Genomic DNA, 114,617 nt, shown 5'->3' with positions numbered 1-114,617 from the left:
AAAATGACAAAATACCACGTTGAGTTCCTGGGTCCACTAGGCAAGGATCTGACTCAGGCATGGGCTGTGGCGATGGCGCTGGGCGTGGAAGATAAGATCACCGTCCCAATGTTTGAAGCGGTACAGAAAAACCAGACCGTCCAGACCGTGGCCGATATTCGTAAGGTCTTCGTTGATGCCGGCGTCAAAGGTGAAGATTACGATGCGGCCTGGAACAGCTTTGTGGTGAAATCTCTGGTGGCTCAGCAAGAGAAAGCCGCTGCTGATTTCCAGCTGCAGGGCGTGCCTGCTATGTACGTTAATGGTAAATACCAGCTTAATCCGCAGGGTATGGATACCAGCAACATGGACGCATTTGTTGCCCAGTATGCTGATACCGTTAAGCAGCTGGTTGATAAGAAATAAAAAATAAACGCCGGTCACTGACCGGCGTTTTTCTTTTCTGCGTCCCAAGTCACTTCTTTGCCTGCTGCATGATTTCCGTTAGCTGCCGATCTTTCTCTTCCCAGAGCGTATTTAGCCAACGCTGAAAGCGTCGCTTAAAGTTTTTATCATTTACATAGTCGCCATGCAGCTCTTCCGCTACGGGCTCAAGATGGATTCGCACCACAATGCGTGTTAATCGACCGCTCAGCATATCGTAAAACGGTCTTTGGTTATTTTCCGGGTAACACACCGTGACGTTCAACAGCTTATCAAACTGCGAGCCCAGCACGCTTAATGCCATTGCGATACCTGCCGCTTTTGGCGCTAACAGATTGTGGTATGGCGAACGGGTTAGCTGTCGCTTTTCTTCAGTAAAACGTGAACCTTCAACAAAGTTGACGATAGTGGTGGGATGCGCGCGGAATTTCTCGCAGGAGCGGCGAGTAGTTTCAACATCTCTGCCACGGCGCTCGGGATGGCGGAGTAAATAGCCTCGGGAATAACGGCGCATAAAAGGCATATCCAGCGCCCAGCAGGCCAGCCCAATAAACGGAACCCAGGCGAGCTGTTGCTTGAGGAAATATTTATTCATCGGAATATGTTTGCGGAACAGGACGCAAAGTACCACGATATCGGCCCAGCTGTGATGGTTGCTGATAAGCAGATACCAGTTCTTTTTACTCAGACCATCAAGGCCCTGTACATCCCATTTAAGACAGGGATTAAGGCGCAGCAGCCACGCCAGTCCTTCACACCAGCAGTACATCATGAAATTGCAAAAAACGGATATCGAGCGCCAGACCGCAGGAACGGGCACAAGAAGTTTAATCAGCCCGGCGATGATGATTGGCACGGAGCAGATGACGGTGACTATGATAGTCAGGGCGATACTCAGCGGGAGCGTTATCGCGGCGAGTAATCTCGGCATAGTTAAATTATTCAGAAAGTTAGGCTGATAAAGAACGCCTATAAACAGCGCAAGGGGCTGATTTTATCAGAAAATAGAGTAAATAACGGGTCTTACCAGAACAGAAAAATTTCTGGATCTTATATCCACATGGAACATCGAGTCGCCATGATGATAATAAAGCAGGTTGTGAACCTATAATTGCATGATAAATATGGAATATTTTTCCGTTATATTATTTTATTAATCATTGGTCGATCAACGTTATAAAACTATTCACAAAGTTATCCACAGGTTAGGCCGCAACGCGATCCTGGGGATCGCTGAATCTTTTCGACGAAATGTGGGAAAAATTCAGGATTTAATGTCCGTCTGTGGCATCCTTTACCGATAATCTGATAAACAGGCACGGAAAATATGGTTCAGATCCCAGAAAACCCTCTCATCCTCGTTGACGGCTCTTCTTACCTTTATCGGGCATACCACGCGTTCCCCCCGCTGACGAACAGCGCAGGCGAACCGACAGGCGCCATGTATGGCGTGCTGAATATGCTGCGAAGCCTGATCCTGCAGTATCAACCGACCCATGCTGTCGTTGTGTTTGATGCCAAGGGAAAGACTTTCCGGGATGAACTGTTTGAGCACTATAAATCTCATCGTCCACCGATGCCGGACGATCTCCGTGCGCAGATCGAGCCGCTGCATGCCATGGTGAAAGCGATGGGCCTTCCGCTAATGGCCGTTCCTGGCGTGGAAGCAGACGATGTCATCGGTACCCTGGCCCGTGAAGCTGAAAAAGTAGGGCGTCCGGTGCTGATCAGCACCGGTGATAAAGATATGGCTCAGCTGGTTACGCCGGGTATTACGCTCATTAATACCATGACTAACACCATCCTTGGCCCCGACGAAGTCGTGACAAAATACGGCGTTCCACCGGAACTGATCATCGATTTTCTGGCCCTGATGGGTGACTCCTCGGATAACATTCCGGGCGTGCCTGGGGTGGGGGAGAAAACCGCGCAGGCGCTTCTGCAGGGACTGGGTGGTCTTGATACGTTATATGCTGAGCCTGAAAAAATCGCCGGATTGACTTTCCGCGGCGCGAAAACGATGGCGGCAAAGCTGGAACAGAATAAAGAGGTGGCTTACCTCTCTTATCAGCTGGCGACGATCAAAACGGACGTTGAACTGGATTTGGGCTGTGAAGATCTGCTGGTTGAACAACCTGTTGCGGATGAACTGCTGACGCTGTTTAAAAAATATGAATTTAAACGCTGGATCACTGATGTAGAGTCCGGTAAGTGGATGCAGGCAAAAGGCGCTAAGTCTGCGGCCAGGCCGCTGGCAGCGGCTGCCGAAGTGGCCGAGGCAGAAGAAGAAACCGCGACAGTGCTCTCCGCTGAAAACTACGTCACCATTCTGGATGAACAAACATTGCTCACCTGGATTGAAAACCTGAAGAAAGCGCCGCTTTTTGCCTTTGATACCGAAACCGACAGCCTGGATAACGTATCCGCCAATATGGTGGGCCTCTCCTTCGCCATTGAACCTGGCGTGGCGGCCTATGTACCGGTCGCCCATGATTATCTGGACGCGCCGGATCAAATCCCTCGCGACCGCGTCCTGGAATTGCTGAAACCGTTACTGGAAGATGGCAAGGTTCTGAAGGTTGGACAAAACCTCAAATATGACCGCGGGATCCTGGCTAACTACGGCATTGAACTGCGCGGTATTGCCTTCGATACCATGCTGGAGTCCTACATTCTCGACAGCGTGGCGGGCCGTCATGATATGGATAGTCTCTCCGATCGCTGGCTGAAGCACAAAACCATTACCTTCGAAGAAATCGCGGGGAAAGGTAAAAACCAGCTCACATTTAACCAAATTGCGCTGGAAGAAGCAGGCCGCTACGCGGCGGAAGATGCGGATGTCACCCTGCAGCTGCACCTCAAAATGTGGCCTGAACTTCAGCAAAATGAAGGTCCGCTGAACGTCTTTAAAAATATTGAAATGCCGCTGGTGCCGGTGCTATCCCGCGTGGAGCGTAACGGCGTGAAGATTGATCCGGCCGTGCTGCATGCGCATTCTCAGGAGATAGCCAAGCGCCTGATTGAACTGGAGAAGAAGGCGTACGATATTGCGGGTGAAGAGTTTAACCTCTCGTCGCCGAAGCAGCTGCAAACGATCTTGTTTGAAAAACAAGGCATTAAGCCGCTGAAGAAAACCCCTGGCGGTGCGCCTTCTACCTCGGAAGAGGTGCTGGAAGAGCTGGCGCTGGACTATCCGCTGCCGAAAGTTATCCTCGAATATCGTGGACTGGCAAAACTTAAATCCACCTATACCGATAAGCTGCCGCTGATGATCAGCCCGAAAACGGGGCGGGTTCATACTTCCTATCACCAGGCGGTGACCGCTACGGGGCGTTTGTCGTCTACCGACCCGAACCTGCAGAATATTCCGGTACGCAACGAAGAAGGGCGACGTATCCGCCAGGCGTTTATTGCACCGGAAGATTATCTCATTGTCTCGGCCGACTACTCGCAAATTGAACTGCGCATCATGGCGCATCTCTCCCGCGATAAGGGCCTGCTGACCGCATTTGCGGAAGGCAAAGATATCCACCGCGCAACGGCGGCTGAGGTCTTTGGTTTGCCGCTGGAGAGCGTTAGCAGCGAGCAGCGCCGTAGCGCGAAGGCGATCAACTTTGGTCTGATTTACGGCATGAGCGCATTCGGTCTTGCGCGACAGCTCAATATCCCACGCAAAGAAGCGCAAAAGTATATGGATCTCTACTTTGAGCGCTATCCGGGCGTTCTGGAGTATATGGAGCGTACTCGCACCCAGGCCAAAGAGCAGGGGTATGTTGAAACGCTGGACGGTCGTCGTCTCTATCTGCCGGACATTAAATCCAGCAATGGCGCGCGCCGCGCTGGCGCCGAACGTGCGGCGATCAATGCGCCAATGCAGGGTACCGCGGCCGATATCATTAAACGCGCGATGATCGCGGTAGACGGCTGGCTGCTAAGCGAAAAACCCCGCGTGCGGATGATCATGCAGGTGCACGATGAACTGGTCTTTGAAGTGCATAAGGATGATCTTGAGGCGGTCGCGAAAAAGATCCACGAACTGATGGAGAGCAGTACGACGCTGGCGGTTCCGCTGCTGGTGGAAGTCGGTAGTGGAGAAAACTGGGATCAAGCGCACTAAGTATTCGTCGGGTAAGGTCATTTTTTGTAAGTGAGTAACATAACTTATCGTGTTTTGTGATGATCATTTGAATTTGCTATGTAAAGAGTGAAAAAAAACTACAAAAAATGCTTTATCCGTAACCGAAAGAAGAGTAGAGTTAAAGACGTAGGGTACAGAGGTAAGATGTTCTATCTTTCAGACCTTTTACTTCACGTAATCGGATTTGGCTGAATATTTTAGCCGCCCCGGTCATTTATGACCGGGGCGTTTTTTATTGCGCGAAAGAAAATTTTACGCATCGATGCATGCAAAGGCGGGGAGCCCGGATAAGGCTTCACGCGCCGCTATCCGGGTTTTTTGCGAACTTATTCGCCGTCTTCGGGTTCTTCCTGCGGCGGGATATCGTTATACCAGCTATCCAGCTTCTGACGCAGTTTATCCACACCTTGCTTCTTCAGGGAAGAAAACGCTTCTACCTGCACATCTCCGTTAAAGGCGATGACCGCTTCGCGAACCATATTGATCTGCGCTTTCCGCGCACCGCTGGCGAGCTTATCGGCTTTAGTCAGCAGTACCAGCACCGGGATATCGCTTTCGACGGCCCACTGGATCATCTGCTGATCGAGATCTTTAAGCGGATGACGAATATCCATCAGCACCACCAGCCCTTTCAGACAGAGGCGTTTCTCAAGATATTCACCCAGCGCGCGCTGCCACTTGATCTTCATCTCTTCCGGAACCTGGGCGTAACCATAGCCCGGCAGGTCGACAAGGCGTTTGCCCTCAGCGACTTCAAACAGGTTAATCAGCTGCGTACGCCCGGGCGTCTTCGACGTGCGCGCCAGGCTTTTTTGGTTAGTCAGCGTATTCAGAGCGCTGGATTTCCCGGCGTTAGAGCGGCCAGCAAATGCCACTTCAATACCGGTATCGGCAGGAAGATGGCGGATATCTGGCGCGCTAGTGACAAAATGCGTCAGTTGATAATTCCAGTTGGTCAAGACGGTCGTCTCCGTTAAATCAGGCTATGGCGGGGATTATACCTGAACAACAGAAAAAGACTGTTTTTACCGCATCTCATTGATGTAAGTTAAAACCACACTCTTTGTGAGATATTGGCTATTGGTTATATGAGATATGAGTGAGAAAAATCCGAGCATAAATAACACAAAAGCTTATAAATCATGATATTAAGCTGAAAGAAAATTCTGAAATTAGATTTTTTTCTGTACAGTCAGTTGTAGGTTTTCCTCAAACCAGTAAAGTAGTGACCAAGGGCGAGGATGCTAACAGGATGATGACTCAGGATGAGGGGTCAGGAAGCGCCAGGAGGCGAGGACTACGGATTGTCAGGATGACAAACGTCTGGAAGACGTTTTAAAGGGAAATGGAAGTAACAGGGACCGTTGGTAGCTGAAGGAAAGACAGGGTGTGTCGTTAGCTAACAGGGAAAGTAGAAGCCCTTTAAGGGTTGTCAGTACGGAAAAAGGCGACAGAGTAATCTGTCGCCTTTTTTCTTTGCTTGCTTTCTGCTAGATTCCGCCTCAATTCTATACTGAAGAAAATGGCCTGAAGATTACCCAACATGAAAAAACCGACATCCGTACCTCGTGGCAAAAAAAATCGCAAAACGCGTGAAGAATTGAACCAGGAAGCTCGCGAGCGTAAGCATCAGAAGAAGCATCGCGGCCATGCGGCAGGCAGTCGTGCGACCGGTGGCGACACCGCTTCAGCAGCAAAAAAACAAGGTCAGCAGCAAGATCCCCGAATTGGCAGTAAAAAACCCATCCCGCTGGGCGTAACTGAAAGCGCTCCGGCGATTAAGCAGCATAAACCAAAGAGCGAGAAACCTATGCTTTCACCGCAGGCTGAGCTGGATTTGCTGGAGAACGATGAGCGCCTGGATGCGCTGCTGGAACGCCTTGAAGAGGGCGGCACCCTGAATGCTGAAGAGCAAACCTGGGTTGATGCCAAACTGGATCGCATTGATGAGCTGATGCAGCAGCTGGGCCTCTCCTATGATGATGACGAAGATGAAGAAGAGGAAGAGCGCAAAGAAGATATGATGCGCCTGCTGAAGGGTGGAAACTAACGTTTGCATCCCATCGGATTCCCGGTCCTGCTTATAACCCTTCTGGTTATATGTTATCTGCTGTGGTTATTCGTTAAACTACGACGGTTGTCGCGGCGTCAGAAATGGCTGCGCAACCGGCTCATTACCCGAGGTGCGGTTGGGCCGGGGCGGCGTACCCGCCGACGGCACCATCGGAAGGAGTGAGCATGTCTGTGCAGTTAATCGACTGGGATCTGGCCCTGATCCAGAAATATAATTATTCCGGGCCGCGTTATACTTCGTATCCCACCGCGCTGGAGTTTTCTCCAGAATTTGGCGCTGCTGAATTTGATGCGGCGGTTGCCCGCTATCCGCAGCGTCCTCTATCGCTATACGTGCATATCCCGTTTTGCCATAAACTCTGCTATTTCTGCGGCTGCAACAAAATCGTCACCCGCCAGCAGCATAAGGCTGACCAGTATCTGGATGTGCTTGAGCAGGAGATTATTCATCGCGCTCCGCTTTTTGCTGGCCGCAAGGTTAATCAGCTGCACTGGGGCGGCGGTACGCCGACGTATCTGAACAAAGCGCAAATTAGCCGCCTGATGGGGTTGCTGCGTACGCATTTCGATTTTAACGCGGATGCAGAGATTTCCATTGAAGTCGATCCGCGTGAAATTGAGCTTGATGTCCTGGATCATTTACGCGCCGAAGGCTTTAACCGCCTGAGCATGGGCGTGCAGGACTTCAACAAAGAAGTGCAGCGTCTGGTGAACCGCGAGCAGGATGAAGCATTTATCTTCGCGCTCCTTAATCACGCGCGTGATATCGGCTTTACCTCAACCAATATCGACCTGATTTACGGTCTGCCGAAGCAAACGCCGCAGAGCTTCGCTTATACGCTACAGAAAGTGGCGGAGCTTAATCCCGATCGTCTGAGCGTATTTAACTATGCGCATCTGCCAACGCTGTTTGCTGCACAGCGCAAAATCAAAGATGCCGATTTGCCCTCAGCTGAACAAAAGCTGGATATTCTTCAGGAGACGATTGCTTCGTTAACCTCTGCGGGATATCAGTTTATCGGCATGGACCACTTTGCCCGCCCTGATGATGAGCTGGCGATAGCCCAACGGGAAGGTATTCTGCATCGCAACTTCCAGGGATATACCACCCAGGGAGACACCGACCTGCTGGGGATGGGCGTGTCGGCGATCAGTATGATTGGCGATTGCTATGCGCAGAACCAGAAAGAGTTGAAACAGTATTATCAACAGGTCGATGAAACCGGGACGGCGCTGTGGCGCGGTATTGCGTTGACGCGCGATGACTGCATTCGTCGTGATGTCATTAAGGCGCTGATTTGTAACTTCCGTCTCGACTTTGCGGCGGTAGAGAAACAGTGGGCGCTCATCTACGATGACTACTTTGCCGAAGATATGAAATTGTTGGCGCCGCTGGCTAAAGACGGGCTGGTGGATGTGGATGAGAAGGGCATTCAGGTTACGCCGAAAGGCCGGCTGCTGATTCGCAATATCTGTATGTGTTTTGATGCTTACCTGCGGCAGAAAGCGCGGATGCAGCAGTTTTCTCGCGTGATATAAGCTATATCCCCTCTCCTTACCGGAGAGGGGATATTATCAGTTAAACAGCCCAACCATCGCCGCGCACAGGACGGCAGCTACCGCCGTCTGCGGCGTATGACCTGCTGCAACTCCGCTCGATATAATATTAATGAGTGATTCAAGCATGATTACCCCCCGTCTTTCCGGGCAAGATCATACTCAACGCATAGCAACAGTAAAGTACAAAATAGCAGCAGTTTGCGCTGGATGACTATTTTTTACGCGCCGCTGCGCTGCTACTCCATTCCCAACTCTTTTAACTTACGCGTCAGAGTATTACGGCCCCACCCTAGCAGCCGCGCCGCCTCTTGTTTATGCCCCTGAGTATGGCGTAACGCGGTGGTCAGCAGCGTACGCTCCATCTCCGGCTGCGCTTCTGAGAGCAGGTTTTGATGACCGGAGCGCAGCGCGCGATCGGCCCATTGCCCCAGCAGCGTCGCCCAGCTATCCGGCAGCATTTGCGTCGGATTATCCGGTATCGCGGTTTCAAACAGCTCACTGGGGAGATCCTGCGTCAGAACTTCCTGACCCGCGGCCATCACCGTCAGCCAGCGGCAAGTGTTTTCCAGCTGACGAACGTTGCCCGGCCACGCCAGCCGGGTTAACGCCATCTCCGTCTCCGGATGCAGCTGTTTGGCCTCCACGCCCAGTTCACGAGCGGCAATTTGCAGGAAATGCCTCGCCAGGCGAGGAATATCTTCCCGACGCTCGCGCAGCGGCGGCAGATGGACGCGAATCACGTTCAGGCGATGGAACAAATCCTCACGGAATTTCCCCTCCTGGACGCGCAGCTCAAGGTTCTGGTGGGTGGCGGCAATAATACGCACATCCACTTTCACCGGCGCATAGCCGCCCACGCGGTAAAACTGACCATCGGCCAGGACGCGCAGCAGACGGGTCTGGACGTCCAGCGGCATATCGCCAATCTCGTCAAGGAACAGCGTACCGCCGTCTGCCTGCTCAAAACGTCCCTGACGCACGGTATTGGCGCCGGTAAAAGCGCCTTTCTCGTGGCCAAAGAGCTCTGACTCAATCAAGTCTTTAGGGATTGCCGCCATATTCAGCGCAATAAATGGCGCCTTGGCGCGCGGGCTGTGGCGATGCAGAGCATGGGCAACCAACTCTTTGCCGGTACCGGATTCGCCGTTGATCAGCACGCTGATAGAAGAGCGAGACAGGCGGCCGATAATGCGAAAGACGTCCTGCATTGCCGGCGCTTCGCCGATGATATCGGCCGTTGGGCTATTAATCGGCGCATTACGCGGCTGTTGTTGCTCCTGGTAATGGCTAATTGCCCGGTCAACCAGCGCTACCGCTTCATCGATATCAAACGGTTTCGGCAGATAATCAAAGGCGCCTTGCTGATAGGCGCTGACCGCCGCATCAAGATCCGAATGCGCCGTCATTATGATGACCGGTAGCATTGGATGGCGCTGTTTAATTTGCTTTAACAGCGCCAGCCCATCCATTCCCGGCATGCGGATATCAGACAGCAGCACATCCGGGGTTTTGGTCGTGAGGGCATCAAGCACCTCGTTACCGCTCTCAAACGTTGTACAACTCAAGCCTGCCCCGGTGAGCGCGCGTTCAAGCACCCAACGGATGGAGCTATCGTCGTCAACGATCCATGCTATCCCTCGTTGCATAAACACCTCTACTTCCGAATAGGCAGGTACACCGAGAATTCGGTATGCCCTGGCCAACTGGTAAATTCAATTTTCCCGGAGTGCTGATCGATAAGGCTGCGGGCAATAGACAGACCGAGTCCGGTACCGCCTTCGCGCCCGCTCACCATCGGATAAAACAGCGTGTCCTGTAAATGAGACGGTATTCCCGGGCCGTTATCTTCAACGTCAATGCGCGCAGCGAGGCGATAGCGTACGCCGTGTAAGGTTAACTGGAAGGCCGTGCGGGTGCGCAGAGTGATCTCGCCGCCCTCGGGTCCCAGCGCCTGCAGCGCATTACGGACGATATTCAGCAACACCTGTTCGATTTGGTCAGGGTCGTGCGGGAGTTCCGGCAGGCTGGGGTCGTAATCGCGAACCAGTTTGACGTTATCCGGCAGCTCCATCGACACCAGCTTCACTACCCGCTCAGCGACCTTATGGATGCTTTCCGTCACGTGCATCCCGGGATGCTGCGGCCCCAGCAGACGGTCGACCAGATTTCTTAACCGATCGGCCTGTTCAATAATGACTTTGGTATATTCCATTAGCGCAGGATCGGGCAGCGCTTTGCTCAACAGCTGTGCCGCTCCGCGTAAACCGCCCAGCGGGTTTTTAATCTCATGGGCCAGACCACGCACTAAGTCGCGTGCGGCAATCTGCTGTGCGTGCTGCAGCTGCTCCTGGCTCAGACGACGCTGATTATCCATCGGCGCCATTTCCAGCAGAATATAGCCTTCCGGCAGGCGCTGCGCCGTCAGGGAAAGGATATGCGAGCGGCTATCAATGACCAGCGTCACTTCGTTATCGGTAAAACCTTGCCCCGCAGCGAGGCTCTCCTGCATGAGGCCGATATTCAGCGAGAAATAGCTCAACAGTTCCGGCAGCGGCGTGCCGAATAGCTTACGAGAACTTTGCGCCAGCAGCTGCTGCGCTGCCGGGTTCGCGTAATGAACCGCCAGGTCATCATCGACCAGTAAGATACTGTTGATTAAAGAGTTAAGGATCTGCCCAGCATCGGGCAGTGTGCCTGTTGCCATTCGACAGTCTCCAGAAAAAGAGTGCACCATTTTAGTGCAGTATAGCTTTTTATGAATAAAAAGCTCACGAGATCAGCGTGTTGGTGGAGAAAAAAGCCCATCCTGAGATGGGCTGAAAGTTTCCACGGCAACAAAACATCCCTGGTACCTCGCGCCACAACACGAAGCACCATGGATTTACAGCAAAATCAGACGCTGTAGTACAGCTCGAATTCAACCGGGTGCGGAGTCATACGGATGCGGTCGTTTTCTTCCATACGCAGGGCGATGTAAGCATCGATAGCGTCGTTGGTGAATACGCCGCCGGCGGTCAGGAATTCACGGTCTGCGTCCAGCGCGTTCAGTGCTTCTTCCAGAGAGCCTGCAACCTGTGGGATCTCTTTCGCTTCTTCCGGCGGCAGATCGTACAGGTTTTTATCCATGGCTTCGCCCGGATGGATTTTGTTCTTGATACCGTCAAGGCCAGCCATCAGCAGCGCGGCGAAGCACAGGTACGGGTTAGCCGCCGGGTCCGGGAAGCGCACTTCGATACGGCGCGCTTTCGGAGAGGTGACAACCGGAATACGGATAGACGCGGAACGGTTACGGGCAGAGTAAGCCAGCATTACCGGCGCTTCGTAGCCCGGGACCAGACGCTTGTAGGAGTTGGTGGTCGGGTTAGCCAGGGCGTTAATCGCTTTAGCGTGTTTGATAACGCCGCCGATGTAGTACAGCGCTTGTTCAGACAGGCCCGCGTATTTGTCGCCGGAGAACAGGTTTACGCCGTTCTTGGACAGGGACATGTGGCAGTGCATACCGGAACCGTTATCGCCAAACATCGGTTTTGGCATGAAGGTCGCGGTTTTGCCGAAACGGTGTGCGACGTTGTGCACAACGTATTTGTAAATCTGAATTTCATCCGCTTTTTTGGTCATGGTGTTAAAGCGGGTGGCGATTTCGTTCTGACCGGCAGTCGCCACTTCGTGGTGGTGAGCTTCAACAACCAGGCCCATCTCTTCCATGATCATACACATGGTGGAGCGGATATCCTGAGAGGAGTCTACCGGCGGAACCGGGAAGTAACCGCCTTTCACGCCCGGACGGTGGCCTTTGTTGCCGCCTTCGTATTTGGTGGAGGAGTTCCATGCGCCTTCGATATCATCGATAGCGACGTGGGAACCGGAAATGGACGCACCAAAACGGATGTCATCGAACAGGAAGAATTCTGGTTCTGGCCCGAACAGTACGGTGTCAGCCAGGCCGGTAGAGCGCAGATACTCTTCAGCGCGCTTAGCAATGGAACGCGGGTCGCGGTCATAGCCCTGCAGAGTGCCGGGTTCCAGGATGTCGCAGCGGATGATCAGAGTCGGTTCTTCATAGAACGGGTCGATCAGCGCGGTGGTTGCGTCCGGCATCAGAACCATGTCGGATTCGTTAATACCTTTCCAACCGCCAATCGAGGAGCCATCAAACATTTTGCCTTCTTCGAAGAATTCGGCATTTACCTGATGAGAAGGAATAGTTACGTGCTGTTCTTTACCTTTGGTATCGGTGAAGCGCAGATCGACAAACTTCACTTCATGCTCGTTCAGCATCGTCAAAACGTGTTCAGCGGACATACTTAAACTCTCCCGGATTGGTCTGTGTCGTCGTGGAAACGAAAACTTTTTTGCTACTAAAAGTGGCGTTGTTGCCTTAAAAAATACAAAGCGAAATCTGTGCCAACTTTTAAATTGCCCCCAAAAGGCGTTATCATGCACGTCATCGTGCAAAAGGGCTGCACCAAAATGAATACATTGCACCAATATAGTGCATTTGTGTGAACATTGGGCACTTATTTGGTGCAATTGGACTCGAATAACCCTTTTAATGCTCCGTGAAAGCGATCACAAAGAATCTCTGCAATACTTGTTTGCGGAGGATGTTTGTGATCCTGTTTTGTACTGCGATTAATCCGTGTACAATAACGCGCTATTTCTAATGCCTGAGGCAAAGTTGTGATCGAAAATCTGCGTAATATCGCCATCATCGCGCACGTTGACCATGGTAAAACTACCCTGGTTGATAAGCTGCTACAGCAATCTGGTACGTTCGACGCGCGTACTGAAGCACAAGAACGAGTGATGGACTCCAACGATTTGGAGAAAGAGCGTGGGATTACCATCCTCGCTAAAAACACTGCTATCAAATGGAATGATTACCGTATCAACATCGTTGATACCCCTGGGCACGCCGACTTCGGTGGTGAAGTTGAACGTGTCATGTCCATGGTAGATTCTGTGCTGCTGGTGGTTGATGCCTTTGATGGTCCGATGCCGCAGACGCGCTTCGTCACCAAGAAAGCTTTTGCCCACGGTCTGAAGCCGATTGTTGTTATCAACAAAGTTGACCGTCCTGGCGCGCGCCCTGACTGGGTTGTTGATCAGGTATTCGACCTGTTCGTTAACCTTGATGCTACCGACGAACAGCTGGACTTCCCTATCGTTTACGCTTCCGCGCTGAACGGTATCGCGGGTCTGGATCACGAAGATATGGCTGAGGATATGACTCCGCTGTATCAGACTATCGTCGATCGCGTACCGGCACCGAACGTTGACCTTGATGGCCCGCTGCAGATGCAAATCTCCCAGCTGGACTACAACAACTACGTTGGCGTCATCGGCATCGGCCGCATCAAGCGCGGTAAAGTGAAGCCGAACCAGCAGGTCACTATCGTTGATAGCGAAGGCAAAACCCGTAATGGTAAAGTCGGTAAAGTTCTGACCCACCTGGGTCTGGAGCGTATCGAGAGCGACATCGCTGAAGCGGGCGATATCATCGCGATCACCGGTCTGGGCGAGCTGAACATCTCTGACACCATCTGCGATACGCAGAATGTTGAAGCGCTGCCGGCGCTGTCCGTCGATGAGCCGACCGTTTCCATGTTCTTCTGCGTTAACACCTCTCCGTTCTGCGGTAAAGAAGGTAAGTACGTTACCTCTCGTCAGATCCTTGACCGCCTGAACAAAGAGCTGGTGCACAACGTGGCGCTGCGCGTTGAAGAAACTCCGGATGCAGACGCATTCCGCGTTTCTGGCCGTGGTGAACTGCACCTGTCCGTTCTTATCGAAAACATGCGTCGTGAAGGTTTCGAAATGGCGGTTTCCCGTCCGAAAGTTATCTTCCGCGAAATCGACGGCCGTAAGCAAGAGCCGTTCGAGAACGTGACGCTGGACGTCGAAGAGCAGCACCAGGGGTCTGTTATGCAGGCGCTGGGTGAGCGTAAAGGCGACCTGAAAAACATGAATCCAGATGGCAAAGGCCGCGTACGTCTCGACTACGTGATCCCAAGCCGTGGTCTGATCGGCTTCCGTTCAGAATTCATGACCATGACCTCCGGTACCGGTCTGCTGTACTCCACCTTCAGCCACTACGATGACGTTCGTGCGGGTGATGTGGGTCAGCGTCAGAACGGCGTTCTGATCTCCAACGGTCAGGGTAAAGCGGTGGCGTTTGCGCTGTTCAGCCTGCAGGATCGCGGTAAGCTGTTCCTGGGCCACGGCGCAGAAGTTTACGAAGGCCAGATCATCGGTATTCACAGCCGTTCTAACGACCTGACGGTAAACTGCCTGACTGGTAAGAAACTGACCAACATGCGTGCGTCCGGTACTGACGAAGCAACGGTTCTGGTTCCGCCGGTTAAGATGACCCTGGAGCAGGCTCTGGAGTTCATCGATGACGACGAACTGGTTGAAGTTACCCCTACTTCCGTTCGTATCCGTAAACGTCATCTGACCGAGAACGACCGTAAACGCGCAATGCGTGGCGCGAAAGAAGAGTAATTAACGCTTCTTTTCGCTATCTGAACCCTGCCTCAATGGCAGGGTTTCTTTTTTGTACAAAGCCCTGCCACCCATAGTCAAACTCCCCCTTTCCCGCTACAGTTAATTTTCCACGGTGCAAAAGGAGAGGGCCATGCTCTATATCTTTGATTTAGGTAATGTGATTGTCGATATTGACTTCAACCGGGTGCTCGGGACGTGGAGCGATTTAACGCGGATCCCTCTTGCGACGCTGAAGCAGCATTTCACTATGGGTGAAGCGTTCCATCAGCACGAGCGCGGCGAAATTAGCGATGAGGATTTTGCGGCGGCGATGTGCCACGAAATGAACATGCCGCTTAGCTACGAGCAGTTCTCCCACGGCTGGCAGGCGGTTTTCGTCGCCCTGCGACCGGAGGTGACGGCAATTATGCAAAAATTACGCGAGCAGGGGCATCGAGTCGTGGTCCTGTCCAATACTAACCGTTTGCATACCACCTTCTGGCCGGATGAATATCCAGAAATACGCGCCGTGGCTGACCATATCTATCTCTCCCAGGAGATGGGGATGCGTAAACCCGAAGCGCGGATCTACCAGAGCGTGCTCGAATCGGAAGGTTTCTCCGCTGAGGATACGGTTTTCTTCGATGATAACGCGGATAATATTGCCGGCGCTGATCAGTTAGGTATCACGTCAATTCTGGTGACCGGAAAGGAGACGATACCGAACTACTTTGCGAAGCAGCTATGCTAAAAACCGTTCATCAAAAAACAGCGCGCCATCTGCGGCCGCTGGTGGCCTGGCTGAAGCTGCTATGGCGGCGTATTGATGAAGATCATATGACGACCCTGGCGGGAAACCTGGCCTATGTGTCGTTACTCTCCCTGGTGCCGCTTATCGCCGTTATATTTGCGCTGTTTGCGGCCTTTCCGATGTTTTCTGATGTCAGTATCCAGATTCGACACTTTATTTTTGCCAATTTTATTCCGACCACCGGCGATGTGATTCAGGGCTATATCGAGCAGTTTGTCGCCAACTCCAGTCGGATGACCGCCGTGGGCGCTTTCGGCCTGATTGTGACATCGCTGCTGCTGATGTATTCCATTGATAGCGCATTGAATACTATCTGGCGCAGCACCCGAACCCGGCCAAAAACCTACTCCTTTGCCGTATATTGGATGATCCTCACGCTGGGGCCGCTGCTGGCGGGGGCCAGCCTTGCGATCAGCTCCTATCTCCTGTCGTTACGCTGGGCCAGCGATCTGAATAGCGTGATTGACGATGTGCTGCGTATTTTTCCGCTCATTTTATCGTGGGTGGCATTCTGGCTGCTGTACAGCATTGTGCCGACGGCCGAGGTCCGTAACCGCGATGCGATAATCGGTTCCCTGGTTGCGGCGCTGCTCTTTGAGGCGGGGAAGAAAGCTTTTGCTTTATATATCACTGCGTTCCCGTCCTATCAGCTGATTTATGGCGTGCTTGCCGTGGTACCCATTTTGTTCGTCTGGGTGTACTGGACGTGGTGTATCGTCTTGCTTGGCGCTGAAATTACTGTCACTCTCGGTGAATACCGCAAACTGAAAAAAGAAGAAACAGAACAATCATGATTGCATTAATTCAACGCGTATCCCGAGCTAGCGTTACCGTGGAGGATGAAGTGACGGGCGAAATCGGTCCCGGGCTTCTGGTGCTGTTAGGCGTCGAGAGAGACGATGATGAGCAAAAGGCGAATCGCCTGTGCGAACGCGTGCTGGGATACCGTATTTTTAGCGATGCTGAAGGCAAAATGAATCTTAACGTGCAGCAGGCTGGCGGCAGCGTGCTGGTGGTTTCACAGTTTACGCTGGCAGCGGATACCGAGCGCGGGATGCGTCCTGGATTTTCTAAAGGCGCGGCACCGGATAAAGCGGAAGCGCTGTACGAGTATTTCGTTGAGCGCTGCCGCCAGCAGAAAATGAATACGCAGACCGGGAGATTTGCTGCCGATATGCAGGTTTCTCTGGTGAATGATGGTCCTGTGACCTTTTGGTTGCAGGTATGAGCCAGCTTCCGGGCAGGCTGCGGGTAACAAAAGAGAGTACAGCTATGTATCACCTTCGCGTACCGCAAACAGAAGAAGAGTTAGAGAGCTACTACCAGTTCCGCTGGGAGATGCTGCGTAAGCCGCTGCATCAGCCGAAAGGGTCCGAGCGCGATGCGTGGGATGCGATGGCGCACCATCAAATGGTGGTCGATGAAGAGGGTAATCTGGTTGCCGTTGGGCGACTGTATGTGAACGCGGAAAACGAAGCCTCGATCCGTTTTATGGCCGTACATCCGTCAGTACAGGATAAGGGGCTGGGAACCCTGATGGCGATGACGCTGGAGTCCGTCGCCCGTCAGGAAGGCGTTAAGCGCGTGACCTGTAGCGCCCGTGAAGACGCGGTAGAATTCTTTGCCAAGCTCGGGTTTGTGAACCAGGGTGAAATCACGACGCCGACCACCACGCCGATTCGTCATTTTTTGATGATTAAGCCAATAGCCTCGCTGGACGATATTTTACATCGCGGCGACTGGTGCGCTCAGCTGCAGCAGGCCTGGTATCAGCACATCCCTCTTAGTGAAAAAATGGGCGTGCGCATTCAGCAGTATACCGGGCAAAAGTTTATCACCACTATGCCGGAAGCTGGTAACCAGAATCCCCACCATACGCTGTTTGCCGGCAGCCTGTTTTCGCAGGCAACGTTAACCGGCTGGGGGCTTATCTGGCTGATGCTGCGCGAGCGGCATCTTGGTGGCACAATTATTCTCGCAGATGCTCATATTCGTTACAGTCAGCCCATTAGCGGACGCCCCAGCGCTGTTGCCGATCTCGGCTCATTAAGCGGCGATCTCGATCGCCTGGCGCGTGGGCGCAAAGCGCGCGTTCAGCTGCAGGTTGAGCTATTCGGTGACGATCGGCTCGGCGCGGTTTTTGAGGGTATCTATATCGTGCTTCCTGCGAAGCCGTTCGGCTCTTATGAAGAGGGTGGCAACGAAGAGGAGTAGCCTCCCTTTACGCTTATCTACTGGCCCGGTGATTTTACCCGCCAGGCGATATCTCTCATCGCGCTGGCTGCCGCTGGGCTGATACCGCCCAGCTGGAAGAAGCCGTGAATCACTCCGAGATAGCGCTGACAGGTGCACTCTACGCCCTGTTCAAGCAGGCGCTGGTAAAGCGCTTCGCCTTCATCACGCAAAGGATCGTATTCTGCCGTCAGAATATGCACCGGCGGTAAGCCGTTAAAGTCTTTACGCCATAGCGGGCTGGCTTCCGGGTGGTGGAGTGTCGTCGACGAAAGGTACATTTCATAGCCGCTGAGCAGAGTGTCTTCGGTGATAATGTAATCTTTACCGTTATCGATATAGCTCTTCATACTGGCGGTGGCATCCAGCATCGGGTAAATCAAAACAAGCTGCGCGGGTTGCCATGCCCGGGTGGTTTTCAGCCGCAGAGCGGTGACCAAGGCCAGATGACCCCCGGCGCTATCGCCCGCAAGCGTAATACGCGAAACGTCGATGCCTAACTGCGGCGCGTGGCGGTGAATAATCAGTGCGCCTTTTTCAGCATCGTCATGGGCGGCGGGAAAAGCGTGCTCCGGCGCCAGCCGGTATTGCACGGCGATAACCCGGCAGCCGCTGTGGTAAGCCAGCTGACGGAGCTGATGGTCATGCGTGGCGAAACTACCGCTGATAAAGCAGCCGCCGTGAAAATAGATGACCGCAGGGAGAGCGCCTGAGGCGTTGAGGGGGGAGACAATGCGAAATGTCATGCCTTCGAGCTCGATATCTTCTACCTGAACGCGCTTTTCTTGCTCCCCAGCCAGTACCGTGCTGGCGATATAGCCGCGTCTCCGGTCATCAATACTCTGAGCGCGCGATGAGGGGCGACCCGCATCGATAAACTCCCGCACCTGTATTGCAATACCCTTTTCAAGCGCCATTTTTATTCCCTTAACCTGTTTGGATATACAGGTTTATAGCCTGATTGTGAGCAAAAGAAAACCGGGGATTTTCGTTGGGAAGTGATTCTGGAAAGCGGCTCGCAAAAGTGAAACCCATTGCTGGACGAAGCAGCAATCGCAGGGAGGAGTATGGGATAAAGCTGCCGGATGCCATCGTACTGGCAACAGCGCAAATAGATCGTTATGAACTGGTCACGCGCAAAGCAAAAGTTTTGCCGGCATACCGGGAGTGATTACGCCTTATCATTTGTAAGTCGGGCAGCAGAAGAGGCTGCCCGACATGCTGCCCGCCGTTACTCCCCCTCTCCCGGGAACAGGAACGGGTTGATGGAGCTGCGGGCAAAGCCCTCTTGTTCCATCCGTGCGTCCAGCACCAGTGAGGCGAGGTCGTCGGCCACGGCTTCTACTTTGGGATCCTTTTCCTGATAAAGAATCTTCAGGTAGGTACCGCAGTCGCCGCAGCTTTCGGCTTTAATGGCCGCCTGCTCGTTATCTAAAGACCAGTAGTGCAGATCGCGCGTCTGTTCGCAGTTGCTGCATTTCACGCGCACCACGTGCCACTCGGTTTCACACAGGTTGCAGTGCAAATAGCGCAGGCCCTGAGTGGTGCCAATTTGCACTATGCTGGAGACCGGCATCGAGCCGCAAACCGGGCAGAATTGACGCTGTTCACCGTATTCGGCGCGAGCTTTACCGGGTATCAGGCTGGCCATCTGCGCCCAATAGAGCGATAGCGCGGCCCAGATAAACGGTGCTTTATCGCTGCTAACGGAGGCAAAATCGGAGACAAATAGCGCGTTTGCCATCAGTTCCAGCTCTTGCTCTGACGCTTTTTCCAGATTCTCGATAACCGCCAGCGCCGGGCCGCTCATCTCTGGCTTCAGTTCGGCAATCAGCGAATGCAGTAGCTTGTGCCAGTGCTTGTCGCGCGGTAAAACGTGAATATCGAGCGGCGGTTTGCCCTGATCGTTCGCTTCTTTAATGCGTGCGGTGAGATCCATCTGCAGGGGATGATCGTACAGCACCACTTCCTGCGCGTGGGCGATAAGCGCAGCAAAGCGCAGATAATCCCCCAGCGGATTATTTTCAGCCAGTTCGCGCAGGCGCTCGGCACGACGGTTATATAAATTTTTGAGTCGAGGAAACAACAACGGTGGAATCATATCCGTCGCGCGTTTCTCGCTCTTTTCCAGCTCATCTTGCGGGATGATACGAATGCTCATTCAGTCACTTCCTGGTTTCAGCAGATTCGGCGATGGTCGCGTCCGCTCTGTGATTTGGCGGGCATCATGCGCCCGCTCTGGTGATGTCATTAATGATAACCGTAATCGGCATACGGGATATACCCATGACATCGCAATGTGTGCGCTACGATACCTGATATCGATACCCCAGACTATGCGCCGTTAGGATTAGCCATCCTGCCCCATGAGTTTACAGTGCCAATCCCGCCTGCGGTGCATGAGGGCTGGAGGCGGCAAAAGCGAACGGTATCCGCAAAAAAATGGCGTCGATATACGACGCCATTTATAAGACCAGCAAAGCGCACGCTTACGACTGGCGCTTATCCTGCTTTTCGCGGACTTCACGATACCAGCGTGGATGATGCTTCTTCGCCCAGGTCTTCGTGACCCAGCCTTCCACCATCGCGGTTATCGTGCCCTTCACCCACAGCGCGGCGTAAATATGCACCATGATCACCACAATCAGCGCCACCGCAGAGAAGGAGTGCAGCATCAGCGCGAAGCGGATAACCGGGATGGAGAACGCCGGCGCAAAGTACGGACGCCAGATAATCACCCCGCTGACCAGCAGCAGCACCAGGAAGATAATCGCCGCCCAGAACACGCATTTCTGGCCGAAGTTATAGCGTCCGGTATCGCCCACTTCCTCGTTGACGACAATCTTGCGAATATTCTTCGCCCAGAAAATATCGTCCCGGTTGATCAGGTTGTGGTGCCAGTAGCGGAAGAACATGATGATGAACGAGGCAAACATGATCACGCCCACAAACGGGTGCAGAATGCGCGCCAGCTGCGGTGTGCCCATGATTTGCATCAGCCAGTTGAAGGACGGGAAGAAAAAGCCCAGCCCGCTCACCGCCGCCAGCACGAAGCAGAAGGCGGTGACCCAATGGTTGATTCGCTCCGGCGCGGTGTAGCGCACGATGGTGTCACGTCTTTTCATTTGCGCACCTCGTCTTTCTCTTCATCCAGATTGTCCTCTTCCTCTTCCGCGCGGTTCGGACCGACGCCGACGTAGTGGAAGATGCTGGCGGCGAAGGTGGCCGCAAATCCGACCGCGGCCAGCGGTTTCCAGATCCCTTTCCAGAACTTCACGGTAGCGCTGATTTCCGGATTTTCCGGCAGGCCGTGATAGAGATTCGGCTTGTCGGCGTGGTGCAGCACGTACATCACGTGCGTGCCGCCAACGCCTGCCGGATCGTACAGACCTGCGTTGTCATAACCGCGGGTTTTCAGCTCGGCGACGCGCTCGCCTGCCAGCGTTTTCATATCCTCTTTGGAGCCAAAGTGGATAGCACCGGTCGGGCAGGTTTTCACGCAGGCCGGTTCCTGGCCAACGTTAACGCGGTCCACGCACAGCGTACATTTATAGACGCGGTTGTCTTCCGGGTTCAGACGCGGCACGTTGAACGGGCAGCCAGCAATACAGTAGCCGCAGCCGATGCACTGCTCAGACTGGAAGTCGACGATGCCGTTGGCATACTGAATGATTGCCCCTTCCGCCGGGCAGGCCTTCAGGCAGCCCGGATCGGCGCAGTGCATACAGCCATCCTTACGGATGAGCCACTCCAGTTTGTCGTTCTGCTCCACTTCCGAGAAGCGCATCACGGTCCAGGATTTGGCGGTCAGATCGGCGGGGTTATCGTACACCCCGACGTTATGACCCACTTCATCACGAATGTCGTTCCACTCGGAGCAGGCCACCTGACAGGCTTTACAGCCGATACAGGTCGTGACGTCGATAAGCTTCGCCACCTCTTCCTGATGGTCCCGCGCGTGCGGCGCGGGGGTGAAGCCGTTAGTCGCGGAACGACGGATAATGTCTTGCGATTGATAAGCCATAATTCGTCTCCGTTACGCCTTTTCCACGTTCACGAGGAAAGCCTTGAACTCCGGCGTCTGCGTGTTCGCATCCCCGACAAACGGCGTCAGGGTATTGGCGATAAACCCTTTCTTCGCCACGCCTTCGTAGCCCCAGTGAATCGGAATACCGATAGTATCGATATCCTTGCCGTCCGCTTTCAGCGTGCGAATACGCTTGGTCACCACCGCCTTGGCTTTAATATAGCCGCGGTTAGAGGAGACCTTCACGGTATCGCCATGGGCGATGCCGAGCTTGTTCGCCAGCTTCTCGCCGATCTCCACAAACTGCTCCGGCTGCGCGATGGCGTTGAGAAGCGCGTGCTTGGTCCAGTAGTGGAAGTGCTCGGTCAGACGGTAAGTGGTACCGACGTAAGGGAATTTTTCCGCTTTGCCCATCTGCTCAAGGTCGCCTTTAAAGACGCGAGCGGCCGGGTTAGAGACGACATTCGGGTGCAGCGGGTTAGTGCCCAGCGGCGTTTCAAACGGCTCGTAGTGTTCCGGGAACGGCCCCTCCGCCATCTTATCGATAGCGAACAGACGTCCCATCCCTTCCGGCTGCATGATAAACGGCCCGACATCGCTGTCCGGCGCCGCGGCGCTGTAGTCTGGAATATCCACGCCGCCCCACTTCGCGCCGTCCCATTTCAGGAGCTGACGCTTCGGATCCCACGGTTTACCCTGCGGGTCAGCGGAGGCGCGGTTATACAGGATACGGCGATTAAGCGGCCACGCCCATGCCCAGCCGAGGGTATTGCCAAGGCCAGATGGATCGGCGTTATCGCGACGGGCCATCTGGTTGCCGTCAGGCGTCCAGCTGCCGGCGAAGATCCAGCAGCCGCTGGAGGTCGTGCCGTCGTCACGCAGCTGCGCAAACGAACTGAGCTGCTGGCCTTTCTTGACGATCACAGCACCGGTTGCCGGGTCGGTGATGTCAGCCAGCGCCTTGCCGTTGCTCTCCATCGCCACTTCTTCCGATGCCGGTTCATGCGGCGTGGCGTAGTTCCACGTCATGTTCAGCACCGGTTCCGGCGCCGGTCCGCCCTGTTCGGCGTACATCTTGCGCAGGCGTAAGAAGATACCGGCGAGGATTTCACCGTCGGTGGCCGCAATCCCCGGGGCGTCAGCGCCTTTCCAGTGCCACTGCAGCCAGCGGCCGGAGTTAACGATGGAACCGTTCTCTTCGGCGAAGCAGGTGGACGGCAGGCGGAACACTTCGGTCTGGATTTTCGCCGGATCGACGTCGTTCGACTCCCCGTGGTTTTGCCAGAAAGTGGAGGTTTCGGTGTTGAGCGGATCGATGGTCACCAGGAACTTCAGTTTCGACAGCGACGCAACAACCTTGTTTTTGTTCGGGAACGAGGCTACCGGGTTAAAGCCCTGGCAGATATAGCCATTCACTTTACCCTGATTCATCATCTCGAAGTATTGCAGGACGTCGTATCCTTTGTCCCACTTCGGCAGCCAGTCAAAGCCCCAGCTGTTTTCCGCCGTTGCTTTGTCGCCAAAGAAGGCCTTCATCATCGAGACGAAGAATTTCGGGTAGTTACCCCAGTAGTTCACCTGATCCTTCAACAGCGGTTTCGGCGTATTGGCGGCGAGGTAGGTTTGCAGGTCAGTCTGTTTCTCGCTCGGCAGCGTCATATAGCCAGGCAGGCTCTGCGACAGCAATCCTAAGTCGGTGAGACCCTGAATATTGGAGTGGCCGCGCAGGGCGTTTACGCCGCCGCCCGCCATGCCCATATTACCGAGCAGCAGCTGGATCATCGCCATGGTGCGAATGTTCTGCGCGCCGATGGAGTGCTGCGTCCAGCCCAGTGCGTACAGGAAAGACGCGGTTTTATCCGGAGCGCTGGTTTCCGCAATGTACTCGCAGACTTTCAGGAAGTCCGCTTTTGGCGTCCCGCAGATATTTTCGACAACTTCTGGCGTATAGCGGGAAACGTGCTGCTTCAGCAAATTCCAGACGCAGCGCGGATGCTGCAGCGTGGCATCGCGTTTAGCAAAGCCGTTTTCATCCAGCTCATAGTTCCAGGACGTTTTGTCGTACTTGCGGGCTTCGGCGTCATAGCCGCTGAATAAACCGTCTTCAAAGCTGTAATCTTCACGCACGATCAGGCTGGCGTTGGTATAGGCTTCGGTATATTCACGGTTAATCTTTTCATTGTTCAACAGGTACAGGATGACGCCTGACAGGAAGGTAATGTCAGTACCGGAACGAATTGGGGTATAGAAATCAGCCACCGACGCGGTACGCGTAAAGCGCGGATCGATCACAATCAGCTTCGCGCCATTGTGGATCTTGGCTTCCATCGCCCAGCGGAACCCAACCGGGTGAGCTTCAGCGGCGTTGCCGCCCATCACCACGATAAGATTGGCGTTCTTAATGTCGACCCAGTGGTTGGTCATCGCACCGCGACCAAATGTTGGAGCAAGACTTGCTACCGTTGGTCCGTGTCAGACGCGCGCTTGGTTGTCGACCGCGAGCATACCGAGCGCGCGGGTAAATTTCTGGGTTAAATAACCGGTTTCGTTACTGGAGGCGGAGGCGCACAGCATACCGGTGGTCAGCCAGCGGTTGACGGTGGTGCCTTCGCTATTCTGCGCGACAAAGTTGGCGTCGCGGTCTTCTTTCATCAGCTTAGCGATACGGTCGAATGCTTCATCCCAGCTGATTTGCTGCCATTTATCAGAGCCTGGCGCGCGATATTCTGGAAATTTCAGGCGACTTTCGGAGTGGATAAAGTCTACCAGACCGGCCCCTTTAGGGCAGAGCGCACCACGGTTGACCGGATGGTCCGGATCACCTTCGATATGGAAGATAGACGCTTTGGCATTTTTTGCGCCGTCGCCGAGGCTGTACATTAACAGCCCACAGCCAACGGAACAGTAAGTGCAGGTGTTACGGGTTTCGCGGGTGCGCAGCAGCTTGTACTGCCGTGTTTCCGCTAGCGCTAAACCGGGCGCAAAGCCCAGCGCCGCTGCCGTGGTTCCTGCCATACCGCCAGCGCAGATCTTAAAGAACTGCCTTCTGCTGACCTGCATGGTTCGCTCCTTGTTTCGACATTGTCACGTATAGTTATTTGCTTTGCGGTAAGGGCCGCAAAGGTTCAGAATTGGGGGTAATTTCCCTCGTTCCCGGAGGGATATAAACAGAATACCACATTGTGTGTATGCCTGTTCCAATACGGTTAAGACAAAGTGAACAAGAAGCCTCTTGAACAAATCGAAAATGTGACCGATATCACAGGTTATCGCCAGGTATCGCTCTGGAAGCGCCCAAATTTGCAACATCCTCAGCCAGACGAGTTAGCTGAAGAGGTACCCGTTGCGCTGGTTTATAACGGCATCTCGCACGTGGTGATGATGGCGACGCCGAAAGACCTGGCGCAGTTCGCCGTCGGCTTTTCCTTATCCGAAGGGATTATAGAGAACCGGCGCGAGATTTATGGCATCGACGTCGTTCAGGCCTGTAACGGCCTGGAAGTGCAAATTGAGCTCTCCAGCCGCCGCTTTATGGGATTAAAAGAGCGCCGTCGTGCGCTAGCCGGCCGCACTGGCTGTGGCGTATGCGGCGTGGAACAGCTCAACGATATTGGTAAGCCCGTGCAGCCTCTGCCTTTTACCCAGACGTTCGATCTGGCGAACCTCGATCGCGCGCTGGCGCATCTGCGGGATTTTCAGCCAATAGGCTGCCTTACCGGCTGCACGCACGCGGCGGCTTGGGTAACGCTTTCCGGCGAGCTCGCGGGCGGCCACGAAGACGTTGGCCGCCACGTGGCGCTGGACAAACTCCTCGGACACCGCGCGGAAGCTGATGGCGCCTGGCAGAACGGTGCGGCGCTCGTCTCCAGCCGCGCCAGCTATGAAATGGTGCAGAAGGCGGCGATGTGCGGGGTGGAAATTCTTTTTGCGGTCTCTGCCGCGACCACGCTGGCGGTTGAAGTTGCTGAGCGCTGTAACCTGACGCTGGTGGGCTTCTGCAAGCCGGGTAGGGCAACCGTGTACACGCATCCGCAGCGGTTAATTGCAGGTTAAAAGTAAGTCAATTTTTTTGAATGATAACAGCAAATCCTTCCGCTTTTTGTTTGACGATGTGAGGGCTACTATTTATCACATCAAGGCACGGCGCCTTATTAAAACAACTAACGTAAAGGGTTTATCTCATGAAAAGCATCAAAACTTTTGTCGCTGTTATCGCACTTTCCGCTTCTTTTGGTTCCTTTGCTGCAGAAACCGTCACCGCTACCGCAGCAACGATGGACGGTGCGGAAGCGAAGATCGCCGCTCAGGCCCAGGCCGCAGGCGCGTCGTCTTACAAAATTACCGAAGCGTTTACCGGTAACCGCGTGCACATGACCGCTGAACTGAATAAATAAGCTTAAAGCTACTGTCGAAAGAGCGCCCAGGGGGCGCTTTTTTTGTTTTTTTGTGGCCTGCGGATGTGCATCAGCTATGGAGATTGTGCTTATCATTGGCCGGGCGGTGCGTCAGGCGGCGCCCGGCAGAAATGCGGGCACAATAGCTGTTGCCCTTGCATCCTTTAATCGAAGTAATAGCGAATGCCGAGGCGGAATCGTACCTGATCGTCGTGATTCTGATCCTGATCGAGCCAGGCCACTTCTGCATAGGGAAGCCAGTGTTTATCGACGCGGTAGCGCGCCACAATGCTTGGCTCCCAGTGGGTTTTCTGCCCGTTAGAGGCATTGAAGTCGTTAGCGTTGACGAAGAACTCAGGGTTGAGCTGGAGCCACAGTTTTTCGGTCGCCTGGTAATTAAGGAACAGGTCGAGCTGATGGCTGTCGTTATAATCCATATAGCCATTATAATCGCGATCTTTATGGGTCATATGGTTATAGCGATAGCGGCTGCTGAAACTCAATGTTTTACTGATTTTATAGTCGAGACTGATATAAGGAGCCAGTTTTGTTCCTTTATTATCAATATCGGTTAATCCGCCAGGCGTCAGCGTCCATTTTTCATTAAGCGGTAGCGGATACCAGCCTTCAAACTCCTGAAATGAGCTTTTCATTTGATTAAAGTCTTGCCCGAGGTCGTACATTGCGGAAGCCAGAACGCCTGCGCCATTATCAAATATATGACCCAGGCCAATTTTATACTGGTTTTTCTCAGAGGCCGTCGTGTGAGCGTAGCGATTATCAACCCAGGTTGCTGCGGCAATTGCATTTAGCGTAAAGCAGGACAGCGGTATGGCGATACAAAGCGTGCGTGATTTTTTCATTTTTATTCCTGTAGGATTTAATAAGTGCCATAATTTCTGGAGAGAAATAAAAGACACTTATTAAATAGCAATTGCTGTGCCAGAATATAAAGTTCTTAAAATACATGGGGTTGTTTTTATGTGTTGAGCCTTAATTCGACACTGACTGATTTTTTATTTGCGTCGATACTCATCACGAGTAAGAGGACGGCTCCCTTTTATTAAAGGGAGCCAGGGGATGCGTTAAATTATGCCAATACCCGCAGCGGCAAAACCGAAGACAATCAACATAATTAATACTTTATTGGGGCTAACTTTTTTATTCAGAAGCTTCAGGCAGCCCAGAACTAAAAGCAGAGGAATCAATCCGACGCAAATTTTGTCGAGGATCTCTTGCAGTACAAAGGGTTGGCCGGCGATGGTGGTTTTAAAGGTGGTGGTAAACTTCACCATGCTGGCGCTCATCGCTCCCACCATCATCAAACCCATAATTGATGAGGCTTTCGTTATACAGCTCAGCAACCCTGATTGCGTCGCTTCGGCGATATACTTAGAGCCTAAACGGTAGCCCATGACGCCGCCGTAATAGCGCAGCAGATAGCTGGGAATATTGTAAATCAGCAGGAACAGCAGCGGTCCCAGCGGATTCCCTTGCGATGCCAGACCGATTGCAATCCCGGTGGCGATAATACGCAGTACGCCATAAAAGAAGGAATCCCCGACGCCAGCGAAGGGTCCCATCAGCGCCACTTTGATGCCGTTAATACTGGAAGTATCAAAGTTCGGATTGGCTGCGTTCTCTTTCTCCATCGACAGCGTCAGGCCCATAATAAAAGGAGCCAGATGCTGGTTGGTATTAAAAAACTGGCTGTTACGTTTTAACGACTCAATATAGCCGTGTGGATTGCCGGTATAGATTTTTTTCAGCAGCGGCGCAAGGATCCAGCCGTAGCTCAGCCCCTCCATGCGGGTAAAGTTCATGGAGCCCAGCAGCTGGAACTGGCGGAAGAACAGCTGACGGAACATCTTTTTTTCGCCTTTGCTGTCATTTTGTGCGCTGAGCGCACTGTGTTGGATATCAGTCATTGAAAAACCCATCCTTATCATCAACTGACACTGGGGCAGCGGTTGCCGCCTGTTTATTGGCTTTAAGCTGATTAAATTCGTTAAAGCACAGATAGACCGCTACCGAGGCCGCGATAATGGCAATGCCCATAATCGGTAGCTGCAGATAGGCCGCCATCGCAAAACCGATAAAGAAGAAGGCGGCGATATTCTTGTTCCATAATGCTTTGAGCAAAATTGCGAAGCCCAGCGCCGGGAGAATGCCGCCAACGGCAGTCATTCCACGCATCACCGTATCCGGGATACTTTCGACCAGACTGCGAATGACGTCGGTGCCAAACAGAATGCCGAAGAACGCCAGTACCGCAAACGGCACGCCGTAAAACAGGGTCATGCCGAAAGTGATACCCAGCGCCGCACGGTCGCGGCCTTCTTCCAGTAAGGCGTCATATTTTTCAACCAGTCCGGTATAAACCAGCTTTAGTACCTGATAGACGAAAACCGCCAGCAGGCTGATGGGCAGCGCCAGCGCGACGGCCACCGCTGGTTCCGCGTGAGTAAGAATGGTAAAGGCCGTCGCCAGGACTGAACCCACAGCCAGATCTGCGGGAACGGAGCCGCCGATAGTGATAGTGCCCAGAAAAATGAGTTCCAGCGTGGCGCCGATAATAATGCCCTGTTGAAAATCCCCCAGCACCAGTCCTACCATCGCGCCGCAGATCAGCGGCCTTTCGATGAGCGGTTGTCCCAGGGTGTGATCCGCGAACTTGGCGATATACATCACCAGCGCGACAAGGAGTGCAGACGTTAACATAGCGACCTCGCTTAGCTGGCGGCGTTGCCCAGCATCTCAATCAGGTTTTTTACCGGATGAGAAGGCAGGACCTGATATTCAACGGCAATGCCGCGGTTGACGATGGCGTGGAAATCCGCCACATCTTCCGGCGTCACGTAGACGGTATCGCTGATGCGCTTTTTCGCCGCCAGATTGTCGGTGATGCGCCCAAAGTTAGCGACATTTAACGTTTTTATTCCCGGAACCTGTTCGACGAGTCGACGGGCGTCGGCGGCGTTGTTGACGATCACCATAATTTTCATTGCGTCCGAACGCGGGTCGTTAAGCACATCCCCTGCATCCTTTACCGCCATGATGGCGCATTTTGCGGTATCAGAAGCCGCCATGCGCAGCGACATTTTTTGCACTTCGTTATTCACGATCTGGTCATTGGCGACCAGAATGCGGTTCACGCCCAGATGCTTGGTCCAGACCACGGCAACCTGTCCGTGGATTAGACGATCGTCAATACGTACTAAAGAAATCATGGTGTAGCTCCAGTTAGCAAAAGTAGGGTGTCCAGACGCGGGAAAGGCGAACCAGGGCTTCGAAATAGAAGTAATCGCCCCAGAGGTTTGGTTCGTTAATGCCCATATTGCGGCCAAAGTTATAAACGCCTTCGCGCAGCAGGCCGTCCTGCGTGTGGGCAAGGTAGCGCTCGTGTAAACTGCGCATCATCAGTTCGATAGCATTGCTGTAGGCCGGGCGCAGCGGGTCGGTGAGCGGTAACAGCTTCAGTAGTTCCGCCAGACCGCAGGCGGCTATCGCCGCTGCGGAAGTGTCCCGATACTGGTTATCCCTGGCGGTGAAAATCAGATCCCAGTAGCAGACAAAATCTTCCGGCAGGCGGTTAAGAAAATAGTGCGCCAGGCGGCGAGAGAGCTCGGGCTGCCAGGCATCGCCGGTGTGGGTGTATCCCAGCGCAAAACCGTAAATTCCCCACGCCTGGCCGCGCGACCAGCAAGAGCTATCGCTGAATCCCTGGTGCGTATCCCCGCGTAGCGGCTTACCGTTATGAATATCCATATAGAACGTATGAAAAGTAGAAGCATCATCACGTACCAGATAGCGTGCGGCCTGTGCCAGATGACGGCAGGCGGCTTCGCGCCATTGTTGATTTCCGGTTTCGTTGGCGGCCCAAAACAGCAGCGGAACATTAAGATTGCAGTCGATGATCATTCGCCCCTGGCGTGCCGGGTCGTTTAAATCTCCCCAGGCCTGAATGACGCCCGCCGTGGCGTTAAAGCGGCGATAGAGCAGCTCGGCCGCGCGCAGGGCGAGTTCGCGAGCGCGCAGGTTGCCGGTGAGCTTCCAGGCGTTAACGCAGGAGAGGAGATAGAGAAAGCCCAGATCGTGGGTATCCACTTTAATCTGCTTATCGAGACGTTCTTCAAAGCTATCGAGCAGGCTTTCCGCCACCGCCCGATATTTATCATCGCCGGTGACCTCCCAGGCGAGCCACAGCATGCCGGTCCAGAATCCCTCGGTCCAGTCGACTTTCTCCACGCTTTCATAACGGCCCCGTGTCGCACTGGCGGAGGGAAAGGTCGCCGTAAAGCGCGGCAGCATAGCGTCGAGGCGGATCAGAACGTCGCCGATGGCGCCGTCAAGCCAGGCGCGGTCCAGCCCTGGCTGCGGTGAGAAGTAGCGAGTATCAAGCGCTTCGAGTGCGATAGTCATAGCTTTCCCTCCCCGGCAAAAAAATCGTCAATATCATCCTGGGAGTGAGGCTGTTTCGTCTGGCGCGCAGTGATGATTTCCGGCAGCTGGTTCATGTACTGCATTGCTCCGCTGGCGGCGGCAAATGCGTCCTGGAGGCGCTGGGCGGTATCAGCGTGCTCCGACATACAAAACTCCATCAGCATAATCAGGTTAGCGCCGCTGATTACGTGAGCGTGGGGATATTTAACCATCATCTGTACAGCGGTATTGTTGACACTGCCGCCCGGCATATCGGTAAACAGCACCAGCTCATTGCCGCGACCGGCAGCCTGTTGGGCTATAACATCAAAACGGGCTGCTAACTCTGCGGTTGAGCCAATTTCGCCGCAGTAGGCGCAAACGGGCGTGACGCCATGGTCGTCGCCAATCAGCAGATTTAATGCCGACACTATCCCTTCTGCGTAGCGGCCGTGAGTTGCGATGTACATCTCTCGCATTGCGTATTCCTTAATCTTTACAGGTGTCTGAGAAAGAATTAGCAATCAGCGTGCCATGTTTTTATTTATATGATTTTAAAGGATAAAAATATTTTTTTGGACGCTCTTTGCAGTGTTGAATAGGCAGCTTATGCAGTGTCGACAGATTTGCCAGCCGAAGCTGGCGGCGGGGGATTAATGGCCGGGATCAAAGGCAATCCACGGTTCCATAATTTCATAAATCATCAGCACTTCGGTAAGCGGCAGGGTGATATTGTATTTGCGGTTCAGAGCCTGAAAAAAGGTGTCATGGACGGCGACAAACGCCTGCTGTTCCAGCGTTAACTCCGCCTCTTCGCGATGGCGGACCCCATTGTTGACCATGACCCGTTCGATCATCAGCGCGATGTGCATGAACAGGTTGATGCGCAGATAGCTTTCAAAATGGATTTTGTAGAAGGATTCATACTGCTTAATGACCGCTTCGACTTCATCAATAATCACTACCGGATTGAGGAAGTTAAGGCGGCTGGCGACGCCTTCGACGGTAAACAGTTTAACCACTTCATCAATCATGGGCTCTAGACCGCCTTCCATCAACAGCCCGTTGAAGTAGTCGCGTTTTAACACCAGCGTCTTTTCTTTAATCAGCTGTTCCACGCTAAGCAGAGGAATATAGCCTGCTTCCAGATCGGTCGTGGTGATGATTAGCCGCGTACCGTTTAGCGCCGGGTCAGCATGGGCGATTTTCCATTTCAGATCGTCATACTCCATCGTAATAATGTCGATCTCCTCCTGGGCCAGGAAGCGCTGGACAATATCTTTTAGCTTGCGGGAGATCCCTTCGCCGGAGATACAGGAGATAATAATTTTATTGCCCGGTAACACGCCCGCGTAGTAGCGCGTTTCCACCTCGTACGCACCTTTAGCGCTTTCAATAATCGCCTCCATCGACAGCTTATCCTGAATTTTACCCGCAATATCCAGCGCCATGGCCGTGCTGACGTTATTGATAACCAGGAGTTCGCCATGCAGATGGAGCTTTATCTCTTCATAGATCTCTTTCAGCGACCCCATGTCCACCAGGATAATCAGCCCGGCTCCTTGCCTGAGGCGCGAAACGTGAGCAATCAGCAGGTCGATGATCTCTCGGGTAGAGGTCGCGTTCGCCATGTCGAAGGCTTTAAAGTAATAGCCGCCGGTCAGCTGGTTGGCGATCCCGGCAATGCTCGACGCGGTGGCGCGGCCGTGGGAAACGATAATGCCCTGAATCGGATCGTCTTCACCGGCGAGGGTGTGAAATGCGCAGCTTAGTAGCGGGAGCAGCAGGGGCAGCGGCTGCCGGGTGACATGTTTGCTAAGTAAAGCCAGGCACTCCTCGGCCAGCAGGCGCGCCTTTCCGGAAACATAATCGGAAATCGTTTGCAGTTCGCCTGGGTCGACCGCCTCTTCCGGAGCATGGAGCGCATAGCTTAGACAGAGCCAGACCGCCTTGCGGATCTCCAGGCTACAGGAGACGCCGGTCAAGTTCTCCAGCTCCTCCAGAGCATGAACGGTGTTCTGCCAGATATAGCCGCTGTACAGCGACTCGGCGGCAACTGCGCCGCCGAACGTCGTCAGCCGCTGTTCCATTTTGCGATTCAGCAACAGCACGTTACCGCTATGGCAAAAGTCGCGAAAAATAACGTCGTCGCGCATTGCTTTTGGCAGTAGATGGCTAATATTCAGCGCATCATCATGTGGGTTAGCGTTAATGCTAATTATCTCACCGCCGGATATGGGGCCGCGTAGCGTGATGGCGTCGGCCTCGCGACTATCGCTCCAGGCGCTGGCGCACATTACTTTGATCTGGTTTTTTAACTCGCCGATATTGCCGCGTACCGGGGAGGTTACCAGCTGATGCATCAGTTGGTTATCGAGATGGATACTGCGCCGCAGGCTGAGCGCTTCCTGATGCAAAAAATGGCTAACCTGAGCGACGCGTTCGGTAAGCGGGCGTGAAATATAGTTGGGTAGCGTGACGCGCACCGGGATACGCCGGCGAAAGGTATTGAGCAGTACGGTGTCGATATTTTCCGTGGTGGCGAAGATGAACCGCAGCGATGCAGGGTGGCGCGTGCGATTATCACCAAGACGGTAGAAATACCCCTTGTCCATAAACAGAAACAGCTTTTCCTGATTCTCTGCCGAGAGGCGATGCACTTCATCAAGAAACAGAAATCCGCCATCGGCATCATCAAAGGCGCCGCGTTTCTCGCGGTCAGCTCCGGTGAAGGCGCCGCGGGTATAGCCGAAAAGTGTCGCCGAAAGCAGCTCCGGGTTGTTAGCGTAATCCGCGCAGTTAAGCTCGACGAAGGGTTTGTCCGCCGCGATAGCCCCGCGCTCAATAGCATATTGATAGATCAGCGTCGCCAGATGGCTTTTACCGACGCCGCTTTCTCCGGACAAGAGGATAGGTAAGCCGTCCGGATAGTCCACCGCAGAGCGGCACAGCGCGACGGCTTCCGCCAGGCTCCCGTGGGCACCAATCAGCGGCAGAAAGGCGTCATGTTTTTTCGACACTATGCGAGACGCCTGAGTAGTTTCCCCGCCTTTTTGCTGTACATAGAAGCGTACCGGACGGGTGTTTTCTTTGCGCAGATGACCGTCATCGCTCAGTCTATTGAGATAATGACTAATGACGCTGCGATTAACCTGCATAAAATCCGCACAGTCCTGAGCCGTGAATCCTGCGGCTTTCTGCGCGTAATGGGTGACTATTTTCTGGAATAATTTTTCTTTTGCCGACAGCGCCATCTCTCAATGCCCCGCGTAGAGTAGAAAATAGCGTCGATTTTATTTAGACACTAGACACTACTGTTTTTATTAGACACTGAGTACTTTCTACGGCATTAGATAAAAATGAAACTGTGTTTTGATTGAAGTGTGATGAAGATCGCCACAGATTTTACAGGGGATAACATCTGGTCTCTCCATCGCGAGCGTGACAGCCTGAACCGCGAGATTAAGAGCTGTGAACCCTCCCGACGCAAAAAAATGCGCTATTTATCACATTTCCGCCTTTTCATTACCGCCGGGTTTATTGGTCGAAACCGTCAAGCTGGCCGCAGAACGGCTCATTCAGGCAACTTAATGATCTTAAAGAAAATAAAAAAATAATTGTAAAGACGATCGCCTTTTATAAAGGAGAGATTGATCACAAAAAACGTGATGATAAACCCGGTGTCAATATTAGGTGTGTCTAAATTTATCGACATATTGTGATCTCTATTGCAAATAACAGCCTTGAAGTCGGGGAAAAATGTTGGCAGGAAAAACGGCGGAGGCAGTCAATGAAAATTGGCATTGTTATTAGCGGTGGCGATGTTTCTGGAATTAATAACTTTATATTTCAGATTGCCAGACTGGCGAGCGCCGATATCACCGTTTTTAACGGGGGCATACCCGGGTTATTGGATAAAAATCATCACGAAGTTGCGTGGCGCGATCTGGTTGATTTCTCCATAACGTCTATTCCGATCATCACATCCGGTCGGACCAGCCGCAAGCTGTTGCGCAGTGAATATGAAACCATAGCTAAAAAAATTAAATCATTGCGTATCGATGTGCTGATTATGGCCGGCGGCGACGGCAGCCTGCAGTTTCTCAATACGCTGAGTGAATTTGATATTAACTGCTTTGGCGTCGGGATGACTATCGATAATGATGTATACGGCAGCGATTATACGATTGGTTTTTCTACGGCCTGCGAGCAGATTATTAAAGAAGTTTCCCGCTTAAGAAATACCGGAAGAGCATTACCGGGTCGGGTATTTATGGTTGAAATATTAGGAGGCTATTGTGGAGAGTTAACGTTGCAATCCGCTATTAAATCTAATGCTGATATTGCCCTGATTCCGGAATCACAGATGCCGTTAGAAGCGCTGGCCGAGCGGGTGAAGCACAAGCTAAAACAGCAAAATAGCGTGGTGATCCTCTGCTCTGAAGGCTACACCAGAGAGTATTCTCCCGGTTTTCAGGGGGCCATTGATACCATGATTAAGCAGCTCGAACCGCAAATTGGCGTACGCATCCGCAAAACCATCGTGGGCTACGGTTTACGCAGCGGCGACCCGACCTGCGAAGAAATCTATCAGGGGACGATTATGGCCTGCGAAGTGGTTCGCTGCATTCAGTCCGGCATGAAAAATAAAGCCATTATAATTAATTCCAGTAACAAACCTATTCCGATTGATTTAGTCAGTATGAAAAAACGTCTGGTCGATACCGAAGGACACCATTATAAACTTGCCAAACAACTCAATATTATTTGAGGAGACCCTACATGCTGAAAATTCTTTGCGTATGTGGCTGCGGCCTCGGTTCTAGCTTTGCCATCGAAATGACGGCGAAGGCGGTTTTAAAGAAACTGGAAATTCCGGCGCAAATTGAACATACCACAATTTCCGAAGCCGGGGCGTTTAAATCAGACATGATTCTGACGCAAAAAACCTTTGCCGATATATTAACCGCAGATGCTAGTGAGGAGGAAATTAAACGTGTGGTGGTACTGCATAAACTGACGGACAAAGATGAGGTTGAAGCCAAAATCGTCGCATTCTTAAAAGAGCGTAACCTGAAGGTGGCAGATTATGAATAGCTTTGTAGAGTTTATCGTCAAAGATTTGCTCGGCCAGGCTTCGATATTAATTGCATTTATTGCGATGCTGGGCCTGATTTTGCAAAAAAAATCAGCGGGCAAAACGGCGGAGGGAACCTTTAAAACGCTGCTCGGTTTCTTAATAATGATGGCCGGAATCAACATTATTGTCGCCACGCTAACGTTCCTTAACGATATCTTCACCCAGGGATTCGGCATGAAAGGCTACATTACTGATGTTGCCGCCATCGCCGGGTTAGCCAATCGTGAATTAGGTTCCGAAGTGGCGCTGACCCTGATGGTCATTTTTGCCGTTAACATTATTATCGCCCGCCTGACGCCGCTCAAATATATCTTCCTGACCGGCCAGGCTCTGCTGTGGATGGCGACCATCGGCGCGGTAATAGGCTATAAAGCCGGGCTGACCGGACTGTCGCTGATTTTAACCGGCGGTATTTTCGGCGGCGTAATGGCGGTATTGATGCCCGCTCTTGCGCAGCCGGTGGTCAGACGTATTACCGGTTCCGATGATGTGGCGCTGGGGCACTTCTGCACCATCGGCTATCTGGTGCAGGCGGCGGTGGCTAAAGTGGTCGGGAAAGGTTCCCGCTCAACCGAAGATCTTGAGCTACCTGATAACTTTAAGTTCCTCCAGGATACCTACCTTGCGATGGCGGTGGTAATGGTGCCGATGTACCTCATTCCCGCGCTTGCCGCAGGCCCGGAATATATCGCGCAGTTTTCCGGCGGTATTAACTACCTGATGTACGCCTTTATGCAGTCTATACAGTTTGTGGCGGGGGTATTCGTTCTCTATAGCGGCGTGCGCTTATTGCTTAACGAGCTGGTTCCGGCATTCCGCGGCATCGCCATGCGCATTGTCCCGGATGCAAAACCCGCGCTGGATTGCCCGGTACTGTTCCCCTATGCGCCCAATGCGGTGATTGTCGGCTTCCTGGCAACGACCGTCGGCTCCATTATCGGCATGCTGGTATTCCCGATGTTTGGTCTGGCGATGATCCTGCCCGGCCTGTTAACCAACTTCTTTGCCGGCGGTACGGCAGGCGTGTTTGGCAACGCGCTGGGCGGCCGGCGCGGAGCGATGATTGGCGGCGTCATTCACGGCCTGTTTATTACCTTTCTGCCCGCCATTTTAGTGCCGATGCTGGAAAGCTACGGCTTTACCGGCGTCACTTTCAGCGATTCTGACGTCATTAGTTCCGGTCTGGTATTGGGCCACGCCTTCCAGAATAACTGGCTATTTGTTGCTCTGTTCATTGTTTTTGTTGCCGCACTGGCATGGTTCGTAAACGGTAAATCAGCTAAGCCAAAAGGGGAAAACATTCATGAGTCTGTATAACTTCAACGCGATTCTGAAAATTGCGCAGGAAAGAGATTTTAAAGCCATTGGCTCGTTTAATTTGCACTGTATTGAAATGCTGCCCGCCTTTTTTAAAGCGGCGCAGATAAGCGATAGCCCATTAATGATTCAAATCTCTACCGGGACGGCGGAATATCTCGGCTATCGTTTACTGGTGGATGCCGTGCGCTCGCTCGCGGAAAGTGAAAACGTGCCGACCTGTCTGCATCTGGATCACTGCTCTGATATCAGCGCCATTGAAACGGCCATGGATGCCGGATTTTCATCAGTGATGTATGACGGCTCCCATCTGGGGCTGGAGGAGAATATCGGCAATACGCGTATCGTGGTGGAGATGGCGCGCCCGCGGAATATCACGGTAGAAGGCGAGCTGGGGGCAATAGGCGGCTCGGAAGATGGCAAAGCCGTTGCCGCAGAAGATATTTGTTTCACCACGGTGGAAGACGCCAAACGCTTTGTGAAGGAGACGCAGGTGGATATGCTGGCGGTCTCCGTAGGCACGGTACATGGCCTCTATACCGGCAAAGCGCAGATCCAGCATCAGCGGCTGAAAGAGATTAGCGCCGCCACAGGCGTACCGTTAGTGCTCCACGGCGGTACCGGCGTCAGCGATGATGATATGCGCCTGGCCGTAACGGAAGGCATCAACAAAGTGAACGTCGGTACTGAAATGAACGTTCAGTGGGTCGATCAATGTAAAACCACTTTTGAAAAAGGCAAAGTTAACGACAGCGTGCGCAAATTCTTAATTCCGGCGAATAATGCGGTCACCCAGGTATTAATGGAAAAAATCGCGCTATTTAAATAATACTTTATTTTTAATCGTATTCCGTTGCCCTGCTGTCCGTCAGGGAGGAGCTCGCTATGTTTGAATCTTTGAAAACGCTGTGGAAAAAAGAGAGTAGCCCGCCGCAGGATTATGACGCACAGTCCCGCCAGCTGGCGGGGGAAATCGCCAGGCTGGAAGGCGAATTACGGGGCGACCCGGGAAATGGCGAAGTACAGAAAGCATTAATGCTGGTTTATAACCGGGCGCTGTCGGTATATGCCAAAAGCCATACGCATCGCCAGGAAATAGATGCGCTTTTTGTGCGCATTGATGAGTTACGTAATGTTATTCGCCGTAATATATAGGAAGTGATAATGACGATAAAAGAACTGCTTATTGAGGCCGATGCGATTCAGGTCGGCGTCACGGAGTCCGACTGGCAGAAGGTGATCCAACTGGCGGCCAGCCCGCTGGTGGCAAAGGGATATATCTCGGCAGATTACGGTCAGGCGGTGATCGATAATACCCTGCATCATGGCGCCTATTACGTTTTTGATGAGGGCATCGCCATCCCGCATGCCAGACCGGAGTGCGGCGTAAAGCGCAACTGCTTTAGCCTTGTTGTGCTGGATAAGCCAATTCAGTTTGCTGATAGCGAGAAGGCGGATATCGTCATTATGTTCGGCGCGCAGGACAGCAATGCCCATATAGAAGAGGGGATTCGTGCGATTGTCGCTCTGCTCGATAATAACGAGACCATGGAGAAGCTGCGGGCCGCCAGCAGCAAGGAGGAGGTCGTTGCGTTGCTATGAACAGATATCTCACACCCGGCTGCAAAACGGTAATTTTAATTAACGGCATTCCCGCCTCGGGTAAAAGCACCGTCACCCGGCAGCTATCGGCAGCGTTTAATCTGCCGCAGCTGACCATCGACGGTATTAAAGAGCCGTTTATGGCGTGCTTTACCGGGATCGATCGGTCCTTCAACCGGCAACTGGGCTGCGCCGCGTATGAAGTGATATGGTCGATTGTCGGTCAGTCACCGGCAGGCTGCATCTGGCTCATTGACGCCTGGTTTGGCTTTCAACCGCGCGACACGCTGCAGCAGCTGCTACAACAAGCGGGCGTTGAAAAGGTTCTGGAGGTCTGGAATCACATCCCGCCTGAGCTTGCGGTGGCGCGCTATGCCAGCCGGTTACACGATCGTAAGCCGGGGCATCCGGGCGAAGAGTATCTGCCGGAACTGGCTCGGCTGGCGCAGCAGGCGGAACCAATGCGACTGGGGCCGGTATTGACCGTGGATCAGCAAAAACCGCTGGATATCGAGCGCGTTATTCTTTGGATTGCAGCACAGATTTAGTCAGGCTAAATAACATCATTAGTTTAAAAGCGCCTGCGGGCGCTTTTTTTGTATCGGCATAAAACGATTATGCGATATGATTTATCCTCCTGTCTTTAGATTGGTTTAATTGTTTTTAATAAAGGATAGTTATGAAAAGGAATTTATTGGCGGCAGCAATAAGCTGCGTCTTATTAATGGGGCTTGTTGGATGCGACGATAATAAATTACCCGAAAGCGCTCCTGCTCCTGCAGCAGCTCCGGCTAGTCCATCCGCATCTTCAGGTGCAGATAACAAGGAAGTTAAAAACGCCAGCCCAGACCGCATTATTAGCGAAAAGATGAGCGTATATATTGAGTGCTATAATGATATCGATGAAGATATTTATCGTAGCATTAAATACTATGCTCGCTGGTTAGACGATCTGAAGGTCGGTCCCACCGGAAAAGAAAAGAGTGTTGGTGGTATCACGGATGTTTCCGCAGAGTTTGATAAGTGCCTGGCCAATATGACGCACGTTTCGAGTTTAAAGCCGTCGCTGGATCCTATCGATAATCTCGCTTTACCTTATATTAATTCATCCATTAAGCTGGCAGAAGTCATCAATAAGATGAATAAATATTACGAACAGCAAGATTATAAAGATGATGCTTTCGCTAAAGGCAAAGCGCTGCATACTCAGTTTATTCAGGCATTAGCCGCGTTCAAACCCGCATCAGATGCTTACTCAGAAGCGATTCATGAAATTAATAACCGCCGTCAGGAACAGCAGTTGAAAAAGATTGAGGCCAAAGAAGGCAAGTCTTTTGATTACTATTCGCTATCCATTATGTTGACCAGCAAAAAGGTTAACCAGGCGCTTGAGGCGGATAAATTTGATACCGATGCTGCGATGAAACTCGTCCAGGATCTGGGTGAACAAATTGAGCAATTGAAGTCAAAACAGGGCGAAACCAAAAAAGGTCCCCGGATGCGTGAGATCAGAGCCCCGACGTTTATCGAAGCGGCGGAAAAGTACCTTCTGGATGCCAAAACGCGCGTCCGCCGCGTTCGCGATAACACGCCGCTGACGTCTGGGGAAGCCATGTTGATGGATGGCGCCCCGCAAATGGTGGATGGCTCCTTTGAACATCTCATGGCGAGCTATAACCAGCTCGTAAGATGGTTTAATACATTGAGTGATTAAACTGGCTGAAGAATGATAAAAGCGCCTGTGGGCGCTTTTATCGTAAACCCGCCATCCGCAGCAGCGCCGTCACCACGGCAGCGGCGATAATCACCACGATCAGCGGCATCTTACGCCAGGCAAGAAATACCGCAAAGCCCACGCCCAGGACCCGCGCCATCCCGGCAAAATGTTCACCTTCGTAGAAGGTGGTTGCCAGCGCGACGGAAAAGAGCAGCACCGTTGCCGCATCGGAGAGTAGCGCCTGTGAGCGCTCAGAAAAGGCCAGCCGGCTGCCGAGCTTCGCTCCGCCTAAGCGCATCAAGTAAGTGCCCAGCGACAGAATCGCGATACCGGCGATAAACAGCGTCATATTGCCCATTATTTTCTCCTCGTCAGCAGGCCAAACAGCGACAGCAAAACCGGCAGACCAACCGGCGCAAAAGGTACGGCGGCCAGCGACAGAGCTGCTCCGCTGCAGGCGCGGATCAAGGTGGTGCGATTTTTAAATGCCGGAACCACCAGCGCCAGCAGAATGGCCGGAAAGACCGCATCGAGGCCAATGGTTTCCGGAGCCGGGAGCAGTTTGCCGACCCCCGCGCCCAATAGCGCGCCCAATGGCCAGATCAGCGCCACGCCCAGACCGCACAGCCAGTAGGCCGCCCGCCGCTGCTCGGGGGTTTTCTGCGACAGACCAAACACCACGCTTTCATCGTTCATAATATGGCAGCCGAGGAAGCTGGCGGCGCGCTGGCCGACCAGGTCGCGAACCGTCACGCCGAAGGGAATATGACGAGCGTTGACCAGTAAACCGGCCGCCGCCGCCGCCAGGGGATTTCCGCCGCTGGCGACAATGCCGATAAACATAAACTCCGAGGCGCCCGCCAGGACGCTGACCGAAAGCACAAAGGGCACCCAAATCGGGAAACCGTAGGCGATAGCCAGCGAGCCATAGGACATACCAACGATGCCCACTGCGAGGCAGACTAAAACAATTGCTCTGAGGGTGTCGCCTTTAAGACTGGCGAAGTGATGTTTCATACTCTTTAGCCATATCGAACGAATTTCCATTATAATGAACGCAACAGAATCGTATTTCAAGACGAACGAAACGTTCGTTATAAAAAACACGGAGGGCTGGATGACTCAGCCAATTAGCCTGATTGCCAAAAGCCTGGTTCGTGAACGCGCGCGCACCGGTCTTTCCCTTGCTGAAGTTGCGCGACGGGCGGGAATTGCCAAATCAACGTTATCGCAGCTGGAGTCCGGTAACGGTAACCCGAGTCTGGAAACGCTGTGGGCGCTGTGCGTGGCCCTCGATATTCCTTTTGCCCGGCTGCTGGAGCCGCAGGTCAACACCACCCAGGTGATCCGCCGCGGCGAGGGGACGAAAGTGATTGCCGAGCAGGCAAACTATCAGGCGATTTTACTCGCCGCCTGCCCGCCGGGCGCGCGGCGCGATATCTATCTCCTGCTAACCCAGCCGGGGGCTGACCGTATCTCTCACCCTCATCCACCGGGTTCCGTGGAACATATTATTATCACCCAGGGGCGGGCGCGGGTCGGCCTGACGGAGGCGCCGGAAGAGTTGGGAGAGGGGGATTACATCTGCTATCCCGCCGATCGGGAGCACGTTTTCCAGGCGCTGGAACCGGATACCCAGGCGCTATTGGTCGCCGAGCAGAACTAGTCACGGCGGTAGGGTGGACGCCATGGCCGTATTGCGGGACACTAGCCGCATTCTCCCGCGAAGACAGGGAAACTTATGTCGCTGATAGCCATTGCTAAAGAACTTGGGATCTCGGTTACAACCGTCAGCCGCGCGTTGAACGGCTATGACGACGTGTCGCAGGAGACGCGCGCCCGCGTCGAGGCCGAAGCGCAGCGTCGCGGCTATCGGCCAAACACCTTTGCGCGCCGCCTGAAAATGGGCAAAATCGACGCCGTCGGCCTCGTTTTTCCCGTGCGTCCCGCGCCGTTGAATAACAACGTCTTCCTTGAGATGGTCGGCGAGATTAGCCACGAGCTGGCGCGCTATGAGATCGATTTACTGCTGATAGCCGATGACGAACAGGCCGATAAACACGGTTATATGCGTATGGTGCAGAGTCGTCGTGTTGATGCGCTGATTGTTGCCCATACTCTGGACGATGATCCGCGCCTGATTCAGCTGCTCTCTTCCGGCTTTCCTTTTCTCGCCCTGGGGCGCAGCCGTCTGCCACAGCCCTATGCCTGGTTTGATTTCGATAACCAGGCGGGAACGTACCGCGCAACCCGCCATCTGATTAGCCAGGGGCACCAGCGTATAGCGCTGCTGAGCGAAAATAACAATCAGGCGTTTATTACGCAGCGCCGCAATGGTTACCTGCAAGCCCTGCGTGAAGCGGGGCTGGCGGAAACCTGGCTGCGCAGCGTGTCGCCCACCCGCCGCGGAGGGTTTCAGGCGACGATGGAGCTGCTGCGTCTGCCCGAACCGCCTACGGCGATAGTCACCGATTGCAACACCCACGGCGACGGCGCGGCGATGGCACTTGCCCAGCTCGGGCGTCTTACCGGCTCCGATCGCGTCTCACTGGTGGTTTATGATGGTTTGCCGCAGGACAGCATCATCGAAACTCCGGTGGGCGCGGTGATCCAGTCCACCCGGCAGGGCGTGGGCCGCCAGATAGCCAGCATGGTTCGCCGCTTAATCGCCGGCGACGATCTCGCCTCTCTCCAGGTGCTCTGGCAGCCTGAATTTATCCCCGGCGAAACTGCCTGATTCCCCTCCCGTCAGATTAATTTCCTGAACTCGATCACGGATCCGAAACGTTTTGGTTGGCGTCCGAAACGTTTCGGATCAACAGTAAGCTATTCCTTGTTGTGGAGAAGTCTGATGTCTGATTCGATTTTACGCCTGCAAAGCGCAGCGGCTGATGTGGTGATCAAAACCCGCCCGTTCGCCGAAATTATCTACTGGGGGCCGCATTTAAGCCATTTTTCGCCGCAGGATGCCCTGAGCATTGCCCGCCCGGTGGCCAATGGTCGTCTTGATGTGGATTCACCGGTGACCTTAATGGCTGAGCTGGGTCACGGCCTGTTCGGCGCGCCGGGCATCGAAGGCCACCGTCAGGGGCTGGACGCTTCGCCGATGTTCACCACGACCGAGGTGGCGCAGGATGGGCAGAATTTAACCATCATCAGTGAAGATGCTCAGGCAGGCCTGCGGTTATGCAGTGAAATTCAGCTTGATAACAGCGGCGTGCTGAGCGTTCGCCATGGCTTGACCAACCTGCGTCCGCAGCCGTGGCAGGTAGATCGCCTGGCCGTCACGCTACCGGTCGCCGAGCGCGCCCGCGAAGTCATGGCCTTTCATGGCCGCTGGATCCGCGAATTCCAGCCCCATCGTCTGCTCCTTGAACATGACAGCTTCGTGCTGGAAAACCGTCGCGGACGCACTTCCCATGAACATTTTCCGGCGCTGATTACCGGCAGCCAGGCCTTTAGCGAGATGCAGGGGGAAGTATGGGGCGTGCATCTGGGCTGGAGCGGTAACCATCGCCTGCGGGCGGAAGTGAAAACCGATGGCCGTCGCTACCTGCAGGCGGAAGCGCTCTATCTGGCGGGCGAAATGGCGTTGGCGGAGGGGGAAACCCTGTGGACTCCGCACCTCTACGGTAGCTATTCAGCGCAGGGGCTGAACGGCATGAGCCAGCAGTTCCATCGTTATCTGCGCGAACGGATTATTCGCTTTCCGGGCAACAAACCGCGCCCGGTGCATCTCAATACCTGGGAAGGGATCTATTTCGACCACGACCCGCAGTACATCATGCGCATGGCGGATGAGGCGGCGGAACTGGGCGTTGAGCGCTTTATCATTGATGACGGCTGGTTTAAAGGGCGCAACGACGACTGGGCGGCGCTCGGCGACTGGTATCTTGATGAGCAAAAATATCCGCACGGTCTGACCCCGGTTATCGACCACGTAAAATCGCTGGGCATGGAGTTCGGCATCTGGGTTGAGCCAGAAATGATTAACCCTGACTCCGATTTATACCGCGCGCATCCTGACTGGGTGCTGGCGCTGCCGGGCTATACGCCGCTTCCCGGGCGCCATCAATTTGTGCTGAATCTGAATATCCCGGAAGCCTTTGATTATCTGCTGGAGCGGATGAGCTGGCTGCTGGGCGAGCACGCGGTGGATTATGTGAAGTGGGATATGAACCGCGAACTGGTACAGCCCGGGCATAACGGTAAAGCTGCCGCCGATGCGCAAACCCGCCAGTTCTATCGCCTGCTCGATACGCTGGTGGCTCGCTTCCCGCATATTGAATTTGAGTCCTGCTCCTCCGGCGGCGGGCGAATCGACTACGAAGTGCTGAAGCGCAGCCATCGCTTCTGGGCTTCAGATAATAACGATGCCCTGGAGCGCAACACTATCCAGCGCGGCATGAGCTACTTCTTCCCGCCGGAAGTCATGGGCGCGCATATCGGCAACCGCCACTGTCACGCCACCTTCCGCCAGCACAGCATTGCGTTTCGCGGCCTGACGGCGCTGTTCGGCCATATGGGGCTTGAGCTGGACCCGGTAAGCGCTGACGAACAAGAGCGTGCCGGCTACCGCAAATACGCGGCGTTGCATAAGCAGTGGCGCGATGTGATTCATCACGGCGTGCAGTGGCGTATCGATATGCCGGACGCCACGACGCTGGCGCACGGCGTGGTAAGCGAAGACCGGAGCCAGGCGATTTTCCTCGTCAGCCAGCTGGCGATGCCGGACTACACCCTGATGGCGCCGCTGCGCGTGCCGGGACTGGAAGCGGGAGCGCGCTACCAGGTCACGCTGCTCGACCATCCGAATATTCAGATTACGGGAGAGGGCGGCCACACCATGCGTAAGCTGCCGGAATGGATGACGACGCCGCAGACCGTAAGCGGCGAGTGGTTGCAACTGGCGGGGCTGGCGCTGCCAATCCTTGACCCGGAAAGCGCCATTTTGATTGGCCTGCAACGCGTGTGATGACGACGGGCCGCGCGGCGGCCCTTTTTGAGGAATACACCATGAACCCGACCGTCTGTACCCATAAAAACAACCCCAATTTCTGGATTTTCGGGCTGTTCTTCTTTCTCTACTTTTTCATTATGGCCACCTGCTTTCCGTTTTTGCCGATCTGGTTATCGGATGTCATCGGCCTGAATAAAACCGAGACCGGGATTGTTTTCTCCAGCCTGTCGCTGTTTGCTATCTGTTTTCAGCCGATACTGGGCGTGATCTCCGATAAGCTGGGGCTGAAAAAGCATCTGATGTGGATTGTCACCGTGCTGCTGGTGCTGATCGCGCCCTTTTTCCTCTACGTTTTTGCGCCGTTGCTGAAAACCAATATCTGGCTCGGCGCGCTGAGCGGTGGAGCCTATATTGGCTTTGTGTTCTCCGCCGGCGCCGGGGCGATGGAGGCCTATATCGAACGCGTGAGCCGCAATAGCGGGTTTGAATACGGCAAGGCGCGGACTTTTGGCTGCCTCGGCTGGGCCCTGTGCGCCACCACGGCGGGGATGCTGTTCAGCGTTAACCCGGAGTGGGTGTTCTGGATGGGCTCCGCCGCCGCGCTGGTACTGGTTGTGCTGGTGGCTATCGCTAAACCGCAGGCCAGTCAGAGCGCACAGGTGATGGATTCTTTAGGGGCCAATCGTCCGGCGGTGGATTTAAAAACTGCCGTGAGCATGTTCCGCCAGCGCAAAATGTGGATGTTTATTCTGTACGTCATCGGCGTCGCCTGCGTTTATGATGTCTTCGATCAGCAGTTTGCCACCTTCTTTAAATCCTTTTTTGCCACCCCGGAGTCGGGCACCCGCGCTTTTGGTTTTGCGACCACCGCCGGGGAAATATGCAACGCGATTATTATGTTCAGCTCGCCGTGGATTATTAACCGCATCGGGGCGAAAAATACGTTACTGATTGCCGGAATGGTGATGGCGGCAAGGATGATCGGTTCATCGTTTGCCACGACGGCTGCGGAAGTGGTGGCGCTGAAAATGCTCCACGCGCTGGAAGTGCCGTTCCTGCTGGTAGGGGCCTTTAAATATATCACCGGCGTATTTGACGTCCGCCTGTCGGCGACGATTTATCTGGTTGGCTTCCAGTTTTCCAAACAGGTGGCGGCGATCTTCCTTTCCGCTTTTGCTGGCAACATGTATGACCGCATCGGCTTCCAGGACACCTATATGATCCTCGGCGGAATTGCCCTGGCCGTTACGCTAATATCCGCCTTTACCTTATCGGGTAAGGCAAAGCCGGAAAAGATTAGCGATAGCGCTATGACGGTTTAGCCAACGGAGCAATTATTCACCGTGACAGGAGCGGTTTGTATGATGGATATGAAAGAAAGAATGAACAGCGGCGAGCTCTATATTGATTCAGGATATGGCTTACCGCAGCAGCGGTTGATGGGGAAGGCGCGAGCCTATGAGTACAACCACTCCCATCCGTTTAACCAGGAATTAAGAAACGACATTATTCAGCGGATGTTTGCCCGCGTGGGTAAAGAATGCTGGATAGAACCACCGATTAATTTTGCCTACGGAACTCACATCTCCATTGGCGATAATTTTTACGCTAACTTTAATCTGACGCTGGTTGATGATGCTGAGATCACCATTGGTAATAACGTGATGTTTGCGCCAAATGTGACGATTTCAACCGCCGGCCACCCGATCCATCCGGATCTGCGCCACACCCAGCAGCAGTTCTCTTTGCCGGTGGTTATTGAAGACGGCGTCTGGCTGGGCACCGGGGTGATTATCAATCCTGGCGTCACTATCGGAAAAAACTCGGTCATTGGCGCCGGGAGCGTGGTGAACCGTTCCATACCGGCAAATGTTGTCGCCGCAGGCGTCCCTTGTCGGGTATTAAGAGACATTACCGATGAGGATAAAAATAAATATCAGCTGTTCGCAGGCTGAACTTCAATAATAAAATAGAAAATCTTCCTGATATAAAAAATAAAAATATATACGGGTGAGTTTATGACTCACCTGGCCCTCTTTTACCTCCGGAAAATAAAAATGAATAAAACAGCATTATCGATAGCCATAGGTTTGTCTTTGATAACCGGTTCAGCGGTAGCGAAAAATAATCATCTGACGCTGGAACAAAGGATGGAGCTGCTTGAAGCGCGGCTTGCCGCCGCTGAAAGCCGGGCGGCGGTGGCCGAAGGCCAGGTGCGGGATTTACAGGCGAAGCAGAATTCCGCTATACAGGCGGCGCAAACCAGCGTAGCGGTTAAAAGCATGGCCCCGACCGCTGAGAGTAAAAAAAATATTTCAGTTCCTGAGCTGAAATTATCCGGCTATGGCGATCTGAAAATCTACGGCGATGTCGAATTCAATATGGATGCGGAAAGCAAACATGGCTTGCTGGCCATGACCAATGCCGACGTTGGCAGCGATACAACCTATGATAAGTGGGATTTAAACGGCCGCATTCTGCTCGGTTTTGACGGTATCCGTAAAATGGAAAACGGCTATTTTGCCGGGTTCTCTATCCAGCCGCTAGCGGACATGACCGGTTCGATGAACCTTGATGATGCGGTTTTCTTCTTTGGTCAGGAGAACGACTGGAAGGTGAAAGTGGGGCGTTTTGAGGCGTACGATATGTTCCCGCTAAATCAGGATACCTTCGTTGAGCACTCAGGAAATACCGCTAACGACCTGTACAGTGACGGTCATGGCTATATCTATATGATGAAAGAGGGACGCGGTCGTTCTGACGCAGGCGGTAACTTCTTACTGAGTAAACAGTTAGATAACTGGTATTTTGAGCTTAATACACTGTTGGAAGACGGTACTTCGTTGTATAACGACGGCGGTTATCACGGTCGCGACATGGAGCAGAAAAAGAACGTGGCGTACCTGCGTCCGGTGGTGTCCTGGGCAAAGGATGAATTTTCCGTTGCGGCGGCCGTGGAAGCGAACGTGGTACAGAATGCCTACGGCTATAAAGATACGCAGGGTCACTTCGTCGATCAGTCTGACCGCACCGGCTATGGCCTGACCATGACCTGGAACGGCCTGAAGAGCGACCCGGCGGATGGTGTGGTAGTAAACCTGAATACCGCTTATATGGATGCCAATAACGAGAAGGATTTCACCTCCGGGGTGAACGCGCTATGGCGGCGCTTTGAGCTGGGATATATCTACGCGCATAATAAAATCAGCGATTATGCCGGCGTGATTTGCGAGAACGACTGCTGGATTAAGGACCAGGGCACTTACAATATTCATACTTTGCACGCCTCGTATCAAATTCCGAACGTCATGAACATGCAGAACTTTAATATTTATCTCGGCGCTTATTACTCCTTTCTCGACAGCGACGACAAGCTGAGTCAGGGGGATGATGACGATCGCTACGGCGCGCGGATGCGCTTTAAGTATTTCTTCTGATAATTATCGTTATAGCCAGAGTACATTCTATTAAATTGCACATTACTTTAATGAACAGTAGCCGCTATATATAATTAAGCCAGCACTTCTCATGCCTCATCCTGAGTGAAGATGTCATCTGACACTCTGTCGTTTACTCGGCAAAAAGGATGAGGCGCCTTTATGCGTTCTATACCTTTCAGCTAAATCCCACACGACCACCAGCAATATTTTTTTGACATAATATATTATTCTTTTACGCTGATTTATGCTTTTGTATAGTCCGGTCTTTAAGCTATGTAAGGAATAATAAAATTGCGAAGGCTAAACGTCATTCCATGTAACGCGACAACATGTGAACTGGCTTACATTTTCGATTTAGCTCACAATTTATAGTGAGCTCCAGGAGTCAGAAGGCGTATTCAATTACCATGGCATCGATTAAAGACGTAGCAAAAAGAGCTGGGGTCTCGACGGCAACCGTATCACGAGTCCTGAATAATCATCCCAGCGTGGTCGCGGAAACGCGTAAGGCGGTGCGGGAGGCGATGGATTATCTTTGCTATGTTCCCAGCAAAAGTTCGTTTCAGCTTAGCGGTAAATGTTCCGGACTGATTGGTGTGGTTGTGCCTAATCTGGTCAATCCTCACTTCTGTGAACTGTTGGCGACAGTGGAAGAAGAGGCCCGGTACATCGGTAAATCGGTGATCGTCAAAACGCACCAGAATCAACCGCAACAAGATAAGCATATTATTCATACCCTGGTGGGGATGGGCATTGACAGTTTGCTATGGGTGCCGACAGAAGCAGAAGCCGGTCTTTCAGAATGGTTAACTATTACCCGAATCCCGGTTGTCGTCGTTACGCAGGTGTCCCGGTTCTTTAATTCTGTATCGATTAATCAGGATCGCGGGGCTGAAAGTATTGCGGAGCATTTCATACACACCGGACATGTTGCATTTGGTTTTGTTGCCCAGGAAGGCGTTGATAACCGCAAGGTATCGTCGTACAGCAAAAAAATAGCGAGTCACGGTTTAAAGCTTGCCAAAGATAATTCGTTCTGGATAACAAAAGGTGAGGGTGAGAAGGTCTCAGGTCATATAAGCATTCTTGATGATATTATTGAGAAACTCAGCGAGCCGAAGCGAACCTGTACATGTCTGTTAGTTTATAACGATATTGCGGCAAACTATCTTATCGATGGGCTAGAAGCAAAAGGCATCGCCGTTCCAGAAGATATTGCGATTGCCAGTTTTGATAATACCTTGCTGGCGCAAACAAAAAGAATTACCAGCGTTGCGCAGCCGGTAAGTGAAATCGCTCATCTCGCTTTCCAGATGGTGAAATATCAACAGCAGCCGGACAGTATTGAAATGCACGAAATTGTCTCTCGGTTAATTATTCGTGAGAGCAGCGTAAAAATTAATATTACTACCCTGTAAAAGATTTATGTTTAGCAATGGCGCGACGACTGGCGCCATGGGTCCCTTTTAATAAAAAAATAGGTATATTTATGTCTGCTACCGCAATGGAAAGGCCGAGCGCTTATGAAAAGCTGGGGCTGAGGGAGAAGATCGGCTACGGCATGGGTGACGCCGGATCAGGAATGATATGGAGCGTGCTCGCACTATATCTGACATGGTTTTATACCGACGTGTATGGCTTAAGTGCCGGAGTTGTGGGGACCTTATTCCTGGTTATCCGTATCTTTGACGCTTTTAGCGATCCGCTGATGGGGGCCATCTGCGACCGCACCGTGACCCGTTGGGGTAAGTTCCGCCCATGGTTATTATGGATGGCGTTTCCGTTTGGGCTGGGTGCGGTGCTGATGTTCACTACGCCAGAGCTAAGCATGAACGGCAAGATTATCTATGCCTGGGTCACCTATTTAATGATGTCGCTGATTTATACCGCGATCAATATTCCCTATTGCTCGGTTGGCGGCGTGATTACTCTCAATCAGAAAGAGCGTATGGGCTGCCTGTCATGGCGTTTTTTCCTTAACGGACTGGCAACGTTAATTATCTCCTCATCTATTTTGCCGTTAACGGACTGGCTGGGTAATGGCGACCGCGCCTCCGGTTTCCAGCTGACGATGATGATTATGGGCGGCGCGGCAACCCTGATGTTTCTCTTCTGCTTTTCCAGCATAAAAGAGCGCGTGGTGTCGGTTAAGGAAAACGAGTCATTAAAGAAAGACCTGCGGGATATTATCAAGAACGATCAGTGGCTATTGATGATCTCTATAACCTTTCTAAATGTTTTCCCGGCCTTCATCCGCGGCGGCGTCACCATTTATTATGCTACCTATGTGATGAAGGCCTCTGTCGGATTTATCACATTGTTTATGGCGCTGGGCGTGGCCTGTAATATGCTGGGCAGCGTGCTTGCCAAACCGCTGACCGATCGCTTTGATAAACTCGCGCTGTTCCGCATTATTAATATTATTCTCGGTGTTCTGTCATTTGCGCTGTGGTTTATCGATCCGCAATCCCTGACCCCGCTGATGGCGTTATTCATCATTATTAACGTTCTGCATTTAATTCAGTCAGGCCCGATTCTGTGGGCGATGATGTCCGACGTTGATGACTACGGTGACTGGAAGTTCGGCAAGCGCCTGACCGGTATCTCCTTCGCGGGTAACCTTTTTATGCTGAAAATGGGTTTGGCGGTGGCCGGCGCTATCGTCGCGTGGATTCTGGCGTTTACCGGCTATGTCGCTAATGAGCCGCAGCAAAATGCGCAGACCATTCAGGGCATCATCATGATGTTCTCACTACTGCCGATGGTGAGCTATTTCATCAGCGCGTATCTGGTGCGCTACTTCAAGCTGAATAACGCGTTCCTTGAAAAAATCAAAGCCGATCTTGCAAAACGTGAACTGGAAAAAGGACGCGATTAATCGCCAGCGGATCAGGCTATCCGTATTATTTATCATTAAATATCAGTGTTAATCAAAACAGTTTTTTTAATTGATTTTCTGTTCATAGCAGAGGAGGTTCTTCATGACGCATAATAATTATTATGACGTGACGCAGTGGCATATCGGTAATCCGTATAAGGATATCGGCGAAGTTATCAACAGTATTATTCTCGATATTAAAAATCGGCAAACCGCAACCGACATGAATAATGGTGGAAAACCCGGCGCCGCTATCTATATCCCGCCCGGCGATTATCATCTGACGACTCAGGTTTTGATTGATATCAGTTATTTAAAAATAATGGGCGCCGGACACGGGTTTGTCTCTTCAAGTATTCGCTTTAATACGCCGGCTGACGAGTGGGCGAATTTGCATGATATATGGCCGGGTGGTAGCCGTATCCTGGTCGATCTTTGCCCGCAGCCCGGTGATGAAGAACACGCTGGCGCTGCATTTTACGTGAAACGCAGCGGAGCACCGCGAATAAGTTCAGTGGCGTTTGAAAACTTCTGTATTGATGGCTTGCATTTTATTGATGATGGGCTGGGAAACAACGATCCGGAAAATAGCTATATTAACGGCAAAACCGGGATTTATATCGCCAGCGCTCAGGATGCTTTCCGGATTACCGGCATGGGATTTATCTATCTTGAGCATGGTCTCACGACGTACAATAGTGATGCTATGGCGATCCATAATAACTTTATCGCCGAATGCGGCAACTGCATCGAGCTTCGTGGCGCTGGACAGGCTTCTAAAATAACCGATAACCTGATTGGCGCAGGCTATAAAGGCTATTCGATTTATGCCCAAAACTTTGGTGGGTTATTAATTTCTGGCAATAATATCTTTCCGCGTGGCGCCAGCAGCGTTCATTTATCTGGCGTTGTTCGTTCTACCGTGACCGGTAATCGGTTGCACTCATTTTATCCAGGGATGTTGGTACTGGAGAATAACAGTGCGGAGAATCTCATCGCGGCCAATCATTTTTTCCGCGATCGCGAACCCTGGCCGCCGATGCAGACCTATGACAACGGCCTGGATGATGCCTATGGTCTGCTGCATATCAATGGTAGTCATAATTCGTTGATTGCCAATCATATTTCCGAAACGATTGATATCCAGTATCTCAAGCCGCTGGGAATAAAACCGGTCATCATCCGGCTGGTTTCCGGGAAAGGGAATTATATTGCGAATAACCATATCGTGGCGACCACGGAGACGTCAGCGGCGCAGGCGCAGCCCTCCGAAGAGGATGCCTGCTTTGCGGCGCAGGTCAGCGCTTTGCTGACGACGGCCAGGTTAAAGGAGCTTGATGCGGTTGCCGTGCAGGTAGAAAAAGAATCCGCGCAAAACACGATACTGGATAGCGGAAGCGACGATCGGGTGCTGATGGACAGGGCGGTAAACGCCTTCAGGGCCACGCCCGTTCCCGGAACGATGTAACGCTCTTCGATCTGAAGCGGTGGCCCCGCTAAATGCAGCGGGGCCGTCATGGATTTAATCGAGATAAAACACCTCTTTGAGCTCCGCGCTTACCGGACTGTTGTCCGGATTGGCCGGCATAACATCGCGCATATGCTGCCACCAGCGCTGACACACCTCTGTCCCAGCGACGGCGTTCCAGCGCGCTTCGGATTCAATCTCCACCGTGGCGAACAGCAGATGGCGCTCTTTATCGAGATAAATCGCGTAATGGTGCGCGCCGTGGGCTTTCAGCACCGCTTCCAGCTCCGGCCAGATGGGATTATGGCGGCGCTGATACTCTTCATGCGCGTCCGGGTTTACCTGCATCACGAAAGCTTTGCGGATCATAATGCCTCCAGATACAGTTCGCGGACTTCGTCGCGGCTGGCGGTGCGCGGGTTGCACGGCGCGCACGGGTCGGCCAGCGCTTTGTCCAGCCAGCCTTCGATATCGGCTTTGCTAACGCCAAGCTGACTAAAGCCTTGCGGGATGCTGACGCGTTTACTCAGCGCGCGGATGGCGTTGATGGCCTCCATGCTGGCTGCCTCATCGCTCATGCCGCGGGTATCGACGCCCATCGCCTGCGCGACGCGAGCGAAACGGGCAACCGCGTTCGGGCGATTAAAGTTTTCGATGATCGGCAGCAGGATGGCGTTGCACACGCCGTGCGGCAGGTTGTGGGTAGCGCCCGGCTGATGAGCCAGCGCATGCACCAGGCCAAGACCGGCGCTGTTAAACGCCATGCCCGCCAGATACTGGCCAAACGCCATTTGCTCGCGGGCTTCAAGATTGTGCCCGTCGTCCACGGCTTGCGGCAGCCATTGGTTGATCAGGCGAATCGCTTCCAGGGCATTGGCATCGGTCAGCGGGTGCGCGCCAACGGAAACAAAAGCTTCAATGGCGTGGGTCAGCGCGTCCATGCCGGTGGCGGCGGTAATGGACGGCGGGATATCAAGCATCACGCTGGCGTCATCGACGGCAATATCGGGAATGATATTGGGGTCGATGATCACCTCTTTCACCTGACGTTCGGCGTCGATAATGACCGCATTGCTGGTCATCTCCGCGGCTGTTCCTGCTGTGGTGTTGATTGCTACCAGCGGCACCCCGGCGTTTTTCACTTTGCCGACGCCGGAGTAGGCGGTCGATGGCCCCGGGTTGGCGGTGAGGATTTTCACCGCTTTAGCGGTATCGATCGGGCTGCCGCCGCCGAAGGCGATAAGGTAATCACACCCGGCCTCGCGATACGCCGCGTAGCCTTTTTGCACCAGCGCTTCCGTTGGGTTAGGGAACACCTCATCAAACAGATGATAAGACATTTGCTGTTCATCCAGGGCGGTAAACAGGCTGTCGAGCAGACCCATCTTGACCAGATGACCGTCGGTGACGATCAGCGCTTTACCCCACCCTTTACCTGCCACCAGCTTAACCATATCACCGATTGCGCCCGCGCCGTGGAGGCTGATTTTGGGTAGTGCCAACATAAAACTCATGATAATTCTCCTTAATGTTGATTTGGGTAATCCGTTTCCCTTCACCTGCTCCCGGGTCGCGGCTGGCGCCTTACCCGGGCTACAGGTTCACTGGCGTCTGCAGGCCGGTAGCCAGGACAGGTGCGTAGCACCGCCTCCGGGATTTAGGGTAAAGGGGAAATTAAATTCGTCTTCGTTGCAAAATCCGCCGGGTAATAATCGGCAGCGAAATAACCACAATCAGCATCGCGCCGATGATGATCGACATCACGATGCCCGGCACGTTGAGCAGGCTCAGGCCAAACGTCACCAGCCCCATCAGGAAAGCGGCGATAATCACCCCCACCATGCTGCCGGAACCGCCGAGAATATTGACGCCGCCGAGTACCGCCATCGTGACGACCGCCAGCTCCCAGCCCATCGCCAGCGTCGGGCGGGTACTACCGAGCCTTGAGGTCAGCAGAACCGCCGCCAGGCCGGCCATCAGTCCGACCAGCGCAAACAGCATCAGGTTGTGGCGCTTGACGTTAATCCCGGAGTACCAGGCTCCGGTCGGGTTATTGCCGATGGCGTAGGTCCGGCGGCCAAAGTTGGTTTTATGCAGCAGGAAGGTAAAGGCGGCAGCAAGAAGGATAAACAGCGCAAACTCAAAAGAGAGCGCGCCCCACACGTAGCCCTGGCCAAACCAGGAGAAGCTGTCCGGGTAGTGATTGAGCGCCTTGTCGCCCAGCAGAATGTAGGTTATCCCGCGATACAGGCTCATGGTGCCGATGGTGATCACAATCGACGACAGGTTAAAGCGCGTCACCAGGATACCGTTGAACAGGCCGCACAGCAGCCCCACGCCCAGCCCGACGGCCACCAGCAGCGGCGTATCCATACCCGCTGCCGCGCAGAAGCCCATCGCCGTTGAGCTCAGCGCCATCGTCGAGGCTACCGAAAGGTCGATCTCTCTGGCGATAATCAGCATCGCCATCGGCAGCACGATGATCGCTTTTTCGGTGAAGTTAAACGTGGCGTCCAACAGATTCCAGATATTAAGGAACCAGGGGGATGCCAGGGCGTTAACCATAAATACCGCCAGGGTTACCGCCAGCAGAAAACCTTCCCAGCACAGCAAGCGGCGCAGCGGCGACGGCGCGGCCGGGACGCTTTTCATCTCTTCAGACATCATCATTTTGCTCATGATTTCACCGCCTGTTTCTGTCGGGCTAATGCCGCGTCGCGCAGGATTAACCGTCCGTGGCCTTTATTGCCTCGTTCGTTAAGCAGCACCGCAATGACGATCACCGCGCCGGAAATGGCCATTTGCCAGAACGGCGAAATACCGATCACCGGTAGCGCATTATTAATCACTCCAAGGAACAGCGCCCCGCACAGGCAGCCGAGCACGCGACCGGTTCCGCCCATGGTGCTGATGCCGCCGATGACGCAGGCGGCGACCACCTGCAGTTCAAAACCGTTGGCGACATCGACATAGGCGACAGCGAAACGTGAGATCCACAAATAGCCGCAGAACCCGGCCAGCGCGCCGGAGAGGCAGAAGCTGACAAACTGCATTTTCCCGGCGTTAATCCCGGTGTAGTACGCCGCCGTCGCGTTGCCGCCCGCGGTGTACAAAGCCCGACCGGTGCGGCTGTAGCGCAGGAAATAGCCCACCAGCAGCAGCGCGGCGATGGCGCACCAGCTCAGCAGCGGCAGCCCCAGCAGCGAGGCGCGCGGCAGGCCGAGAAAATCGGCGCTCATCTGGTGCGAGTTCACCCAGCCGCCGTCGGAAAGCAGGAAGATAATCCCGCGATAAATACTCATGGTGCCCAGCGTGACCACGATGGCCGGAATGCCGAGCCGCCAGACCAGCAGGCCGTTAATCATCCCCATCAGCAGGCCCAGCAGGGTCGCCAGCGCCAGCAGCGCCGCCACCGGGATACCCGGATAGTGGGCGTTGAGCAGGGCGACGATCATCCCGGTCAGCGCCAGGTTGGCGGCCATCGACAGATCGATGCCTTTGGTGAGCAGCACCATCATCTGGCCGAGGGCGAGGATGATGAGAATGGCGGTGTCGTTAAACATCTCCACCAGATTGCCCGGCGAGACGAACGACGGCGCCCGGCTGCCGATAGCGCCGATCAGCAAAACGATCACCGCCGCCAGCAGCGCTTCGCGGTGTTTAAGCAGCTGTTTGCCCATTACGCTGCCTCCCGACCGGCGCCGCTGGCGGCGCTGACGATGGTTTCCGCCGTCGCTTCACCGGCGCGATACTCGGCGACCATCAGCCCTTCGTGCATCACGATAATCCGGTCGGCCATGCCCATCACTTCCGGTAGCTCCGAAGAGACCATAATGACCGCCAGCCCCTGGCTGACCAGTTCGGACATAAACTGGTGCACCGCCGCTTTGGAACCGATATCGATGCCTTTGGTCGGTTCGTCGAGGATAATCACCTCGGGATGGGTCGCCAGCCATTTGCCGATCACCACTTTTTGCTGATTGCCGCCGGAAAGGGTTTCCACCGCCTGCCGCCAGCTAAAAGCTTTGACCTGTAAGCGCGAAGCGTACTCATCCGCCAGCCGCCATTCGCGGGCGTCGTTCAGTACGCCGTTGGGGTTGAGTTTGCTGAGCTGCGGCAGGCTGATGTTCTGGGCGATCGGCAGGGCGATAATCGCTCCTTGCTTCTGCCGCTCTTCCGGCACGCAGACGATACCGGCGTTGATGGCGTCGGCCGGCTGGCGAAAGCGCATCGCTTTGCCCTTCAGTACGATGTTGCCGGAGGAGGGGGTCGAGACCCCGGAGAGCGCCTGCATCAGCTCGGTGCGCCCGGCGCCCACCAGGCCGTAAAAGCCAAGAATCTCCCCTTTGCGCAGGCTGAAATTGATATGGGCAAACTCGGTGGGGTGACAGAGGTCTTGCACCTCCAGCACCGTTTCCCCTGGGGTACAGTCAACTTTCGGGTAGGTTTGGGTAATCGCGCGGCCCACCATCATCGCCACCATCCGCTCTTCGGTGATGTCGTTTATCGCTCCGGAGCTGACGTAAACGCCGTCGCGCAGAATGGTGTAGTAGTCTGCCAGCTCGAAAATCTCATCGAACTTATGCGAGATAAAAAGAATCGCTTTGCCGTCCTGCTTCAGGCGCTCAACGATTTGATAAAACTCCAGAATTTCATGCTGTGAGAGCGCGGCGGTCGGCTCATCGAGGATCACCACCTGGGCTTCAAAGGAGAGCGCCCGGGCGATGGCCACCATATGGCGCTGGGCGATGCTGAGGGTTTTCAACGTCGCGCGCGGGTCAATCTGCACCTCCAGGCGGGTGAGAATCTCGCTGGCTTTGCGGTACATGGCGGGCCAGTCGAGCCTCTTCAGCAGACCGCGATGCAGATACTGGCCGACGAAAATATTTTCAGTGACCGACAGCTCGTCGAACAGCACGGTTTCCTGATGAATGGCGGTGATCCCGACCTTGTGCGCTGACTCCGGGGTCGGCAGCTGGATAGGGATCGCTTTATAGAGAATCTCGCCCTCTTCGGGCTGATAAATACCGGTCATCACTTTGACCAGCGTGGATTTGCCCGCGCCGTTTTCGCCGATTAAGGCGGTGACTTTGCCGGGCCAGAGATCGAGCTGTACGTTCTCAAGTGCGCGCACGCCGGGGAAAACCTTGGTGATGCCCTTAAGCGACAGCAGTGGGGTGGATGCTGACATGATAGTTCTCCGTAAAATCACCCTAACCCTCTCCCCAAAGGGGCGAGGGAACCGCTCAGAGCTCTCTGCCAACATTGCGCAGAGGGCCTGGCTTTCTCCCTCTCCCTTCGGGAGCGGGCCGGGGTGAGGAAGCAGGGTTAGAAAATCTTCGAGAACTTATCGATATTGCTCGCATCGTAGACGAACGGTTCGGCCATCGCGCCGCTACCGTCGGCGTCGAGCTTCACTTTGCCCAGCTTGCCCATATTGGCTTCGGTTTTGGTCGCCGTGCCTTTGACTAAATCGTCGGCCAGATACGTGGCGGCATAGCCAAGGTCGATCGGATTCCAGATAGCAAAGCTTTTGCTGGCGCCGGACTTAATCGCCCCCGCCATTTCCGATGGCAACCCCAGGCCAGTCACGTAGACCTTGCCGATTTTGCCCTGATCTTTCACCGCCTGCGCGGCGGCAACGATCCCCACCGACGAAGGCGAAACAATTACTTTCAGGTCAGGATATGACTTCAGCAGGCCCACCGCTTCGCGGTAGCTTTTATCCGACAGATCGTCACCGTAGGCGACGGTCACCAGATTGACGGACGGATACTGCGGCAGCACCTTTTTCATCTCCTCAATCCAGATGTTCTGGTTGGTGGAGGTTGGGGTAGCGCTTAAAATCGCCACCTCGCCTTTTTCCACGTTCAGCGCCTTCAGCGCATCGGCGGCGAGCTTAACGTTGGTTTCGCCAATCAAGGCGTTATTGGACGGATTAAGATGGATCTGGCGTCCCGCCGGCGCGACGCCGGAGTCCCAGGAGACCACCTTAATGCCGCGCTGCATCGCTTTCTTCAGCACCGGCACCACGGCATCGGGATCGTTAGCGGAAATGGCGATCGCATCCACCCCTTGGGCGATCAAACCATTCAGCACTTCGATCTGTGCTTCGGCGGTGGTGGTGGTCGGGCCGGTATAGATCACGTTGACATCGCCTAACTCTTTGGCCGCTTCCTGCGCGCCGACGTTCGCTGCTTCGAAGAATCCATTTCCCAATGATTTCGCCACGAGGGCGATTTTGACTTCGGCTAAAGCGGAACCGGACAACGCCAGGATGGCAACGGTGAGGATCAAGCTTGTCTTTGTTTTCATTGCTTTTACTCCACAAGAGTCAGTTTGGTAGGGTTTGCAGGTGATGTTTCGCCCCGTCTCGATGAGCGGGGCGCGATGTTGTTATTGATAAAGGTCTAACGCGGACTGCATCGGTTGAACGTTGAAGCGTTTGCCAAGAGCGACCAGCTCTTCGCGGGTGATGGTTTGTTTCATCCCGCCCATTGAATAGACTTTCACCAGCACCTCAGCGGATTTCTCGGCGGTATCGATCAGGCCGAAGGTTTCATCCAGATTGGGGCCGCTACCAAAGACGCCGTGGAACGGCCACAGCACCAGCGAGTGTTTCTGCATCGCCTCAGCGGTGGCCTGGCCGATTTCGTCGGTGCCCGGCACCATCCACGGCAGAATGCCGACGCCGTCCGGGAAGACCACCAGGCATTCGGTGCTGCCTTCCCAGAGCTTACGGGTGAACAGATCGCTGTTGTTCTCCAGCACGTAGGTCAGGGCAATCAGGTTAGTGGCGTGGCAGTGCATGATCACCCGGTCTTTGCCGTTGGTCAGGCGGATGCGCTCGCTGTGCGACAGGAAGTGCGCCGGTAGCTCGGATGTCGGTACCGCATCGTTGGTCAGACCCCAAAGAATATGGTATCCCGCGCCGTCGCTGTCGACTTTCACCACGCCGAGGTTCGCCGCCGGGTCGAGCTGGACGTTACGGAAGAATTTACCGGAACCGGTGACGATAAACGGCTGGTTGGCCAGCGTTGGCATCGGCTGGCTCAGGGCGATATAGCGCGGTTTAGCGTGGAAATCCGCCGCGTAGGGTTCAATATCCGCTTCGTCGAGGCGCAGCGTCAGGTTGCCGCCGTTGCGCTCGTCCCAGCCTTTCAGCCAGGCGTCGGAAGTGGCTTTAATCATGCCCTGGACGAACCAGGCGTCGATAATGGTCTGCATAGTCTTGTCTTTCCTGTTGATTCGGCGCGGGGTTGGCCCCTCGCCCTGAATATGTGCGAGCCCCCGGATTGCGCCGTAAATGGCTTATCCGGGCTACCGGTTCGTAGCCCGGCTGCGTCCGGGGAAGTCCAGGCATTACCCGCGCTGGCTCAGAACCGCATTTTCATAAGCGCGTACGTTATCCAGCCACTGGCTGCCTGCCGGCGTATCGTGACGCTGACAGTACATTTCCCAGATGGCCTGCCACGGCAGGCACTTCTGCTCTTCCAGCAGCGCCAGACGGGCGGTGTAATCGCCGTCGAGCTCCAGCTGACGCAGCTGCTCGGTTGGTTCCAGCAGAGCGCGCAGCAGCGCTTTCTTCATATTGCGGGTACCAATCACCCACGCCGCGATGCGGTTGATCGAGGCGTCGAAGAAATCGAGACCGATATGCACGCGGTCGAACAGATCGTGGCGGATGATTTCGCTGGCGATGGCCTGGGTTTCATCATCCAGCAGCACCACGTGGTCGCTGTCCCAGCGTACCGGACGGCTTACGTGCAGCAGCAGACGCGGGATATAGAGCATGGCGGCGGAAATCTTATCGGAGATGACCTCCGTCGGATGGAAGTGGCCGGCATCCAGGCACAGGGCAGTCTGGCGGCTGGTGGCGTAGCCCATATAGAACTCATTGGAACCGACGGTGTAGCTTTCCGCGCCGATACCGAACAGTTTGCTCTCTACGGCGTCAATATGGTGCGCCGGGTCCAGCTTCTCGCTGATCACTTCATCAAGCGCGTTCAGCAGGCGCTGGCGCGGCGCGAAGCGGTCAACGGTAATATCCTTCATGCCGTCCGGGATCCAGATATTCATCACCGACGGCGTGCCCAGCTGTTCGCCGAAGTAAGCGGAAATGCGGCGGCTGGCCTTGCAGTGATCGATCCAGAACTGGCGGATTTCATCGTTGGCGTGCGACAGCGTAAAGCCGTCAGCGCTCAGCGGATGCGAGAAGCAGGAGGGGTTAAAATCCAGCCCCAGCTTGTTGGCTTTCGCCCACTCAACCCAGTTTTTAAAGTGCTCTGGCTTAATTTCATTACGCGCTATCGGCGCGTCGGATTCCAGATAGAGGGCGTGCAGGTTCAGGCGTTTTGGCCCGGGGATCAGGCTCAACGCCTGCTCAAGGTCGGCGCGCAGCTCGCTGGCGTTACGCGCTTTCCCCGGGTAGTTGCCGGTGGCCTGAATACCGCCGGTCAGGCTTCCTTCCGGGTTTTCGAAACCGACGACGTCATCGCCTTGCCAGCAGTGCATGGAAACGGGCAGGCGGTCCAGCTGGCGCAAGGCCTCCTCGACATCCACGCCGACGCTGGCGTAGCGCTGTTTGGCAATTTCCCAGGCTTGTTCAAGTTGAGTGGTCATGCGCAAAGCTCCTTGGTCTGTTGTGGCTGAAACTGCGCGCTAAAGCGGGCAATTTCACTTTCATGATTGGGGGTAAAGGTGGTGAGGGCGTAGTTTTGCCGTACGACCTGACGGAATTCATCGACGTTGTGCAGCTCGTCCAGGGTCATCAGCTGAATGCCGATATTGCCCAGGGTGGAGGCCTCAACCGGGCCAGCGACCACGGTGATGCCGCAGGCGTCGGCGCAAAGCTGATTGAGCAGTTCGTTCTGGCAGCCGCCGCCGACAATATGCAGCTGGCTGAACGGCTGACCGCGCAGCGCCGCCAGTTCGTTAAGCACCCGAGCGTAGAGCAGCGCCAGGCTGTCGAAAATGCAGCGGGCCAGCTCGGCGTCGCCGGCAGGAACCGGCTGCCCGGATTCGCGGCAGGCGGCCTGGATTTCCGCGCTCATGTTGTCCGGGTTGATAAAGCGGTCATCGTTACAGTCGATAACGCAGCGGCAGGCCGGAAGCGCAGCGGTGCGTGCGATCAGCGCCGGCAGGTCGCTGACGTTTTGCTCCTTGAGCACCCGCTGCAGCAGCCAAAGACCCATAATATTTTTCAGTACCCGATAGCGGCCTTCGGCCCCGCCTTCGTTGGTGATATTGGCCTTTAGCGCCGCATCGCTGGTGCAGGGGGTTTTGCTTTCAAAGCCCATCAGCGACCAGGTGCCGGAAGAGAGATACGCGGCGTTTTTGCTGGCCAGCGGCGAGGCGATAACCGCGCTGGCGGTATCGTGACTGGCGACGGCGACCACCGGGATGTTATTGCCCTGCGGACATATCCAGTGGCCGATAACGTTGCCGGGGTGCGTCGGCATACCGAACCATTCGCGCGGCGCGCCGCTCCAGTTCAGCAGCTCTTCATCCCAGTTATCGCTGTTAATGTTGACCAGCTGCGTGGTGGTGGCGTTGGTGTACTCCCAGTTCATGTTGCCGGTCAGGCGGAAGCTAAAGTAGTCCGGGATCAGCAGCGCATGCGCGGCCTGGCTGACCAGTTCCGGCTGTTGTTCAACCAGCGCGCGGAGCTGGTAAAGGGTGTTAAACGGCAGAAACTGAATGCCGCTGCGGCGGTAGATCTCCGCCCGGCCCAGCTGCTCTTCGGCATGGCGCATCAGCCCCTGGGTACGAGAATCGCGATAGGAAACCGGCAGGCCGACGCGCTGGCCCGCTTTATCCAGCAGGACATAATCCACGCCCCAGGTATCGACGCCGATGCTGTCGATCAGGATGCCCTGTTCGCAGACCTTCTCCAGACCGCGGCGAATTTCCCCTTCCAGGCTATCGAGATCCCAGCAGTCGAAACCATCCACCTTCTGCAGGCTATTGGTAAAACGGTGAATTTCACGCAGCGCCAGCGTTTGCTGCCCGGGTTGATAACCGGCGAGCATCACCCGCCCGCTGGAGGCGCCTAAATCAACGGCGACACAATGACGAAAACTCATGGGAAGATCCTTGTGAAAATCATTGCATGCAGTCTAAAAAAGTCGCCTCAGGCTCACCTTCTTGTTACTGACAGGGAAAATTGGCCGCTGGCAAGAAAGCAAAGGTGACCGTGAGAGAGGTCACAGTTTCGTTTTATCTGCGCTGGATGGAGGGATGTGATGTTGTCCGCAGTTCCCGATCTTTCCCGCCATTTCTTGAAAAAGCGGCAGGCTTTACGAATTTTGCGGTCAAAAATTGAAGGCCGGATCGCCGCCCCTTAATTACTATTTGCTCCACTGATTGATAACTTTTCTCATTTCGAGGAGCGGCTATGACTATGTTGCACAGTGTGGATTTCTTTAAGTCCGGCGTTTCAGCTGTCGCCATTGAGCCGCGGCTCCCGCAATCCGCTTTTCCTGAGCATCATCATGATTTTCATGAGATTGTTATTGTGGAGCACGGCACCGGGATTCACGTTTTCAACGGCCAGCCCTATACCATCAGCGGCGGATCGGTGTGCTTTATCCGCGATCACGATCGTCATCTCTACGAGCACACGGATAATTTATGCCTGACTAATGTGCTCTATCGCGCGCCGGACGCATTTCGCTTTTTGTCCGGCCTGAACGAACTGTTGCCGCAAGAGCAGGAGGGGAACTATCTCTCACACTGGCGGGTGAATCAGAATGCATTGCAGCAGGTGCGGCAGATTGTGGAGCAGATGGAGAACGTTGGCGCGGATGCGGATATGCACGCCATCGCCAGCCGCGAGATTTTATTTATGCAGCTGCTGGTGCACCTGCGTAAAAGCAGCCTCGCCGAAGGCGCAGCCAACAATGACGCGCGGCTCAACCATTTAATGGCCTGGCTGGAAGATCATTTTGCCGAAGATATCTGCTGGGAAGAGGTGGCGGCGCGGTTTTCGCTCTCTTTGCGAACTCTGCATCGTCAGTTAAAACAGCAAACCGGACTGACGCCGCAGCGCTACCTGAATCGGGTGCGGTTGATGAAAGCGCGCCATCTGCTGCGCCACAGCGATGACAGCGTGACCGATATCGCCTATCGCTGCGGATTCGGCGACAGTAACCACTTTTCGACGCTTTTTCGCCGTGAATTTGACTGGTCTCCGCGCGATATTCGCCAGGGGCGCGACGCCATTCTTCAGTAACGGGAGAGCAGTCAACGTTTTAGCAGACATAAACGCGAATAATGAAACGTTATTTATGTTCGGAGTTGATGTCGTGGCAGGTCAGCTGATTCTTCGCAAAGATGAATTTTTTGCCTCCCCCGCTCAGGCGGTGGCGGTAGCGGATCGCTATCCGCAAAACGTCTTCGCCGAGCACACCCATGAGTTCTGCGAACTGGTGCTGGTGTGGCGGGGAAACGGCCTGCACGTTCTTAACGATCGCCCGTGGCGCATTACCCGCGGCGATCTGTTCTATATCCGCGCGGAAGATAAGCACTCCTACGCCTCGGTAAACGATCTCGTCCTGCAAAACGTCATTTATTGCCCGGATCGGCTGCGGCTTAACTTTGACTGGGCGGCGCACATTCCGGGCCTGTTCGGCACCCCGTGGGTTCCGCACTGGCGGATTGGCAGCAGCGGCATGGCCCAGGTCAGACAGGTGATTACCCAGCTGGAGCATGAGAGCTGTCGTAGCGATGCCCAGGCCAATAATATGGCCGAACTGCTGTTTGCGCAGCTGGTGCTTATTCTTCAGCGCTATCGCTACGCCACCGATAATCTGGCGGCAACTCAAAGCGAAGCGCTGCTCGATAAGCTGCTCACCGAGCTGGCGGGCAGCCTCAATCGTCCCTTCTTTCTTGACCGTTTTTGCGAGCGGGAAGGGTGCAGCGAGCGCGCGCTGCGCCAGCAGTTTCGTCAGCAGACGGGGATGACTATCAACCACTACCTGCGCCAGCTGCGTATTTGCCACGCGCAGTATCTGCTGCAGCATACCGAACGGCTGATTGGCGAAGTGGCGATGCAGTGCGGGTTTGAAGACAGTAACTACTTTTCGGTGGTGTTTAACCGCGAGATAGGCATGACGCCGGGGCAGTGGCGGCAGCGCAGTCGCGCCGCCGCCTGACGACGCTAGTTCGCCATTCCCAGACCGACGATATTGGCGGCGATGATAATCACCACGCAGCCGAGGCTGAGGACGCCCACAGGACGACGACCGGCGTTGTTCCACTCTTTGAGGATCAGGCCTACAAGCCCGCCGCACAGCACATAGAAGCTCATATGCAGCATCCAGCTCATGTAGTCGTACTGCGCCGGGATGCTGGCGTGGCCCCAGGCGTAGAAGAAGAACTGGAGATACCACATCAGGCCGCCTAACGCGGAAAGCAGGATATTGCTGATGATGAGCGGTTTTGCCAGCGAGAAGTCGGCTTTTATCGACAGATTTTTCACTTTTGCCAGACGGATAAAGCAGAAGCCGAGGTTAACCAGCGCGCCGCCGCCCATGATCACCACATAGCTTGGCAGCGCGGTGTAAAGCGGGTCGACGCCGAGCGCGGCGGCGGCTTCGTGCATCGGCTTGGCGGCGTTCATGGCGAACGACATACCTGCGGAGAAGATGCCGCACATCACCGCCAGCAGCAGGCCCTTTTTCAGATTGAAGTCTTCGGCCTTGATGCCCATTTTGCGTTCTTTCAACTGGCCTGCCCGGGTGACGATGCCCACGCCAATCACCGCAACCAGCACGCCGAGCAGCGTCATCTGGCCGCCTTTAGTGTTAATGAGAACATCAAACTGACCATTGAGAATCGGGGTCATGAGCGTACCGACAATCAACGTAATACCAATGGCGATGCCGATCCCCATCGACATGCCGAGATAGCGCATCGTCAGGCCGTAGTTAATATTACCGATGCCCCACATGGCACCGAACAGGAAAACGGGCAGAAGCGTGGAGGCGTTAAAAGAACCGTAATAGGCCCAGAAGTCGGGCAGCAGCATGGCGCTGATGGCCCAGGGGAGGATCAGCCAGGAGACGATCCCGCCGATTGACCACATTGTTTCCCAGGACCAATGTTTAACTTTCTTGAACGGGGCATAGAAACAGGCTGCACTGGCTGCACCTATCAAATGCCAAAAAATACCCATCGTAATCGCGTGATTCATTGATTTTATCCTCATCTATTTTTTATCGGATAAATCTTCTTCCGACCCGATGAGTGTAAAAATCGGTCAGTTTTTCCGCCTTTAAGCTGTTGCCACCAGAAGGCGGAACCTGGCAACCAAAAACTTAATTAGTTGTTCTGTATCACAAAACTACATCTATTCCCCCTTGTTATAACCTTATTAAAAATACGGCATTGATAAGCGTTTTCAATATCATTTAATTAACTATAATGAACCAACTGCTTACGCGGCATTAACACTTTCCGCCGCTCGACAATAATGGAGATGATTATGAGTTATACACTGCCTGCCCTGCCGTACGCTTATGACGCCCTGGAACCGCATTTTGACAAGCAGACGATGGAAATCCATCACACTAAACACCACCAGACCTACGTTAATAATGCCAACGCAGCGCTGGAAAGCCTGCCTGAATTCGCGAACCTGTCCGCAGAAGAGCTGATTACCAAACTGGATCAGCTGCCGGCAGACAAAAAAACCGTGCTGCGTAACAACGCCGGCGGCCACGCTAACCACAGCCTGTTCTGGAAAGGCCTGAAAACCGGTACTACCCTGCAGGGCGACCTGAAAGCGGCTATCGAGCGTGATTTCGGTTCCGTTGACAACTTTAAAGCGGAATTTGAAAAAGCGGCTGCTACCCGTTTCGGCTCCGGCTGGGCGTGGCTGGTGCTGAAAGGCGACAAGCTGGCGGTGGTTTCTACCGCTAACCAGGACTCCCCGCTGATGGGCGAAGCAATCTCCGGCGCTTCCGGCTTCCCGATTCTGGGCCTGGACGTATGGGAACACGCTTACTACCTGAAATTCCAGAACCGTCGTCCGGACTACATTAAAGCGTTCTGGGACGTGGTGAACTGGGACGAAGCCGCAGCGCGTTTTGCCGCCAAAAAATAAGGTTGCATTGTGCTGAGCGAGAAGCGAGTCTGATGACTCGCTTTTTTTATATCCGCAGCAAAGGAGCAGCGATGCACTATCCGGTGAATGTCTTTGTGGGCAAGGTAAGGGATTACGACGGCAGCCGTCCAAGCGCCATCGGTAAAATTCAGATCGACGGTGAACTGACCCTCGGCGATTTGGGGCTGGAGGGCGATGAGCAGGCGGAGAAGAAAATTCACGGCGGGCCGGACCGCGCGCTGTGCCACTATCCCCGTGAACACTATGCCCACTGGGCCCGTGAACTTCCGCAGCAGGCGGATCTTTTCTGCGCCCCGGCGTTTGGCGAAAATCTCTCGACCGAAGGGCTGACGGAAAAAAATGTCTATATTGGCGATATCTTCCGCTGGGGAGAGGCGCTGATTCAGGTGACGCAGCCGCGATCGCCGTGCTTCAAGCTTAACTACCATTTTGCCGTCAGCGACATGGCGCAGCTTATGCAGAATAGCGGCAAAACCGGCTGGCTGTATCGGGTAGTGGCGGGCGGACGAGTGTCCGGCGATGCGCCGCTGGCGCTGGTTTCCCGCCTCAGCGACGTTAGCGTTCACGAGGCGGGAGCTATTGCCTGGCAAATGCCGTTCGATGACGAACAGTATCACCGCCTGCTATCAGCGGCGGGGCTGTCGGTAAGCTGGAGCCGTACCATGCAGAAACGGCGCCTGAGCGGGAAGATCGAAAATAATTCGCGGAGATTGTGGGGGAAATAGCGCTTCCGTGCGCGTTCCCGGATGGCGGCGCGTTGCGCCTTATCCGGGCTACCCGTTTCGAACCCGGCCTGGCGAAGCGCAGGCCGGGGGAGTCAGGTACGCTTGTACAGCGGCAGCCACAGGGTTAAGCGCAAGCCGCCCAGCGGGCTGTCGTCGGCTTTCACCCAACCGCGATGCTGCTGGATTGCCGCTTCGACAATCGCCAGCCCCAGCCCGGTACCGCCAGACTCGCGATCGCGCGCCTCATCGGTACGGTAGAACGGACGGAAAATCTGCTCGCGATCCTCCGGACTTACGCCCGGGCCGTCATCATCGACGTTAACCGTGATGCCATCTTTATCCACCGAGAAGCTTACCGAAATTTTGGTATGCGAGTAGCGCAGCGCGTTACGCACGATATTCTCCAGCGCGCTTTCCAGCGCATTGGGGTTACCGTACAGCGGCCAGGGCCCCGGCGGATACTCGACGGTGAACGATTTCCCCATCTGTTCGGCTTCAAAGGCGGCGTTATCCAGCACCTCGCCCCACAGCTGGTTGGCTTTCACCGTCTCGCTGACCAGCGCGGTTTTCGCCTGATTGCGCGACATCACCAGCAGGTCGTTGATCATGCTATCCAGCCGGTGCGCTTCCATCTCAATCCGCTCCAGCTCTTTGCTTTCCCCGCTGCGGCGGCGCAGCAATGCGGTGCCTAACTGCAGGCGGGTCAGCGGCGTGCGCAGTTCGTGCGAGATATCGGACAGCAGACGATGCTGGCTGGACATCATGCGCTCCAGCGCGGTCACCATCTGGTTAAAACTGGTCCCGGCGGCTAAAAACTCCTGCGGACCGGCTTCCAGCTCCGGATGCTGACGCAGGTTGCCCTGGGCGACTTCATCGGCGGCATTTTTGAGCTTACGCGCGGGTTTCGCCAGGCTCCACGCCAGCCATAGCAGCAGCGGGGCGCTGACTAACATCGTGACGATGAGCAGCAACAAAGGCCGGTCGAACAGCAGATTGATGAAGTCTGATTGTGAGGTATTAGCAGGGCGAATCAGATAGAGCTGGTAGTTATCTTCTCCATCCCTGACGGAAAAAGGCCCGACCATTTCCAGACGACCATAGCGTTTTTTCTGCGGATGGTCGGCGTTATCCGCCTGGCCGATAAAGTTGCGGATAATCTGCATTTCGTTGCGTTCCGCGCCGATGACGCGACCCTCGCTGGTGACCAGCAGCAAACGCTGGCCCGGCGGAGCCCACTTATCGATAGCGCGAAACAGACGACGCCACCACATCAGGTCGTTCGGCGGATCGTTCGCCAGTTCGGCCTCGACGTGCTGTTCAATCATGATGCCCTGACGTTGCTCGCTCTCCAGCAGCTCGGTCATCTGGCGCGAGTCCAGCTTGGGCAGCATCAGAACCAGCATCAACACCAGCGCCAGCGTGAGCCAGAAAATAGCGAAGATGCGTGCGGTTAAACTTCCAATCATGAAGCCGATACCATCAGATAGCCGCGTCCGCGCAGCGTTTTAAACCACGGATGGCCGTCCTTGCGCTCCGGCAGCTTACGCCGCAGGTTGGAGATGTGCATATCGATTGCGCGGTCGAATGGCGTCAGGCGTTTACCTAATACTTCCTGGCTAAGATGTTCACGCGATACCACCTGGCCAAGATGCTGCGCCAGAAGATAGAGCAGGGTGAACTCGGTGCCGGTCAGTTCCAGGGTCACGCCATCGAAGCTGGCTTCCTGGCGACCGGGGTTAAGGCTTAGCGCATCCACTTCCAGCGTCGGTGAACCGGCTTCGGTTGTCTGCTGCTGCTCGCTCCAGTGCGATCGGCGCAGAATAGCGCGTATACGCGCTACCAGCTCACGATCGTTGAACGGCTTAGGCAGATAATCGTCCGCGCCCAGCTCGAGGCCGAGAACGCGATCCAGCTCGCTCCCGCGGGCCGTTAGCATGATAACCGGGGTCTGGTGCGTCTGACGCAACTCTTTGAGTGTATCGATACCGTTTTTCTTCGGCATCATCACATCAAGCAAAAGTAAATCGATGCTGTCGTCCAGAAGGGCCAGCGCCTGTTCCCCGTCATGGGCTACGAGCACATTAAAACCTTCCATATCGAGCAGCTCTTTTAACAGGGAGGTGAGCTCCCGGTCATCATCTACTAACAGGATTTTATTCATTGTTTAAATACCTCCGAGGCAGAAATTACGTCATCAAGGCTCGCTAATCCATGACTTTACGTTGTTTTACACCCCCTGACGCATGTTTGCAGCCTGCATCGTAAACTCTCTATCGTTGAATCGCGACACAAACGTTTTGGGAGTATGTGATGCGCAATGTTATCGCTGCCGTCATGGCCTCAACGCTGGCGCTAAGTGCATATAGCCAAGCCGCTGAAGTCGTCACCAGCGTTAACTGGCTCCCCGGAGACGAAGGGGTCCAGCGCAGCAGCCAGAGCCATATGTTTGACGGCATAAGTTTAACTGAACACCAACGGCAACAGTTACGAGATCTTATGCAGCGGGCACGCCACGAAAGGCCACCCGTTAATGTTAGCGAAATGGAGACAATGCATCGCCTTGTCACCGCAGAAAATTTTGATGAAAACGCTGTACGCGCTCAGGCAGATAAGATGGCGCAGGAACAGGTTGCCCGCCAGGTTGAAATGGCAAAAGTTCGCAACCAGATGTACCACCTGTTAACGCCAGAGCAGCAAGCGGTTTTAAACGCTAAGCACCAGCAACGAATGAACCAGTTGCGTGAGGTTGCAAGGATGCAAAAAGGCTCAGCGATGATGCTTTCGAGTAGTAGCAATACCCTGCAACCCCAGTAACAACCCTGTTTTCCTTGCCATAGACACCATCCCTGTCTTCCCCCACATGATGTGGGGGTTTTTTTTGCCTGTTATTCAGCCTCTTCCCGGCTCCCCGTCTCGGTAAATTATCGGGTTATACTAAGCGCATCGCGAAGTAAGGAGCGTTTATGAATCAATCCTATGGGCAGCTGGTGAGTCGCGCGGCGATTGCGGCGACGGTGATGGCCTCTGCGTTACTTTTAATTAAGATTTTTGCGTGGTGGTATACCGGCTCAGTGAGTATTCTGGCGGCGCTGGTTGATTCGCTGGTGGATATCGCCGCCTCGTTAACCAACCTGCTGGTGGTGCGTTATTCGCTACAACCCGCCGATGAAGAACATACCTTTGGTCACGGCAAGGCGGAATCGCTGGCCGCGCTGGCGCAAAGCATGTTTATTTCCGGATCGGCACTGTTTCTGTTCTTGACGGGTATCCAGCATCTCGTGCGGCCTGAGCCGATGAACGCGGCGGGTGTCGGGATGGTAGTGACGCTGGTTGCGCTGATAAGCACGCTGGTGCTGGTGACCTTTCAGCGCTGGGTAGTGAGAAAAACGCAAAGTCAGGCGGTGCGGGCGGATATGCTTCATTATCAGTCTGATGTTATGATGAACGGCGCAATCCTGGTGGCGCTGGCCCTCTCATGGTACGGCTGGCATCGTGCTGATGCGCTGTTTGCATTAGGTATAGGCGTCTATATTTTATATAGCGCGCTGCGCATGGGTTATGACGCCGTTCAGTCGTTATTAGACCGCGCGTTACCTGATGAGGAACGCCAGGAAATTATCAATATCGTGACCGCATGGCCAGGCGTCAGCGGGGCGCACGATCTACGTACGCGGCAGTCAGGGCCGACTCGCTTTATTCAGATTCATTTGGAAATGGAAGATAATCTCCCGCTGGTTCAGGCACATGTGATTGCCGATCAGGTGGAGCAGGCGCTGTTGCTCCGATTCCCGGGTTCCGATGTGATTATCCACCAGGACCCCTGTTCGGTGGTGCCGTTAGCGCAGCAGGGTGTTTTATGATCTTTAAGTTGTTATCTGTAAACTCGATGTAAAAATGTGGGGCGGATCGGCATTATTTGTATAAATTACCGCCATTTGGTCTGACCTGAATCAATTCAGCCAGAAGCGTTTGATATACTATTGCAATTATCGTTGTGCACTCCTGGTGAGGGGCGCTTCAGGCAACAGGATTATTTTTTGCTTCCTAAGTTCAGAGGTAGTCATGATTAAGAAAATCGGTGTGTTGACAAGTGGCGGTGATGCCCCGGGCATGAACGCAGCAATTCGCGGCGTTGTGCGCGCGGCATTAACGGAAGGTCTGGAAGTTTTTGGAATCTATGACGGTTACCTCGGCCTGTATGAAGATCGCATGGTTCAGCTCGACCGCTACAGCGTTTCCGATATGATCAACCGCGGCGGCACCTTCCTGGGTTCGGCGCGTTTTCCAGAATTCCGCGAAGAACATATTCGCGCCGTCGCGATTGAAAATATGAGAAAGCGCGGCCTCGATGCGCTGGTAGTCATCGGCGGTGACGGTTCTTATATGGGCGCCGTACGCCTGACTGAGATGGGCTTCCCTTGCATCGGTCTGCCGGGCACCATCGACAACGATATTAAAGGCACCGACTACACCATCGGTTTCTTTACCGCTCTGAGCACCGTGGTTGAGGCTATTGACCGCCTGCGTGATACTTCTTCCTCTCACCAGCGTATTTCCGTTGTTGAAGTGATGGGCCGTTACTGCGGCGACCTGACCCTGGCGGCAGCCATCTCCGGCGGCTGCGAATTCATCATGGTTCCTGAGGTTGAGTACACTCGCGACGATCTGGTTGCTGAAATCAAGGCGGGTATCGCGAAAGGCAAAAAACACGCGATTGTGGCGATCACCGAGCATATGTGCGACGTCGACGAGCTGGCTCACTATATTGAGAAAGAGACCGGCCGTGAAACTCGCGCAACCGTACTGGGCCACATTCAGCGCGGCGGCTCCCCGGTTCCTTATGACCGTATTCTGGCATCCCGCATGGGCGCGTACGCGATTGACCTGCTGCTGCAGGGATTCGGCGGCCGTTGCGTCGGTATTCAGAACGAGAAGCTGGTTCACCACGACATCATCGACGCTATCGAAAACATGAAGCGTCCGTTTAAAAGCGACTGGCTGGATTGCGCTAAGAAGCTGTACTAAGCTCAGACGCCAACAAAAAGGCCTTCTCAGAGAGAAGGCCTTTTTTATGGGCGGGACACGCTACTCAATATCCAGAGCATCCTCCGAAAGGATGATCCCGGTGTTATCGGCGTAGAGATGGTCGCCGGAAAAGAAGGTGACGCCGCCGAAGTTGACGCGAACGTCGCTTTCGCCGATGCCTTCCCCTGCGGCGCCAACGGGAATGGCGGCCAGCGCCTGGATACCGATATCCAGATCTTCCAGATCGTCAACCTGACGCACTGCGCCATAGACGACCAGCCCCTCCCACTCGTTTTGTACGGCCAGACGCGCCAGGTCAGCGTCAATCAATGCGCGCCGAACGGAACCACCACCGTCAACTAACAGGACATGGCCACGACCGTTCTGTTCGAGCATATCGTAGAGCAACCCGTTATCCTCGAAACATTTTACCGTGATGATTTGTCCACCAAACGACGAGCGCCCCCCAAAGTTGGAGAACAGAGGTTCCACGACGTTGACATCTTCCTGGTAGATGTCACAAAGCTCGGAAGTATCGTATTTCATAGGCTTAACGTTCAGTTGCTGCGAGAATTTTCAGTATATCTCGTGAATCGTGCTGTTGGCAAAATCATCAATTGTTAATTGATATTTGTCAGTTAAGCCGCGAGTCGGCTGCAAATAATCCCGATAACAAACAGCAGGTTGGTTAACAGGGCGCCTTTTACGGTTCTTTCCAGCATTGGGCGCATGGCGACCGGATCGCGCTCGCGCATGACATAACGCGCCTGCTTAACCAGCAGCGGGGTGGCCAGCAGGAACAGCCAGCCCCACGGATTATGCAGTGAGATCAGATTAAACAGCGCCAGGCATAGCAGCGCGCCAAGCAGCAGGCAGGCATGATAGCGACGAGCGTTAACCGGCCCGAGGCGTACCGCAAGGGTGTTTTTACCGTTTTCACGATCGCTGTCGATATCACGCAGATTGTTAATATTCAGCACCGCCGTCGCCAGCAAACCGCAGGCCGTGGCGGGTAAGAAAATGACCGCTTCCACGCTGTGCGCCTGAAGATACCAGCTTCCCACGACGCTCAGCCAGCCGAAGAAAATCAGCACTGAAATATCGCCAAGGCCGATGTAGCCGTAAGGACGGGTGCCGACGGTATAGGTAATTGCAGCAACGATTGAGAGTCCGCCAAGCACCATAAAACCGATAAAATCGGCCATGGTTTGCCAGGCCAGGAATAGCAGCGCCAGGCCAGAAAGGCAAATCAGCGCTACGGTGAGTATCAACGCGCGTTTCATCTGCGCCTGGGTAATTGCCCCTTTCTGCATGCCGCGAAGGGGGCCGATACGGTCGGGCTTATCGCTGCCTTTTACCGCGTCGCCATAATCATTGGCCAGATTGGAGAGGATTTGCAGTAAACCGGCGGTAATGATTGCCAGCAGGGCAACCCAGGGATCGAAACTTCCCTGATGCCAGGCCAGAGCGGAGCCGACAATAATGGCGGCAAAGGCCAGAGGCAACGTTTTGGGGCGCAGGCTTTCCAGCCAGGCCTGAGTGCGAGTGATAGCGTGTTCGGTCATAAGTCCCGGCCAATAAAAAATGGGGCTCTACCCTTCATACGTCAAGCTGCAGGTGCGTTGGCTACGCTCATTCAACCCAGCCATGTACTCAGGTACACTGCCGGGAAAAATGAGGGCACTCAGCCAAAGGCCGCCTTGCGACAACTCGAATTATTTAGGGTATCTATAGCCCCATCTATAGTGATGAAAATATATTGAACCGGATTATAAGATAAAACGACTCAGATCTTCATCTGCCACCAGAACATCCAGATGCTTACCGACATATTCCGCATCAATGGTGACGGTTTGGCCATTCATTTCGCTGGCATCGTAGGAGATATCTTCGATCAGACGCTCCAGGACGGTATGCAGGCGACGCGCGCCGATGTTCTCGGTGGTTTCGTTGACCTGCCAGGCAGCCTGCGCGATACGCTTGATGCCGTCATCCGTGAATTCAATATTGACGCCTTCGGTGGCCATCAGCGCTTTATACTGTACGGTGATGGACGCGTTCGGCTCGGTCAGAATACGTTCGAAGTCGTGGGTGGTCAGCGCTTTCAGCTCAACGCGAATCGGCAGACGACCCTGTAGTTCAGGAATCAGGTCGGATGGGCTGGCTACCTGGAACGCGCCGGAGGCGATAAACAGGATGTGATCGGTTTTCACCATGCCGTGCTTGGTGGAAACGGTGCAGCCTTCAACCAGCGGCAGCAGATCGCGCTGTACGCCTTCACGAGAGACATCAGGACCGGACGAGTTGCCGCCGCGCTTACAGATTTTGTCGATCTCATCGATAAACACGATACCGTGCTGTTCAACGGCGTCGATGGCATCCTGCTTCAGCTCTTCCGGATTGACCAGCTTAGCCGCTTCTTCTTCAATCAGCAGCTTCATCGCGTCTTTGATTTTCAGCTTACGCGGCTTTTGCTTCTGTCCGCCCAGGTTCTGGAACATCGACTGCAGCTGGCTGGTCATCTCTTCCATGCCCGGAGGGGACATGATTTCTACGCCCATCGGCGCGGCGGCGAGGTCGATCTCAATCTCTTTGTCGTCGAGCTGCCCTTCGCGCAGTTTTTTACGGAAAGACTGGCGCGCGGCGGAGGGTTCCTGAGGCTGTTCAGCCTGGCCCCAGTTGTTTTTCGCTGGTGGAATCAGCACGTCGAGGATGCGCTCTTCCGCCAGCTCTTCGGCACGGTAGCGGTTTTTATCGATGGACTGCATGCGTACCATTTTGATCGCCGCATCGGTCAGATCGCGGATAATCGAGTCCACTTCCTTACCAACATAGCCCACTTCGGTGAATTTAGTGGCTTCCACCTTGATGAACGGCGCGTTGGCGAGCTTTGCCAGACGACGGGCGATTTCTGTTTTACCGACGCCGGTCGGACCGATCATCAGAATGTTTTTTGGCGTGACTTCGTGACGCAGCTCTTCGTTGAGCTGCATACGACGCCAGCGGTTACGCAGAGCGATGGCGACGGAGCGCTTGGCTGCGTCCTGGCCGATAATGTGTTTGTCCAGTTCGCTGACAATTTCGCGTGGGGTCATTTCAGACATGGGAGATCCTTACGCTTTAGACGGTAATTCTTCGATGGTATGGAAGTGGTTGGTATAAATGCAGATATCACCTGCAATATTCAACGCTTTCTCTGCGATATCGCGTGCGCCCATATCGGTATTTTCCAGCAGGGCGCGAGCCGCGGCCTGGGCGTAAGGACCGCCGGAGCCGATAGCAATCAAATCATTTTCTGGCTGCACCACGTCACCGTTACCGGTGATGATGAGGGATGCGTTTTCGTCAGCCACGGCCAGCAAGGCTTCCAGCTTGCGCAGCATGCGGTCGGTACGCCAGTCTTTCGCCAGCTCAACGGCGGCTTTCACCAGATGGCCCTGATGCATTTCCAGCTTACGTTCAAACAGTTCGAACAGCGTGAAGGCGTCAGCGGTGCCGCCCGCAAAGCCGGCGATCACTTTGTCGTTGTACAGGCGGCGCACTTTTTTCACGTTGCCTTTCATTACGGTGTTGCCCAGCGTAGCCTGGCCATCACCGGCAATAACGACATGGCCATTACGGCGAACACTTACAATTGTAGTCACGAGCAGACCCCTTGGTTGCAAAAGCGGAATAGGGGCCCCGCGGTTTACGCGGGGCAGAATGCAATTATAGATGGGGGGGTTTTTAAGGGTTTCAACCCCTGGCGGCGAGACGAATGCAGTTTGCGTGTCCGGCCATCTTCAGCCGTTCAATCATATTGCTGGCGTTTTCTTTGCCCTTCAGCGGCCCAATCACTACGCGGTTCCAGCCGTTATTGGTGGTGATATGCGAGGCGAAGCCTTCAAACGCCAGCTGCGCGCGAACGGTCTCCGCCTGCTCTGCGCCTTTAAAGGACCCGCACTGGATCATCCAGCTGCGATCGTCTTTTTTCTCCGCGGTAGCGGTTTTAGGCGCTTCTTCAACGCGGGTTACCGGCGCGGCGGCCTGCGTTTTTGGCTGGGCGGTGCTGGTATGCGCCGGCGTTTGCAGCAGATCCTGATACGGCTGCTGATTCGATGCCGTTTGCTTCGGCTGCTGTACCGGTTTGGCCTGCTCGACGGCCCGAGGCTGCGTACGCGGTTGCTGTACCTGCGTCTGGGCCTGCGCTAACTGCTGTTGCTGCACCTGCTGTTGCGCTAAACGCTGACGCTGTAGGGTTTGCTGGCGCTGCGCCGGGGTTTGTTCATTCCACGGCACCTCGGTCAGCTGCGTAGGCTGCTGACGCATATCGGCCTGCATTTGCGCTAACAGCTGGCGCTGCTCGTCCGTCAGCTGCTCCGGTTTCATGACTTCACCGCCTGCCGTGGGTTCCGTAGGCGCGCGGACGCCGGGCTGGCGACTCTCCAGCTCTTTAATATAGCGCCAGCGTTCTTCGGGTTTCGGCGGCAAGCCATTGCCCGCCGCCTGGCGATTCTGCAGCGCTTCAGCTTCTTCTTTCTTGTGGTGCGTGATGAAGTACAGTCCACCGATAAAGGCCACCAGCACCGCCGCGGCGATCGCCACCATAGCAGGTGAAACCGCCGAAAGGCCGCCTTGCTTGTTCCTTGAGCTTCGGGAGTTGCTCTTTTTGCGCCGCGAAGAAGCCGGTTGGCTGCGGCGTACATAATCTCGTTGTGCCACTATCGTTTCGCTGTCTTATTCGTTTTTCAGCCCGCCATGTTACTTAAGCGGCGGGCCTTTGACCAGAAGAGCAGGCCCGAAAGCCTGAAGATTATGTTCGGATTTTGCGCGTACTGCCGCGAACGATAAGCTCGCAGTCGAGCAATCGTGACCCGCTGCTGACGCTGTGGCCGTGCAGTTGATCCAGTAAAAGTAGCATCGCTTCGCGGCCAATATCAAAACGTGGTTGCGAGACCGTCGTCAATGGCGGATCGCAAAATTCAGACAAAGAGATGTTATCAAAACCAATAATAGACAGATCTTCAGGAACTTTCAGGCCGCGACGCTTCGCCAGCGATAATGCGCCCAGCGCCATGATATCGCTATGGCAGAAAATCGCCGTCGGTGGTTCCGGGAGCGTCAGCAACTGCTCCAGGGCGTTGGCGCCGGCTTCATAGGTAAAATTACCGCGGGCGATATAGTGCGGATCGACGGTTATTCCGCTCCGGCGTAGCGCCTGGACATAGCCCTGCAGGCGGTAATGGCATAACGGCATCTCTTCCGGACCGGCGATACAGCCAATGCGGCGATGCCCCAGTTCGTGCAGATAGTTAACGGCGTTGAACGCGGCGGTGAGGTTGTCGATATGCACCGTCGGCAGTTCCAGCTCGGGAGCGAATTCATTGGCCATGACCATCGGCGGCAGGTTGCGCTGTTCTTCTACGCCCGCATCGAAGGGCAGACGAGAGCCCAGCAGCAGCATGCCGTCGATCTGCTTGGTAATAATCAGGTCAATAAAGGTCTTTTCCTGACGATTCTGATGGGCGCAATCGCCAATCAGTACCAGATACTCTTGCTCCGCCGCGGTGACTTCAATGCCGCGAATAATCTCGCTAAAGAAGGGATCGCAGATATCCGGCACTATCACCAGAATGGTGCGCGACTCGTTGCGTTTCATGTTGCGCCCGAGCGATTGCGGTAAATAGCCGACTTCAAGCGCGGCCTGTTCAACCCGGTTGCGCGTGCTCTGCGAAACCTTATCCGGGTTCATTAACGCTCGGGATACGGTTGCCGTAGAGACGTTTGCCTTCTGGGCGACGTCTTTCATGGTGGCGGCAACGATCTGTTTTTTGGGCTTCACCTGTTTTCTCCTCGCTGGCTTGCGCAGACACATCCCTGGCGTTCTGACATCAGCCACATTTTTAACAGATAGTACATCCAGAGAGTTACAGAATTTTCATGAAAAACGTGATGGTGGTTGAATTTTTCGATCCGCCTCGCAACAGAAGCCTTAACCTTCAATAGGATCGACATCCAGAACCCATTTCACTTTTCGCGCTTCCGGCAGCGTGTTGATCAACGCCAGCGTCCCGCTGACGATATGCTGTAGCTGACTACGCGACGGATGCTGCAGGAGTATTTGCCAGCGCCAGCGGCCTCCGCGCTTTGGCGCCAGCGCCGGAACCGGACCTAGCACCCAGAGCTTGCTATCCGCCAGCGGGCTGGCCTGCAGTAAATTCCGCAACTGCTGTAAAAAGAGCGGCGCCTGCTGATTGTTATGGTCTTCGGCGCGAATCAGCACGTGGCTGGTCCACGGCGGCAGCTGCATGCTTTGCCGCTCCGCCAGCGCCTGCTCAGCAAACGCGTCGTATCCTTTATAGAGGAGCGTTTGCAGCAGCGGATGCTCAGGATGATGGGTCTGCAGGATCACCTCGCCCTGTTTGCCGGCACGGCCTGCGCGGCCCGATACCTGGGTATAAAGCTGAGCGAAGCGCTCCGCCGAGCGGAAATCGGCGGAGAACAGCGCACCGTCAACGTCCAGCAGGGAAACCAGGGTGACATCCGGGAAGTGGTGACCCTTAGCCAGCATCTGTGTGCCGATAAGAATGCGCGCGCCACCGCGATTAACATCGGCAAGATATTGCTCAAGCGCGCCTTTGCGGCTGGTGGTATCTCTGTCGATACGGGAAATCGGGATATCGGGGAACAGCGGTCCCAGCGCCTGTTCAAGCTGCTCAGTGCCCAAACCTACCGGCACCAGATGCGTAGAGCCGCAGGAGGGGCACTGGCGCGGGATCGGACGCTGGCTGTCGCAGTGGTGGCAGCGCAGATGATGCTGAGCCTGATGCAGCGTGTAGTAGCTGTCGCAGCGCGGGCACTCTGCTATCCAGCCGCAGTCGTGGCACAACAGCGCCGGCGCGAATCCGCGGCGGTTCAAAAACAGAATGACCTGGTTATCGGCCTGCAGATGCTGGCGCATGCGGCTAATCAGCGCCGGGGACAGCCCGGCCTGCAGCTGCTGGCCTTTTAAATCCAGGACATGCTGTTGAGCCGGCCGCGCATTTCCCGCGCGCCTGGTCAGCTTGAGCTGGCGATACTTGCCCTGGCGGACGTTATGAAGCGTTTCCAGCGCCGGGGTTGCCGTGCCCAGGATGATCGGGATTTGCTCGCTGTGGGCGCGCCAGACCGCCAGATCGCGCGCATGGTAGCGCCAGCCCTCCTGCTGTTTGTAAGAGCTGTCGTGCTCTTCATCGATCACGATTACCCCGAGGTCTTTAAAAGGGGTAAATAGCGACGAGCGGGTTCCGATCACAATCGCCGCTTCGCCGTTTTTGGCTTTTAGCCACGCGGAGAGGCGCTCGCTGTCGTTCAGCCCGGAGTGCAGGACTTCTACCGGGGCGTTAAAACGGTGGCGGAAACGGGCGATTGTTTGCGGCGTCAGGCCGATTTCCGGCACCATTACCAGCGCCTGGCGCCCCTGCGACAGCACGTTTTCAAGGACGCTCAGATAAACTTCCGTTTTGCCGGAGCCGGTGATCCCGGCCAGCAGCCAGGCGGAAAAACGGTCCGAGGCGCTATGAATCGCGCCAACGGCGGTGGCCTGTTCGGTATTAAGCCGCAGGCGCTCTCCGGGCACCGAGAAGCCTGTTCGCCAGTCGGTGATAGCGGGCGCTTCGCTGGCGAGTTCGGCAAGGCCTTTACCCCGCAGCGCCTGCAGCGCGGCATCGTTAAATTCCAGTTCGGCAACCTGATGGCGCCAGATTTTTCCCTGACGCAGCGCCGCCAGCGCCTGCTGCTGTTTGCGCGAGCGCTTAAGGCTGTTGATATCAACCGCTTGCCCCTGCTCGGTGGCAAACCAGTACCACATTGGCGCCGCGCTGGCGGGCTTCCCCTGGCGCAGCATGATCGGTAGCGCGTGAAACAGAACATCGCCGATGGGATGGTGGTAATAGTCCGCCGCCCACAGCAGCAGCCGCCAGACCGAAGAGGAGAAGACCGGCTCGGCATCAAGAACTTCGGCCACCGGCTTGAGTTCGTCAAGCGGCAGCTCGCTACGTTCGCTGACTGCCGTCACGATACCTATCCGCTCCTGCTTGCCGAACGGAACGCGCACGCGACAGCCCGCTTTGACCGGCATACCTTCAGGCAGCAAATAGTCAAAAGTGCGGGGCAGCGGAACGGGCAGGGCAACATGAGCGACGGGCATTTAATCTTCCTGACTTGAAATCTGGCGGGTTAGTATACACATTGTGATAAGGGCTCGCGGATCAGTTTGCATATGCTGGTCAAATTCTGTATGATTCGCCGCCTTTGATGTGCTTCGTGTAGCATCAAAATCTATTACCCGGTAGTGTAATCGCTCCGGGAATTATTAACATCGCGTGGTGTCTGGCGTTAGGGCTGGAAGAGCGACGCGGCCTTAACTGAGGTTCTCCCATGAAAAAAGATATTCATCCGAAATACGAAGAAGTTACTGCTTCCTGCTCTTGCGGTAACGTCATGAAAATCCGTTCTACCGTAGGTCACGACCTGAACCTCGACGTGTGCGGTAAATGCCACCCGTTCTACACTGGCAAACAGCGTGATGTTGCTACCGGTGGTCGTGTTGACCGCTTCAACAAGCGTTTCAGCGTACCGGGTACCAGCAAGTAATTTGCTGAAGAAGCCGCCTCAGGGCGGCTTTTTTGTCTCTGCTTTACAGAGGATAGCAGTATCGATTCAGGCAGCCTTTATTCTCTTCTACCGCCTTCATCACGCTTCCCGCCGTCAGTTTTAACGAAGTGTTCATGGTCATTCCCGCGCTTTCCAGTCCCTTTGCCGTCCATTTATTACAGGTATTAAATATCCCGTAGCGGCCGTTTGCTGCGTAAAACTGGCTGTCGCCGTAGATCCCTTTTTTCAACGGTATCAGCTCCCCTCGTTCATTACGGGCAAAGCTGCGACCGATGTAGCGCAGCAGGCTGCTATTCTGGCCCGGGGTAAGGATTAATGCCGTCATTGCGCTTGCGGAAAAATAGCTTTCGGGCGCTCCTGAAAAGGCGACTACGTGCATTACCGCGCCGGATGACCAGAACATAGCCTGCAGCGTAAGTCGGGTGGTTATCTCCTGCGATTGATAAAAACCTTTATCGCCCCAGCCGATTTCATACCACTGTTCCCGCTGAGGAAAGCGTACGTTAAGCTGCGGCAGAATTTTGTTCACGTCATTGGCGGCCAGGATAATCCCGGTGTGCCAGCCGTGATTGACGAGATAGATTTCTGGCCCGGACGACGGTTTTTCTGGCGTCGGTTTGATGGCCTGAGGATAGGTGGCGCAGCCGTAAAGCAGGAAGACTATCCAGGCAACAAGCAGATTTTTCACGATCAATTACCTCGGGAACAGAGGCCAGTTTTTTTCAACGGTTTCCAGCTGCGGCGCGTCAAATAGCGCCTGCGGCGAGATGACGGTTTCGTCCATCGGGATCGCCTGACCGTAACGCTCTCTGAGTCTGGTACGAACGAGCGGGGATCTGAGGTCGAACTCGCTCAGCTTTTGCAGCGGCGTGTAAACCACGGGCCCGATGGCTTCAAAGACGTAAGGTTTTTTATTACGGATCACCACCATACCGGTGTGGCTGTAAGCGGAATGGGTCGCCAGCTGAATGGCTTTGCTTTGCGATGAGCGGGAGATTTGAAAAACGATATCGCCGGTTTGCGGCACCCAGGCGTGCGCCGGAAAGGCCGACGCCAGGCTCAGCGCCAGTACGCAGTATTTCATGGCATAACATCCTTGTTATCCAACTAAAAAGAGCGGCTGGTTTGCCCCGCCGCCCTGAGTGATTTTAGTATTCCCACGTATCCGGGTCGATGCCCAGTTCGCGCATAATCTCTTTTGCCGCTTCCGGGATTTCATCGCTGCGCTCTTTACGCAGGTCTTCATCGTTAGGCAACGGTTGACCGGTAAAGGCATGCAGGAACGCTTCGCACAGCAGTTCGCTGTTAGTCGCGTGACGCAGGTTGTTCACCTGACGACGCGTGCGTTCATCGGTGAGGATTTTTAACACCTTCAGAGGAATGGAAACCGTAATTTTTTTTACTTGTTCACTCTTCTTACCGTGCTCAGCGTATGGGCTGATATATTCGCCGCTCCATTCAGCCATGAGTTACCTTTAATCCTCTATTCATTAGTTAAGGGCCTGAACGTGAGTCCCGGCCATAATTGCGCGTAGTTTACCGTAGAGGGGCGCGTCTGACACCAAACAAGCCGCCACGGATGTGCGCTAATGCATATAATTTTAACGGCTATTTCCGGTTTGCTCAATCTATACGCAAAGAAGTTTAGATGTCCAGATGTATTGACGTCTATTATAACAATGATTACTCTGACACCTGACTTTTCACCGACTCAGCCAGGAACTCCCCAACATGACGCGTAAACAGGCCACCATCGCAGTGCGTAGCGGTTTAAATGACGACGAGCAGTACGGTTGCGTTGTCCCGCCCATTCATCTCTCCAGCACCTATAACTTCACCGGATTTAACGAACCGCGCGCCCACGACTACTCTCGTCGTGGTAATCCGACACGTGATGTTGTGCAGCGCGCGCTGGCGGAGCTGGAGGGCGGCGCAGGGGCGGTCCTGACGAATACCGGGATGTCGGCAATTCTGCTGGTGACTACCGTCTTCCTGAAACCGGGCGATCTGCTGGTGGCGCCTCACGACTGCTACGGCGGCAGCTACCGTCTGTTTGATAGCCTGGCGAAGCGTGGCTGCTATCGCGTGCTGTTTGTCGATCAGAATGACGAACAGGCGCTGCGCGCCGCACTGGCGGAGAAACCGAAGCTGGTTCTGGTCGAAAGCCCAAGTAATCCATTGCTGAGAGTTGTGGATATTGCGAAAATCTGCGGTCTGGCGCGTGAGGCTGGAGCGGTCAGCGTGGTTGATAACACCTTCCTGAGCCCGGCTTTGCAGAATCCGCTGGCGCTGGGCGCCGATCTGGTGTTGCATTCATGCACCAAATATTTGAACGGTCATTCTGATGTGGTGGCCGGGGTGGTTATCGCCAAAGATCCGGCGACCGTCACCGAACTGGCATGGTGGGCGAATAATATCGGCGTCACCGGCGGGGCGTTTGATAGCTATCTGCTGCTGCGCGGTTTACGTACGCTTTCTCCGCGTATGGAAGTGGCGCAGCGCAACGCGCTGGCGATTGTCGACTACCTGAAAACCCAGCCGCTGGTGAAAAAACTGTACCATCCGTCCCTGCCGGAAAACCAGGGGCATGAGATTGCGGCGCGTCAGCAAAAAGGCTTTGGGGCGATGTTAAGCTTCGAGCTGGATGGCGATGAGCAGACGCTGCGTCGTTTCCTGAGCGGGTTATCGCTATTTACGCTGGCGGAATCGCTGGGCGGCGTGGAAAGCCTGATTTCTCACGCCGCGACGATGACCCATGCGGGCATGGCGCCTGAAGCGCGTGCGGCCGCCGGGATCTCAGAAACGCTTCTGCGTATTTCGACCGGTATTGAAGATGGTGAAGATTTAATTGCCGACCTGGAAAATGGCTTCCGGGCAGCAAACGAGGAATAAACATGAGTGTGATTGCGCAGGCAGGGGCGAAGGGTCGTCAGCTGCACAAATTTGGTGGGAGTAGTTTAGCGGATGCGAAATGTTACCTGCGCGTCGCGGGTATCATGACGGAGTATTCGCAGGCGGGCGATATGATGGTCGTCTCCGCCGCCGGCAGTACCACCAACCAGTTGATCAGCTGGCTGAAGCTCAGCCAGACCGATCGCCTCTCTGCGCATCAGGTGCAACAATCGCTTCGTCGTTATCAGATGGAGCTGATTTCCGGATTGCTTGCTCCGGACGCTGCCGACGCGCTAATCGCCACGTTTATTCTGGATCTTGAACGCCTTGCCGGGCTGCTTGATGGCGGCGTAACGGACGCGGTCTATGCCGAAGTCGTCGGCCACGGCGAAATCTGGTCGGCCCGCCTGATGGCGGCGGTGTTGAATCACCTGGGCGTAGAAGCCGCCTGGCTGGATGCGCGTAGCTTCTTACGCGCCGAGCGCTCCCCACAGCCGCAGGTGGATGAAGGTTTATCCTACCCGCTTTTGCAGCAGCTGATAGCGCAGCATCCGAATAAACGCCTGGTTGTAACCGGCTTTATCTCGCGTAACAACGCCGGGGAAACCGTACTGCTCGGGCGTAACGGTTCCGACTATTCCGCCACCCAGATCGGCGCGCTGGCCGGGGCGTCCCGCGTCACTATCTGGAGCGACGTGGCCGGGGTCTACAGCGCGGATCCGCGCAAAGTGAAAGATGCCTGCCTGTTACCGCTGCTGCGTCTTGATGAAGCCAGCGAACTGGCCCGTCTGGCGGCTCCGGTACTGCACGCCCGTACGCTGCAGCCGGTTTCCGGCAGCGATATCGATTTACAATTACGCTGTAGCTACACCCCGGATCAGGGCTCTACGCGCATCGAACGCGTACTGGCTTCCGGTACCGGCGCGCGAATCGTTACCAGCCATGATGATGTCTGCCTGATTGAGTTCCAGGTGCCCGGCGGCCAGGATTTCAAACTGGCGCATAAAGAGCTGGACGCGATTTTAAAACGCGCTCAGCTGCGTCCGCTGGCGGTTGGCGTACATGCCGACCGTAAGCTGCTGCAGTTCTGCTACACCTCAGAAGTTGCCGACAGCGCCCTGAAGCTGCTCGACGAAGCGGGGTTGCCGGGCGAGCTGCGCCTGCGTCAGAAGCTGGCGCTGGTGGCGATGGTCGGCGCTGGCGTGACCCGTAACCCGCTGCACTGCCACCGCTTCTGGCAGCAGCTAAAAGGCCAGCCGGTAGAGTTCACCTGGCAATCAGAAGAGGGGATTAGCCTGGTCGCGGTGCTGCGCGCCGGGCCGACAGAAAGCCTTATCCAGGGCCTGCATCAGTCGCTGTTCCGCGCGGAAAAACGCATTGGTCTGATACTGTTTGGTAAAGGCAACATTGGTTCCCGCTGGCTGGAGCTGTTTGCTCGCGAGCAGACCACGCTTTCCGCCCGCACCGGGTTTGAATTCATCCTTGCCGGCGTCGTGGATAGCCGCCGCAGTCTGCTCAATTATGAAGGGCTAGACGCCAGTCGCGCGCTGGCTTTCTTTAATGATGAGGCCGTTGAGCAGGATGAAGAGTCGCTGTTCCTGTGGATGCGCGCGCATCCGTATGATGATTTAGTGGTGCTGGATGTAACCGCCAGCGAGCAGCTGGCCGATCAGTACCTCGATTTTGCCAGCCATGGCTTCCACGTTATCAGCGCGAATAAGCTGGCTGGCGCCAGTAGCAGCAGTAAATATCGCCAGATCCACGATGCGTTCGAGAAAACCGGGCGCCACTGGCTGTACAACGCCACCGTCGGCGCCGGTCTGCCGGTCAACCATACGGTGCGCGATTTGATTGATAGCGGCGATACCATTTTGGCGCTGAGCGGTATTTTCTCCGGCACTCTCTCGTGGCTGTTCCTGCAGTTTGACGGCACCGTACCGTTTACTGATCTGGTCGATCAGGCCTGGCAGCAGGGGCTGACGGAACCGGACCCGCGCGTCGATCTTTCCGGGAAAGACGTCATGCGTAAGCTGGTGATCCTGGCACGAGAAGCGGGCTACGACATCGAGCCGGATCAGGTGCGCGTAGAATCGCTGGTGCCCGCCCACTGTGAAGAAGGTTCGGTGGATCACTTCTTCGAGAACGGTGAAGCGCTGAACGACCAGATGCTGCAGCGTCTGGAAGCGGCGCGCGAGATGGGGTTGGTGCTGCGCTACGTGGCGCGTTTTGACGCCAACGGTAAAGCTCGCGTCGGCGTGGAAGCGGTGCGCGAAGAGCACCCGCTGGCGGCGCTGCTGCCGTGTGATAACGTTTTTGCCATTGAGAGCCGCTGGTATCGCGATAACCCGCTGGTGATCCGCGGTCCGGGCGCCGGTCGCGATGTGACCGCCGGGGCGATTCAGTCGGATATCAATCGCCTGGCGCAGCTGCTGTAAGCGTCGCGTTATACTCTTGAGCCAATGAGACCAGTATTTGCGTCACCCGCCCTGCTGAAAACAGGGCGCTTTGCGTGAACTCGGGTCTCTTTTCCAGCCAGGTTGTGAAGCGTCGGCTGGCCGTGAGGTCAGGGGGCGAGGCGTTCTCGTCCGGCGTTCCGGAAAGCTGGCAGACCATTTTTCGGTTCTCTCCCTGCGTCCAGAGCTGCCACGGATTTTGCCACCAGCCATGATGCGTTTTGCCCTGCAGCCGCCACGGTGCCGAACTGGCGGGGTTGTTTATCTCTTCCTCCACATACCACAGCTCTCCTTTCTGCTGGCGAAACAGAGGCGCCCAGGCAACGATCGCCGCGCCGCGTAAAAAACATTCATGAGCAATGATGTGCGTTTTTATCGCTGGAAAACGATGGCTGAGCAGCTTGAAATGACCGTGTGCGGCGATGACCGGGCGCAGAATGGCGCCGCGGGAATGACGCTTTGGCGCGGCGCTGCCGTACTGTATCTCATCGAATTGACTGCGCTGTAAAAAGCCCGCTTCGGTCTGAGAGATTCGCTGAACGATATCGCCCGCAATGCCCTGAGGCGCTTCTCTTCCCCGCCAGCGATAGCGTAGTGATGCGCCAACCGGAAAAGGCGTGAAGTTCGACGAAAGATGGAGAACGTTGCCGCGTACGGCGTCGAAGCTGAGTAAGAGATAGAGTTTCTGCCCGGCCTCATGACCCTGAAACGGCACAATCAACGGTACGCTGCAGATATGCTGCGGGTACTCCATTACCGGGCTATGGTGATGTTTTGGCGTCCAGACTTTTTCACAGCGGCGGCACTGAAGCCGCTGGGTTCCCTTCGGGTTGTAGCCATAGCGAATTATATCTCGCCGATAACAGGCCGGGCAAAAATAGCCAGAGCGCCGGGCGTTATCCGTCAGATAGGCGGCCAGCCAGGGTCGGAACTCATCATCATTAAACAGCGGTGGATAGCTGCCGCAGGCTGCGCAGTACAGCGCGGGATAACCCAGCCGATAGTCCGGAAAACGGTAGTCGGCCGCAGAGGATAAACCCAGGTTACGGCAACCGTAGGTTTTACAGGCGTTAATGGTAAAAAGAGTCTCCACAAGCGGGCCAGCACCAACGATTTTTGCAGGTCGTTAATTTTGCCCTGCTCAGGTTGCATACAAATGTGAATGCTCTCACATAAAAAAGTCTTTCAGAACGTAACTTAGCGCTTCTTGACCTCTCTGAAAGGAACTCCGATGAAATTAAAAACAATGAGCGCCGCCCTCCTGCTGACTTTGCCTTTCTGGGCCTGCGCCAAAGATGTCACCCTCATTTACACCAACGATCTCCATGCCCACGTCGAACCCTATAAAGTGCCGTGGATTGCCGACGGTAAACGAGACATCGGCGGCTGGGCGAATATCACCACGATGGTTAAGCAGGAAAAGGCGAAAAATAGCGCGACCTGGTTTTTTGATGCCGGCGACTATTTTACCGGACCCTATATCAGCAGCCTGACAAAGGGCAAAGCAATTATCGATATCATGAACACCATGCCCTACGATGCGGCGACGATAGGTAACCATGAGTTCGATCACGGCTGGGACAATACGCTGCTCCAGCTTAGCCAGGCGAAATTCCCGATTGTGCAGGGCAACATTTTTTATCAGAACAGCGATAAAGCGTTCTGGGATAAGCCCTATACCATTATCGAAAAAGAGGGCGTGAAAATCGGCGTGATCGGCCTGCACGGCGTTTTTGCCTTTGACGATACGGTATCCGCCGCAACGCGGGTGGGTATCGAAGCGCGCGACGAGGTGAAATGGTTACAGCACTATATCGATGAACTGAAAGGTAAAGTGGATCTGACCGTAGCTCTGATTCACGAAGGCGTCCCGGCACGCCAGTCGAGTCAGGGGGGGACCGATGTACGGCGTGCGCTGGATAAAGATATTCAGACCGCAAGCCAGGTCAACGGGCTGGACATTTTGATTACCGGCCATGCCCATGTCGGCACGCCGGAACCGATTAAAGTCGGTAATACGTTAATTCTTTCTACCGATAGCGGCGGCATCGACGTAGGGAAACTGGTGCTGGATTATCAGGAAAAACCGCATCAGTTCACCGTGAAGAACTTCGAGCTGAAGACTATCTATGCCGATGAGTGGAAACCTGACCCGCAGACGCAGCAGGTCATCGACGGCTGGAATAAAAAGCTGGATCGCGTGGTGCAGCAGGTTATTGCTCAAGCGCCGGTCGAGCTTACTCGCGCTTATGGCGTCTCTTCACCGCTGGGCAACCTTGCCGCGGATGCCTTGATGCAGGCGGCAGGTAAGGAGACGCAGCTGGCGTTAACTAACTCAGGCGGTATTCGTAATGAAATTCCCGCCGGGGCAGTGAGCATGGGAGCCGTTATCAGTACCTTCCCGTTCCCTAACGAGCTGGTCACCATGGATTTAACCGGGAAGCAGCTACGTAGCCTGATGGAGCATGGCGCGGGATTAAGCAACGGCGTGCTGCAGGTCTCCAGAGGCCTGGAAATGAACTACGACAGCAGTAAACCGGTGGGCCAGCGCGTCGTATCGTTTTTGCTCAATGGTCAGCCGATTGAAGATGCCACGGTTTATCATATTGCCACCAACAGCTTCCTTGCCGATGGCGGCGATGGTTTTGCCGCGTTTACCCAAGGGCAAGCGCGTAATACTTCCGGCGGCTACTACGTTTCAAATGCGGTAGTGGACTACTTCAAAGCCGGAAATAAGGTGACGGACGAGCAGCTTAACGACATGCGTGTCGTCGATGTGAAGAAATAGTCGTTTCAGGCCGGGCGGTTAGTCCGGCCTGCCGATCGCTGCGCTGCGAAAACTTCTTTAGCGGCAAACAGGCCATTCAGGGCCGCCGGGAATCCGGCATAGACCGCCATTTGCATGATAACTTCCGTCATCTCTTCTTGCGTCAGACCGACATTTAATCCGGCGGCGATATGCACTTTTAGCTGCGGCGCGGCGTTGCCGAGAGCCGTAAGCGCCGCGATGGTCGCGATTTCCCGGCTGCGTAAATCGAGCCCTGGCCTGGCATAAATATCGCCGAAGGGAAACTCAATCAGATAGCGGGCGAAATCGGGGGCAATATCCTTCAGGCTATTGACGACGGCATCACCGCCTTTGCCATCCACGCGCTGTAGCATTTCTTGTCCGATAGTAAAACGTTCGCTGGTCATCGCTTTTTCCTCAGTGTGATTGTGCATAGCGATGAAGGTTAGGGAAGTTTACCGGGCTTGAGTAATACCCTTTTCGTGATACCTTTTCAGTATGACAAATTCACGTTTACAGAATCTGGATATTCGCCTGCTGCGCTACTTCGCCGTTGTTGCGGAGGAAAACAACATCAGCCGGGCGGCGCAGCGGCTATTTATTTCGCAGCCGCCGCTGAGCCGTCATATCCGCCATCTCGAGGCGCAGCTGGGGCTGACGTTATTTTTGCGCCATACCAAAGGCCTGATTCTTACCGAAGAGGGAAGGCGAGTGCTGGACATGGTCCGGCCGCTGCTGGCGCTTCAGGAACGCACTCTGGCAGCGCTGAGCCAGCTCTCGGCACACTCGCAGCAGCCTCTTCGTCTGGGCCTGACGACCGCTTTTGAACAAGGAGTTTTCGCCGCCGCAGAAGCTGCTTTGGGCGAACATAACCGCGCTTTGCATATTACCCGTCAGCCCTCGCCGGCGCTGGCTCAGCGGGTGCGCAAGGGTACACTCGATGCGGCGCTGATCGCCCTGCCGCTGAATACCGATGGCCTTCACCTGCGCGCTTTATCGTATTATGAACCGCTCATCGCGGCCCTACCGGCAGCCTGGCCAGAGGTCGGTCAGGCGGATCTGGCGTTAAGCGCGCTCAATCACCGGCCGCTGTTTTGGTTTAAACGCGAGCGTAATCCCGATTTTTTTGACTATACGCGACGCATTTTTGACCGGACTGGCTATACGCCCGCCTACGTGGAGGAGCCCGCCGAGCACGATGTTCTGCTGGCGCGGATTGCGCGTGGGGAAGGGATGATTTTACTGCCGGCATCCTTTTCTGCTATTCAGCGTCAGGGTGTGGTTTTCTGTCCTCTTCAGGATGCCAGTCAGCAGCTTCCGCTCAGGCTGGGCGTGGTCACGATGCCGGCAAATAAGATGTTGTTGGAAGAGTTGACCGCAGTACTTGAAAAATCATTGCCTTAGTAAAGAGGAGATGAATTAATTTCATCCAGGCTGAATATTCCTCACTGTTTACGCTGATTTTTCTATTGACGCCAGTGCCCTTTTCCGTCATTTTTACATCTGGACGTCTAAACGTATAGAAGTTCGCGATACAACAAACAATAAAATGCGATTGATGAGGTAAGGTATGAGCTTTTTTCACGCCAATCAGCGGGAAGCCCTGAATCAGAGCCTGGCGGAAGTACAGGGCCAGATTAACGTCTCCTTTGAATTCTTTCCGCCGCGCACCAGTGAAATGGAGCAAACCCTCTGGAAATCCATCGATCGCCTCAGCAGCCTGAAGCCGAAGTTTGTCTCCGTAACCTACGGCGCCAACTCCGGTGAACGTGACCGTACCCATAGCATTATCAAAGGTATTAAGGAGCGTACCGGGCTTGAGGCCGCGCCGCATCTGACCTGTATTGACGCCAGCCGTGATGAGCTGCGTACCATTGCCAAAGATTACTGGGATAGCGGGATCCGCCATATTGTTGCGCTGCGCGGCGACCTGCCGCCGGGCAGCGGAAAGCCGGATATGTATGCCGCTGACCTGGTGACTCTGCTGAAAGAGGTCGGGGATTTTGATATTTCCGTCGCGGCTTATCCGGAGGTTCATCCCGAAGCTAAAAGCGCGCAGGCAGACTTGCTCAACCTGAAGCGTAAAGTCGAAGCCGGAGCAAACCGCGCGATTACCCAGTTCTTCTTCGATGTGGAAAGCTACCTGCGTTTCCGCGACCGCTGCGTCTCCGCGGGTATCGATGTCGAAATCATTCCGGGTATTCTGCCGGTCTCTAACTTTAAGCAGGCGAAAAAATTTGCCGACATGACCAACGTGCGTATCCCGACGTGGATGGCGAAAATGTTTGAAGGTCTGGACAATGACCCCGAAACCCGCCAACTGGTAGGGGCGAATATCGCAATGGATATGGTGAAGATTTTAAGTCGTGAAGGGGTGAAAGATTTCCACTTCTATACCCTGAACCGCGCGGAAATGAGCTACGCGATTTGCCACACGCTGGGCGTGCGTCCGGCGTAAACAAGATTCAGTTTCCTCCCCTTATCTTCCTTCTTTTCTCTGCGGTGTCGAAAACGCATTCGACGCCGCTGCTTTTGGTTTATCGTCCCGCCAGCAAAGCGAGTATAGTGCCCGCAAAATATTCATGATGGTTGGATGATGATTATGGCAGGGAAAAATAGCCCGTTGGCCTTCGGCGGCCTGATTGTGCTGACGCTTATCTGGAGCTACAGCTGGATTGCGATGAAGCAGGTGACGCTCTATATCGGCGCGTTCGATTTTACCGCGCTGCGCTGTATTTTGGGGGCGGCTTTGCTGTTTATCGTTTTGCTGCTGCGCGGTCGCGGAATGCGGCCCACGCCATTTGGCTACACACTGGCGATTGCCCTGCTGCAGACCTGCGGGATGGTTGGGCTTGCCCAGTGGGCGCTGGTCAGCGGCGGGGCCGGGAAGGTTGCGGTTCTAAGCTATACCATGCCGTTTTGGGTGGTCATGATGGCGGCGCTATTTTTAGGAGAACGCATGCGGCGGCTGCAGTATGCCGCGATAGGCGTGGCGGCGCTGGGTTTATTGCTGGTGCTGCAGCCGTGGCAGCTCGATTTTTCGTCGATGAAAAGCGCCCTGCTGGCAATCCTCTCTGGCATAAGCTGGGGGGCCAGCGCGATTGTGGTTAAGCGGATGTATGCCCGCTATCCGCGCGTGGATTTACTGGCCTTGACCAGCTGGCAAATGCTGTATGGCGCGCTGGTGATGAGCGCCGTCGCCTGGCTGGTGCCGCAGCGCAGCATTGACTGGCAGCCTGGGGTTTTTTGGGCGTTGGGGTATAGCGCGATTCTGGCCACGGCGCTGGCCTGGTGCCTCTGGTTATTTGTGTTACGTAATTTGCCCGCCAGCGTCGCGGGGCTGAGCACCCTGGCGGTCCCGGTCTGCGGAGTCCTGTTTTCATGGTGGCTCTTAGGGGAAAACCCGGGTCCGGTTGAAGGCGCCGGTATTGTGCTGATTGTCCTGGCGCTGACCCTAATCAGCCTCAGGAAGCGTGACGCTCGGGGGCAGGACGCATAAGTATTATCAACGCAAAACGCTCAATTAACCCTATGCGGACGCCGGGCCATCAGAAGCGATTTTCAGCCAGCAGTAGCTGTACGTTTTGCCTGTCCATCAGAGAGAGAATATCGGCGGAAAGACCGGACTGGCAAACGGCGAAGTCAAGGTCTGCCAGACGGCCGTAACCCGCAAGAAACGTTTGGCCAAATTTCGTTTTGTCCGCCAGCAGGATTTTCTGTCTTCCGGCCCGCATCAGCGTTTGCTTGACGTGCGCGCCGGCCATGGTTGCTACCGTCAGCTCGCCCTCGTCGTTGATTCCCTGAGTGCCAAGGAAGACCTTGTCGGCATGGATGTTATGAAAGAAGTCGGCGGTACTGAAAGAAATCATTCCCTGAGCCTCCTCGTCATATTCGCCAGGCGCCACGATCAATTTAATATTTTTTCGTCCTTTCAGCAGATTAACGACCGGGAAGGAATTGGTTATCACCATGATTCTTTTATCTAAAATAAACTGAGCGAGCGCCAGCGGAGTAGCGCCGCAGTCGATAATAAGGGTATCGCCATCTTCAATCAGTTCGGCGGCTTTCTGGCCTATGAGATGCTTATCATCATCCATTTGAATCGAGTTCAGCAGAAAGCTGTGACCGGCGCTGGCGCCGCTGGTCAAATAGGCTCCGCCGTAGGTCGTTTTAACAATACCTTGTTTTTCAAAGAAGGAGAGGTCGCGACGGATGGTCATTTTAGTGACAGCGAACTTTGCGGCGAGCTCATTGACGACGACTTTTTTGTCCTGCTGCAGAATAGCGTAAATGCTCATTCTTCGATCTGATGACTGCATATCTACGACTCACCCAAAGGAAAATCGCACTATAAAATACATCGTTTTGGCGGGCAATGGCGGGTGAAAAGAAGATACCCGCCTGCTGGCGGGTATGTCGGGAGGGGTTATTCCCACTCTTGCAGGAAGCGTTGACCGTACTGGTCGGCAACCAGAAGCGCGGCATAAACCTGATCCGGCGTTGCGCCGCCGGGCATATTATGGATGGTTTCGCCTTCTGCGCAGGCGGCTTCCGCTACGGTACGCATTTTGCCTGGGATATCGGCTTTAATATCCAGCTGCGCCAGGGTGATAGGCAGTCCGACGCTATGGCACAGCGCCGCTACGGTTTCGATCTCTTCTACCGGCGCGTTTTCCAGTACCAGCTGCGTGAGCGTACCGAAAGCTACTTTTTCACCATGATAGTAGTGGTGAGCATCCGGGATCGCGGTCAGGCCGTTGTGGATAGCGTGCGCAGCCGCCAGGCCGCCGCTTTCAAAGCCGACGCCGCTCAGGTAGGTGTTGGCTTCAATCACCCGCTCCAGCGCTGGCGTCACAACGTGCTGCTCTGCCGCAAGCATCGCTTTTTCACCTTCTTCAATCAGCGTGTTGTAGCACAGTTCAGCCAGCGCCAGCGCTGCCTGAGTACATTTGCCGCCCGCCATGGTGGTGGCGCCGCTGCGGGAGCAGGCACGCGCTTCAAACCAGGTCGCCAGCGCGTCGCCGATACCGGCCGCCAGCAGGCGCGCCGGGGCTCCGGCAACGATTTGCGTATCGACAATGACCATATTCGGGTTGCGCGGCAGCATCAGGTAGCTATCAAACTCGCCGTCATCGGTATAGATGACAGAGAGCGCGCTGCAGGGGGCATCGGTGGAGGCAATCGTCGGGGCAATCACCACCGGCAGATTCATAAAGTGTGCTAATGCTTTTGCGGTATCCAGCGTCTTGCCGCCGCCGATACCCAGCACGGCTGTGCAGCGGGCGGAACCGGCAATATCACGCAAGCGGTTGATTTCATTGTGTGAGCATTCGCCGCCAAACGGCGCGATTTCGCCAACCAGATCGGCATCTGCCAGGCTTTTACGCAGTTTTTCTTCGGCAAAACCGAGTACAAATTTATCGCCAACGATGAGCCAGCGCTCAGCCAGCGGTTTGAGGTATCCGCCAAGGCGAGAAATTGCGTCCGCGCCCTGAATGTACTTACCGGGTGATTGAATAATGCGATCCATTTCTATTCCTCCTGGATGACCGGGATGCCGCCTCCTGGGGCGGTCCGCCGATCGGGTTACAGGTTCAGAGTTCCAAAAGCGTTATTCCAGTCCTGCTCAAACTTCTCAATGGCTGACTCTACCGCAGGGGTGCCGAGCATTTGTTGCGCTACATCTAACGGCAGGGTAATAGCTTCGCAACCGGCTAACAGGCAATCCAGCGCCTGGCGCGGCGTCTTAAAGCTGGCGGCCAGCACTTTGCTTTCCGGCGCATGCAGCTCCAGCAGAGATTGCAGCTCCTGGACCATGCGGATGCCGTCGCCGCCCTGGGCGTCGACGCGGTTTACGTAAGGTGCAACGTATTTTGCTCCGGCCAGCGCAGCCAGCAGGCCCTGAGATGCGCTATAGACCGCCGTACCAAGCGTGGGGATACCTTCTTTTTTCAACAGTTTGATCGCAGCGAGGCCTTCGGCAGTCACCGGAATTTTTACCACGATACCGGGAACGGCGTTGCTCAGGTGCTTGGCTTCTTCCACCATGCCCTGCGCGTCGCGGCTCATGGTCTGGGCGAACAAAATACCTTCCGGGCCGACGGCTTTTTGCAGGCGCGGCAGAACATCCCAAACCGGCGTTTTGCCTGCGGCGATAATGCTCGGGTTAGTGGTCACGCCTGCCAGCGGGTAAATACGGGCCAGGCGTTCAACTTCTGCTACGTTTGCGGTGTCCAGATAGAGTTCCATATTGCTTTCCTCAGTGCTTAATTCGTGGTGTCGTTGAGGTAAGAATACGGCTTTCACTCGAAGGGTCGCCAGATGACAAATTTGCCAAAAACTGGATAAATGTACGCATTACGACTAAGGGTGATTTAGATCACATTTATCTCGAGAGCAGGATCAACAGTGGGATAAAACTACGTACAAAAGTCAGGTTTAACACACAAAAATCTAGTTTTCCGGCGAAGCGGTTTTTTCCGTCAACTGGCTATGATACTGACGGCGATACTCTGACGGCGAGCGTTCGGTGTTTTTGCGGAACAGGCGGCAGAAGTAGTTGCTGTCGGCAAAACCGCAGGCATGAGCGATATCTTTCACTTTCATATCGTGGCCTTTTAACAGCATTCTGGCCTGTTCCAGGCGAATATGATTCAGGTATTCGTTAAATCCCATTGGCCCGCATTTCTGGAACAGATGGGAAAGATAGTTAGGCGAGAGATAAAACGCTTGCGCCACCGACTCCCGGGTTAACGGGTCGGCAAAGTGGGCATCAATATGCTTACGAATCGCTTCAAACAGCGCCTGGCTGCGCGATGACGTTTGCACCTGACTGCCCAGCAGATCGGCGCAGTGGCTGAGCAGGCTGGTGACGATACAGCGGGCCGTGTGCTGTTCCTGCGGCTGCATCTGCATTTCATTTAGCGCCTGCAGAAGAAAAGAGCCGACCCGGGGGCCGCGGCGCGGAACCTGCTGTTTATCCAGCACGCTAAGCGCGCCGCCGTCCCAGCGGCGCAGGGCGAATTCCAGCTGTTGTTTACCAAACAGGATGGTTAACAGCGTGGAGGGCACCAGCCATTGAGGAGCGTTCCATCCACCAGCCGGAATATAGAGCACATCGTGCGGCATGAGCCGGGCGCAATCGGCTTTAATCGCCGGATCCTGAAGCTGACCCTCAAGCATGATTTCGAGGCGCGGAAAATCGACGCATAGCGCTTTTTCAGAAGCCGGTCTGGACTCTGTGGAAAAATGGACTTTGCCGATTACCGCCTGACCTTTAATAAAAGAATCAATAACCTGATTGATGCCGTTATCCATTATCGCTCCGCAAAACATGCTTTATCTGCATCATACCGAACATCGTGGAAAAGGCAGAATACCAGAGGGCGGCATAAGATACTCCATCGAAGCAGGATTATTCTTCGGCTCTGTCTGTTTTTATATTTTTGCAATCATGTGCTTACAAGTTATTTCTGCGTACGGCGGATTGCTTCTGGCGGCATCACATATCAGGATTTTTCATTACTTAACATGGGAGTGAGCGAGGGGAATATCTTGTCGACAATCAGCTTACGGAAAGAGAGCTGGCTTAACCAGGAGGTTAGTCCAGTCTCTTTTCTTTATTGCCTGGTCAGTGACTGATTGAGGCCAGATTGTACTTCCATAAGCTCATTTTTGGCTTCTTGTAGCTTCTTCTCTTTTTTTCTGATTTTTTCTGGATCGCCTGAAGCCTGGGCGTGGCGTAGTTCTTCCATGCGCTCGCGGACCTTACTCTCCTTGTCTGCAACCTTCTCTTGCCACTCAGAAGTAAGTTTACCGTCTGTGCAGTAGCGTTGTACTTTTGTCAGCGCGCTTTCCAGCCCCCTGATTCTATGTATATTTCCGTAAGCTTTGGCATACTCCAGCTGTTTTTGAATTTGATATTCTTTTTGCGCACAACCAGACCATTTATCGGATGCAGTGGCTGCGGCAGAAACAAAAGGGCTAAGTAATATAAAACAGGTAAGTGATTTAATTATAAACTTCATGATAAGTCCTTTATCAATTTAAACAGTAAGGGCGAGAGTTTTGTAGTTATTTAATATTGAATGTTATTTGAGAAAAGAGACCCGGTCAATAACCATTGACCAGGATTTCTCTTATAATTATATGATGTAAGGTTAATTGTTAAATTTATGATTTATAATCAAAAATATAAAATACAACAATCCCGTTGAGTTGCGTGTGAGTACCTCGCTGGTAAAATATAAAGTAAAAGGTGCGCGGACATTCAGATGATGGTTTTAATAAACCACTCACTTTATTTTTTTAGAAATATTGATATCTATGAGGTTTATTTGTTTGTCGATGTTTTGCCCTTTTGCAAGAAAATGCACAACCACTATTGATGGATAAATTAGGCCATAGGTTTTTTCATGATATCTGCTGTTTTTTTATCTGGCCACTGAAAACCCATCTGCTAAAACAGATCTCAGGGATTATTTTCTGACCAAAGCGGCTGCTTTTCGGCGCAATGGGTATCCCGAAAAGGGGAAGTCAGGGTATGAAAGTGTGTTGCATAATATTAATGTTATGTTATACCGTAACATATTATTGCTAACCTAAACTCAGGAGAGAGTGATGACCCGAAAGATTTCCGCGCTTATGCTTGGTATGAGCCTGGTCCTGGCGAGCAGCCAGGCTGTTGCCCACGGCCACCATAGTCATGGCCCGGCGCTGACCGAAGCAGAGCAAAAGGCGAGTGAAGGCATTTTTGCCGACCAGGATGTAAAGGACAGGGCGCTGAGCGACTGGGACGGTATCTGGCAGTCGGTAAATCCCTATCTGCTGAACGGCGATTTAGATGCCGTGCTGGAGCAGAAGGCCAAAAAAGCCGGTAAAAGCGTGGCGGAATATCGGGAATACTATAAGAAGGGCTATGCCACCGATGTGGACCAGATTGGTATCGAAGATAACGTCATGGAGTTTCACATTGGAAAAACCGTGAATACCTGTAAGTACGCCTATTCCGGTTACAAAATCCTGACCTACGCATCCGGTAAAAAAGGCGTGCGCTACCTCTTTGAATGCCAGCAGGCGGATTCAAAAGCGCCAAAGTTCGTCCAGTTTAGCGATCACACCATTGCGCCGCGCAAATCCCAACATTTCCATATCTTTATGGGCAATGAGTCGCAGGAAGCGCTGCTGAAAGAGATGGATAACTGGCCGACCTACTACCCTTACGCGCTGCATAAAGAGCAGATTGTCGACGAAATGCTGCATCACTAATAAAAATCCCCGGTAAACGCGATGCTTACCGGGGCCGAGGTTTTTAACCCGGCTCGCGCTACGCACGCTTAGCCGGGCTACAGGTTTCTCAAGGCGAATTAGCCGGTGTTACGCATACCAGCCGCAACGCCTGCGATGGTGACCATCAGCGCTTGTTCAACGCGCGGATCCGGTTTTTCACCTTTCTCTTCCGCCAGGCGTGAACGATGCAGCAGTTCGGCCTGGAGTACGTTCAGCGGGTCGGTATAGATATTACGCAGCTGGATGGACTCCGCGATCCACGGCAGGTCGGCCATCAGGTGGGAATCGTTGGCGATGGCCAGCACCACGTTGATGTCAGCAGACAGCAGTTCGCGCAGCTCTTCTCCCAGCTTCCACAGTTCGGGCTTCACCAGACGCTGATCGTAATATTCCGCCAGCCACAGATCGGCTTTTGAATAGACCATCTCCAGCATGCCGAGACGAGTAGAGAAGAACGGCCAGTCGCGGCACATGCTCTCCAGCTCGCTCTGCTTGCCGCCTTCGACGACTTTTTGCAGCGCAGCGCCGGCACCCAGCCAGGCTGGCAGCATCAGGCGGTTTTGCGTCCATGCGAAGATCCACGGAATGGCGCGCAGCGACTCGACGCCGCCGGTCGGGCGACGTTTGGCCGGGCGCGAGCCCAGCGGCAGTTTGCCCAGCTCCTGCTCCGGCGTCGCGGAACGGAAGTAAGGAACGAAATCTTTATTTTCACGCACGTAGCCGCGATACATCTCGCAGGAGACGTCGGACAGCTCGGCCATGATGTCGCGCCATTGCGCTTTTGGCTCCGGCGGCGGCAGCAGGTTGGCTTCCAGAATCGCGCTGGTGTAGAGCGACAGGCTGCTGATGGTGACTTCCGGCAGACCGTATTTAAAGCGGATCATCTCGCCCTGTTCGGTGACGCGCAGGCCGCCTTTCAGACTTCCCGGAGGCTGAGAGAGCAGGGCCGCGTGCGCCGGCGCGCCGCCGCGACCGATAGAACCACCGCGGCCGTGGAACAGCGTCAGCTCAATGCCGGCCTTTTCACAGGTTTTAATTAACGCGTCCTGCGCCTGGTACTGCGCCCAGGAGGCGGCCATTACGCCCGCATCTTTCGCCGAGTCGGAATAGCCGATCATGACCATCTGCTTGCCCTGGATAAAGCCGCGATACCAGTCGATATTCAGCAGTTGGGTCATAACGTCGTCGGCGTTATTCAGGTCGTCCAGGGTTTCGAACAGCGGAGCGACCGGCAGCGCAAAGCCGATACCGGCTTCTTTCAGCAGCAGATGTACTGCCAGGACGTCTGACGGCGTTTTGGCCATCGAAATCACATAGGCTGCAATAGAGCCTCGCGGCGCTTCGGAGATGACTTTGCAGGTCTCAAGCACTTCGCGGGTTTCTTCGCTCGGCTCCCACTGACGCGGCAGCAGAGGACGTTTGGAATTCAGTTCGCGGATCAGGAAGGCCTGTTTGTCAGCTTCTGACCAGCTTTCATAGTCGCCGATACCGAGGTAGCGGGTCATCTCGCCCAGCGCTTCGGTGTGACGGGTGCTTTCCTGACGGATATCGATACGCACCAGCGGTACGCCAAAGGCTTTTACGCGGCGCAGGGTATCGAGCAGCTCACCGTTGGCGATAATCCCCATACCGCAGGCCTGGAGCGACTGGTAACAGGCGTAGAGCGGTTCCCATAGCTGCTCGTTTTGCGTGATAAGGCCCGCCGGTTTCGGCAGCTTCTGCCCCTTCAGGCGCGCTTCCAGCCAGGCCTGCGTCTCCATCAGCTGCGTGCGCAGTTTTTTCATCAGGTAACGATAGGGTTCCTGCGCGCCTTCCGCGCCTGCCAGTTCACGAAGCTCGTCGGTACACTCGACCATTGACAGCTCGGAAATCAGCAGCTGCACGTCTTTCAGGAACAGATCGGTGGCTTTCCAGCGGCTGAGCAGCAGGACGTGGCGGGTAATGTCGGCGGTTACGTTCGGGTTGCCGTCGCGGTCACCGCCCATCCACGAGGTAAAGCGGACCGGGACAAAATCCACCGGCAGCCGATAGTTGAGGTTATCTTCCAGCTGCTCATTCAGCTCACGCAGGTAGTTTGGTACACCTTCCCACAGGCTATTTTCGACAACCGCGAAGCCCCATTTGGCTTCATCCACCGGGGTAGGGCGATGCTTACGGATTTCATCGGTATGCCAGGACTGGGCAATCAGCTGGCGAAGACGGCGCATGACCTGGTGGCGCTCATAGTCAGCAATATCGTTATTATCGAGCAGCTTCAGGCAGTTGTTGATCTCGCCCATCTTGTGGATCAGCGTACGACGCGTGATTTCTGTCGGGTGTGCGGTCAGCACCAGTTCCAGCGACAGGGATTCAACGGCTTGTTTAATAATCGTTTCGTTGAGATTCGGTTGCTCTTTGAGCTTTCTCAGGGTGCGGGCAATCACTTCAGGATTACTGGCCGCTTCGCCTTTTGGCGAAATGCTGTGGTATTGCTCAGCGGTATTGGCCAGGTTCAGAAACTGGCTAAAGGCGCGCGCCACCGGCAGCAGCTCGTCGTTGGACAAGTTTTGCAGCGTGGTGAGCAGCTCCTGGCGGTTGGCTTCATTGCCAGCGCGAGAAGATTTGGACAACTTACGGATAGTTTCGACACGATCAAGAATGTTTTCTCCTAGCGCATCCTTGATGGTGTCGCCCAGCACCTTACCGAGCATACTGACATTACTACGCAAAGCGGAATATTGTTCGTTCATGTTACCCCAGACACCCCATCTCATTTTATTTTGTTATATCCGGCGCTCGAAAATTTGAGCAGTGGATAAGCAACCGTCTTTTATAAAGCCACGTAAAACCCCCCGCGTCAATTGTTGCGAAATCGCTTCAGCAAACGAATAAATAGCGGCAATTTGCGAAATTTAACTCAGAGGTCGCTTGATAAGTGTTGCTTATGAAAACGTGATAATTGTCACCCTCTCGTGCGGAAAAAAATCACCAGAGGGCGCGCGTTTTAATGCCAGCAGAAATGGTGGACCACCTGGGTAATGAGCTCGCGGGTTGGCTTAATAAAGCGCGTTTCCAGATACTCATCCGGCTGGTGGGCCTGGTTAATCGAGCCCGGGCCTAATACCAGCGTCGGACAGAGGGTCTGAATAAACGGCGCTTCGGTGCAGTAGTTGACCACGTCGGTCTGCGCGCCGAGCAGTTTTTCGACTACCTCAACCAGCTTATGGTCCGGTGGGCATTCGTAGCCAGGGATCGGCGGATGCAGTTCAGCAACGGTCAGGCGACCAGGCCAACGCTCACTCACCGGTGCCAGCGCCTCGTTCAGCAGCCCGTTAAGATCGTTGAGGGTCATTCCGGGCAGCGGGCGAATATCCATATGCAGTTCGCAACAGGCGCAAATGCGGTTGGAGGCATCGCCGCCGTGAATGGCCCCAAGGTTAAGTGTGGGATACGGGACGGTAAATGCGGCGTAGTGATAACGCTCTTTCAGGTCATCGCGCAGCTGCATGATGCGGCCGATGGCATCGTGCATTAGCTCAATGGCGTTGACGCCGCGTGCCGGGTCGCTGGAGTGGCCAGACTGCCCCTGAACGCGAACGGCAGTAGAGATATGGCCTTTGTGCGCGCGTACCGGCTGCAGCGAAGTCGGTTCGCCGATAATGGCGCAGTCCGGCCGCAGTTGGGTCGTTTCGGCGAAATAGCGCGCGCCGGCCATGCTGGTCTCTTCATCGGCCGTTGCCAGAATATAGAGCGGCTTTTTCAGTTTAGCCACATCGACGTCGCGCAGGGCATCGAGAATAAAGGCGAAGAAGCCTTTCATATCCGCAGTGCCCAGGCCGTATAGCTTATTGTCGTGCTCGGTCAGGGTAAAAGGATCGCGAGTCCAGCGGCCATCATCAAACGGGACGGTATCGGTGTGCCCGGCAAGCAGCAGGCCGCCTGCGCCGTGGCCGGTACTCGCCAGCAGGTTGAATTTATTACGCGTATCCGGCACCGGCTGAACTTCAACATTAAAGCCGATATCACGGAACCAGCCCGCCAGTAAATTGATTAAAGACTCATTGCTTTGATCCAGCGCCTCTTCGGTTGCGCTGATGGAAGGTGTGGCGATCAGCGCGCGGTAAATCTCGATAAAGGGCGGTAAATTGTTTTTCATTGTTGACACACCTCGGGTCGTGATAGTATCAATATTCATGCATTATTTGTGAATAAAAATACATTATCGTTGAGCGTAAGGAAACCCATCGAACGTAAGGATGATGCGCTTACGGCTCAACAGGGTGGGGAAGGCAACGGTCTTCCAGGGCAAATATACGTAAGCAAGAAGGTGAAGAGCCCCAATGTTGAACACGCTGATTGTGGGCGCCAGCGGTTATGCCGGCGCAGAGCTAGTGGCCTATGTAAATCGCCATCCTCATATGACCATAACCGCTTTGACGGTCTCCGCGCAAAGCAATGATGCGGGAAAATTAGTTTCCGATTTGCATCCGCAACTGAAAGGGATTGTCGATCTGCCGCTGCAGCCGATGTCTGATATCAGCGAGTTTAGCGCCGGAGTCGATGTCGTTTTTCTGGCTACCGCCCATGAAGTGAGCCACGATCTGGCGCCGCAGTTTCTCGCGGCGGGCTGCGTGGTGTTCGATCTCTCCGGGGCGTTCCGCGTGAATGACGGCGCCTTCTATGAAAAATATTATGGTTTCACTCATCAGCACCCTGAACTGCTTGAACAGGCGGTTTACGGCCTGGCCGAGTGGAGCGTCGAAAAGCTAAAAGAAGCAAATCTGATTGCCGTACCCGGCTGCTACCCGACGGCGGCTCAGCTATCGTTAAAACCGCTGATCGATGCGGGACTGCTGGATCTTAACCAGTGGCCGGTGATCAACGCGACCAGCGGGGTCAGCGGCGCCGGGCGTAAAGCCTCTCTCGGTAACAGCTTCTGCGAAGTCAGCCTGCAACCCTACGGCGTTTTCAATCACCGCCATCACCCGGAAATCTCCACCCACCTGGGCGCGGACGTTATTTTTACCCCGCATCTGGGCAATTTTAAGCGTGGGATTCTGGAAACCATTACCTGCCGTCTGAAGCCCGGCGTCAGTAAAGAACAGGTCGCGGCGGTGTTCCAGCAGGCCTATGCGGATAAACCGTTGGTACGTTTATACGATCGCGGGGTCCCTGCATTGAAAAATGTCGTGGGTCTGCCATTCTGTGATATCGGTTTTGCAGTCCAGGATGAACATATCATCGTGGTGGCGGCGGAAGATAACCTGCTGAAAGGTGCGGCCGCGCAGGCCGTACAGTGCGCTAACATTCGTTTCGGCTTCGCTGAGACGCAGTCTCTTATTTAAGGTGTGATGATGAATCCTTTAATTATCAAACTCGGCGGCGTCCTGCTGGACAGCGAAGAAGCGCTGGAGCGCCTGTTTACTGCCCTGGTGAACTACCGTGAATCACATCAGCGCCCGCTAATTATTGTGCACGGCGGCGGCTGCGTGGTGGATGAACTGATGAAGCAGCTTAATCTGCCGGTGAACAAGAAAAATGGTCTGCGGGTCACCCCGGCGGATCAGATCGACATTATTACCGGCGCGCTGGCGGGAACCGCCAATAAAACGCTGCTGGCGTGGGCGAAGAAACACGGCCTGGCTTCCGTTGGGCTATTCCTCGGCGATGGCGATAGCGTCAAAGTGACGCAGCTTGATGAAGAGCTTGGCCATGTCGGATTTGCTCAGCCGGGTTCTCCGGCGCTGATTAACACGCTGCTGGCGGGCGGTTATCTGCCGGTTGTCAGCTCCATCGGCGTTACCGATGACGGTAAGTTAATGAACGTCAACGCCGACCAGGCGGCGACCGCGCTGGCGGCAACGCTTGGCGCAGACCTGATTCTGCTGTCAGACGTGAGCGGCATTCTCGATGGCAAAGGTCAGCGTATTGCTGAAATGACCGCCGGGAAAGCTGAACAACTGATCGAGCAGGGCATTATCACCGACGGAATGATCGTCAAAGTGAATGCGGCTCTGGACGCGGCGCGGACATTAGGCCGCCCGGTCGATATCGCCTCCTGGCGGCACGCAGAGCAGCTCCCTGCACTGTTTAACGGTACGCCGATCGGCACGCGTATTCTGGCATAATCAATTTATCATTTTGTCGGCCCGGTAAGCGCAGCGCCGCCGGGCAATAAAATTCAAAGATATTAAGGAAGCATGTTATGGCACTTTGGGGTGGGCGTTTTACTCAGGCAGCGGATCAGCGGTTCAAACAGTTCAACGACTCTTTGCGCTTTGACTATCGCCTGGCGGAGCAGGATATCGTTGGCTCTGTTGCCTGGTCCAAAGCGCTGGTGACGGTGGGCGTACTGACCGCTGATGAACAGCAGAAGCTGGAAGAGGCGCTGAACATTCTGCTGGAAGAAGTACGGGCTAATCCGCAGCAGATCCTCGAAAGCGATGCGGAAGATATTCATAGCTGGGTAGAAGGTAAACTGATCGACAAGGTTGGCCAACTGGGCAAAAAGCTGCACACCGGGCGCAGCCGTAATGACCAGGTCGCAACGGACCTGAAGCTGTGGTGCAAAGATACCGTGGTGGAGCTGCTGTCGGCGAATCGTCAGCTGCAAAGCGCGCTGGTTGAGACGGCGGAGGCTAATCAGGACGCGGTCATGCCGGGCTATACTCACCTGCAGCGCGCGCAGCCGGTGACGTTCGCTCACTGGTGTCTGGCCTATGTCGAAATGCTGGCGCGTGATGAAAGTCGCCTGCAGGATGCGCTGAAGCGTCTGGACGTCAGCCCGCTGGGCTGCGGCGCGCTGGCGGGGACCGCCTATGAAATCGATCGCGAACAGCTTGCCGGCTGGCTGGGTTTCGCAACGGCGACCCGCAATAGCCTGGACAGCGTGTCCGATCGCGATCACGTCCTGGAACTGCTGTCTGATGCCTCAATCGGCATGGTCCACCTGTCGCGTTTTGCCGAAGATCTGATCTTCTTTAATACCGGCGAAGCGGGCTTTGTGGAGCTTTCTGACCGCGTGACGTCGGGTTCATCCCTGATGCCGCAGAAGAAAAACCCGGATGCGCTGGAGCTGATCCGCGGTAAATGCGGCCGCGTGCAGGGTGCCCTGACCGGCATGATGATGACCCTTAAAGGGCTGCCGCTGGCCTACAACAAAGATATGCAGGAAGATAAAGAAGGCCTGTTTGACGCGCTTGATACCTGGCTCGACTGCCTGCATATGGCGGCGCTGGTGCTTGACGGTATTCAGGTGAAACGCCCGCGCTGTGAAGAAGCCGCGCAGCAGGGATACGCGAATGCTACCGAGCTGGCGGACTATCTGGTAGCTAAAGGCGTACCGTTCCGTGAGGCGCACCATATTGTGGGTGAAGCGGTAGTAGAAGCCATTGCCCAGGGCAAACCGCTGGAAGATCTCCCTCTGGCCGATTTACAAAAATTTAGCGGCGTTATTGCTGATGACGTCTATCCGATTCTTTCGCTGCAGTCGTGTCTGGATAAGCGAGCGGCTAAAGGCGGCGTTTCTCCGCAGCAGGTTGCTCAGGCGATTGCCGACGCTAAATCGCGCCTGGTTTGAGCTATCTGTTCACTGCCTGAAAGGTATTAAATAAAGGAAGCTCGGGTAACTCCGGGCTTTTTTATGCAAAAAAAAAGCGGACACAAGGTCCGCAAAAGTTCACGTTGGCTTTAGTTATCCGGGTAGAGAACTGATGAGGAAGCTCAATGATTTTCTGAAGTTTTCCTCATTTATGGGTTTATTATTGAACAGAAACCTTGATAGGGATAATCGTTCGTTGCTATTCTATCTATCGCCATGGACTATCGTGGCGATGGAGGATGAATAATGAATATTCGCGATCTTGAATATCTGGTAGCGCTAGCTGAACACCGCCACTTCCGCCGTGCGGCGGATTCTTGCCACGTCAGTCAACCTACGCTTAGCGGGCAGATCCGTAAGCTGGAGGATGAACTCGGCGTGATGTTGCTGGAGCGCACCAGCCGTAAGGTTCTGTTCACCCAGGCAGGGCTGCTGCTGGTGGATCAAGCGCGTACCGTGCTACGCGAAGTCAAAGTGCTTAAGGAAATGGCGAGCCAGCAGGGAGAGACCATGTCCGGGCCATTGCATATCGGACTGATCCCGACCATTGGCCCTTATCTGCTGCCGCTGATTATCCCCATGCTGCACCAGACCTTTCCGAAGCTGGAAATGTATCTGCATGAAGCGCAAACCCATCAGCTGCTGGCCCAGCTTGATAGCGGTAAGCTCGACTGCGCAATTCTGGCGCTGGTCAAAGAGAGCGAAGCTTTTATTGAAGTGCCGCTGTTTGATGAGCCAATGATGCTGGCTATCTATGAAGATCATCCGTGGGCAAACCGCGAGTGCGTGCCGATGTCGGATCTGGCCGGTGAAAAACTGCTGATGCTGGAAGATGGCCACTGCCTGCGCGATCAGGCGATGGGCTTTTGCTTTGAAGCCGGCGCCGATGAAGACACCCACTTCCGCGCGACCAGTCTCGAAACGCTGCGTAACATGGTGGCTGCCGGTAGCGGCATCACCCTGTTGCCCGCCTTAGCCGTGCCGCAGGAGAGAAAGCGCGATGGCGTGGTCTATGTGCCTTGCATTAAGCCGGAACCGAGACGTACCGTTGGGCTGGTTTATCGCCCGGGTTCTCCGCTGCGTAGCCGTTATGAACATCTGGCGGAGGCCATCCGCAGTAAAATGGATGGCCATTTCGACGCGGCGTTAAAACAGGCGGTTTAAGCCATTCAACGCAGCTACCCGATAGGCTTCCGCCATTGTCGGATAGTTAAAGGTGGTGTTAACGAAGTACTCAATGGTGTTACCGCCGCCTTTCTGCTCCATTATCGCCTGGCCGATGTGAATAATTTCGGCCGCGCGCTCGCCGAAACAATGAATGCCGAGGATCTCTTTCGTTTCGCGATGAAACAGGATCTTCAACGTACCGACGCTCATACCGACAATCTGTGCTCGCGCCAGGTGCTTGAACTGCGCGCGCCCGACCTCATAAGGCACCTTCATTGCCGTCAGCTGCTGCTCGGTTTTGCCGACCGAGCTGATTTCCGGAATGGTGTAAATCCCGGTAGGGATATCCTCAATCAGATGCGCAGATGCTTCGCCTTTCACCAGCGCCTGGGCCGCAATGCGCCCCTGATCGTACGCGGCGGAGGCCAGGCTCGGATAGCCAATCACATCGCCGACAGCATAGATGTGCGGCAGGGCGGTCTGGTACATGCTGTTGACCTTTAGCTGACCGCGGCTATCGGTCTGCAGACCGATATTTTCCAGCGCCAGAGAGTCGGTATTCCCGGTACGGCCGTTGGCGTAGAGCAGGCAGTCCGCCTTGAGCTTTTTGCCGGATTTCAGATGCATGATGACGCCGTCATCAACGCCTTCAATCTTTTCGTACTCTTCGTTGTGACGAATCACCACGCCGCTGTTCCAGAAGTGATAGGAGAGCGAATCAGACATCTCCTGATCGAGAAACGCCAGCAGACGATCGCGGGTGTTGATCAGATCCACTTTGACCTCCATCCCGCGGAAGATCGACGCATATTCGCAGCCGATCACCCCGGCGCCATAAATGATCACATGGCGCGGTTCGTGATGCAGGCTGAGGATCGAGTCGCTGTCATAAATGCGCGGATGATGAAAGTCGACGTCTGCCGGGTGATAGGGGCGTGAACCGCAGGCAATGACGAACTTTTCCGCCGTCACCGTCTCCACGGTACCGTCGTGGCATTCCAGCGCGATAGTGTGTTCATCAACAAAATGGGCGTTGCCCTGCAGGATTTCACAGTGGTTGCGCTCATAGAAACCCTGACGCATATGGGTTTGCTGGTTAATGACGCTGTCGGCATGGTTCAGGATGTCGGCGAAGGAAGAACGAAGAAGACGGGAATGGTCGCTGTAGAGGGGGTTTTGGTTAAACTCGATAATACGGCTGACGGCATGGCGGAGGGCTTTTGACGGGATGGTACCCCAGTGGGTACAACCGCCGCCGACGTTATGGTAGCGCTCGATGACGGCAACGCGTGCTCCCTGTTTCACCAGCCCCATGGCGGCACCTTCTCCGCCCGGACCGGAACCAATCACAATTGCATCATAATCCCAAGAGTGTGACATGGCATTACTCACCTGTTTTATACATAAAATAAACACAATGATAACATTCGGCGCGCTTTAACCCAATTATCGTTGTGCTTTTTTGCGGCATAAAAGCAGAAACAGCTCGTAAACAATCATTCACAATCCAGTGTAAACCGATTGGTTCTAATCTCTGGTATAGTGCCGGAAGGGCTTATGGAAGGATTCAGACAACGTGATGGGCGTAAGAGCGCAACAAAAAGAAAAAACCCGGCGTTCGCTGGTGGAAGCAGCATTTAGCCAGCTAAGTGCTGAACGAAGTTTTGCCAGCTTGAGCCTGCGCGAAGTGGCGCGGGAAGCCGGGATCGCCCCAACGTCCTTCTATCGCCATTTCCGCGATGTCGATGAGCTGGGTTTGACCATGGTGGATGAAAGCGGGCTGATGCTGCGTCAGCTGATGCGTCAGGCGCGGCAGCGTATCGCCAAAGGGGGCAGCGTCATTCGTACCTCTGTTTCCACCTTTATGGAATTCATCGGTAACAACCCGAATGCCTTCCGTCTGCTGCTGCGTGAACGCTCCGGTACATCCGCGGCGTTTCGTGCCGCCGTGGCGCGTGAAATTCAGCATTTCATCGCGGAACTTGCCGACTATTTAGAAATCGAAAACCATATGCCGCGCGCCTTTACCGAAGCGCAGGCTGAAGCTATGGTCACCATCGTATTTAGCGCCGGCGCCGAGGCCCTGGATGTAGGTCCGGAGCAGCGTCGGCAGCTGGAAGAGCGCCTGGTGCTGCAGCTCAGAATGATCTCGAAAGGCGCGTATTATTGGTATCGCCGTGAACAAGAAAAAATTTCAAATCATTCCGAATAACGTGAAGGACGAGCAATGAAACACTCAGTACAAGATAGAGGTACGCTGCTGCTGGCGCTGATCGCAGGTTTATCCATTAATGGAACCTTCGCTGCGCTATTCAGTTCAATTGTCCCTTTTTCCATTTTCCCTGTTTTGTCGCTGGTGCTGACGGTTTACTGTCTGCATCAGCGCTATCAAAATCGTAGTATGCCCGTGGGTCTGCCGGGGCTTGCCGCCGCCTGTTTTATTCTCGGCGTGCTGGTTTATAGCACCGTTGTGCGCGCGGAATATCCGGACATCGGCTCTAACTTCTTCCCGGCGGTTCTGTCGGTGATTATGGTGTTCTGGATTGGCTACAAAGTGCGCAACCGCAAGAGCGCGATCGCTGAATAATCTATCGCCCGGCAACAGCGCTGTTGCCGGGTTTCCTGCCGCAGCTTTACTTCTTCGTTAACAGTACGCCGCATTCCATATGGTGGGTATACGGGAACTGGTCGAACAGCGCCAGGCGCGTGACCTCGTGGGTATCACTGAGCGTTTCCAGGTTCTGGCATAGGGTCTCCGGATTGCAGGAGATATACAGAATACGCGGATACGCCTGCACCATTTTCTCCGTTTCGCTATCCAGCCCGCTGCGCGGCGGATCGACGAAAATCGTCTCGCACTGATAGCTCTTCAGATCGATGCCCTGCAGGCGATTAAACTCCCGCACGCCGTTCATCGCTTGAGTAAACTCTTCCGCCGACATGCGGATAATCTGCACATTATCAATGTGGTTCGCGGCAATGTTGTATTGCGCTGCTGCGACGGATGGTTTAGCAATCTCTGTTGCCAGCACGCGATCGAAATTACGCGCCAGCGCCAGCGAAAAGTTGCCGTTGCCGCAATACAGCTCAAGCAGGTCGCCGGTTGCGCCTTTCGTGGTATCAATAGCCCACTCCAGCATCTGGATGTTCATCGCTGCGTTCGGCTGGGTGAAGCTATTCTCTACCTGGCGATAGACCATTTCACGCCCGCCAACCGGTAAGCGTTCATCAATATAATCCTGATCCAGCTCGATTTTCGTCTTCGTTGCGCGGCCAATCAGATGCACATTCAGGTTTTGCCCCCGCAGCGCATCGCGCAAACGCTCCGCCTGCTGGCGCCACTCGTCGTCGAGCTTTTTATGATACAGCAGCGATATCACCGCTTGGTTGCTTAGGGTGGTCAGATAATCCACCTGAAACAGTTTATGGCGCAGTACCGGGTTATCGCGTACGCCGGCAATCACGGCAGTCATCAATTGATTAATGAGTTCACTGGCGGCCGGGAAGGTATCGACGCGAATACGGGATTTGGTCTGCTGATCAAACATAATGTGGTACAGGTCATCGCCATCGTGCCACAGGCGGAACTCTGCGCGCATGCGATAGTGGCTGACCGGCGAACGAAACACTTCCGGAACCGGGGCGCTGAAAGGCGCCATCATTTTCTGCAAACGGACGACTTTCTCTGCCAGCTGCGCTTCATATTGTTCGGTAGGAAGGTGTTCGGGGGTCATGATGTATCCTGAATAAAATAAGTACGCGGGGATTGTAGGGAAAGCGCTGGGGATGTCCAGCCCTGATGATATCAGGAAATATCACCGTAGAAGTCTGGACATCTATATGTTTCTAATTATAGCATCGTGTTACCGGTCCTATGAGTTAATAGGGAATCCAGTGCAAATCTGGAGCTGACGCGCAGCGGTAAGGAAAAGTGGGATGAGCGCATAGTGCAGACACTGCGGTTATTTAGCGGGAAGTCCTCATCCATTAAACACCCCAAGCCCGAAGACCTGCCGGAATACGTCGCATTTGGTTTCTATCATCGCGTGCTATTGATAGAGCCGGCGGCATCCTTTGCATATTACGGATGCTTTTAAAATGATTAAAAAAGCTTCGCTGATGACGGCGCTCTCCGTCACGGCTTTTTCCGGCTGGGCGCAGGACAGCAATTCAGATACGTTAGTGGTGACAGCAAATCGTTTTCAACAACCGGTCAACACGGTCCTTGCGCCGACCGATGTTGTGACGCGGGAAGAGATCGATCGCTGGCAGGCGAAAGATTTGAACGATGTAATGCGCCGATTGCCTGGCGTGGACGTCGCGCAAAATGGGGGGATGGGGCAATCTTCCTCGCTCTTCATCCGTGGTACTGAAGCCAAACAGGTTCTGGTTCTGGTTGATGGCGTTCCCATGGCCCGACCGGGTATCACCAATAATCCTGACCTGAACCAGATTCCGCTATCGCTGGTGCAGAGAGTTGAATATATCCGCGGCCCGCGTTCGGCGATTTATGGTTCCGGCGCAATGGGCGGCGTGATTAACGTCATTACGCATTCCGATAAAGAACAATCCAAAATTACCGCTGGGGTGGGTTCTAAAGGGTACCAACAATATGACGGTACTCTGCGCCATCGCTTTGGCGATACGGTCGCGACAGTTGCGGGCTCTTATGAGGGCAATAAAGGCTTTAACGTTCAGCCTGATTCAACCTGGGATCACGACGGCGATCGCGATGGTTTCCGTAATAAAACGTTTTGGGGCAGTCTTGAGCATAAATTTAACGAGAATTTTGACGGTTTCTTCCGCGGACACAGCTACACCAACAACTCTGATTACGATCTTGGAAGCCCGCCGTATAGTCCGGCCAACAGCGCAGATGAAAACCAGCTCTATAACCAAAGCTGGGATGCCGGGCTGAACTTCAATTCCGGTATTTACTCCTCTCAGCTTATCGCCAGCTATCAGAAGGTAAAGGACTATAACTACAGCAGTATTTATGGTCGTTATAATGATGGGACGACGCTCGACAGGATGACGCAGCGTAATCTTCAATGGGGCAATAACGTTATTGTCGGTCACGGCTCGGTCAGCGCAGGGGTCGATTGGCAGCAGCAGCGTTTAACGTCGTCAGATACGGCGCTGTCGGATACCTACAAGCGTGATAACACGGGGCTGTATCTGACGGGCCAGCAGCAAGTGGGTGATGTCACCCTCGAAGCTTCCGGACGTGAAGATCACGATGAGCAGTTTGGCTGGCACGGTACCTGGCAGACTACCGCAGGATGGGAGTTTGTTGAAAATTATCGCCTGACTATCGGTTACGGTACCGGCTTCCTTGCGCCTTCTTTAGGACAACAGTTTGGCTCAACCCGATTTGGTATCAACGCGAATCCTAATCTGAAACCTGAAGAGTCGAAACAGTGGGAGGCGGGGCTGGAGGGGCTTACCGGCCCTGTTGACTGGCGCTTATCCGCGTACCATTACAAGATTAGTAATCTGATTACCTATTACTCCGATCCTGTTACCTATGAGGGGGAGTACGACAATATCAATGCCGCCACGATTAAAGGCGTGGAATGGACGGGAAGTATTGATACCGGTATTTTTAGCCATCGCGTAACGTTGCAGTATGTTGATCCGCGTAACGATGATAACGGTGAAGTGCTGGCCCGGCGTTCTAAACGACAGGCAAAGTATCAGCTGGACTGGTCCGTGTTTAATGTCGATATGGATGTGTCGTGGCAGTATTATGGGAAGCGTTACGACAACAACACCTCCCAATACAACAATACGCAAAGAATTTTGCCGAGCTACAGCACGGTAGACGTTTCTGCAGCGTATCCGATCACCGATCGACTGACAGTTCGTGGTAAAATAGCTAACCTGTTCGATAAAGATTACGAGACAGCTTATGGCTACCAAACTGCAGGACGAGAATACTACTTGTCTGGCAGCTACACCTTCTGATCCACGTCCCACCGTGCTGGTGTTTGATTCCGGCGTCGGTGGGCTGTCGGTTTACAATGAGATTCGGCAGCTTTTGCCGAATCTGCATTATATCTACGCTTTCGACAACGTTGCTTTCCCCTACGGCGAGAAAAGCGAAGAGTTTATTGTTGAACGCGTTCTGGAGATTGTCACCGCGGTTCAGCAGCGTTACCCCCTGGCGCTGGCCGTCATTGCCTGTAATACCGCAAGTACCGTTTCCCTCCCCGCCTTGCGCGACAAATTTGCGTTTCCGGTTGTCGGCGTGGTTCCTGCGATAAAACCCGCGGCACGATTAACGGCGAATGGCGTTGTTGGTCTGCTGGCGACGCGCGGGACGGTAAAACGTCCTTATACGCGCGAACTGATTGCTCGTTTTGCGAATGAATGCAAAATCGAAATGCTGGGATCGGCAGAGCTGGTTGAGCTGGCAGAAGCCAAGCTGCACGGCGAGCCGGTTCCGCTGGATGAGCTGCGACGTATTCTGCGTCCCTGGCTGCGAATGCAGGAGCCGCCTGATACGGTTGTGTTGGGCTGTACGCATTTCCCTCTATTACAAGAGGAGCTGCAGCAGGTTCTGCCGGAAGGGACAAGAATGATCGACTCCGGGGCGGCGATTGCGCGTCGAACCGCCTGGCTATTAGAGCATGAAGCGCCTGATGCAAAATCGGGTGATGCCAATATTGCGTACTGTATGGCGTTAACGGCTGAAACTGAACAGCTTTTGAGCGTTTTGCAGCGTTACGGCTTCGAATCGCTGGAAAAATTACCGCTTTCATAGCCTTTTGCACAAAAAAGAGACGGTTGAAAGATTTTTTGCAAACAGGGCTTGTCAACGTCTCAGAACTCCCTATAATGCGCCTCC

106 protein-coding genes, 1 pseudogene and 1 riboswitch (1 of these 108 running past the window's edge) are annotated in these 114,617 nt (G+C 54.5%); of the genes and pseudogenes, 54 read left to right on the top strand and 53 right to left on the bottom strand.

The features are described from left to right. Positions 1-405 carry the 3' portion of a thiol:disulfide interchange protein DsbA gene (dsbA, locus tag KO1_RS23420; RefSeq protein ID WP_004107338.1) on the top strand. It extends 219 nt beyond the left edge of the window, so the window shows 405 of its 624 coding nt (coding positions 220-624); the start codon falls outside the window, past its left edge; the stop codon is at positions 403-405. Positions 406-454: 49 nt separating this feature from the next. Here the strand turns inward: dsbA and yihG are convergent, their stop codons facing one another. Next, the gene (yihG, locus tag KO1_RS23415; protein ID WP_032729179.1) at positions 455-1,354 is read right to left on the bottom strand and encodes a 1-acylglycerol-3-phosphate O-acyltransferase, YihG family; all 900 of its coding nucleotides are present in this window, start codon (positions 1,352-1,354) and stop codon (positions 455-457) included. A gap of 396 nt (positions 1,355-1,750) precedes the next feature. Here yihG and polA point away from each other — a divergent pair, with 396 nt between their 5' ends. Together polA and spfP are read left to right on the top strand one after the other, a co-directional pair. After that, positions 1,751-4,540 carry a DNA polymerase I gene (gene polA / locus KO1_RS23410; protein ID WP_004107343.1) on the top strand — a complete coding sequence of 930 codons (2,790 nt, stop codon included), beginning with the start codon at positions 1,751-1,753 and terminating at the stop codon, positions 4,538-4,540. 165 nt (positions 4,541-4,705) lie between these two features. Then, complete coding sequence (gene spfP / locus KO1_RS29020; protein ID WP_071892919.1) at positions 4,706-4,753, top strand: small protein SpfP; 48 nt, start codon at positions 4,706-4,708, stop codon at positions 4,751-4,753. 134 nt (positions 4,754-4,887) lie between these two features. Here spfP and yihA read toward each other — a convergent pair whose 3' ends face one another. Continuing rightward, positions 4,888-5,520, bottom strand: a complete 633-nt coding sequence (gene yihA / locus KO1_RS23405; protein ID WP_004107344.1) for a ribosome biogenesis GTP-binding protein YihA/YsxC — start codon at positions 5,518-5,520, stop codon at positions 4,888-4,890. A 584-nt stretch (positions 5,521-6,104) separates the two neighbouring features. On the opposite strand from yihA, the gene yihI reads away from it, so the two are divergent. After that, positions 6,105-6,611 (top strand): Der GTPase-activating protein YihI, encoded by a 507-nt coding sequence (yihI, locus tag KO1_RS23400; protein ID WP_004116778.1) that lies wholly within the window; start codon positions 6,105-6,107, stop codon positions 6,609-6,611. A gap of 188 nt (positions 6,612-6,799) precedes the next feature. Beyond that, complete coding sequence (gene hemN / locus KO1_RS23395) at positions 6,800-8,173, top strand: oxygen-independent coproporphyrinogen III oxidase (RefSeq protein WP_004107348.1); 1,374 nt, start codon at positions 6,800-6,802, stop codon at positions 8,171-8,173. A gap of 36 nt (positions 8,174-8,209) precedes the next feature. Here the strand turns inward: hemN and KO1_RS28350 are convergent, their stop codons facing one another. From KO1_RS28350 to glnA, 4 genes are all read right to left on the bottom strand, one after another. Next, positions 8,210-8,320 (bottom strand): YshB family small membrane protein, encoded by a 111-nt coding sequence (locus KO1_RS28350; RefSeq protein WP_016809591.1) that lies wholly within the window; start codon positions 8,318-8,320, stop codon positions 8,210-8,212. A 110-nt stretch (positions 8,321-8,430) separates the two neighbouring features. Next, positions 8,431-9,840, bottom strand: coding sequence for a nitrogen regulation protein NR(I) (glnG, locus tag KO1_RS23390; protein WP_004107350.1), 1,410 nt, complete (start codon positions 9,838-9,840; stop codon positions 8,431-8,433). A gap of 8 nt (positions 9,841-9,848) precedes the next feature. Then, positions 9,849-10,898, bottom strand: a complete 1,050-nt coding sequence (glnL, locus tag KO1_RS23385; protein ID WP_004107353.1) for a nitrogen regulation protein NR(II) — start codon at positions 10,896-10,898, stop codon at positions 9,849-9,851. Positions 10,899-11,086: 188 nt separating this feature from the next. After that, positions 11,087-12,496: a glutamate--ammonia ligase gene (gene glnA / locus KO1_RS23380; protein ID WP_004107355.1), complete on the bottom strand. Its 1,410-nt coding sequence runs from the start codon at positions 12,494-12,496 to the stop codon at positions 11,087-11,089. 378 nt (positions 12,497-12,874) lie between these two features. On the opposite strand from glnA, the gene typA reads away from it, so the two are divergent. The 5 genes from typA to fabY all read left to right on the top strand — a co-directional run bounded on the left by typA (position 12,875) and on the right by fabY (position 17,705). Then, positions 12,875-14,698: a ribosome-dependent GTPase TypA gene (gene typA / locus KO1_RS23375; RefSeq protein WP_004107356.1), complete on the top strand. Its 1,824-nt coding sequence runs from the start codon at positions 12,875-12,877 to the stop codon at positions 14,696-14,698. Between the two features lie 133 nt (positions 14,699-14,831). Then, positions 14,832-15,431 carry a glucose-1-phosphatase gene (gene yihX / locus KO1_RS23370; protein ID WP_004107358.1) on the top strand — a complete coding sequence of 200 codons (600 nt, stop codon included), beginning with the start codon at positions 14,832-14,834 and terminating at the stop codon, positions 15,429-15,431. Beyond that, positions 15,425-16,285, top strand: coding sequence for a virulence factor BrkB family protein (locus tag KO1_RS23365; protein ID WP_004107366.1), 861 nt, complete (start codon positions 15,425-15,427; stop codon positions 16,283-16,285). Before yihX ends, KO1_RS23365 begins: the two co-directional genes overlap by 7 nt. Then, positions 16,282-16,719, top strand: coding sequence for a D-aminoacyl-tRNA deacylase (gene dtd, locus KO1_RS23360; protein ID WP_004107369.1), 438 nt, complete (start codon positions 16,282-16,284; stop codon positions 16,717-16,719). The genes KO1_RS23365 and dtd overlap by 4 nt, the downstream gene beginning before the upstream one ends. A gap of 44 nt (positions 16,720-16,763) precedes the next feature. After that, positions 16,764-17,705: a fatty acid biosynthesis protein FabY gene (gene fabY / locus KO1_RS23355; RefSeq protein ID WP_004107372.1), complete on the top strand. Its 942-nt coding sequence runs from the start codon at positions 16,764-16,766 to the stop codon at positions 17,703-17,705. Between the two features lie 17 nt (positions 17,706-17,722). Here the strand turns inward: fabY and KO1_RS23350 are convergent, their stop codons facing one another. Continuing rightward, complete coding sequence (locus KO1_RS23350; protein ID WP_004107374.1) at positions 17,723-18,640, bottom strand: alpha/beta hydrolase; 918 nt, start codon at positions 18,638-18,640, stop codon at positions 17,723-17,725. Positions 18,641-18,756: 116 nt separating this feature from the next. Between KO1_RS23350 and KO1_RS28820 the strand changes: the two are divergent. Beyond that, positions 18,757-18,914 (top strand): annotated as a pseudogene (locus tag KO1_RS28820) (PIN domain-containing protein); the annotation flags it as partial. A gap of 40 nt (positions 18,915-18,954) precedes the next feature. Here KO1_RS28820 and fdhE read toward each other — a convergent pair. The 4 genes from fdhE to fdnG all read right to left on the bottom strand — a co-directional run bounded on the left by fdhE (position 18,955) and on the right by fdnG (position 24,810). Then, positions 18,955-19,884, bottom strand: a complete 930-nt coding sequence (gene fdhE, locus KO1_RS23345; protein WP_004107377.1) for a formate dehydrogenase accessory protein FdhE — start codon at positions 19,882-19,884, stop codon at positions 18,955-18,957. Between the two features lie 328 nt (positions 19,885-20,212). Then, positions 20,213-20,848, bottom strand: coding sequence for a formate dehydrogenase cytochrome b556 subunit (gene fdoI / locus KO1_RS23340; protein ID WP_004107380.1), 636 nt, complete (start codon positions 20,846-20,848; stop codon positions 20,213-20,215). After that, positions 20,845-21,747 (bottom strand): formate dehydrogenase subunit beta, encoded by a 903-nt coding sequence (gene fdxH / locus KO1_RS23335; RefSeq protein WP_004107383.1) that lies wholly within the window; start codon positions 21,745-21,747, stop codon positions 20,845-20,847. The genes fdoI and fdxH overlap by 4 nt, the downstream gene beginning before the upstream one ends. A gap of 12 nt (positions 21,748-21,759) precedes the next feature. Next, on the bottom strand, positions 21,760-24,810 hold the full coding sequence (gene fdnG / locus KO1_RS23330) for a formate dehydrogenase-N subunit alpha (protein WP_123830053.1): 3,051 nt from the start codon (positions 24,808-24,810) through the stop codon (positions 21,760-21,762). Positions 24,811-24,966: 156 nt separating this feature from the next. Here fdnG and fdhD point away from each other — a divergent pair, with 156 nt between their 5' ends. Further along, entirely contained in the window at positions 24,967-25,803 is an 837-nt protein-coding gene (gene fdhD / locus KO1_RS23320) for a formate dehydrogenase accessory sulfurtransferase FdhD (protein ID WP_004107391.1), read from the top strand. Positions 25,804-25,931: 128 nt separating this feature from the next. Further along, positions 25,932-26,144, top strand: coding sequence for a YdgH/BhsA/McbA-like domain containing protein (locus tag KO1_RS23315; RefSeq protein WP_004107394.1), 213 nt, complete (start codon positions 25,932-25,934; stop codon positions 26,142-26,144). Positions 26,145-26,308: 164 nt separating this feature from the next. Here the strand turns inward: KO1_RS23315 and KO1_RS23310 are convergent, their stop codons facing one another. The 7 genes from KO1_RS23310 to KO1_RS23280 form a co-directional block, all read right to left on the bottom strand. Continuing rightward, a complete protein-coding gene (locus tag KO1_RS23310; RefSeq protein ID WP_004107397.1) occupies positions 26,309-27,007 on the bottom strand; it encodes an oligogalacturonate-specific porin KdgM family protein in 699 nt (232 codons plus the stop codon). A 222-nt stretch (positions 27,008-27,229) separates the two neighbouring features. Further along, positions 27,230-28,072, bottom strand: a complete 843-nt coding sequence (locus KO1_RS23305) for a PTS system mannose/fructose/sorbose family transporter subunit IID (RefSeq protein ID WP_004107400.1) — start codon at positions 28,070-28,072, stop codon at positions 27,230-27,232. Beyond that, positions 28,065-28,865 carry a PTS mannose/fructose/sorbose/N-acetylgalactosamine transporter subunit IIC gene (locus tag KO1_RS23300; protein WP_004107403.1) on the bottom strand — a complete coding sequence of 267 codons (801 nt, stop codon included), beginning with the start codon at positions 28,863-28,865 and terminating at the stop codon, positions 28,065-28,067. The genes KO1_RS23305 and KO1_RS23300 overlap by 8 nt, the downstream gene beginning before the upstream one ends. A gap of 11 nt (positions 28,866-28,876) precedes the next feature. Next, complete coding sequence (locus KO1_RS23295) at positions 28,877-29,374, bottom strand: PTS sugar transporter subunit IIB (RefSeq protein WP_047720481.1); 498 nt, start codon at positions 29,372-29,374, stop codon at positions 28,877-28,879. A 13-nt stretch (positions 29,375-29,387) separates the two neighbouring features. Next, positions 29,388-30,566, bottom strand: coding sequence for a glycoside hydrolase family 88 protein (locus tag KO1_RS23290; RefSeq protein WP_004107407.1), 1,179 nt, complete (start codon positions 30,564-30,566; stop codon positions 29,388-29,390). Then, positions 30,563-31,045 carry a PTS sugar transporter subunit IIA gene (locus tag KO1_RS23285; RefSeq protein ID WP_004107410.1) on the bottom strand — a complete coding sequence of 161 codons (483 nt, stop codon included), beginning with the start codon at positions 31,043-31,045 and terminating at the stop codon, positions 30,563-30,565. Before KO1_RS23285 ends, KO1_RS23290 begins: the two co-directional genes overlap by 4 nt. A gap of 174 nt (positions 31,046-31,219) precedes the next feature. After that, complete coding sequence (locus KO1_RS23280; protein WP_047720480.1) at positions 31,220-33,820, bottom strand: sigma 54-interacting transcriptional regulator; 2,601 nt, start codon at positions 33,818-33,820, stop codon at positions 31,220-31,222. A 132-nt stretch (positions 33,821-33,952) separates the two neighbouring features. Between KO1_RS23280 and KO1_RS28445 the strand changes: the two genes are divergently transcribed. From KO1_RS28445 to KO1_RS23240, 9 genes are all read left to right on the top strand, one after another. Continuing rightward, the gene (locus KO1_RS28445; RefSeq protein ID WP_157776753.1) at positions 33,953-34,183 is read left to right on the top strand and encodes a hypothetical protein; all 231 of its coding nucleotides are present in this window, start codon (positions 33,953-33,955) and stop codon (positions 34,181-34,183) included. Between the two features lie 173 nt (positions 34,184-34,356). Beyond that, positions 34,357-35,337, top strand: coding sequence for a 6-phosphofructokinase (locus KO1_RS23275; protein WP_004116804.1), 981 nt, complete (start codon positions 34,357-34,359; stop codon positions 35,335-35,337). An 11-nt stretch (positions 35,338-35,348) separates the two neighbouring features. Next, entirely contained in the window at positions 35,349-35,663 is a 315-nt protein-coding gene (locus tag KO1_RS23270; RefSeq protein ID WP_004107427.1) for a PTS sugar transporter subunit IIB, read from the top strand. Continuing rightward, entirely contained in the window at positions 35,656-37,023 is a 1,368-nt protein-coding gene (locus KO1_RS23265; protein ID WP_004107430.1) for a PTS sugar transporter subunit IIC, read from the top strand. Before KO1_RS23270 ends, KO1_RS23265 begins: the two co-directional genes overlap by 8 nt. Beyond that, complete coding sequence (locus tag KO1_RS23260) at positions 37,010-37,852, top strand: class II fructose-bisphosphate aldolase (RefSeq protein WP_004107433.1); 843 nt, start codon at positions 37,010-37,012, stop codon at positions 37,850-37,852. The genes KO1_RS23265 and KO1_RS23260 overlap by 14 nt, the downstream gene beginning before the upstream one ends. 56 nt (positions 37,853-37,908) lie before the next feature. Continuing rightward, positions 37,909-38,178 (top strand): hypothetical protein, encoded by a 270-nt coding sequence (locus KO1_RS23255; protein ID WP_024274856.1) that lies wholly within the window; start codon positions 37,909-37,911, stop codon positions 38,176-38,178. Between the two features lie 9 nt (positions 38,179-38,187). Then, positions 38,188-38,625, top strand: coding sequence for a PTS sugar transporter subunit IIA (locus KO1_RS23250; RefSeq protein ID WP_004107437.1), 438 nt, complete (start codon positions 38,188-38,190; stop codon positions 38,623-38,625). Further along, on the top strand, positions 38,622-39,173 hold the full coding sequence (locus tag KO1_RS23245; RefSeq protein ID WP_024274857.1) for a P-loop nucleotide/nucleoside kinase family protein: 552 nt from the start codon (positions 38,622-38,624) through the stop codon (positions 39,171-39,173). The genes KO1_RS23250 and KO1_RS23245 overlap by 4 nt, the downstream gene beginning before the upstream one ends. Before the next feature lie 131 nt (positions 39,174-39,304). Continuing rightward, a complete protein-coding gene (locus KO1_RS23240) occupies positions 39,305-40,339 on the top strand; it encodes a YiiG family protein (protein WP_004116813.1) in 1,035 nt (344 codons plus the stop codon). Positions 40,340-40,376: 37 nt separating this feature from the next. On the opposite strand, the gene KO1_RS23235 is transcribed toward KO1_RS23240, so the two are convergent. Then, on the bottom strand, positions 40,377-40,700 hold the full coding sequence (locus tag KO1_RS23235; protein ID WP_004107443.1) for an AzlD domain-containing protein: 324 nt from the start codon (positions 40,698-40,700) through the stop codon (positions 40,377-40,379). After that, positions 40,700-41,359, bottom strand: coding sequence for an AzlC family ABC transporter permease (locus KO1_RS23230; RefSeq protein ID WP_016809579.1), 660 nt, complete (start codon positions 41,357-41,359; stop codon positions 40,700-40,702). Before KO1_RS23230 ends, KO1_RS23235 begins: the two co-directional genes overlap by 1 nt. 100 nt (positions 41,360-41,459) lie before the next feature. Here KO1_RS23230 and KO1_RS23225 point away from each other — a divergent pair, with 100 nt between their 5' ends. The 9 genes from KO1_RS23225 to KO1_RS23185 all read left to right on the top strand — a co-directional run bounded on the left by KO1_RS23225 (position 41,460) and on the right by KO1_RS23185 (position 53,088). Beyond that, entirely contained in the window at positions 41,460-42,008 is a 549-nt protein-coding gene (locus tag KO1_RS23225) for a helix-turn-helix domain-containing protein (RefSeq protein WP_004107447.1), read from the top strand. A 75-nt stretch (positions 42,009-42,083) separates the two neighbouring features. Further along, positions 42,084-43,079 carry a substrate-binding domain-containing protein gene (locus KO1_RS23220; protein WP_064407129.1) on the top strand — a complete coding sequence of 332 codons (996 nt, stop codon included), beginning with the start codon at positions 42,084-42,086 and terminating at the stop codon, positions 43,077-43,079. Positions 43,080-43,193: 114 nt separating this feature from the next. Beyond that, positions 43,194-45,317 carry an alpha-galactosidase gene (locus tag KO1_RS23215; RefSeq protein ID WP_004107452.1) on the top strand — a complete coding sequence of 708 codons (2,124 nt, stop codon included), beginning with the start codon at positions 43,194-43,196 and terminating at the stop codon, positions 45,315-45,317. 41 nt (positions 45,318-45,358) lie between these two features. After that, entirely contained in the window at positions 45,359-46,624 is a 1,266-nt protein-coding gene (locus KO1_RS23210) for an MFS transporter (protein ID WP_024274858.1), read from the top strand. A 39-nt stretch (positions 46,625-46,663) separates the two neighbouring features. Next, positions 46,664-47,257: a DapH/DapD/GlmU-related protein gene (locus KO1_RS23205; protein WP_004107456.1), complete on the top strand. Its 594-nt coding sequence runs from the start codon at positions 46,664-46,666 to the stop codon at positions 47,255-47,257. Between the two features lie 102 nt (positions 47,258-47,359). Beyond that, positions 47,360-48,739 (top strand): carbohydrate porin, encoded by a 1,380-nt coding sequence (locus tag KO1_RS23200; RefSeq protein WP_047720479.1) that lies wholly within the window; start codon positions 47,360-47,362, stop codon positions 48,737-48,739. 410 nt (positions 48,740-49,149) lie between these two features. Continuing rightward, positions 49,150-50,160, top strand: a complete 1,011-nt coding sequence (locus KO1_RS23195) for a LacI family DNA-binding transcriptional regulator (protein WP_004107460.1) — start codon at positions 49,150-49,152, stop codon at positions 50,158-50,160. A gap of 71 nt (positions 50,161-50,231) precedes the next feature. Next, complete coding sequence (locus KO1_RS23190) at positions 50,232-51,620, top strand: glycoside-pentoside-hexuronide (GPH):cation symporter (protein ID WP_004107462.1); 1,389 nt, start codon at positions 50,232-50,234, stop codon at positions 51,618-51,620. A gap of 103 nt (positions 51,621-51,723) precedes the next feature. Continuing rightward, positions 51,724-53,088, top strand: coding sequence for a NosD domain-containing protein (locus KO1_RS23185; protein ID WP_004116819.1), 1,365 nt, complete (start codon positions 51,724-51,726; stop codon positions 53,086-53,088). 54 nt (positions 53,089-53,142) lie between these two features. Here the strand turns inward: KO1_RS23185 and rhaM are convergent, their stop codons facing one another. The 9 genes from rhaM to rhaB all read right to left on the bottom strand — a co-directional run bounded on the left by rhaM (position 53,143) and on the right by rhaB (position 63,173). Next, complete coding sequence (gene rhaM, locus KO1_RS23180; protein ID WP_004107466.1) at positions 53,143-53,457, bottom strand: L-rhamnose mutarotase; 315 nt, start codon at positions 53,455-53,457, stop codon at positions 53,143-53,145. Beyond that, complete coding sequence (gene fucO, locus KO1_RS23175) at positions 53,454-54,602, bottom strand: lactaldehyde reductase (RefSeq protein WP_047720477.1); 1,149 nt, start codon at positions 54,600-54,602, stop codon at positions 53,454-53,456. Before fucO ends, rhaM begins: the two co-directional genes overlap by 4 nt. 160 nt (positions 54,603-54,762) lie before the next feature. Further along, complete coding sequence (locus KO1_RS23170; RefSeq protein ID WP_064407127.1) at positions 54,763-55,767, bottom strand: ABC transporter permease; 1,005 nt, start codon at positions 55,765-55,767, stop codon at positions 54,763-54,765. Then, positions 55,764-56,768, bottom strand: coding sequence for an ABC transporter permease (locus tag KO1_RS23165; protein WP_064407126.1), 1,005 nt, complete (start codon positions 56,766-56,768; stop codon positions 55,764-55,766). The genes KO1_RS23170 and KO1_RS23165 overlap by 4 nt, the downstream gene beginning before the upstream one ends. Continuing rightward, positions 56,768-58,279 (bottom strand): sugar ABC transporter ATP-binding protein, encoded by a 1,512-nt coding sequence (locus tag KO1_RS23160; RefSeq protein ID WP_024274862.1) that lies wholly within the window; start codon positions 58,277-58,279, stop codon positions 56,768-56,770. The genes KO1_RS23165 and KO1_RS23160 overlap by 1 nt, the downstream gene beginning before the upstream one ends. A 137-nt stretch (positions 58,280-58,416) precedes the next feature. Next, complete coding sequence (gene rhaS, locus KO1_RS23155; protein WP_032729191.1) at positions 58,417-59,403, bottom strand: rhamnose ABC transporter substrate-binding protein; 987 nt, start codon at positions 59,401-59,403, stop codon at positions 58,417-58,419. Between the two features lie 81 nt (positions 59,404-59,484). Continuing rightward, complete coding sequence (rhaD, locus tag KO1_RS23150) at positions 59,485-60,315, bottom strand: rhamnulose-1-phosphate aldolase (protein WP_004107477.1); 831 nt, start codon at positions 60,313-60,315, stop codon at positions 59,485-59,487. Between the two features lie 135 nt (positions 60,316-60,450). Further along, positions 60,451-61,710: an L-rhamnose isomerase gene (gene rhaA / locus KO1_RS23145; protein WP_064407124.1), complete on the bottom strand. Its 1,260-nt coding sequence runs from the start codon at positions 61,708-61,710 to the stop codon at positions 60,451-60,453. After that, the gene (gene rhaB, locus KO1_RS23140) at positions 61,707-63,173 is read right to left on the bottom strand and encodes a rhamnulokinase (RefSeq protein ID WP_024274865.1); all 1,467 of its coding nucleotides are present in this window, start codon (positions 63,171-63,173) and stop codon (positions 61,707-61,709) included. The genes rhaA and rhaB overlap by 4 nt, the downstream gene beginning before the upstream one ends. A 311-nt stretch (positions 63,174-63,484) precedes the next feature. Here rhaB and rhaS (KO1_RS23135) point away from each other — a divergent pair, with 311 nt between their 5' ends. After that, the gene (gene rhaS, locus KO1_RS23135; protein ID WP_004107487.1) at positions 63,485-64,321 is read left to right on the top strand and encodes an HTH-type transcriptional activator RhaS; all 837 of its coding nucleotides are present in this window, start codon (positions 63,485-63,487) and stop codon (positions 64,319-64,321) included. Positions 64,322-64,394: 73 nt separating this feature from the next. Continuing rightward, positions 64,395-65,243 (top strand): HTH-type transcriptional activator RhaR, encoded by an 849-nt coding sequence (gene rhaR / locus KO1_RS23130; protein ID WP_004107490.1) that lies wholly within the window; start codon positions 64,395-64,397, stop codon positions 65,241-65,243. A 5-nt stretch (positions 65,244-65,248) separates the two neighbouring features. Here rhaR and rhaT read toward each other — a convergent pair whose 3' ends face one another. Next, positions 65,249-66,283 (bottom strand): L-rhamnose/proton symporter RhaT, encoded by a 1,035-nt coding sequence (gene rhaT, locus KO1_RS23125; RefSeq protein ID WP_004107493.1) that lies wholly within the window; start codon positions 66,281-66,283, stop codon positions 65,249-65,251. Between the two features lie 291 nt (positions 66,284-66,574). On the opposite strand from rhaT, the gene sodA reads away from it, so the two are divergent. Then, positions 66,575-67,195, top strand: a complete 621-nt coding sequence (sodA, locus tag KO1_RS23120) for a superoxide dismutase [Mn] (protein WP_004107495.1) — start codon at positions 66,575-66,577, stop codon at positions 67,193-67,195. A gap of 71 nt (positions 67,196-67,266) precedes the next feature. Next, positions 67,267-67,941, top strand: a complete 675-nt coding sequence (yiiM, locus tag KO1_RS23115; RefSeq protein WP_004107502.1) for a 6-hydroxyaminopurine reductase — start codon at positions 67,267-67,269, stop codon at positions 67,939-67,941. Positions 67,942-68,033: 92 nt separating this feature from the next. Here yiiM and cpxA read toward each other — a convergent pair whose 3' ends face one another. Next, the gene (gene cpxA / locus KO1_RS23110) at positions 68,034-69,407 is read right to left on the bottom strand and encodes an envelope stress sensor histidine kinase CpxA (protein ID WP_004107505.1); all 1,374 of its coding nucleotides are present in this window, start codon (positions 69,405-69,407) and stop codon (positions 68,034-68,036) included. Then, positions 69,404-70,102 carry an envelope stress response regulator transcription factor CpxR gene (gene cpxR, locus KO1_RS23105; RefSeq protein WP_004107514.1) on the bottom strand — a complete coding sequence of 233 codons (699 nt, stop codon included), beginning with the start codon at positions 70,100-70,102 and terminating at the stop codon, positions 69,404-69,406. Before cpxR ends, cpxA begins: the two co-directional genes overlap by 4 nt. Positions 70,103-70,251: 149 nt before the next feature. Here cpxR and cpxP point away from each other — a divergent pair, with 149 nt between their 5' ends. From cpxP to pfkA, 3 genes are all read left to right on the top strand, one after another. Continuing rightward, positions 70,252-70,755 (top strand): cell-envelope stress modulator CpxP, encoded by a 504-nt coding sequence (gene cpxP / locus KO1_RS23100; protein ID WP_004107516.1) that lies wholly within the window; start codon positions 70,252-70,254, stop codon positions 70,753-70,755. 149 nt (positions 70,756-70,904) lie between these two features. Next, a complete protein-coding gene (gene fieF / locus KO1_RS23095; RefSeq protein WP_004107519.1) occupies positions 70,905-71,801 on the top strand; it encodes a CDF family cation-efflux transporter FieF in 897 nt (298 codons plus the stop codon). Between the two features lie 202 nt (positions 71,802-72,003). Further along, a complete protein-coding gene (gene pfkA / locus KO1_RS23090) occupies positions 72,004-72,966 on the top strand; it encodes a 6-phosphofructokinase (protein WP_004107521.1) in 963 nt (320 codons plus the stop codon). Between the two features lie 60 nt (positions 72,967-73,026). On the opposite strand, the gene rraA is transcribed toward pfkA, so the two are convergent. The 7 genes from rraA to priA all read right to left on the bottom strand — a co-directional run bounded on the left by rraA (position 73,027) and on the right by priA (position 81,133). Further along, entirely contained in the window at positions 73,027-73,512 is a 486-nt protein-coding gene (gene rraA, locus KO1_RS23085; protein ID WP_004107523.1) for a ribonuclease E activity regulator RraA, read from the bottom strand. A 92-nt stretch (positions 73,513-73,604) separates the two neighbouring features. After that, positions 73,605-74,531 carry a 1,4-dihydroxy-2-naphthoate polyprenyltransferase gene (menA, locus tag KO1_RS23080; protein WP_004107525.1) on the bottom strand — a complete coding sequence of 309 codons (927 nt, stop codon included), beginning with the start codon at positions 74,529-74,531 and terminating at the stop codon, positions 73,605-73,607. 204 nt (positions 74,532-74,735) lie between these two features. Beyond that, positions 74,736-76,070, bottom strand: a complete 1,335-nt coding sequence (gene hslU, locus KO1_RS23075) for an ATP-dependent protease ATPase subunit HslU (RefSeq protein WP_004107529.1) — start codon at positions 76,068-76,070, stop codon at positions 74,736-74,738. Between the two features lie 9 nt (positions 76,071-76,079). After that, positions 76,080-76,610 carry an ATP-dependent protease subunit HslV gene (gene hslV, locus KO1_RS23070; RefSeq protein WP_004107530.1) on the bottom strand — a complete coding sequence of 177 codons (531 nt, stop codon included), beginning with the start codon at positions 76,608-76,610 and terminating at the stop codon, positions 76,080-76,082. 91 nt (positions 76,611-76,701) lie between these two features. Beyond that, on the bottom strand, positions 76,702-77,667 hold the full coding sequence (gene ftsN, locus KO1_RS23065; RefSeq protein WP_073971821.1) for a cell division protein FtsN: 966 nt from the start codon (positions 77,665-77,667) through the stop codon (positions 76,702-76,704). 91 nt (positions 77,668-77,758) lie between these two features. Beyond that, the gene (cytR, locus tag KO1_RS23060) at positions 77,759-78,787 is read right to left on the bottom strand and encodes a DNA-binding transcriptional regulator CytR (protein ID WP_004107539.1); all 1,029 of its coding nucleotides are present in this window, start codon (positions 78,785-78,787) and stop codon (positions 77,759-77,761) included. Between the two features lie 150 nt (positions 78,788-78,937). Continuing rightward, the gene (gene priA / locus KO1_RS23055; protein WP_004116876.1) at positions 78,938-81,133 is read right to left on the bottom strand and encodes a primosomal protein N'; all 2,196 of its coding nucleotides are present in this window, start codon (positions 81,131-81,133) and stop codon (positions 78,938-78,940) included. A 230-nt stretch (positions 81,134-81,363) separates the two neighbouring features. Here priA and rpmE point away from each other — a divergent pair, with 230 nt between their 5' ends. Continuing rightward, complete coding sequence (gene rpmE, locus KO1_RS23050; protein ID WP_004107543.1) at positions 81,364-81,579, top strand: 50S ribosomal protein L31; 216 nt, start codon at positions 81,364-81,366, stop codon at positions 81,577-81,579. Positions 81,580-81,622: 43 nt separating this feature from the next. Here the strand turns inward: rpmE and KO1_RS23045 are convergent, their stop codons facing one another. The 3 genes from KO1_RS23045 to metJ all read right to left on the bottom strand — a co-directional run bounded on the left by KO1_RS23045 (position 81,623) and on the right by metJ (position 83,066). Then, entirely contained in the window at positions 81,623-82,288 is a 666-nt protein-coding gene (locus KO1_RS23045) for a TIGR02117 family protein (protein WP_049593737.1), read from the bottom strand. A 6-nt stretch (positions 82,289-82,294) separates the two neighbouring features. Further along, the gene (locus tag KO1_RS23040) at positions 82,295-82,684 is read right to left on the bottom strand and encodes a YiiX/YebB-like N1pC/P60 family cysteine hydrolase (RefSeq protein ID WP_004107546.1); all 390 of its coding nucleotides are present in this window, start codon (positions 82,682-82,684) and stop codon (positions 82,295-82,297) included. Between the two features lie 64 nt (positions 82,685-82,748). Further along, a complete protein-coding gene (metJ, locus tag KO1_RS23035) occupies positions 82,749-83,066 on the bottom strand; it encodes a met regulon transcriptional regulator MetJ (RefSeq protein ID WP_004107547.1) in 318 nt (105 codons plus the stop codon). A gap of 265 nt (positions 83,067-83,331) precedes the next feature. On the opposite strand from metJ, the gene metB reads away from it, so the two are divergent. Together metB and KO1_RS23025 are read left to right on the top strand one after the other, a co-directional pair. Then, on the top strand, positions 83,332-84,492 hold the full coding sequence (metB, locus tag KO1_RS23030) for a cystathionine gamma-synthase (RefSeq protein WP_004107548.1): 1,161 nt from the start codon (positions 83,332-83,334) through the stop codon (positions 84,490-84,492). Between the two features lie 2 nt (positions 84,493-84,494). Then, entirely contained in the window at positions 84,495-86,927 is a 2,433-nt protein-coding gene (locus KO1_RS23025; protein ID WP_004107549.1) for a bifunctional aspartate kinase/homoserine dehydrogenase II, read from the top strand. Here KO1_RS23025 and KO1_RS23020 read toward each other — a convergent pair. Beyond that, complete coding sequence (locus tag KO1_RS23020; RefSeq protein ID WP_064407121.1) at positions 86,902-88,038, bottom strand: hypothetical protein; 1,137 nt, start codon at positions 88,036-88,038, stop codon at positions 86,902-86,904. The genes KO1_RS23025 and KO1_RS23020 overlap by 26 nt on opposite strands. Before the next feature lie 138 nt (positions 88,039-88,176). Between KO1_RS23020 and KO1_RS23015 the strand changes: the two genes are divergently transcribed. Beyond that, a complete protein-coding gene (locus KO1_RS23015) occupies positions 88,177-89,733 on the top strand; it encodes a bifunctional metallophosphatase/5'-nucleotidase (protein WP_024274866.1) in 1,557 nt (518 codons plus the stop codon). Between the two features lie 5 nt (positions 89,734-89,738). On the opposite strand, the gene KO1_RS23010 is transcribed toward KO1_RS23015, so the two are convergent. Then, positions 89,739-90,140: a carboxymuconolactone decarboxylase family protein gene (locus tag KO1_RS23010; RefSeq protein WP_004107552.1), complete on the bottom strand. Its 402-nt coding sequence runs from the start codon at positions 90,138-90,140 to the stop codon at positions 89,739-89,741. Between the two features lie 91 nt (positions 90,141-90,231). Between KO1_RS23010 and KO1_RS23005 the strand changes: the two genes are divergently transcribed. The 3 genes from KO1_RS23005 to KO1_RS22995 all read left to right on the top strand — a co-directional run bounded on the left by KO1_RS23005 (position 90,232) and on the right by KO1_RS22995 (position 93,232). Next, complete coding sequence (locus KO1_RS23005) at positions 90,232-91,137, top strand: LysR family transcriptional regulator (RefSeq protein WP_049593738.1); 906 nt, start codon at positions 90,232-90,234, stop codon at positions 91,135-91,137. A 166-nt stretch (positions 91,138-91,303) separates the two neighbouring features. Beyond that, positions 91,304-92,191, top strand: a complete 888-nt coding sequence (gene metF / locus KO1_RS23000) for a methylenetetrahydrofolate reductase (protein ID WP_004107554.1) — start codon at positions 91,304-91,306, stop codon at positions 92,189-92,191. A gap of 144 nt (positions 92,192-92,335) precedes the next feature. Then, on the top strand, positions 92,336-93,232 hold the full coding sequence (locus tag KO1_RS22995) for a DMT family transporter (protein ID WP_160887294.1): 897 nt from the start codon (positions 92,336-92,338) through the stop codon (positions 93,230-93,232). A 49-nt stretch (positions 93,233-93,281) separates the two neighbouring features. Here the strand turns inward: KO1_RS22995 and KO1_RS22990 are convergent, their stop codons facing one another. From KO1_RS22990 to KO1_RS22970, 5 genes are all read right to left on the bottom strand, one after another. Next, positions 93,282-94,031, bottom strand: coding sequence for a DeoR/GlpR family DNA-binding transcription regulator (locus KO1_RS22990; protein ID WP_024274868.1), 750 nt, complete (start codon positions 94,029-94,031; stop codon positions 93,282-93,284). A 128-nt stretch (positions 94,032-94,159) separates the two neighbouring features. Continuing rightward, positions 94,160-95,263: a bifunctional L-1,2-propanediol dehydrogenase/glycerol dehydrogenase gene (gldA, locus tag KO1_RS22985; protein ID WP_004107557.1), complete on the bottom strand. Its 1,104-nt coding sequence runs from the start codon at positions 95,261-95,263 to the stop codon at positions 94,160-94,162. Positions 95,264-95,319: 56 nt separating this feature from the next. Next, a complete protein-coding gene (gene fsa, locus KO1_RS22980; protein WP_053064502.1) occupies positions 95,320-95,982 on the bottom strand; it encodes a fructose-6-phosphate aldolase in 663 nt (220 codons plus the stop codon). 204 nt (positions 95,983-96,186) lie between these two features. Beyond that, positions 96,187-97,050, bottom strand: coding sequence for a helix-turn-helix transcriptional regulator (locus tag KO1_RS22975; protein WP_004107559.1), 864 nt, complete (start codon positions 97,048-97,050; stop codon positions 96,187-96,189). Between the two features lie 302 nt (positions 97,051-97,352). After that, entirely contained in the window at positions 97,353-97,760 is a 408-nt protein-coding gene (locus KO1_RS22970; RefSeq protein WP_004107560.1) for a DUF1090 domain-containing protein, read from the bottom strand. Positions 97,761-98,352: 592 nt separating this feature from the next. On the opposite strand from KO1_RS22970, the gene zinT reads away from it, so the two are divergent. Further along, positions 98,353-99,000: a metal-binding protein ZinT gene (gene zinT, locus KO1_RS22965; protein WP_016809664.1), complete on the top strand. Its 648-nt coding sequence runs from the start codon at positions 98,353-98,355 to the stop codon at positions 98,998-99,000. A gap of 98 nt (positions 99,001-99,098) precedes the next feature. Here zinT and ppc read toward each other — a convergent pair whose 3' ends face one another. After that, positions 99,099-101,750, bottom strand: a complete 2,652-nt coding sequence (gene ppc / locus KO1_RS22960) for a phosphoenolpyruvate carboxylase (protein ID WP_004107564.1) — start codon at positions 101,748-101,750, stop codon at positions 99,099-99,101. 254 nt (positions 101,751-102,004) lie between these two features. Next, complete coding sequence (gene argE, locus KO1_RS22955; protein ID WP_004116916.1) at positions 102,005-103,156, bottom strand: acetylornithine deacetylase; 1,152 nt, start codon at positions 103,154-103,156, stop codon at positions 102,005-102,007. A gap of 184 nt (positions 103,157-103,340) precedes the next feature. Between argE and argC the strand changes: the two genes are divergently transcribed. The 4 genes from argC to oxyR all read left to right on the top strand — a co-directional run bounded on the left by argC (position 103,341) and on the right by oxyR (position 107,764). Then, positions 103,341-104,345, top strand: coding sequence for an N-acetyl-gamma-glutamyl-phosphate reductase (gene argC / locus KO1_RS22950; protein WP_004116918.1), 1,005 nt, complete (start codon positions 103,341-103,343; stop codon positions 104,343-104,345). Positions 104,346-104,351: 6 nt separating this feature from the next. Further along, positions 104,352-105,128 carry an acetylglutamate kinase gene (gene argB, locus KO1_RS22945; protein WP_094298910.1) on the top strand — a complete coding sequence of 259 codons (777 nt, stop codon included), beginning with the start codon at positions 104,352-104,354 and terminating at the stop codon, positions 105,126-105,128. 77 nt (positions 105,129-105,205) lie between these two features. Continuing rightward, complete coding sequence (gene argH, locus KO1_RS22940; RefSeq protein WP_004116920.1) at positions 105,206-106,579, top strand: argininosuccinate lyase; 1,374 nt, start codon at positions 105,206-105,208, stop codon at positions 106,577-106,579. Between the two features lie 267 nt (positions 106,580-106,846). Next, complete coding sequence (oxyR, locus tag KO1_RS22935; protein WP_004107578.1) at positions 106,847-107,764, top strand: DNA-binding transcriptional regulator OxyR; 918 nt, start codon at positions 106,847-106,849, stop codon at positions 107,762-107,764. Here the strand turns inward: oxyR and sthA are convergent. Next, on the bottom strand, positions 107,747-109,147 hold the full coding sequence (gene sthA / locus KO1_RS22930; RefSeq protein WP_004116922.1) for a Si-specific NAD(P)(+) transhydrogenase: 1,401 nt from the start codon (positions 109,145-109,147) through the stop codon (positions 107,747-107,749). The genes oxyR and sthA overlap by 18 nt on opposite strands. A gap of 196 nt (positions 109,148-109,343) precedes the next feature. On the opposite strand from sthA, the gene fabR reads away from it, so the two are divergent. Further along, positions 109,344-109,979: an HTH-type transcriptional repressor FabR gene (fabR, locus tag KO1_RS22925; protein ID WP_004107582.1), complete on the top strand. Its 636-nt coding sequence runs from the start codon at positions 109,344-109,346 to the stop codon at positions 109,977-109,979. A 15-nt stretch (positions 109,980-109,994) separates the two neighbouring features. Continuing rightward, positions 109,995-110,354 (top strand): YijD family membrane protein, encoded by a 360-nt coding sequence (locus KO1_RS22920; protein ID WP_004107583.1) that lies wholly within the window; start codon positions 109,995-109,997, stop codon positions 110,352-110,354. A gap of 46 nt (positions 110,355-110,400) precedes the next feature. Here the strand turns inward: KO1_RS22920 and trmA are convergent, their stop codons facing one another. After that, on the bottom strand, positions 110,401-111,501 hold the full coding sequence (gene trmA / locus KO1_RS22915) for a tRNA (uridine(54)-C5)-methyltransferase TrmA (protein WP_047720468.1): 1,101 nt from the start codon (positions 111,499-111,501) through the stop codon (positions 110,401-110,403). Positions 111,502-111,617: 116 nt separating this feature from the next. Continuing rightward, positions 111,618-111,798, top strand: a riboswitch (cobalamin riboswitch). A 67-nt stretch (positions 111,799-111,865) separates the two neighbouring features. Between trmA and btuB the strand changes: the two genes are divergently transcribed. Then, complete coding sequence (gene btuB / locus KO1_RS22910) at positions 111,866-113,734, top strand: TonB-dependent vitamin B12 receptor BtuB (RefSeq protein ID WP_024274870.1); 1,869 nt, start codon at positions 111,866-111,868, stop codon at positions 113,732-113,734. Then, entirely contained in the window at positions 113,679-114,533 is an 855-nt protein-coding gene (gene murI / locus KO1_RS22905; RefSeq protein WP_004116931.1) for a glutamate racemase, read from the top strand. The genes btuB and murI overlap by 56 nt, the downstream gene beginning before the upstream one ends. Positions 114,534-114,617 lie beyond the last annotated feature (84 nt).

The sequence above is a fragment of the Klebsiella oxytoca NBRC 105695 genome (assembly GCF_001598695.1).
Classification (GTDB): Bacteria; Pseudomonadota; Gammaproteobacteria; order Enterobacterales; family Enterobacteriaceae; genus Klebsiella; species Klebsiella oxytoca.
Note: the sequence above shows the minus strand (reverse complement) of the source record. Positions and strands in the feature narration are given on the sequence as shown.

Bases quoted from the DNA above. Each gene is read 5' to 3' on its own strand.
- zinT (WP_016809664.1), top strand. From the start codon at position 98,353: ATGACCCGAAAGATTTCCGCGCTTATGCTTGGTATGAGCCTGGTCCTG.
- fdxH (WP_004107383.1), bottom strand. From the start codon at position 21,747: ATGGCTTATCAATCGCAAGACATTATCCGTCGTTCCGCGACTAACGGC.
- KO1_RS23245 (WP_024274857.1), top strand. From the start codon at position 38,622: ATGAACAGATATCTCACACCCGGCTGCAAAACGGTAATTTTAATTAAC.
- KO1_RS23290 (WP_004107407.1), bottom strand. From the start codon at position 30,566: ATGACTATCGCACTCGAAGCGCTTGATACTCGCTACTTCTCACCGCAG.
- KO1_RS23225 (WP_004107447.1), top strand. From the start codon at position 41,460: ATGACTCAGCCAATTAGCCTGATTGCCAAAAGCCTGGTTCGTGAACGC.
- argH (WP_004116920.1), top strand. From the start codon at position 105,206: ATGGCACTTTGGGGTGGGCGTTTTACTCAGGCAGCGGATCAGCGGTTC.
- KO1_RS23025 (WP_004107549.1), top strand. From the start codon at position 84,495: ATGAGTGTGATTGCGCAGGCAGGGGCGAAGGGTCGTCAGCTGCACAAA.
- KO1_RS22995 (WP_160887294.1), top strand. From the start codon at position 92,336: ATGGCAGGGAAAAATAGCCCGTTGGCCTTCGGCGGCCTGATTGTGCTG.
- fdoI (WP_004107380.1), bottom strand. From the start codon at position 20,848: ATGAAAAGACGTGACACCATCGTGCGCTACACCGCGCCGGAGCGAATC.
- fabY (WP_004107372.1), top strand. From the start codon at position 16,764: ATGTATCACCTTCGCGTACCGCAAACAGAAGAAGAGTTAGAGAGCTAC.
- KO1_RS23275 (WP_004116804.1), top strand. From the start codon at position 34,357: ATGAAAATTGGCATTGTTATTAGCGGTGGCGATGTTTCTGGAATTAAT.
- metB (WP_004107548.1), top strand. From the start codon at position 83,332: ATGACGCGTAAACAGGCCACCATCGCAGTGCGTAGCGGTTTAAATGAC.
- pfkA (WP_004107521.1), top strand. From the start codon at position 72,004: ATGATTAAGAAAATCGGTGTGTTGACAAGTGGCGGTGATGCCCCGGGC.
- KO1_RS28445 (WP_157776753.1), top strand. From the start codon at position 33,953: ATGAAGATCGCCACAGATTTTACAGGGGATAACATCTGGTCTCTCCAT.
- metF (WP_004107554.1), top strand. From the start codon at position 91,304: ATGAGCTTTTTTCACGCCAATCAGCGGGAAGCCCTGAATCAGAGCCTG.
- KO1_RS23010 (WP_004107552.1), bottom strand. From the start codon at position 90,140: ATGACCAGCGAACGTTTTACTATCGGACAAGAAATGCTACAGCGCGTG.
- KO1_RS23040 (WP_004107546.1), bottom strand. From the start codon at position 82,684: ATGAAATACTGCGTACTGGCGCTGAGCCTGGCGTCGGCCTTTCCGGCG.
- yihI (WP_004116778.1), top strand. From the start codon at position 6,105: ATGAAAAAACCGACATCCGTACCTCGTGGCAAAAAAAATCGCAAAACG.
- KO1_RS23280 (WP_047720480.1), bottom strand. From the start codon at position 33,820: ATGGCGCTGTCGGCAAAAGAAAAATTATTCCAGAAAATAGTCACCCAT.
- KO1_RS23005 (WP_049593738.1), top strand. From the start codon at position 90,232: ATGACAAATTCACGTTTACAGAATCTGGATATTCGCCTGCTGCGCTAC.
- KO1_RS23350 (WP_004107374.1), bottom strand. From the start codon at position 18,640: ATGGCGCTTGAAAAGGGTATTGCAATACAGGTGCGGGAGTTTATCGAT.
- KO1_RS23165 (WP_064407126.1), bottom strand. From the start codon at position 56,768: ATGGGCAAACAGCTGCTTAAACACCGCGAAGCGCTGCTGGCGGCGGTG.
- rhaD (WP_004107477.1), bottom strand. From the start codon at position 60,315: ATGCAGACCATTATCGACGCCTGGTTCGTCCAGGGCATGATTAAAGCC.
- argE (WP_004116916.1), bottom strand. From the start codon at position 103,156: ATGAAAAACAATTTACCGCCCTTTATCGAGATTTACCGCGCGCTGATC.
- KO1_RS22990 (WP_024274868.1), bottom strand. From the start codon at position 94,031: ATGAGCATTTACGCTATTCTGCAGCAGGACAAAAAAGTCGTCGTCAAT.
- KO1_RS23170 (WP_064407127.1), bottom strand. From the start codon at position 55,767: ATGAGCAAAATGATGATGTCTGAAGAGATGAAAAGCGTCCCGGCCGCG.
- KO1_RS23205 (WP_004107456.1), top strand. From the start codon at position 46,664: ATGATGGATATGAAAGAAAGAATGAACAGCGGCGAGCTCTATATTGAT.
- rhaA (WP_064407124.1), bottom strand. From the start codon at position 61,710: ATGACCACTCAACTTGAACAAGCCTGGGAAATTGCCAAACAGCGCTAC.
- KO1_RS22920 (WP_004107583.1), top strand. From the start codon at position 109,995: ATGAAACACTCAGTACAAGATAGAGGTACGCTGCTGCTGGCGCTGATC.
- gldA (WP_004107557.1), bottom strand. From the start codon at position 95,263: ATGGATCGCATTATTCAATCACCCGGTAAGTACATTCAGGGCGCGGAC.
- KO1_RS23240 (WP_004116813.1), top strand. From the start codon at position 39,305: ATGAAAAGGAATTTATTGGCGGCAGCAATAAGCTGCGTCTTATTAATG.
- KO1_RS23250 (WP_004107437.1), top strand. From the start codon at position 38,188: ATGACGATAAAAGAACTGCTTATTGAGGCCGATGCGATTCAGGTCGGC.
- polA (WP_004107343.1), top strand. From the start codon at position 1,751: ATGGTTCAGATCCCAGAAAACCCTCTCATCCTCGTTGACGGCTCTTCT.
- yihX (WP_004107358.1), top strand. From the start codon at position 14,832: ATGCTCTATATCTTTGATTTAGGTAATGTGATTGTCGATATTGACTTC.
- cpxR (WP_004107514.1), bottom strand. From the start codon at position 70,102: ATGAATAAAATCCTGTTAGTAGATGATGACCGGGAGCTCACCTCCCTG.
- KO1_RS23210 (WP_024274858.1), top strand. From the start codon at position 45,359: ATGAACCCGACCGTCTGTACCCATAAAAACAACCCCAATTTCTGGATT.
- yiiM (WP_004107502.1), top strand. From the start codon at position 67,267: ATGCACTATCCGGTGAATGTCTTTGTGGGCAAGGTAAGGGATTACGAC.
- KO1_RS23295 (WP_047720481.1), bottom strand. From the start codon at position 29,374: ATGATTTCTTTAGTACGTATTGACGATCGTCTAATCCACGGACAGGTT.
- menA (WP_004107525.1), bottom strand. From the start codon at position 74,531: ATGACCGAACACGCTATCACTCGCACTCAGGCCTGGCTGGAAAGCCTG.
- KO1_RS23315 (WP_004107394.1), top strand. From the start codon at position 25,932: ATGAAAAGCATCAAAACTTTTGTCGCTGTTATCGCACTTTCCGCTTCT.
- KO1_RS23270 (WP_004107427.1), top strand. From the start codon at position 35,349: ATGCTGAAAATTCTTTGCGTATGTGGCTGCGGCCTCGGTTCTAGCTTT.
- KO1_RS23215 (WP_004107452.1), top strand. From the start codon at position 43,194: ATGTCTGATTCGATTTTACGCCTGCAAAGCGCAGCGGCTGATGTGGTG.
- KO1_RS22970 (WP_004107560.1), bottom strand. From the start codon at position 97,760: ATGAAGTTTATAATTAAATCACTTACCTGTTTTATATTACTTAGCCCT.
- cpxP (WP_004107516.1), top strand. From the start codon at position 70,252: ATGCGCAATGTTATCGCTGCCGTCATGGCCTCAACGCTGGCGCTAAGT.
- rhaM (WP_004107466.1), bottom strand. From the start codon at position 53,457: ATGATCCGCAAAGCTTTCGTGATGCAGGTAAACCCGGACGCGCATGAA.
- yihG (WP_032729179.1), bottom strand. From the start codon at position 1,354: ATGCCGAGATTACTCGCCGCGATAACGCTCCCGCTGAGTATCGCCCTG.
- KO1_RS23260 (WP_004107433.1), top strand. From the start codon at position 37,010: ATGAGTCTGTATAACTTCAACGCGATTCTGAAAATTGCGCAGGAAAGA.
- KO1_RS23310 (WP_004107397.1), bottom strand. From the start codon at position 27,007: ATGAAAAAATCACGCACGCTTTGTATCGCCATACCGCTGTCCTGCTTT.
- sthA (WP_004116922.1), bottom strand. From the start codon at position 109,147: ATGTCACACTCTTGGGATTATGATGCAATTGTGATTGGTTCCGGTCCG.
- KO1_RS23185 (WP_004116819.1), top strand. From the start codon at position 51,724: ATGACGCATAATAATTATTATGACGTGACGCAGTGGCATATCGGTAAT.
- KO1_RS23190 (WP_004107462.1), top strand. From the start codon at position 50,232: ATGTCTGCTACCGCAATGGAAAGGCCGAGCGCTTATGAAAAGCTGGGG.
- oxyR (WP_004107578.1), top strand. From the start codon at position 106,847: ATGAATATTCGCGATCTTGAATATCTGGTAGCGCTAGCTGAACACCGC.
- trmA (WP_047720468.1), bottom strand. From the start codon at position 111,501: ATGACCCCCGAACACCTTCCTACCGAACAATATGAAGCGCAGCTGGCA.
- dtd (WP_004107369.1), top strand. From the start codon at position 16,282: ATGATTGCATTAATTCAACGCGTATCCCGAGCTAGCGTTACCGTGGAG.
- KO1_RS23160 (WP_024274862.1), bottom strand. From the start codon at position 58,279: ATGTCAGCATCCACCCCACTGCTGTCGCTTAAGGGCATCACCAAGGTT.
- KO1_RS23365 (WP_004107366.1), top strand. From the start codon at position 15,425: ATGCTAAAAACCGTTCATCAAAAAACAGCGCGCCATCTGCGGCCGCTG.
- rhaS (WP_004107487.1), top strand. From the start codon at position 63,485: ATGACTATGTTGCACAGTGTGGATTTCTTTAAGTCCGGCGTTTCAGCT.
- rhaS (WP_032729191.1), bottom strand. From the start codon at position 59,403: ATGAAAACAAAGACAAGCTTGATCCTCACCGTTGCCATCCTGGCGTTG.
- KO1_RS23305 (WP_004107400.1), bottom strand. From the start codon at position 28,072: ATGACTGATATCCAACACAGTGCGCTCAGCGCACAAAATGACAGCAAA.
- KO1_RS23230 (WP_016809579.1), bottom strand. From the start codon at position 41,359: ATGAAACATCACTTCGCCAGTCTTAAAGGCGACACCCTCAGAGCAATT.
- ppc (WP_004107564.1), bottom strand. From the start codon at position 101,750: ATGAACGAACAATATTCCGCTTTGCGTAGTAATGTCAGTATGCTCGGT.
- fieF (WP_004107519.1), top strand. From the start codon at position 70,905: ATGAATCAATCCTATGGGCAGCTGGTGAGTCGCGCGGCGATTGCGGCG.
- btuB (WP_024274870.1), top strand. From the start codon at position 111,866: ATGATTAAAAAAGCTTCGCTGATGACGGCGCTCTCCGTCACGGCTTTT.
- fucO (WP_047720477.1), bottom strand. From the start codon at position 54,602: ATGAGTTTTATGTTGGCACTACCCAAAATCAGCCTCCACGGCGCGGGC.
- argB (WP_094298910.1), top strand. From the start codon at position 104,352: ATGATGAATCCTTTAATTATCAAACTCGGCGGCGTCCTGCTGGACAGC.
- sodA (WP_004107495.1), top strand. From the start codon at position 66,575: ATGAGTTATACACTGCCTGCCCTGCCGTACGCTTATGACGCCCTGGAA.
- metJ (WP_004107547.1), bottom strand. From the start codon at position 83,066: ATGGCTGAATGGAGCGGCGAATATATCAGCCCATACGCTGAGCACGGT.
- priA (WP_004116876.1), bottom strand. From the start codon at position 81,133: ATGCCCGTCGCTCATGTTGCCCTGCCCGTTCCGCTGCCCCGCACTTTT.
- KO1_RS22975 (WP_004107559.1), bottom strand. From the start codon at position 97,050: ATGGATAACGGCATCAATCAGGTTATTGATTCTTTTATTAAAGGTCAG.
- KO1_RS23220 (WP_064407129.1), top strand. From the start codon at position 42,084: ATGTCGCTGATAGCCATTGCTAAAGAACTTGGGATCTCGGTTACAACC.
- rpmE (WP_004107543.1), top strand. From the start codon at position 81,364: ATGAAAAAAGATATTCATCCGAAATACGAAGAAGTTACTGCTTCCTGC.
- KO1_RS23195 (WP_004107460.1), top strand. From the start codon at position 49,150: ATGGCATCGATTAAAGACGTAGCAAAAAGAGCTGGGGTCTCGACGGCA.
- KO1_RS23200 (WP_047720479.1), top strand. From the start codon at position 47,360: ATGAATAAAACAGCATTATCGATAGCCATAGGTTTGTCTTTGATAACC.
- hemN (WP_004107348.1), top strand. From the start codon at position 6,800: ATGTCTGTGCAGTTAATCGACTGGGATCTGGCCCTGATCCAGAAATAT.
- rhaT (WP_004107493.1), bottom strand. From the start codon at position 66,283: ATGAATCACGCGATTACGATGGGTATTTTTTGGCATTTGATAGGTGCA.
- KO1_RS28350 (WP_016809591.1), bottom strand. From the start codon at position 8,320: ATGCTTGAATCACTCATTAATATTATATCGAGCGGAGTTGCAGCAGGT.
- KO1_RS23255 (WP_024274856.1), top strand. From the start codon at position 37,909: ATGTTTGAATCTTTGAAAACGCTGTGGAAAAAAGAGAGTAGCCCGCCG.
- rraA (WP_004107523.1), bottom strand. From the start codon at position 73,512: ATGAAATACGATACTTCCGAGCTTTGTGACATCTACCAGGAAGATGTC.
- KO1_RS23235 (WP_004107443.1), bottom strand. From the start codon at position 40,700: ATGGGCAATATGACGCTGTTTATCGCCGGTATCGCGATTCTGTCGCTG.
- KO1_RS23015 (WP_024274866.1), top strand. From the start codon at position 88,177: ATGAAATTAAAAACAATGAGCGCCGCCCTCCTGCTGACTTTGCCTTTC.
- glnL (WP_004107353.1), bottom strand. From the start codon at position 10,898: ATGGCAACAGGCACACTGCCCGATGCTGGGCAGATCCTTAACTCTTTA.
- KO1_RS23300 (WP_004107403.1), bottom strand. From the start codon at position 28,865: ATGTTAACGTCTGCACTCCTTGTCGCGCTGGTGATGTATATCGCCAAG.
- cpxA (WP_004107505.1), bottom strand. From the start codon at position 69,407: ATGATTGGAAGTTTAACCGCACGCATCTTCGCTATTTTCTGGCTCACG.
- KO1_RS23285 (WP_004107410.1), bottom strand. From the start codon at position 31,045: ATGCGAGAGATGTACATCGCAACTCACGGCCGCTACGCAGAAGGGATA.
- hslU (WP_004107529.1), bottom strand. From the start codon at position 76,070: ATGTCTGAAATGACCCCACGCGAAATTGTCAGCGAACTGGACAAACAC.
- murI (WP_004116931.1), top strand. From the start codon at position 113,679: ATGGCTACCAAACTGCAGGACGAGAATACTACTTGTCTGGCAGCTACA.
- argC (WP_004116918.1), top strand. From the start codon at position 103,341: ATGTTGAACACGCTGATTGTGGGCGCCAGCGGTTATGCCGGCGCAGAG.
- rhaB (WP_024274865.1), bottom strand. From the start codon at position 63,173: ATGAGTTTTCGTCATTGTGTCGCCGTTGATTTAGGCGCCTCCAGCGGG.
- glnA (WP_004107355.1), bottom strand. From the start codon at position 12,496: ATGTCCGCTGAACACGTTTTGACGATGCTGAACGAGCATGAAGTGAAG.
- glnG (WP_004107350.1), bottom strand. From the start codon at position 9,840: ATGCAACGAGGGATAGCATGGATCGTTGACGACGATAGCTCCATCCGT.
- fsa (WP_053064502.1), bottom strand. From the start codon at position 95,982: ATGGAACTCTATCTGGACACCGCAAACGTAGCAGAAGTTGAACGCCTG.
- fdhE (WP_004107377.1), bottom strand. From the start codon at position 19,884: ATGAGCATTCGTATCATCCCGCAAGATGAGCTGGAAAAGAGCGAGAAA.
- KO1_RS23265 (WP_004107430.1), top strand. From the start codon at position 35,656: ATGAATAGCTTTGTAGAGTTTATCGTCAAAGATTTGCTCGGCCAGGCT.